96 protein-coding genes, 1 tRNA gene and 1 pseudogene (2 of these 98 cut by a window edge) are annotated in these 115,343 nt (G+C 59.6%); 28 read left to right on the top strand and 70 right to left on the bottom strand.

The features are described from left to right. Together ACILSL_RS04420 and ACILSL_RS04415 are read left to right on the top strand one after the other, a co-directional pair. A protein-coding gene (locus tag ACILSL_RS04420) for a PAS domain S-box protein (protein WP_395730787.1) crosses the window boundary here: on the top strand, positions 1 to 2,245 show its 3' portion. 341 nt of this gene lie to the left of the window's left edge; only the last 2,245 of its 2,586 coding nucleotides appear in the window; its start codon lies beyond the left edge, outside the window; the stop codon is at positions 2,243 to 2,245. Between the two features lie 161 nt (positions 2,246 to 2,406). Next, a complete protein-coding gene (locus ACILSL_RS04415) occupies positions 2,407 to 2,766 on the top strand; it encodes a cupin domain-containing protein (RefSeq protein ID WP_395730786.1) in 360 nt (119 codons plus the stop codon). Here ACILSL_RS04415 and ACILSL_RS04410 read toward each other — a convergent pair. The 4 genes from ACILSL_RS04410 to ACILSL_RS04395 are packed head-to-tail and all read right to left on the bottom strand — an operon-like array spanning position 2,684 to position 8,392. Next, the gene (locus ACILSL_RS04410) at positions 2,684 to 4,240 is read right to left on the bottom strand and encodes a recombinase family protein (RefSeq protein ID WP_395730785.1); all 1,557 of its coding nucleotides are present in this window, start codon (positions 4,238 to 4,240) and stop codon (positions 2,684 to 2,686) included. The genes ACILSL_RS04415 and ACILSL_RS04410 overlap by 83 nt on opposite strands. 30 nt (positions 4,241 to 4,270) lie before the next feature. Then, positions 4,271 to 7,414 carry a type IV secretory system conjugative DNA transfer family protein gene (locus tag ACILSL_RS04405; protein WP_395730784.1) on the bottom strand — a complete coding sequence of 1,048 codons (3,144 nt, stop codon included), beginning with the start codon at positions 7,412 to 7,414 and terminating at the stop codon, positions 4,271 to 4,273. Then, on the bottom strand, positions 7,411 to 8,118 hold the full coding sequence (locus ACILSL_RS04400; protein ID WP_395730783.1) for a hypothetical protein: 708 nt from the start codon (positions 8,116 to 8,118) through the stop codon (positions 7,411 to 7,413). The genes ACILSL_RS04405 and ACILSL_RS04400 overlap by 4 nt, the downstream gene beginning before the upstream one ends. Positions 8,119 to 8,140: 22 nt before the next feature. Further along, the gene (locus ACILSL_RS04395; RefSeq protein ID WP_395730803.1) at positions 8,141 to 8,392 is read right to left on the bottom strand and encodes a helix-turn-helix domain-containing protein; all 252 of its coding nucleotides are present in this window, start codon (positions 8,390 to 8,392) and stop codon (positions 8,141 to 8,143) included. 83 nt (positions 8,393 to 8,475) lie between these two features. Here ACILSL_RS04395 and ACILSL_RS04390 point away from each other — a divergent pair, with 83 nt between their 5' ends. After that, entirely contained in the window at positions 8,476 to 8,721 is a 246-nt protein-coding gene (locus ACILSL_RS04390; RefSeq protein WP_395730782.1) for a hypothetical protein, read from the top strand. 43 nt (positions 8,722 to 8,764) lie between these two features. Further along, the gene (locus ACILSL_RS04385) at positions 8,765 to 9,220 is read left to right on the top strand and encodes a hypothetical protein (RefSeq protein ID WP_395730781.1); all 456 of its coding nucleotides are present in this window, start codon (positions 8,765 to 8,767) and stop codon (positions 9,218 to 9,220) included. Here ACILSL_RS04385 and ACILSL_RS04380 read toward each other — a convergent pair. The 23 genes from ACILSL_RS04380 to ACILSL_RS04270 all read right to left on the bottom strand — a co-directional run bounded on the left by ACILSL_RS04380 (position 9,217) and on the right by ACILSL_RS04270 (position 38,005). After that, positions 9,217 to 10,362, bottom strand: coding sequence for a hypothetical protein (locus ACILSL_RS04380; RefSeq protein WP_395730780.1), 1,146 nt, complete (start codon positions 10,360 to 10,362; stop codon positions 9,217 to 9,219). The two genes, ACILSL_RS04385 and ACILSL_RS04380, sit on opposite strands and share 4 nt — an antisense overlap. Before the next feature lie 41 nt (positions 10,363 to 10,403). Next, positions 10,404 to 13,784 (bottom strand): efflux RND transporter permease subunit, encoded by a 3,381-nt coding sequence (locus tag ACILSL_RS04375; protein ID WP_395730779.1) that lies wholly within the window; start codon positions 13,782 to 13,784, stop codon positions 10,404 to 10,406. An 18-nt stretch (positions 13,785 to 13,802) separates the two neighbouring features. Beyond that, complete coding sequence (locus tag ACILSL_RS04370; protein WP_395730778.1) at positions 13,803 to 14,516, bottom strand: heavy-metal-associated domain-containing protein; 714 nt, start codon at positions 14,514 to 14,516, stop codon at positions 13,803 to 13,805. A 44-nt stretch (positions 14,517 to 14,560) separates the two neighbouring features. Beyond that, positions 14,561 to 16,249, bottom strand: coding sequence for an efflux RND transporter periplasmic adaptor subunit (locus ACILSL_RS04365; protein ID WP_395730777.1), 1,689 nt, complete (start codon positions 16,247 to 16,249; stop codon positions 14,561 to 14,563). 4 nt (positions 16,250 to 16,253) lie between these two features. Then, positions 16,254 to 17,519, bottom strand: coding sequence for a TolC family protein (locus ACILSL_RS04360; RefSeq protein ID WP_395730776.1), 1,266 nt, complete (start codon positions 17,517 to 17,519; stop codon positions 16,254 to 16,256). Between the two features lie 83 nt (positions 17,520 to 17,602). Then, on the bottom strand, positions 17,603 to 17,968 hold the full coding sequence (locus tag ACILSL_RS04355) for a hypothetical protein (protein ID WP_395730775.1): 366 nt from the start codon (positions 17,966 to 17,968) through the stop codon (positions 17,603 to 17,605). A gap of 45 nt (positions 17,969 to 18,013) precedes the next feature. Then, positions 18,014 to 18,271: a hypothetical protein gene (locus tag ACILSL_RS04350; RefSeq protein ID WP_395730774.1), complete on the bottom strand. Its 258-nt coding sequence runs from the start codon at positions 18,269 to 18,271 to the stop codon at positions 18,014 to 18,016. A 160-nt stretch (positions 18,272 to 18,431) separates the two neighbouring features. Next, positions 18,432 to 18,746, bottom strand: coding sequence for a hypothetical protein (locus tag ACILSL_RS04345; RefSeq protein WP_395730773.1), 315 nt, complete (start codon positions 18,744 to 18,746; stop codon positions 18,432 to 18,434). A gap of 137 nt (positions 18,747 to 18,883) precedes the next feature. After that, complete coding sequence (locus tag ACILSL_RS04340; protein ID WP_407073020.1) at positions 18,884 to 21,631, bottom strand: cation-translocating P-type ATPase; 2,748 nt, start codon at positions 21,629 to 21,631, stop codon at positions 18,884 to 18,886. Positions 21,632 to 21,643: 12 nt separating this feature from the next. Beyond that, complete coding sequence (gene ppsA / locus ACILSL_RS04335; RefSeq protein WP_395730772.1) at positions 21,644 to 24,058, bottom strand: phosphoenolpyruvate synthase; 2,415 nt, start codon at positions 24,056 to 24,058, stop codon at positions 21,644 to 21,646. A gap of 28 nt (positions 24,059 to 24,086) precedes the next feature. Beyond that, a complete protein-coding gene (locus ACILSL_RS04330) occupies positions 24,087 to 25,484 on the bottom strand; it encodes an MBL fold metallo-hydrolase RNA specificity domain-containing protein (protein WP_395730771.1) in 1,398 nt (465 codons plus the stop codon). Further along, a complete protein-coding gene (locus ACILSL_RS04325) occupies positions 25,481 to 26,182 on the bottom strand; it encodes a hypothetical protein (protein ID WP_395730770.1) in 702 nt (233 codons plus the stop codon). The genes ACILSL_RS04330 and ACILSL_RS04325 overlap by 4 nt, the downstream gene beginning before the upstream one ends. Beyond that, positions 26,179 to 29,829, bottom strand: a complete 3,651-nt coding sequence (locus tag ACILSL_RS04320) for an efflux RND transporter permease subunit (protein WP_395730769.1) — start codon at positions 29,827 to 29,829, stop codon at positions 26,179 to 26,181. Before ACILSL_RS04320 ends, ACILSL_RS04325 begins: the two co-directional genes overlap by 4 nt. A gap of 3 nt (positions 29,830 to 29,832) precedes the next feature. Beyond that, positions 29,833 to 31,332, bottom strand: coding sequence for an efflux RND transporter periplasmic adaptor subunit (locus tag ACILSL_RS04315; protein ID WP_395730768.1), 1,500 nt, complete (start codon positions 31,330 to 31,332; stop codon positions 29,833 to 29,835). A gap of 4 nt (positions 31,333 to 31,336) precedes the next feature. After that, a complete protein-coding gene (locus ACILSL_RS04310; protein WP_395730767.1) occupies positions 31,337 to 32,710 on the bottom strand; it encodes a TolC family protein in 1,374 nt (457 codons plus the stop codon). Positions 32,711 to 32,757: 47 nt separating this feature from the next. Further along, positions 32,758 to 33,075: a hypothetical protein gene (locus tag ACILSL_RS04305; protein WP_395730766.1), complete on the bottom strand. Its 318-nt coding sequence runs from the start codon at positions 33,073 to 33,075 to the stop codon at positions 32,758 to 32,760. Positions 33,076 to 34,030: 955 nt separating this feature from the next. Next, positions 34,031 to 35,134 carry a hypothetical protein gene (locus tag ACILSL_RS04300; RefSeq protein WP_395730765.1) on the bottom strand — a complete coding sequence of 368 codons (1,104 nt, stop codon included), beginning with the start codon at positions 35,132 to 35,134 and terminating at the stop codon, positions 34,031 to 34,033. Between the two features lie 245 nt (positions 35,135 to 35,379). Then, positions 35,380 to 35,637: a hypothetical protein gene (locus ACILSL_RS04295; protein ID WP_395730764.1), complete on the bottom strand. Its 258-nt coding sequence runs from the start codon at positions 35,635 to 35,637 to the stop codon at positions 35,380 to 35,382. 162 nt (positions 35,638 to 35,799) lie between these two features. Then, entirely contained in the window at positions 35,800 to 36,114 is a 315-nt protein-coding gene (locus ACILSL_RS04290) for a hypothetical protein (RefSeq protein WP_395730763.1), read from the bottom strand. 133 nt (positions 36,115 to 36,247) lie between these two features. Next, entirely contained in the window at positions 36,248 to 36,814 is a 567-nt protein-coding gene (locus ACILSL_RS04285) for an RNA polymerase sigma factor (RefSeq protein ID WP_395730762.1), read from the bottom strand. Positions 36,815 to 36,829: 15 nt separating this feature from the next. Further along, positions 36,830 to 37,309, bottom strand: coding sequence for a periplasmic heavy metal sensor (locus ACILSL_RS04280; RefSeq protein WP_395730761.1), 480 nt, complete (start codon positions 37,307 to 37,309; stop codon positions 36,830 to 36,832). Next, positions 37,306 to 37,629, bottom strand: a complete 324-nt coding sequence (locus tag ACILSL_RS04275) for a hypothetical protein (RefSeq protein WP_395730760.1) — start codon at positions 37,627 to 37,629, stop codon at positions 37,306 to 37,308. Before ACILSL_RS04275 ends, ACILSL_RS04280 begins: the two co-directional genes overlap by 4 nt. An 85-nt stretch (positions 37,630 to 37,714) precedes the next feature. After that, positions 37,715 to 38,005 carry a hypothetical protein gene (locus tag ACILSL_RS04270; RefSeq protein WP_395730759.1) on the bottom strand — a complete coding sequence of 97 codons (291 nt, stop codon included), beginning with the start codon at positions 38,003 to 38,005 and terminating at the stop codon, positions 37,715 to 37,717. Positions 38,006 to 38,195: 190 nt separating this feature from the next. On the opposite strand from ACILSL_RS04270, the gene ACILSL_RS04265 reads away from it, so the two are divergent. Beyond that, positions 38,196 to 38,432 carry a hypothetical protein gene (locus ACILSL_RS04265; protein WP_395730758.1) on the top strand — a complete coding sequence of 79 codons (237 nt, stop codon included), beginning with the start codon at positions 38,196 to 38,198 and terminating at the stop codon, positions 38,430 to 38,432. Between the two features lie 8 nt (positions 38,433 to 38,440). Here ACILSL_RS04265 and ACILSL_RS04260 read toward each other — a convergent pair whose 3' ends face one another. From ACILSL_RS04260 to ACILSL_RS04250, 3 genes are read right to left on the bottom strand one after another with little or no spacing between them, the layout of a single operon-like run. Beyond that, the gene (locus ACILSL_RS04260) at positions 38,441 to 38,827 is read right to left on the bottom strand and encodes a hypothetical protein (RefSeq protein ID WP_395730757.1); all 387 of its coding nucleotides are present in this window, start codon (positions 38,825 to 38,827) and stop codon (positions 38,441 to 38,443) included. Next, a complete protein-coding gene (locus tag ACILSL_RS04255; RefSeq protein ID WP_395730756.1) occupies positions 38,824 to 40,803 on the bottom strand; it encodes a heavy metal translocating P-type ATPase in 1,980 nt (659 codons plus the stop codon). The genes ACILSL_RS04260 and ACILSL_RS04255 overlap by 4 nt, the downstream gene beginning before the upstream one ends. A gap of 20 nt (positions 40,804 to 40,823) precedes the next feature. Continuing rightward, entirely contained in the window at positions 40,824 to 41,279 is a 456-nt protein-coding gene (locus ACILSL_RS04250) for an MgtC/SapB family protein (RefSeq protein WP_395730755.1), read from the bottom strand. Positions 41,280 to 41,471: 192 nt separating this feature from the next. Between ACILSL_RS04250 and ACILSL_RS04245 the strand changes: the two genes are divergently transcribed. Beyond that, positions 41,472 to 41,846, top strand: a complete 375-nt coding sequence (locus ACILSL_RS04245; RefSeq protein ID WP_395730754.1) for a hypothetical protein — start codon at positions 41,472 to 41,474, stop codon at positions 41,844 to 41,846. 100 nt (positions 41,847 to 41,946) lie between these two features. Here the strand turns inward: ACILSL_RS04245 and ACILSL_RS04240 are convergent, their stop codons facing one another. From ACILSL_RS04240 to ACILSL_RS04150, 19 genes are all read right to left on the bottom strand, one after another. Continuing rightward, positions 41,947 to 42,495 carry a hypothetical protein gene (locus ACILSL_RS04240; protein ID WP_395730753.1) on the bottom strand — a complete coding sequence of 183 codons (549 nt, stop codon included), beginning with the start codon at positions 42,493 to 42,495 and terminating at the stop codon, positions 41,947 to 41,949. A gap of 7 nt (positions 42,496 to 42,502) precedes the next feature. Beyond that, entirely contained in the window at positions 42,503 to 43,258 is a 756-nt protein-coding gene (locus ACILSL_RS04235; RefSeq protein WP_395730752.1) for a hypothetical protein, read from the bottom strand. Next, the gene (locus ACILSL_RS04230; protein ID WP_395730751.1) at positions 43,255 to 43,599 is read right to left on the bottom strand and encodes a hypothetical protein; all 345 of its coding nucleotides are present in this window, start codon (positions 43,597 to 43,599) and stop codon (positions 43,255 to 43,257) included. The genes ACILSL_RS04235 and ACILSL_RS04230 overlap by 4 nt, the downstream gene beginning before the upstream one ends. Positions 43,600 to 43,634: 35 nt before the next feature. Further along, positions 43,635 to 43,904, bottom strand: a complete 270-nt coding sequence (locus tag ACILSL_RS04225) for a hypothetical protein (RefSeq protein ID WP_395730750.1) — start codon at positions 43,902 to 43,904, stop codon at positions 43,635 to 43,637. 227 nt (positions 43,905 to 44,131) lie between these two features. After that, positions 44,132 to 44,464, bottom strand: a complete 333-nt coding sequence (locus ACILSL_RS04220; protein ID WP_395730749.1) for a hypothetical protein — start codon at positions 44,462 to 44,464, stop codon at positions 44,132 to 44,134. A gap of 77 nt (positions 44,465 to 44,541) precedes the next feature. Next, positions 44,542 to 45,024, bottom strand: coding sequence for a hypothetical protein (locus ACILSL_RS04215; protein ID WP_395730748.1), 483 nt, complete (start codon positions 45,022 to 45,024; stop codon positions 44,542 to 44,544). A gap of 83 nt (positions 45,025 to 45,107) precedes the next feature. After that, positions 45,108 to 48,296, bottom strand: a complete 3,189-nt coding sequence (locus ACILSL_RS04210) for an efflux RND transporter permease subunit (RefSeq protein WP_395730747.1) — start codon at positions 48,294 to 48,296, stop codon at positions 45,108 to 45,110. A gap of 3 nt (positions 48,297 to 48,299) precedes the next feature. Continuing rightward, entirely contained in the window at positions 48,300 to 49,472 is a 1,173-nt protein-coding gene (locus ACILSL_RS04205) for an efflux RND transporter periplasmic adaptor subunit (protein WP_395730746.1), read from the bottom strand. Positions 49,473 to 49,490: 18 nt separating this feature from the next. Beyond that, positions 49,491 to 50,753, bottom strand: coding sequence for a TolC family protein (locus ACILSL_RS04200; RefSeq protein WP_395730745.1), 1,263 nt, complete (start codon positions 50,751 to 50,753; stop codon positions 49,491 to 49,493). 102 nt (positions 50,754 to 50,855) lie between these two features. After that, positions 50,856 to 51,305: a hypothetical protein gene (locus ACILSL_RS04195; protein WP_395730744.1), complete on the bottom strand. Its 450-nt coding sequence runs from the start codon at positions 51,303 to 51,305 to the stop codon at positions 50,856 to 50,858. Between the two features lie 99 nt (positions 51,306 to 51,404). Beyond that, complete coding sequence (locus tag ACILSL_RS04190) at positions 51,405 to 51,848, bottom strand: hypothetical protein (protein ID WP_395730743.1); 444 nt, start codon at positions 51,846 to 51,848, stop codon at positions 51,405 to 51,407. A gap of 53 nt (positions 51,849 to 51,901) precedes the next feature. Next, complete coding sequence (locus tag ACILSL_RS04185; protein ID WP_395730742.1) at positions 51,902 to 53,887, bottom strand: heavy metal translocating P-type ATPase; 1,986 nt, start codon at positions 53,885 to 53,887, stop codon at positions 51,902 to 51,904. Positions 53,888 to 53,908: 21 nt separating this feature from the next. After that, a complete protein-coding gene (locus tag ACILSL_RS04180; RefSeq protein ID WP_395730741.1) occupies positions 53,909 to 54,454 on the bottom strand; it encodes a hypothetical protein in 546 nt (181 codons plus the stop codon). Continuing rightward, positions 54,451 to 56,550: an LTA synthase family protein gene (locus ACILSL_RS04175; protein WP_395730740.1), complete on the bottom strand. Its 2,100-nt coding sequence runs from the start codon at positions 56,548 to 56,550 to the stop codon at positions 54,451 to 54,453. Before ACILSL_RS04175 ends, ACILSL_RS04180 begins: the two co-directional genes overlap by 4 nt. A gap of 46 nt (positions 56,551 to 56,596) precedes the next feature. Next, the gene (locus ACILSL_RS04170) at positions 56,597 to 56,944 is read right to left on the bottom strand and encodes a hypothetical protein (RefSeq protein ID WP_395730739.1); all 348 of its coding nucleotides are present in this window, start codon (positions 56,942 to 56,944) and stop codon (positions 56,597 to 56,599) included. Then, on the bottom strand, positions 56,941 to 60,087 hold the full coding sequence (locus ACILSL_RS04165) for an efflux RND transporter permease subunit (RefSeq protein ID WP_395730738.1): 3,147 nt from the start codon (positions 60,085 to 60,087) through the stop codon (positions 56,941 to 56,943). Before ACILSL_RS04165 ends, ACILSL_RS04170 begins: the two co-directional genes overlap by 4 nt. Positions 60,088 to 60,813: 726 nt before the next feature. Beyond that, the gene (locus tag ACILSL_RS04160) at positions 60,814 to 61,533 is read right to left on the bottom strand and encodes a hypothetical protein (RefSeq protein ID WP_395730737.1); all 720 of its coding nucleotides are present in this window, start codon (positions 61,531 to 61,533) and stop codon (positions 60,814 to 60,816) included. A 12-nt stretch (positions 61,534 to 61,545) separates the two neighbouring features. Beyond that, entirely contained in the window at positions 61,546 to 62,823 is a 1,278-nt protein-coding gene (locus ACILSL_RS04155) for a TolC family protein (RefSeq protein ID WP_395730736.1), read from the bottom strand. Between the two features lie 128 nt (positions 62,824 to 62,951). After that, on the bottom strand, positions 62,952 to 63,359 hold the full coding sequence (locus tag ACILSL_RS04150) for a hypothetical protein (protein WP_395730735.1): 408 nt from the start codon (positions 63,357 to 63,359) through the stop codon (positions 62,952 to 62,954). Positions 63,360 to 63,545: 186 nt separating this feature from the next. On the opposite strand from ACILSL_RS04150, the gene ACILSL_RS04145 reads away from it, so the two are divergent. Further along, the gene (locus tag ACILSL_RS04145; protein WP_395730734.1) at positions 63,546 to 64,034 is read left to right on the top strand and encodes a hypothetical protein; all 489 of its coding nucleotides are present in this window, start codon (positions 63,546 to 63,548) and stop codon (positions 64,032 to 64,034) included. Between the two features lie 151 nt (positions 64,035 to 64,185). Next, positions 64,186 to 64,608, top strand: coding sequence for a DUF305 domain-containing protein (locus ACILSL_RS04140; protein ID WP_395730733.1), 423 nt, complete (start codon positions 64,186 to 64,188; stop codon positions 64,606 to 64,608). 102 nt (positions 64,609 to 64,710) lie between these two features. Here the strand turns inward: ACILSL_RS04140 and ACILSL_RS04135 are convergent, their stop codons facing one another. The 6 genes from ACILSL_RS04135 to ACILSL_RS04110 form a co-directional block, all read right to left on the bottom strand. Further along, a complete protein-coding gene (locus tag ACILSL_RS04135) occupies positions 64,711 to 64,998 on the bottom strand; it encodes a hypothetical protein (RefSeq protein WP_395730732.1) in 288 nt (95 codons plus the stop codon). Positions 64,999 to 65,022: 24 nt separating this feature from the next. Next, entirely contained in the window at positions 65,023 to 66,087 is a 1,065-nt protein-coding gene (locus tag ACILSL_RS04130; RefSeq protein WP_395730731.1) for a toprim domain-containing protein, read from the bottom strand. Between the two features lie 84 nt (positions 66,088 to 66,171). Next, complete coding sequence (locus ACILSL_RS04125) at positions 66,172 to 67,098, bottom strand: replication-relaxation family protein (RefSeq protein WP_395730730.1); 927 nt, start codon at positions 67,096 to 67,098, stop codon at positions 66,172 to 66,174. A 54-nt stretch (positions 67,099 to 67,152) separates the two neighbouring features. Then, the gene (locus ACILSL_RS04120; protein ID WP_395730729.1) at positions 67,153 to 68,085 is read right to left on the bottom strand and encodes an ArdC family protein; all 933 of its coding nucleotides are present in this window, start codon (positions 68,083 to 68,085) and stop codon (positions 67,153 to 67,155) included. A 145-nt stretch (positions 68,086 to 68,230) separates the two neighbouring features. Next, the gene (locus ACILSL_RS04115) at positions 68,231 to 69,508 is read right to left on the bottom strand and encodes a type IV secretory system conjugative DNA transfer family protein (protein WP_395730728.1); all 1,278 of its coding nucleotides are present in this window, start codon (positions 69,506 to 69,508) and stop codon (positions 68,231 to 68,233) included. A gap of 276 nt (positions 69,509 to 69,784) precedes the next feature. Beyond that, positions 69,785 to 69,907, bottom strand: coding sequence for a hypothetical protein (locus tag ACILSL_RS04110; RefSeq protein ID WP_395730727.1), 123 nt, complete (start codon positions 69,905 to 69,907; stop codon positions 69,785 to 69,787). On the opposite strand from ACILSL_RS04110, the gene ACILSL_RS04105 reads away from it, so the two are divergent. Genes ACILSL_RS04105 through ACILSL_RS04095 form a run of 3 tightly spaced genes read left to right on the top strand, consistent with a single transcriptional unit; the run spans position 69,906 to position 73,916 of the window. Then, the gene (locus tag ACILSL_RS04105) at positions 69,906 to 70,580 is read left to right on the top strand and encodes a hypothetical protein (protein WP_395730726.1); all 675 of its coding nucleotides are present in this window, start codon (positions 69,906 to 69,908) and stop codon (positions 70,578 to 70,580) included. The two genes, ACILSL_RS04110 and ACILSL_RS04105, sit on opposite strands and share 2 nt — an antisense overlap. 1 nt (position 70,581) lies before the next feature. Further along, complete coding sequence (locus tag ACILSL_RS04100) at positions 70,582 to 71,703, top strand: hypothetical protein (protein WP_395730725.1); 1,122 nt, start codon at positions 70,582 to 70,584, stop codon at positions 71,701 to 71,703. 2 nt (positions 71,704 to 71,705) lie between these two features. After that, positions 71,706 to 73,916 carry a ThiF family adenylyltransferase gene (locus ACILSL_RS04095; RefSeq protein ID WP_395730724.1) on the top strand — a complete coding sequence of 737 codons (2,211 nt, stop codon included), beginning with the start codon at positions 71,706 to 71,708 and terminating at the stop codon, positions 73,914 to 73,916. A gap of 634 nt (positions 73,917 to 74,550) precedes the next feature. Here ACILSL_RS04095 and ACILSL_RS04090 read toward each other — a convergent pair. The 7 genes from ACILSL_RS04090 to ACILSL_RS04060 form a co-directional block, all read right to left on the bottom strand. Continuing rightward, positions 74,551 to 75,183 (bottom strand): NYN domain-containing protein, encoded by a 633-nt coding sequence (locus ACILSL_RS04090; RefSeq protein WP_395730723.1) that lies wholly within the window; start codon positions 75,181 to 75,183, stop codon positions 74,551 to 74,553. Between the two features lie 130 nt (positions 75,184 to 75,313). After that, on the bottom strand, positions 75,314 to 76,165 hold the full coding sequence (locus ACILSL_RS04085) for a ParB/RepB/Spo0J family partition protein (RefSeq protein WP_395730722.1): 852 nt from the start codon (positions 76,163 to 76,165) through the stop codon (positions 75,314 to 75,316). Further along, the gene (locus tag ACILSL_RS04080) at positions 76,162 to 77,004 is read right to left on the bottom strand and encodes a ParA family protein (protein ID WP_395730721.1); all 843 of its coding nucleotides are present in this window, start codon (positions 77,002 to 77,004) and stop codon (positions 76,162 to 76,164) included. The genes ACILSL_RS04085 and ACILSL_RS04080 overlap by 4 nt, the downstream gene beginning before the upstream one ends. Next, entirely contained in the window at positions 77,001 to 78,731 is a 1,731-nt protein-coding gene (locus tag ACILSL_RS04075) for a hypothetical protein (protein WP_395730720.1), read from the bottom strand. Before ACILSL_RS04075 ends, ACILSL_RS04080 begins: the two co-directional genes overlap by 4 nt. 6 nt (positions 78,732 to 78,737) lie before the next feature. After that, positions 78,738 to 78,935 carry a hypothetical protein gene (locus ACILSL_RS04070; protein WP_395730719.1) on the bottom strand — a complete coding sequence of 66 codons (198 nt, stop codon included), beginning with the start codon at positions 78,933 to 78,935 and terminating at the stop codon, positions 78,738 to 78,740. 485 nt (positions 78,936 to 79,420) lie between these two features. Further along, entirely contained in the window at positions 79,421 to 82,228 is a 2,808-nt protein-coding gene (locus ACILSL_RS04065) for a hypothetical protein (protein ID WP_395730718.1), read from the bottom strand. 13 nt (positions 82,229 to 82,241) lie between these two features. After that, positions 82,242 to 82,766 (bottom strand): helix-turn-helix domain-containing protein, encoded by a 525-nt coding sequence (locus ACILSL_RS04060; protein ID WP_395730717.1) that lies wholly within the window; start codon positions 82,764 to 82,766, stop codon positions 82,242 to 82,244. Here ACILSL_RS04060 and ACILSL_RS04055 point away from each other — a divergent pair. Further along, positions 82,757 to 83,254: a protein-tyrosine phosphatase family protein gene (locus ACILSL_RS04055; protein WP_395730716.1), complete on the top strand. Its 498-nt coding sequence runs from the start codon at positions 82,757 to 82,759 to the stop codon at positions 83,252 to 83,254. The genes ACILSL_RS04060 and ACILSL_RS04055 overlap by 10 nt on opposite strands. 145 nt (positions 83,255 to 83,399) lie before the next feature. On the opposite strand, the gene ACILSL_RS04050 is transcribed toward ACILSL_RS04055, so the two are convergent. The 6 genes from ACILSL_RS04050 to ACILSL_RS04025 form a co-directional block, all read right to left on the bottom strand. Beyond that, a complete protein-coding gene (locus ACILSL_RS04050; protein WP_395730715.1) occupies positions 83,400 to 84,029 on the bottom strand; it encodes a hypothetical protein in 630 nt (209 codons plus the stop codon). Between the two features lie 251 nt (positions 84,030 to 84,280). Continuing rightward, entirely contained in the window at positions 84,281 to 85,720 is a 1,440-nt protein-coding gene (locus tag ACILSL_RS04045; protein ID WP_395730714.1) for a Gfo/Idh/MocA family oxidoreductase, read from the bottom strand. Positions 85,721 to 85,946: 226 nt separating this feature from the next. Beyond that, positions 85,947 to 87,212, bottom strand: coding sequence for a hypothetical protein (locus ACILSL_RS04040; RefSeq protein WP_395730713.1), 1,266 nt, complete (start codon positions 87,210 to 87,212; stop codon positions 85,947 to 85,949). Then, positions 87,212 to 88,594, bottom strand: a complete 1,383-nt coding sequence (locus ACILSL_RS04035; protein ID WP_395730712.1) for a DUF1552 domain-containing protein — start codon at positions 88,592 to 88,594, stop codon at positions 87,212 to 87,214. The genes ACILSL_RS04040 and ACILSL_RS04035 overlap by 1 nt, the downstream gene beginning before the upstream one ends. A gap of 88 nt (positions 88,595 to 88,682) precedes the next feature. Next, a complete protein-coding gene (locus ACILSL_RS04030) occupies positions 88,683 to 89,189 on the bottom strand; it encodes a four helix bundle protein (RefSeq protein WP_395730711.1) in 507 nt (168 codons plus the stop codon). A 41-nt stretch (positions 89,190 to 89,230) separates the two neighbouring features. Continuing rightward, positions 89,231 to 91,672, bottom strand: coding sequence for a DUF1592 domain-containing protein (locus tag ACILSL_RS04025; RefSeq protein WP_395730710.1), 2,442 nt, complete (start codon positions 91,670 to 91,672; stop codon positions 89,231 to 89,233). A 220-nt stretch (positions 91,673 to 91,892) separates the two neighbouring features. Between ACILSL_RS04025 and ACILSL_RS04020 the strand changes: the two genes are divergently transcribed. The 6 genes from ACILSL_RS04020 to ACILSL_RS03995 all read left to right on the top strand — a co-directional run bounded on the left by ACILSL_RS04020 (position 91,893) and on the right by ACILSL_RS03995 (position 101,776). Then, the gene (locus ACILSL_RS04020) at positions 91,893 to 94,052 is read left to right on the top strand and encodes a TonB-dependent receptor (RefSeq protein WP_395730709.1); all 2,160 of its coding nucleotides are present in this window, start codon (positions 91,893 to 91,895) and stop codon (positions 94,050 to 94,052) included. 7 nt (positions 94,053 to 94,059) lie between these two features. Then, a complete protein-coding gene (locus ACILSL_RS04015) occupies positions 94,060 to 97,998 on the top strand; it encodes a cobaltochelatase subunit CobN (protein WP_395730708.1) in 3,939 nt (1,312 codons plus the stop codon). Beyond that, positions 97,995 to 98,594, top strand: a complete 600-nt coding sequence (locus tag ACILSL_RS04010; protein ID WP_395730707.1) for a MotA/TolQ/ExbB proton channel family protein — start codon at positions 97,995 to 97,997, stop codon at positions 98,592 to 98,594. Before ACILSL_RS04015 ends, ACILSL_RS04010 begins: the two co-directional genes overlap by 4 nt. Further along, positions 98,591 to 98,914, top strand: coding sequence for a DUF2149 domain-containing protein (locus ACILSL_RS04005; protein ID WP_395730706.1), 324 nt, complete (start codon positions 98,591 to 98,593; stop codon positions 98,912 to 98,914). The genes ACILSL_RS04010 and ACILSL_RS04005 overlap by 4 nt, the downstream gene beginning before the upstream one ends. An 84-nt stretch (positions 98,915 to 98,998) precedes the next feature. Then, positions 98,999 to 101,245: a DPP IV N-terminal domain-containing protein gene (locus tag ACILSL_RS04000; RefSeq protein WP_395730705.1), complete on the top strand. Its 2,247-nt coding sequence runs from the start codon at positions 98,999 to 99,001 to the stop codon at positions 101,243 to 101,245. Between the two features lie 60 nt (positions 101,246 to 101,305). Then, the gene (locus ACILSL_RS03995; protein WP_395730704.1) at positions 101,306 to 101,776 is read left to right on the top strand and encodes a hypothetical protein; all 471 of its coding nucleotides are present in this window, start codon (positions 101,306 to 101,308) and stop codon (positions 101,774 to 101,776) included. 18 nt (positions 101,777 to 101,794) lie between these two features. Here the strand turns inward: ACILSL_RS03995 and prfA are convergent, their stop codons facing one another. Then, positions 101,795 to 102,874, bottom strand: a complete 1,080-nt coding sequence (prfA, locus tag ACILSL_RS03990) for a peptide chain release factor 1 (protein WP_395730703.1) — start codon at positions 102,872 to 102,874, stop codon at positions 101,795 to 101,797. Positions 102,875 to 102,970: 96 nt separating this feature from the next. Then, positions 102,971 to 103,237, bottom strand: a complete 267-nt coding sequence (rpmE, locus tag ACILSL_RS03985; protein ID WP_395730702.1) for a 50S ribosomal protein L31 — start codon at positions 103,235 to 103,237, stop codon at positions 102,971 to 102,973. Between the two features lie 194 nt (positions 103,238 to 103,431). Here rpmE and ACILSL_RS03980 point away from each other — a divergent pair, with 194 nt between their 5' ends. The 10 genes and pseudogenes from ACILSL_RS03980 to ACILSL_RS03935 form a co-directional block, all read left to right on the top strand. Next, the gene (locus ACILSL_RS03980; RefSeq protein ID WP_395730701.1) at positions 103,432 to 103,668 is read left to right on the top strand and encodes a hypothetical protein; all 237 of its coding nucleotides are present in this window, start codon (positions 103,432 to 103,434) and stop codon (positions 103,666 to 103,668) included. 95 nt (positions 103,669 to 103,763) lie between these two features. Next, a pseudogene (locus tag ACILSL_RS03975) lies at positions 103,764 to 104,093 on the top strand (putative toxin-antitoxin system toxin component, PIN family); the annotation flags it as partial. 91 nt (positions 104,094 to 104,184) lie between these two features. Next, positions 104,185 to 106,008 (top strand): sulfatase-like hydrolase/transferase, encoded by a 1,824-nt coding sequence (locus tag ACILSL_RS03970; protein ID WP_395730700.1) that lies wholly within the window; start codon positions 104,185 to 104,187, stop codon positions 106,006 to 106,008. A 70-nt stretch (positions 106,009 to 106,078) separates the two neighbouring features. Beyond that, positions 106,079 to 106,498, top strand: coding sequence for a hypothetical protein (locus ACILSL_RS03965; RefSeq protein ID WP_395730699.1), 420 nt, complete (start codon positions 106,079 to 106,081; stop codon positions 106,496 to 106,498). Between the two features lie 119 nt (positions 106,499 to 106,617). Beyond that, on the top strand, positions 106,618 to 108,027 hold the full coding sequence (locus tag ACILSL_RS03960; protein ID WP_395730698.1) for a hypothetical protein: 1,410 nt from the start codon (positions 106,618 to 106,620) through the stop codon (positions 108,025 to 108,027). Positions 108,028 to 108,097: 70 nt separating this feature from the next. Beyond that, the gene (locus ACILSL_RS03955; RefSeq protein WP_395730697.1) at positions 108,098 to 108,568 is read left to right on the top strand and encodes an NfeD family protein; all 471 of its coding nucleotides are present in this window, start codon (positions 108,098 to 108,100) and stop codon (positions 108,566 to 108,568) included. Positions 108,569 to 108,605: 37 nt separating this feature from the next. Continuing rightward, complete coding sequence (floA, locus tag ACILSL_RS03950; protein WP_395730696.1) at positions 108,606 to 109,616, top strand: flotillin-like protein FloA; 1,011 nt, start codon at positions 108,606 to 108,608, stop codon at positions 109,614 to 109,616. Positions 109,617 to 109,637: 21 nt separating this feature from the next. Further along, entirely contained in the window at positions 109,638 to 110,279 is a 642-nt protein-coding gene (locus ACILSL_RS03945; RefSeq protein WP_395730695.1) for a hypothetical protein, read from the top strand. Between the two features lie 19 nt (positions 110,280 to 110,298). Continuing rightward, a tRNA-Leu gene (locus ACILSL_RS03940) sits at positions 110,299 to 110,385 on the top strand. A 439-nt stretch (positions 110,386 to 110,824) separates the two neighbouring features. Beyond that, positions 110,825 to 115,343, top strand: the start of a protein-coding gene (locus ACILSL_RS03935) for an autotransporter-associated beta strand repeat-containing protein (RefSeq protein WP_395730694.1). Its footprint extends 17,849 nt past the window's final position; the window shows 4,519 of its 22,368 coding nt (coding positions 1-4,519); its start codon is at positions 110,825 to 110,827; the stop codon falls past the right edge of the window.

Below are 115,343 nucleotides of genomic sequence, written 5' to 3'. Positions count from 1 at the left end.
CTGCACGGCCTTTTCGGACTGCTCATGGAATGAGATGCAGGAGCAGCTCAATCCGCTGGACCGGCTGATGGTGCTGAAGAAGCCATTCGACACCATTGAGATCCTGCAGATGGCCAACGCGCTGACGCAAAAGTGGCTGAAGCTGCAGGAATCGAAGGTCGAGTTTGGCGATCTGCACCACATGGTAAGTGAACGCACCCGCGAACTGGAGGAGTCCCAGGCAGCTGCCGTGAGCATGATGGCGGATGCCGTGCGTCATCGTGAAAAAGCTGAGCAGGCCTACGAGGAGCTGAAACGGGAGATGGCAGAGCGGCGCATGCTTGAAGAAAAATTCCGCGAGCAGGCATCCCTCCTCGACAAAGCGCAGGACGCCATCCTCGCGCATGATCTTGAGCAGCGCATCACCTACTGGAACAAAGGCGCGGAGCGGCTGTATGGCTGGAGCGCGCAGGAGGTGGTGGGCCGCCCGCTGGCGCAGCTCCTCTACAAAGATCCGGAGGCGTTTTACCGGGCCAGCGAGCAGGTGATACAGACAGGGGAATGGGTCGGGGAGCTGCACCAGATCGGCAAAGACGGCCGAGGTCTGGTGATCGTGGGACACTGGACTCTGGTGAGGGATGCCGCAGGCGAGGCCAAATCAGTGCTCGCCATCAACACCGACATTACCGGCCGCAAACAGACGGATGAAGCGCTGAAAATGCAGGGGCGGGTGCTGGAGAGCATGGCCGAAGGGGTGACCGTCTGCGATGAAGACGGGATCATTGTGTTCAGCAATGACTCCTGCAACACCATGTTTGGCTACAACAGCGGAGAGCTCATCGGCCAGCACTACTCAGTCATCCGAAGCCTGCCGCAGGATGAAGGCCGGCGTGCCATGGACGAACTCTTCGGCGTGCTGCGTGAGAAGGGGGCCTGGATGGGGGAGATGAACTCGCGGAAAAAAGACGGCACCCCGTTCATCACGCGCTCGCGCATCAGCGTGCTGGAAATGGATGGCGTGAGATCGTTCGTCGCCGTGGTGGAGGACATCACGGAGAAGAAAAACATGGAGGCGAAATTCCTGCGATCCCAGCGCATGGAAAGTGTCGGACGTCTGTCCAGCGGCATCGCCCACGACATGAACAACATCCTGACGCCCATCTTCATCTCCTCCTTCATGCTGCGCCGCAAGCTGCCGCCGGAGGACTTTGAAAAAATGCTCGGGAACATCGAGACCAACGCCCAGCGCGGCGCGGATCTCATCAAGCAGCTGCTCACGGTGAACTGTGACATGAGCGGCCAGCGCCACGTGGTGGAGACCAGCCGGCTGGCCTCGGACATGATGAAGATCATGTCCGGCACCTTCCCCAAGAACATCACCCTTTCGGCCAGCACCCCCGAAGACGTCTGGCCTGTGATTGGTGATCCGACCCAGCTCCATCAGGTGCTGCTCAATCTGTGCGTCAACGCGCGTGATGCCATGCCTGCGGGCGGCGTCCTTTCACTCAGCACGGAAAACATCCGGCTGGATGAAAACTTTGCAGCCATGAACGTGGATGCCATGCCCGGCCCGTATGTGGTGATCCGTGTTTCCGACACGGGAGAAGGCATCCCTGCCGAGGTCATCGACAAGATTTTTGATCCCTTCTTCACCACCAAGGAAACAGGCAAGGGCACAGGGCTGGGGCTTTCCACCGTGATGGGCATCGTCAAAAGCCACCAGGGCTTCGTCAATCTGCGCAGCCGCGTCTCAATGGGCAGCGTGTTTGAGATTTACCTGCCAGCCGCGCCGGATGCGGTGGCGGACAGCAGTGCCGCACCCGCCATGCAGGCACCGCGCGGCCAGGGAGAGCTGATCCTCGTGGTGGATGACGAGGAGGTCATCCGCGAAGTCGTGCAGAAGACGTTGTGCGCGCACGGGTATCGTGTCATCACGGCAGGGGACGGCACGGAGGCCATCGCGCAGTTTTCGCAGAACCGCGGGGAGGTCAAAGCCGTGCTCACGGACATCATGATGCCCTTCATGGATGGCGTCACGCTTTCACGCACCCTGAAGAAGATGGACCCCACCATCCAGATCATCGCCACCAGCGGCATGGGCAGCGCGAAAGGCCGGCAGGACAAGGCCGCAGCGCTGGCGTCGCTGCAGATCAACACGTTCCTGAACAAGCCGTACTCGGCCAACGAAATCCTCACCGCCATCGGCGAGCTGCTTGCTTCCGAACGTTCATCCCTGCCCTCTTCAGAGCTGGGGCTGGTGGCCTGAGTTTGGTGAAGAGAGCCGGAAGGCTGACCAAGGAATCCACGGAAGACACGGAAGCCAGAGTCTGGTTCGTCTTCCGTGTCTTGCGTGGTTGATCCCATCTCATCTGACGGGATGCAAATCCGTGTTTTCCAGGCTCTCTATTGAGGCTAAGAGTGCGCCGCATGACCCTCAATCAGCTCTCCCAGCAGGCAGCCTTCACCACCAAGGACGGCAGCACCATCCGCAGCATCCTGGACCGGACCAACGCGCCCGTGCAGAACCAGAGCCTCGCCGAGGCCACCGTGCCCGTGGGCCGGCCCACGGAGCGCCACTACCACAAGCTCAGCGAAGAGTTTTACTTCATCCTCGAAGGGCAGGGGACCATGGAGATCGACGGGGAAACCCGCCATGTGGGACCCGGTGATGCCATTCTGATTCCACCCGGCGCCTGGCACCAGATCACGGCCTCTCAGACGCTGCGTTTTCTCTGCTGCTGCGCGCCGCCGTATGCGCATGAGGATACCTATTTTGCCAATTTGTGATTTCTTGATAGCTGGGAAGCTGGACGAGGTTGAATTCGATCTCGCCGTCTCCGATGACGATGGTTCTGACCATCAATTCGGCCACGCGGCGCTTTTCCTCCAGGGTCATTTCCGGCCAGCGAGTATGCAGGTCGATTGCCTCCGTGACCATCTGTTCACTTGAAAGGTTGTCGATTTTGAGAACATCAATCTCCGCCTGGAGGCGGACGAGTTCTTCGTCGAGCTGGCCGCGCTGGACACTGAGGGGCTGGTTGAACTTCTTGAAGTCCTCCGCCCCGATGTTGCCATCCAAATAGAGCCGGAGCATGCGTTCGGTGTCCAGGGTTAGCTTCTCGGCCTCCATTTGCCGTTTATCGAGGAGGGCTTGTTTTTCGGTAAGAGCGCTGCCCGCCTTTTTGAGATAGGATTGGACGTTCTCAGGCTTCACGAGATAGCCTTTGACCTCCTCCATGAAAATCTCCTCCAAGTCCTGGCAGCCGATGCTGTTGCGGCACTTCTGGCAGGTGTATTTGGGGGTGCGCATGGGGACATACATTTTGGCTCCACAGTGACAGGCCACAAAGCCGCTGAAGATGTGCGCGGGCAGTTTGGCAGGCCTCCGCTCGCGTTTCATGTAGCGAGCGTCCAGGCAGGCGTTGCACCGCTCCCAAAGCTCGGCGGAGACGATGGCCTCCACTTCATTGAAGATGTGCTCGCTCTCCGGCTTTATGACGAGCTTTTTACCACCTTGAGTATTGGAGGTGTAGTTTCGGCGGTGGATGCCCTTGGGTGTGGGGTCGCGGAGCTGGAAGCGCACGGCGGTATCCGACCACTTTTTGTTGTTCCGGGTGCGGTAGCCTCGGGTGTTCAGCATCCGGGCCACGGCCTTGATGCGCTTGTGCTCATCAAAAAGTTCATAGATCAACCGGCGAACGGGAGCCTCCTCAGGATGCACCGCGAGCTTTTTATCCTTCCACATGTAGCCGTAGGGGGCTTTGCCGCTGAGGGGCTTGCCCATCTTGGCGCGGACGAGAACCGAGCTTTTGATGCGGTCGGCGATCTCCTCGCGCTCCCATTGGGCCATGCAGCCCACCAGATTGAAAAACAGCCGCCCGGTGGGTGAACTGGTGTCGATGCTCTCGCTGAGAGAAACGAGGTCTGCCTGGTGGACTTGGAAGAAGTCGCTGAATTCCATCAGCTCCTTCGCATTGCGGGTCAGGCGGGCGAGCTTGGAAAACACGAGCGCCTGGATGTGTCCGCGCTTCACATCTTTCATCATGCGCTTGGCTTCGGGGTGATCGACGACGCTGCGACCGCTGACACCGGCGAGATCGTAGATTTCCATGACCTTCCAGCCTCGGGAGTTCGCATACATCTCAGCCCGGACGCGGTGGTGCTCGGGACTGTCTCCCTCAGCTTGTTCTTCGCTGGAAACACGAATCCAAATGCCTACGCGCTTGCTGTCGCCTTCGCTAAATGGCAAAGTCTTGGTCATATGTTGCCCTTAGCATCCAGCGGTTGATTTTCAAGTTGAGGCACCGCCTTTCTTCACCCGCTTCTTCGTTTTTCCGCGTCGCAGGTTCTCCGCCATGGTGGCGGCCATTTCCTTCTCCAATCGGGGCAGGTCTTCGATAGGCGCTGGGATGGAGTTGGTTCTGACTTTCCATCCTTTCACCATCTTCGGCTTGCCCTCGGTGGCTGGTTCAGGGGGACTCGGGTTGCCTTTGGGCGACACGCTTGCGAGAAAGGTGTCGAATTCATCCTTCTGGAGGCAGAGCACTTTTTCCTGTTGTTCGGGTGAGAGCAGGCTGGCAATGGCGGCACTGAGCCGCCGATGCTTTTCCGGTTCGACGGTCAGAACGAGCACCTTCTGAACTCCTGCTCGGAGGCACTTCGTAATGTTCTTCATCTCGTATTCGAGCGTGTTGGTCACGGAAACCTCGCAGGCGATGCTCACACCATCGCGCTCGATATACAGATCAACGGTGTCCTGTGAGTCGGGTAGCTGCCGCTCAATGGTCGCTCGAAAACCGCGAGCTTCTGCGAGTCGTTTGAACTCTGCCTGGGCAGCCCTGTGGATGTCGCCTCCACGCCCCAATTCCTCAAGATCGGCTTTCAGCGTGGTGGCTCCATACTGTGGCTGTTCGGCTTGGGTTTCTGATGCAACCTCGACTGGCTCTTCTTTCGCAGGGATCGGCGGCGGAATGACCGGAGGCTCCACAGGCTCAGGAGCCGGAGTGGGTGGCGGCTCGAAGATCTTCTTTCCTTTGCTGGGCATCGTCTCGGCCAAATCAGCCAGGCGTTTGCGTTCTTTGGCCTCGATTTCGCTGCGAGCTACGGCGTAGCGCAAGCGTGAGCGGGTGATGACTTCCTGCTGGCGTTCTTCACTTCCTGGCTCTGCCGATAAGTCAGCCGGGACACTCAGGTTAAAGTCCTGGTCGCTGCGTTCCACCCGAATGATGGCTTCGCCAACAGCCAGCGATTGAAGCGCCTCTGGTTCAAAGTGCGCAAATCCCTTTGCCAGCTCACGAGCATCAGAGTCGCCGACCCGGAACACCACCCGAGTCCCTGCATTCGCTAGAACCGCACTGGCAACGGCATCATTCCTTCCGAGTTGAGCCAGTTCTTGGTGCGCCAAAACGAGGGCGAGACGATACTTGCGGGCACCGGACAGGATTTCAGCCATTGAGGGCGTGATGAAGTTCTGAAACTCATCGACATAGAGGGTGAAGAGTCGCCGCTGACTTTCGGCCATTCGCTGGCGTGCCATCGCCGCCTGCTGAATCTTCGAGACGATCAATGATCCAAGCAGGTAACTGTTTTCAGCACCCATCAGACCTTGGGGGAGCTTCACGAGCAGGATTTTCCCCGAGTCCATGATCTCGGCGATGTCGAGTTTCGCGTCCCGCTGCCCAACCATATAGCGGATCGGCTTGGGGGAGAGGAAGGTCTGCAAGCGAGTCAAGACAGGCCCGATGGATTTGCTGCCTCCGAGCTGCGGGAAACCTTTCCTCCAGTAATACACCACATCAGCATCCTGGACGCTTTCGAGGACGCTGGCTCGAAAGTCGGGTTCCAGCAAAAAGCGCTGCACGTCCGCCAATGTTCCGCCTTCGGGGCGCTCCAAGAAGGCCAGGATCGCATTTCGCAGGACAACCGTCATCTGATCACCCCAACTCGTGCTCAGCCGTTGAAACACACTGACCAAATCCGACGCGAGCAGTGTCTTTTCATAATCAGCCTTGGCGCTCAAGATGTTAAACCCGACGCTGAACTCCTCATCACCTGCGTCGATCAACACCACATCATCCAAACGACTTTCCGGCACGATGGAAAGGAGGCGATCCACCAAATCACCATGCGGATCGAGCAATGCAAAGCCCTGGCCTGACTCCATGTCTTGCCGAATCAGATTCGCCAGGAATGTAGTCTTTCCGGTGCCAGTGCCACCGATGGCATGAAGGTGTCTGACTCGCTGTTCCGGCGTCAGATAGACCTCCTGCCGTCGCCCGGCATGAACATTCCATCCTATAAGCAGGCCGCTTGAGGTATCGGACGCATAAGCTCTCGTCTGCCCGGAATCTTGTCGGAGCCGCTTCGAGAGGCTGCGGTCATCCGGGAGTCTAATGAGGGAGAGCAACTCCTCCTGAGAGAGCACCATTCCCCAGCGATGCGATTGCCTCCGCAGGATGTCTGCCTCCTGCGCTTCGGAGGCGTAGTCATTCATCGCCAGCGGAACGAGATGGTTGCCGCCTGGCCGCGAGAGCGCATTGAGGGCTGCTACCAAAGGAGCGAGCAACGCCCACGCTCGATTGCCATCTTCCGCGCAGGTAACCAGTCGCAACACCACGGCATACAGCGGACTACTTGCCTTCGTGGCAGCTTCACGAGCAAGGTCGGGCCTGTTCTTGAAGACGGGCACTCCATCAGACTTTGTGGAAACTTGCACCATGCCATCTGCCCAAGGCGCGGCGACCGGCTCAAAAATGACCTGGAACAGAGCCATTTCGCCCTCTGCCAGGGAAGACATGCCAGCGATCAAGCCTGACAGCATCTCTGTCTTGCCGGTCTCGATGGAGAGCAGGAAATCACGTCCAAGACCGATCTCCGCAGCAGCATAGCTGGTGCCTGTTTGCTCCCATGCCTGAACAAGCTGGGCATCTCCAGCTCGGGGCGACCATTCAGAAAAATGTGCTTCGCACTGCGCTTTGACAAAGGGTTCGTCCTTCGCGCTGCATACCCATTGAAAGCCTATTTCGCGATGATCGGCCAAAACCTCAAAGGCCACCGGATCGCCACAACTCCGGCACATGCGAAGGAAGGACTCGGCATGATCTCGCTTCGGATGCGAAGCCCTGGGAAAAGTCAGCGCGATCTCAGAGCACCCCTCCCGACTCCAGGTGGAGATTTCATTTTCGGAATCCGTGTCGTCTGCCTCCGCATCAGGAGTCGCAGGAGGATTGAGCAAACGCCCCGCCTTTTTCAGCAACCTCTCTGCAAACGAGGCTTTCCGCACATCATCCGCAGCCGATGAACTTTGAAAATGATAACCTCGGAACGGCTGAAAAGGTGGTTCCAACGCCACGGGTTCCTGATGCACGAACCAGCCGCGTCCCCGCAGCTCCCACTGCAAATACTGCGCTGAGAGCTGTTCGTGTGGCGTTATCATGCGCTCGTTCGTATCGGAGCCTGCACCATCCGTGCGAGCAGCGGATGAAGGTCTGGCCTGGTTTCAATGAACTCCACTTTTTCGATGCCTTCCGAAGCCGTGATCTCCTTGATCTTGTCCTGGATGACCCGCTCCATCATTTCGGCATACATGAGTCGCGTGTCGTGGCGGAAAAAGGTCTCCTTGCGAAACAGTGCCTCATAAACACGACCGAAAACTGGCACCGTCAGAAGCCAGGCATCGAAATCTTCAAAACCAAGTGTCAGCGTATTGCGCAGCAGCAGTGCGAAGCCAATCGCAGTCATTCCGATGGTGATCCCGCCCCAAAGCATTCCGAACAAGGCGATGTAGCCGAAAACAAGAGCTGTCAGCAGCCCGGCGACGATCAACAACTGCAATCCAGGAAACGGAGCGGGAATTTCACAAAAGCGGTAGGAAAAAAACCACGACGTTCCAAACGGGGCGGAACACAGATCAAACGTCAGCCGCTCTCGCCTCATGCGGAGGTAGTCTCGTTTGGATGAAAGGAGGCCGCCTTCTCGGTAATCGAGCCGCATCAACTCAAGGCCCGGCACCTTCCGGGTGTTCAGCTCATGTTCGATGCTCTGGTAAAAAGCATCCGTGGAGGTTTCAAACCCGTCAATCAGCGCGTAGGTCGGCTGCTTGAGTTCTTCCGGCTTTCGTTTTTTCCAGAGGCCAAACATGGTGGGTAAGTGGGTTGAGAGTTCACTTGGCGTCTTTGAATTTCGACATCAATTTCGCAGTTTCTTTCTCCGGGTCTGCTCCCAGCGCTTCAAATAGATCAAAAGCCTCGATCATGTCCACTCTTCGTTCACCCAGCTCGATTCGCGCCACCATCCCATGCTCACGTCCGAGCGCTTGCGAAAGGTCGCGTTGGGTCATGCCTGCTTTCGTCCTGAGCGAACGAATGTGCTCGCAAAAGATCTTGGATCGCTGGCCGTGTAGGGTCTTATTCACCCACAGCTTTTGCCAGAAAATCGGCTTGCCTCCAAAATGAGAGCAATTATAATGCTCCCGAAACACAACCCCTCACACACGCCATGACCTTCCTTCGACGCATCGGCCCTGACCCCCACGCCAACGGTCAAAGCACCCCGGCTTTGGAAAACTGTCCCGACATTTGGGAACTCGCTGACGGAGATTTTGCCATCATTGGCATCGACATGACGGATGCTGCCAAACCGCTGCTGCCCGCCACGGCTGGCTGCGGACCCGATGAGAGAATCGTCCGCGTTCCCCGCCGCATCTTGGTGGATGCGAAAGGGGATATTCCCGCCAAGGCCTGACGACTGGCATCAAGCACGGTCTTTATGATATGATGGGCGCAATATGCCCGGCTTCATATCGTGGATGGGTAATCATGCGTTCGACCTCCTCTCGGCTGTTGGAATTATTTCCAGCTTGGCTTTTACGGCTGCCAGCTATCGAGAAAACACCAAATCGAGACGACTTTCCAACCTCGTCAGACTGACAGAACAACACCGGGACATTTGGGACGAAAGTCAGGGAAACCCCAAGCTCGCCCGAGTTCGTGATCCTCTGGCTGATCTTTATACAAAGCCGGTGACTCCTGAGGAAAGTCAGTTTGTCATGCTGCTCCTGTTCCACCTGCACTGCTGGTATCGGGCGATTCAAGGTGGCGAAGTGAAAGTTCTGGAAGGACTTGAAATGGACATCAAAAACTTCTTGGGCAGACCCGTCCCAAGATTTGTATGGGAACAACGGAAAGCCTATTTTGATCCCGACTTCCGCATGTTTGTCGATCAAGTCATCTCTGCTGCCTAGAAAGGACGACTCGGGATTCCCAATTGCGAGGCAAAGTATTGCCCGAACCGGCGGTGAAGCTCTTCTTTTAATATGACAGGTAAGCCAGGGCACTTCTGGCCAAGCAGCTTTGCAAAAAACTTGTCGAAGTCCGTCCAGATCATCAATTGCTGGGCCAAAGCAATCAAAGGTTGCACACGCTGGATCATGGCTCCCCATATCGCTTTACCGGGGAGTTTTTCTGCGGCCTCAAAAGTTTGAATGCATGAAGGAGAGAAGATCGCGTCTCTGTTCTCAGAAGGGCTCACGGAACGCAAGGGGTCAACCAGATAGCAAAACGACAGCTTTTCGGGAATTGGAGTGGAGCTGAGTCTGATCGGATGAATGATCGTCGCATATAGCTGGCAGTGCGCCCACACACCCTTTTCGTCCGACCACACGGCGAGCAAGTGATCGACCGGCCCAATTCGTGGAGTGAGAATGGGTGGTTCTGTTCCCCAACGAATAAAATCCTCCATGATACCTGTCCTGTGAAGAATGAAATCCCGGACAGGATTAAAGCATTCACGGAGAGCAATTTCCGGCGCTTTAACACCAAGGAGATTGAAAGCAGATTTGGTAATTGCTCGCAATGCTTCGATTCCGCCCATTTTCACCTGGAAGTGCAGTGGTGAATCAACGGCGGTCTGGCTGATTGTTGACTGCTCTCGGATGTAGCGGGCAAAATCCTCTCGGCTGAGTTGGATACCTGGAACCAGCGCAGAAGCCTGTTTGAACATCTCGGCGGCGGCCCATTCGATTTGATTTACATCACGAAGCTCCGCATGAATTCGTGCTGTGCCTGGGTCTTCATGCGGCTCGACCTTAACAAATGGTTTTGTGAGGGAAAAATCTCCCCCGGAAGCCACTGTGTATTGCCGTCCCTCTGCATCAGGTATGTTTTTCAGGTCAGGTGCTGGGCCGTGATCTCCATCGGCACCTAGCAGCACTCTGAACTCCTGAACCGTGTCAGCAAGAGCCTTGTCGATTCCCGCGAACAAGGCGTTGGCTTCAGGAGAGCAGAAGGCGCTGCTTTTCCATCTTGCTCCAAGGCAAGCCTGAAGGATGTGCTCGCGGGTAGATGGAATGAACGGCTTCTTGAAGTAAACGCAGTTTTCGGTCATGAATCAAGCTGGTGAAAAACGAAGTGGAGTCCAGACATGGGCTAGCTGTTTTTCACAAAGGGAATGCCGGGGGATGTGTTGAACTCACGACCTCTGAGCCAAAGGAAGATCACGGGCGTGACGATGAGGATGTGGATGAGGCTGGAGATCATGCCGCCGATGACGGGGGTGGCGAGGGGTTGCATGACTTCGGCTCCTTGGCGGTGGCTCCACATGATGGGGAGCAGGCTGGCGACGATGGTGGCGACGGTCATGACTTTGGGGCGCAGGCGCAGGCGGGCACCGTCTTTGACGGCTTGCACGAGGTCGGGGTAGGCGAAGGCGGCTCCGAGCTGGGCCATGCGGGCTTTCACGGTTTCTTCAAGATACACGACCATGACGACGCCGGTCTGAACGGCGGTGCCAAAGAGGGCGATGTAGCCGACCCAAACGGCACCGTTGAAGTTGTAACCGAGGAGCTTTTGCAGCAGCACACCACCGCTGAGGGCAAAGGGCACGGCGAGCATGACGTGCGCGGCTTCCAGGGCGCTGTGATAGACGATGTAGAGCAGCACGAAGATGATGAGCAGCACGATGGGGAAGACGATCTGCATGGTCTGCACGAAGCGGCGCTGATTTTCATACTCGCCGGTCATTTTGTAGGTCATGCCTTCCCAGTCGATGGTCTTGAGCTTTTGCTCGACCTCCTGCACGAAGCCGCCGAGGTCGCGGTCTTGCACGTTGGCCTGCACATAGGAGCGGAGGCGTCCGTTCTCGCTGGCGATCTCGTTTGCGCCGACTTCGCGGGTGATCTTGGCAACCATGCCGAGCGGGATGTAGGTGACGGGCGCGTTGCCCGCGCTGGATGCCATGCCTGCGGCGGGCGCGGCTGCGGCTCCGCCCGTCATGCCACCGCCACCGCCCATCGGAGCGGCACCGGATGCGCTCATGCCCTGACGTGCGGCGACGAGGATGCTGCTGAGCTTTTCGATGTCGTCACGCTCGCCGCGCTGCACGCGGATCTGAATGGGGAAGCGCTGACGGCCTTCGATGGTGGTGCTGACGTTCTTGCCGCCGATGGCGATCTCCACGGCGTCGAGCACGTCTTTGGCGCTGAGGCCATAGCGGGCCATGGCCTGGCGATCCACTTGGATGTTGAGGTAGGGCTTCCCCTGCACTCGTGAAGGCGAGACTCCGGCAGCTCCTTCGATGCTGTTGATGAGCTTCTCGATCTCGAAGGCTTTGCGCTGAATCTTGTCGAGGCTGTCGCCATAAATTTTCACGCCGACCTGAGCGCGGATGCCAGTGTAGAGCATGAGGATGCGGTTCTCGATGGGTTGGAGAAAGGCGGGCACATAGCCGGGCACTTGCTTCATTTTCTCAGTCAGCTCGGCTTTCAGTTTTTCCACGGTCATGCCTTCGCGCCATGCGGGATTGCGTTTCACGCTCCAGCGGCCATCGGGGATGTATTCGGGTTTGAGCATGATGGTCGTCTCCAGCATCTCGGTGGGCGCGGGATCGGTGGCGGTTTCAAAGCGGCCTAGCTTGCCTGCGACGGACTCGACCTCGGGCGTGGCGGCGATGACCTTGTCCTGCCAGGACATGACGCGCTGGATTTCCTTGAGGCCGGTCTTCGGCATCATCACGGGCATGTAGAGCAGGCTGCCTTCATTGAGCGGCGGCATGAACTCTTTGCCAAAGCCGGTGACGGCATCGGCGAGGCGCGGATAGCCAGCATCGCGGAGCTGCTTCACGGTGGCGCGTGGCAAACCAAAAGCGGTGAGCAAGGCCACGCCGAGGATCATCATCGCCATGCCGATGACGGTTTTGCGATGAGTCAGCGCCCAGTTCAGCGTCGGTTCATAGAGGCGTAGCAGGAACTTCATCACGACATTGCTTTCCTCGGAATGAAACGGGCCGCGCACGAGCAGCGAGCAGAGCACGGGCACCAGCGTGACGGCGAGCAGCGTGGAGCCGATCATGGCAAAGGTCTTGGTGAAGGCGAGCGGGTGGAACAGTTTTCCTTCCTGTCCGCTGAGCGCAAACACGGGCACGAAGGCGAGAATGATGATCGCCATGGCGAAGAAGATGGGCCGCCCGACCTGCGTGCAGGCGGTGAGCGTGACATCCCATGTTTCTTGGGCGCTGAGTCGCCCGCCTTTTTTGTGCTCGGCTTCCTCACAGTGTCGTATCACATTCTCGGTGACGACAATGGCAGCATCGACCAGCACGCCGATGGCGATGGCGATGCCGGTGAGGGACATGATGTTGCTGGTGATGCCAAACTCCTTCATCAACAGGAAGGAGATCAAGATCGAGATCGGCAACGGCAGCGTGACGATGAGGATGCTGCGGAAGTGCCAGAGGAAGATGATGTGCGCGAGCGTGACGAGGATGAACTCCTCCAGCAGCGCGTGCTTGAGCGTGCCGATGGTGTTGTCGATGAGTTCGCTGCGATCATAGAAGGGCCGGATGGTGACGCCCGGCGGCAAGCTGGGGGCGATTTGCGCGATCTTTTCTTTGATGCGCTCGATGACGGCTTTGGCGTTTTCACCCGTGCGCATGACGACGGTGCCGCCGACGGCCTCATGGCCGTTCAAGTCGAGCGCACCACGCCGGAAGTCGCCGCCGATCTGCACGGTGGCGATGTCCTTCAAGTAAATCGGCGTGCCTTCCATGGCCTTCACCGTGACGAGTTCGAGGTCTTCGACACTGGTGACGAGGCCGATGCCGCGCAGCACAAACTCGGCTCCATTTTCCTCCACCACCTTGCCGCCGACATTGAGATTCGCGCTCTGCACCGCTGTCATCACGTCCATGAGCGTGACATTGACCGCACGCATCTTGGTGGAGTTCAGCTCCACCTGATACTGCTTCACAAAGCCGCCGATGCTCGCCACCTCGGCCACGCCTTGCACACTGGCGAGCTGGTAGCGCACATACCAGTCTTGCAACGAGCGCAACGCGGCGAGGTCGTAGCCGCCATCCTGCGCTTTGGCAGGATCGACATGGAAGTAGTATTGATACACCCAGCCGAGGCCGGAGGCATCGGGGCCGAGCTGCGGCTTCACGCCTTCGGGCATGGAGGCTTGCAGGTAGTTCAGCCGCTCCAGCACTCGCGCCCGTGCAAAGTAGGTGTCCACCTTGTCCTCGAAGATGATGGTGATGAGCGAGAAGCCGAACATGGAGGTCGCTCGCACTTCCTTCACGCCAGCCAGACCTTGCAGCCCGGTGGAAAGCGGGAACGTCACTTGGTCTTCCACCTCCTGCGGACTGCGGCCCATCCACTCGCCATAAACGAGCACCTGATTCTCCGTGAGATCAGGGATGGCATCGACAGGCGTGAGGTAAATGGCCCGCACGCCGAGCGCGATGAGCAGCAGCGCGGCACAGGCGACGAGAAACCTGTTTTTCAGGCTCCAATGAATGATGGCCTCGATCATGATGGGTGAGTCTTGAGGTTAGTGAGGCAGGACGAGCGCGAGCGCCGCCATTGCGAGCATCAGGCCATCTTCGATGATAGTGACGGTGGACATGGGCAGGCGAAAGACCGTGCCGAGGCAGGCGCAGCGGATGGCCCGCTTGGAGAGCACGGCACGCAGCACACCTGCGAGGCTCACGGCCATGACGACCAGCGTGATGCTGTTCACGGCCATGGGGGCCACATTGGCGAGGTAGGCCAGTCCGAGACCCAGCTCGATGAAGGGATACACGAAACCATAAACAGGCACGGCTCTGGCGACGAGATCATAGCCGCGATACGCATCCGCGAAGCCGCGAGGATCGAGCAGCTTGAAGAAGGAAAAGGCGATGAAGAAGCCGCCCATAAAAAGCCGCATGGCGAGCGCTGTGCTCCAGCTTCCGGTCGCCACCATCGCTGCTGAGATGACAGCAAGCAGGTAGATCAACAACAAGATCAGAGGCCGGTAAGTGGTGGTATCTGCGGCAGGTAGTGATGGCTCTATCACCGTTGATTTGACGCGGTAATGCCCGAGCGGTTGCAGCCAGCCGTTCAACTCGTCGTCAGAGAGCATCTGCTGCGTTTCGACTGTTGCCTCCGGTGGCTGCAAGGTCACGGAAGCTGATGAGATGTGTGGATGCTCGGCGAGCCGCTTCTCGATTTTGGAGACGCAGTTGCCACAGGTCATGCCGGTGATGGGAAAGGTTTGTTTCATGATGAGATGGATGTGGTGAATGGGTTGATGTGTCGTGTGCGGGATCAGCGTTTGATCTCCTTCACGCACTCCAGCATGTCAGCGCCGAAGTAGGGATTGTGTCCGGGGCGTGTGCCGAGCTGCACCCAGCGGCCTTTGGCGGGGACGTTGGGGATGATTTGATCCACCATGAAGCACTCCCACACTTTGAACTCGGGTGCTCCCTTCGCACTGCGCAATGGCTCGATCAGCGCGGTGGCTGCGGTGGAAAAGGTGTGGAAGGCGATGCGTGCCTTCATGATGTCCGTGAAGCCGTGGAAGTGCCGCGCTTTGTCGAGCGCATCGAGCTTGGGCTTCAGGGCTGCGTTCGGCTTCAAAGCATCGAGCAACGCACCCGTCTGCATCATCGCGGGTTCGCTGGCTTTGTTGAAGGCGGCGAGATTGTCGGCGGAGAGAGCGGCGGCCATGGCATCGGCCACCTTGATGAAGCTGCTGATGGCCTGCTGCTGGGGTGCGGTGAGATCGGCCATCGGCATGGCGGCTGGCATTGGCTCCGCTGGCGTGGCGAAGGAGCGGTTCATTTCCGCTTGGCCGTCGATGAGCAGATTGCCATTCGTCACGATCTTGTCGCCCGCCTTGATGCCGGAGAGCACCTCCAGCAGCGCATCTCCACGCCGCCCGATTTTCACCACGGTGCGTGCATACGCTCCGCCGCCCTGATCCACATAGACCACGGCCTCCGGGCCGGTCTGCATGACGGTGGACTTCGGCACGGTGAGCACTTCCGGCAGCTCCACCTTCACCATGCCATCGGCATAGAGGCGGTGCAGCAGCTCGCGGCGGCCGTTCACGAGCGGATTGGGCAGTTCCACGCGAACTTTGGTGGAGCGTGTGGCTTCGTCGAAGTTTGGATCAATGAAGGTCACTTTGCCTTCAAAGGTCTTTCCCGGCATTGAGGGCGTGGTGACGAGCACGGTCTGGCCCATCTCGATCCAGGGCATGTCCTGCTCATAGGCTCTAAACATGAACCACATGGTCGAAAAGTCCGCGATCTCCATCAACCGCTCTCCAGCCGTGACATACTGGCCTTCATAGACGCTCTGGGAAACCACGGTGCCGCCGATGGGTGAGAGAATCTGCGAGGTGAGGGCATCCGAGGGTTTTTGATCGAGAGCCTCGATCTGCTTCGGAGTCAGTCCCATCTGGCGCAGGCGCAGGCCGGTGTTCTTTTTCAGTTCTCCGGTGAGTTGCCGGTATTCCCGCTCCGTCTGCAACAACGTTGGGCTGTAGAGCTCCGCCAGCGGCTCGCCCTCGGCCACTTCCTTGCCGATGAAGTTCACATGCAGCTTGTCAATGCGCCCGTCGATATAAGCGGAGAGCACGCGATGCCGGGTGGCGTTGTCATCCATCATGCCTGCCACTTGCAGGGACTTCGTGAGCGGCTGCATTTTGGCCTCCACGGTCTGCACCTGCATGACCTGGATTTGATTTTGCGTAAGCGGCACCACGTCGCCGCCCGCAGCATCGAAGCCTTTGTCGCCCTCATAAACGGGCGTCAGCTCCATGCCGCAAATGGTGCAACGGCCCGGCTTGTCGCTCTTGATCCAGGGGTGCATGGCGCTCTGATAAAAGAGCACCTTGCGCTCGCCCGATGCAGGCGCGCCGGACATGGACATGCCGCCGAATTTGTCTCGCAAAAACCAGCCTCCGGCGAGTGCGGCGATGATGAGGATGAGTGTGATGAAGTTTTTCATGAGCTTAACGGGTTGAAGGTGTGACGAGGCTGCCGGTGAGTGCGGAGAGGGCTTGGGTGGCGACGTTTTGAGCGGCGAGCGCCCGCTTTTGCTCCTGCCGCGCTTGCAGAAGCGCACGGCGGGCTTCGAGGACTTCGAGCAGTGTGGCCTTGGAGGAAACCCAGGCATTTTGCAGCGTCTCGACGGTCTTCTCCGTCTTTGGCAGCACCTCGCTGGCATAGGCGGCGGCGAGGCGGCGGTTGTTCTCCGCCTCGGTCATGAAAAGCGTGAGCTGCGTGTGCAACATGCGCTGCTCGGCGGCTAGATCACCCTGCGCGGCGGCACGTTGGCTCTCCGCGCGCGCGATGTCGGCTTTGTAGGCGGAGCGGTTGAACCACGGCAGGTTCATCCCGACGGTGAGCATGGTCATCACATCGCGGCTATTGCCCGCTGAGTAGGCGTTCACTTGCAGGCCGACGGAGAAGGCGGGTTTACGTTTCTCGCGTGCGGCATCCGCCTCGGCCTGCGCACCCGCCACTTGATGGCGCAACGCGGCGAGCTTGGGATTGTCCCGCTCCAGCCGTGCCTTCAAGGCAATGGCGCTGGAAAGCTCCTGCGCTTTCACCGGGAGTGAGAGCGGCTGCCATACGCTGCCAGTGGCACGCCCCATGAGCAGATTCAGTGTGGTGGCATACTGCGTGCGCTGGCGCTTTGCGGCTTCGAGTGTCTGCGTTTGCACCGCGAGTTCACTCTCCAGCCGCAGCGTCTCCGTGGCGGTGGCATCCGGGCTTTTGGCGCGTTCCTCGGCTGTTTTGACGATGGTTTGCAGCCAGCCGACATTTTCCGATTGAAGACGCACCACTTCATCCGCCAGCGCCAGCTCCAGCACCGATTGCGCAACGGAAAGGGCGATCTCATTCGCCGTCTGCCGCCGCGTCGCCTGCTGCACCTGCTGTTCGGCGATGGCACGGCGTTTCTCCGCCTGATAGAGCTTGGGGCGCGGCAGCATTTGATCAATACCCACCGAGATGTCGCCGTTCCCCTGGCGGTTCATTTGACTGGCAAAAAGAGTGCCAAGGCCGAGCTGCGGGTCTTCCCACAATCGAATGGAGCTAATGGCCGAAGTGGCTGCCTGCGTCCGCGCCTGCGCCGCCTCCACGGATGGATGCGTGGTGACGGCCTCTTTGACCAGACGTGCGATGAATGCGGGAGTGGCGCTGTCTTCGGCCTGGGCCGTGAATACTGCTGCCAGGGACAGCGCCAGGGCAGAGAGTGATCGTGATGTCTTCATAGTGTCCTCATGTGAAAAGCTGCGTTTCGGGTGCGTGCCTCGCGGGATGCGGGCACAGTTCGCCTGTGGAAACGGGGGCCTCGTCAGATGAGGAGGGCGCAATGCAGCGCCAGTGCGGGCGGGCAATGCGGCAGGAAGGCATCGGGTGCCAGAAGTCGGATTGGCTTCTGCAAAACGAGCGGTGCGAGCGTCTGCGTGAAGCCATTCACGAGCGCCGGGATGAACTTGAGCGCCTGAGCCTGCGGCACCGGCGTCAAAGGAGCAGGCTTTGCCGGTGCCTTGCTCGGAGCCATGCCGCATTCACAGAAGCCGCCAGAGCAGCAGGGCAATGTGCAGCGCACCGTTTCCCGCTGCTCCGCCCCACAAGGCGGCCCTGCCGGAGCAGCACCCACCACCTGCACCATCAGGAAGATGGCGGCGGTGAGGATTCTGAGCCAGACGTGTCTCATTGGGTCAAAGGTGGCGGGTCGCGTGCCGTGTAACGCGGAGCGGGCTTATTTCTTCTCCGCCGCTTTCACCTTGGCGACGAACTTGGCGGCATCTTTGTGGAAGTCCTTCGTGCAGGATTTGCAGCAGAGATACACTCCGGTGCCTTCGTGGGTGACTTTGACGGCCTTGCCCATGGTGCCGAGGTCTTCATTGGAGACGACGCACTTTTTGAGTGGGTAACTGGCGGGCACGCCTGCATCGGAGGCGGAGAGGATTCCTGCGCCGAGGAGCAGGCTGGAGAGGAGTGCGAGGGTGAGTTTCATGATGGATGTTTGGTGTTTGTGTTCGTCCAAAGGAGCGGACGGAGAGTGCAACTCCGACGGAAGGCCCAACCCTCAAAATTCTTTCCACCAAGCATCGGCTGAAAATGAAAAGCCGCCTGCGAGGTAAGTCACAGGCGGCCAGGAGAGCTTTCCAGCTTGTTTAATGCTGAGTGCAGTGACGCAGAGCGCCGCCGCAAGATTTGCACACATGCTTGGTGAGGCTGCCGGTCTTCATCATGGCGATGACTTGGTTTTCGCAGTCGGGGCAGGACATGCGGCTGGCATCACGCAGGGTGACGATGCCTTTGTTGCCCGGCCCGTAGCCAGAGGACGGTGCTTTGAAGTGGATGGTGCCGCACTTGTCGCAGCTCACGGCTGCTGTGGGTGTGGCAGATGGTGCCGCGCAAGAAGCGAGCAGCAGGGTGGCGAATGCCGCGAGGGCAAGGAGGCTGGATTTGATGAGTTTGGTCTTCATGGATGTGATGTGGTTGCAAAGAACCGGTGCCATGATTAGCAGAGATTGTGCCAAAAAAAACGACATTTAGGCGGGTCGCCATCGAAACTGCCTTGGAATCAGCGAATAGCGGTTGAGCCAATGGCCGCAGCCAGGTTTCAAGGTGATCTACGGCGCAGCCATTTGACGCCCTCCAGAACCAGCAAAGGGATGACGGAAATGCTGAGCAGCATGAGACACTCGGAGAAGGGCATGAGGGAGGTCTTCAGGAATCCGGCCAGCAGGGCGTTGTGATGGCTCCAGACCTGGATGCTGAAGGAAATCGAGACAACGAGGAGGAGGTTGAGATTGGAGAGATGATTCATGCGCCAGAGTGGGCGCGTCTCGCTGCGGGCACCGAAGGCCCGCAGCAGCTCGGCAAAGACCAGCGCGGCGAAGGCGTGGGTGCGGGCCATTTCCAGGCTCTCATGCTTCAAGGCATAGAGATAGACGGCCAGCGACACACCGGCAGTGAGCAGGCCGGTGAGAAACATCGTGCCGAGGAAGCCGCCGTCGGTGATGCGCTCGTTGCGTGAACGCGGCGGCTGTTTCATGACATCGGCGTCGATGGGATCGGTGGCGAGGCAGAGCGCGGGCAGGCCGTCGGTGACGAGATTGATCCACAGCAGATGCAGGGCGAGCAAGGGCATGGGCAGGCCAATGACGATGGCGGCGGTCATGAGCAGCAGCTCGCCGCAGTTGCCAGCGAGCAGGTATTGGAGCGTCTTGCGGATGTTGTCGTAAATGCCACGGCCTTCCTCCACGGCGGCGACGATGCTGGCGAAGTTGTCGTCGGTGACGATCATGTCGGAGGCCTGTTTGGTGACCTCCGTGCCGCTGCGGCCCATGGCGATGCCAATGTCGGCCCCTTTGATGGCGGGCGCGTCGTTCACGCCATCGCCCGTCATGGCCACGACCGCTCCGCTGGCTTTCCAGGCACGAACGATGCGCAGTTTGTGCGCGGCGGTGACGCGGGCATAAACGGCCACCTGGGTGACGCGTTGATGCAGTTCGTCATCGCTGAGCTGGTCAAGTTCCGCGCCGGACAAGGCCACGGCGTCGGCGGTGGTGATGCCAAGCTCACGGGCGATGGCGGCCGCCGTGTGCGGGTGATCACCCGTGATCATCACCACACGGATGCCGGCGCTGTGGCATTTGGCGATGGCCTCCTTCGCTTCGGTGCGCGGCGGGTCATACATGCCGGTGAGGCCGACAAACACGAGATCGCGCTCCACCTCCTCCGCCTTGAGCTGTTCTGGCAAGACGGCATCGAGATCGCGCTGCGCGGAACCGAGCACGCGTAGCGCCTGGGCGGCCAGCGCGGTGTTTTGGTCGGCGATTTCGGCGCGATCAGCATCCGTGAGCGGACGAATGCCCTCGGCAGTGAGGATGTGCGTGCAATGCTGCAACAGCAGATCGGGCGCGCCATTGATGAAGGCACGGTGACGGCCATCGGGCAGCCGACGGATGACACTTTGACGTTTGCGGTCGGAATCGAAGGGGATCTCGTGCCGCTTCGGCATCTCGTGCTCGATCTGCTCCTCGGTGATACCGGCCTTGTGTCCGGCGGAAAGCATCGCGCCCTCGGTGGGATCGCCGAGGACCTTCCATTGGCCGCTTTCGAGCGCGAGATGCGCGTTGTTGCAGCCGATGAGGTTGTTCGCGAGTTCGCGCAGGAGCTTCGCCTGGCGTTCATCGGCGGCTTTGCCCGCAACGCGCACCTCGCCATCAGGTCCGTAGCCTTCACCGGTGATCTCGAAGGTTTGTCCGGCGACGTAAAGCACGCGCACGGTCATCTCGCCGACGGTGAGCGTGCCGGTTTTGTCGGTGCAGATCACATTCGTCGAACCCAGCGTCTCGACGGCAGGCAGCTTGCGCACCAGCGCACGACGGCGGGACATGCGCATGACACCCAGCGCGAGCGCGATGGTGACGACGGTCGGCAGACCTTCCGGAACCGCCGCCACGGCGAGACTGACCGCCGTCATGAACAGTTCGAGGAAGGGCATGCCACGCAGCAGGCCGAGCACAAACAGCAGCGCGACGATGCCGAGCGAGGCCCAGACCAGGATGCGGCCAAACGAGGTGAGCTTTTGCTGAAGCGGCGTGTCTTCGTCCGCTCCGGCTTCTGCAAGCAGGCCTGCGATGCCGCCAATCTCGGTCTGCATCGCGGTGGCGACGACCAGCGCCCGCCCGCTGCCTGCGGCCACGCTGGTGCCCATGAAGATCATGTTCTTGCGGTCGCCGAGAGGCACCTCCGCCTGATCGAGCGTGACGGCTTGTTTTTCGACCGCTTCGGATTCACCCGTGAGCGCCGACTCCACGCATTTGAAGGATGCCGCAGACAGCAGGCGCGCATCGGCGGCGACAAGATCTCCCGCTTCGAGTTCCAGAACATCCCCCGTCACGATCTCCGCCGCAGGCACGGCTTTGATCGCCCCATCGCGCCACACCTTCGCCTGCGGCGCGGCCATCTTCTTGAGCGCGGCGATGGATTTCTCCGCGCTGTGCTCCTGATAAAAGCCAATGACCGCGTTCAGCACCACGATGGCGAGAATGGCGATGGCATCGACCATCTCACCGAGCACGCCGGAAATAATACCGGCGACGATGAGAATCCACACGATGAGGCTCTTGAACTGCCCAAGGAAAATCTGCCACGCGCTGATGCGCTTGCCTTCCTTCAGTTCGTTCGGGCCGTTGGAGAGCAACCGCTGAGCCGCCTCAGTAGAAGATAAACCAGTGATGGATGACTGAAGTTGCTGAAGCACCTGCTCTGACGTTTTCGTGTGCCAGGCCTGAGGGGGCGCTGTGGACACGGAAGGGGCGGCGCGGCGGGGAGTGGGCGAGGGTTCGCTTGATTTCATACTCTCCAAATTTCACAGCTTTTCCGCCCGCTCGGTGGCGATGATCGCCAGAGTGGTTTTCAGCACGGTATCGGGGTTGAGGGAGATGCTGTCGATGCCCTGTTCGACGAGGAATTGCGCGAACTCGGGGTAGTCGCTTGGGGCCTGCCCGCAGATGCCAATCTTGCGGCCCTTGGCGCGGCAGGCAGCGATGACTTGGGCGATCATCTTCTTCACTGCGGCGTTCCGTTCGTTGAAAAGGGGCGCGACGATCTCGCTGTCGCGGTCCACGCCGAGGATGAGTTGCGTGAGGTCGTTCGAGCCGATACTGAAGCCGTCGAAGATGTCGGCGAACTCGTCCGCGAGGATCACGTTGCTCGGGATTTCGCACATGACGTAAATTTCCAGCCCATCCTGCCCGCGCTTGAGGCCGTGCTTTTCCATCTCGGCCTGCACTTTGATGCCTTCGTCGATGGTGCGGCAGAAGGGGATCATCAGTTTGAGGTTTGTGAGTCCCATTTCGTCTCGCACCTTTTTCACGGCGCGGCACTCCAGCGCGAAGCCAGCCTGATAGCGCGGGTGGTAGTAGCGGCTCGCGCCGCGAAAGCCGATCATGGGGTTCTCCTCGGCAGGCTCGTAGGCTTTGCCACCGATGAGGTTCGCGTATTCGTTCGTCTTGAAGTCGCTCAGGCGCAGGATGACGGCCTTCGGGTAGAACGCGGCGGCGATCATCGCGACGCCTTGCGCGAGCTTATCGACGAAGAACTGCGGCTTGTCGGTGTAGCCTGCGGTCAGGCGCTCGATCTCCGCCTTCGCCTGCGAGTCGGCGAGTTTGTCGAAGTCGATCAACGCGAGCGGGTGAATCTTGATGTAGGTGCTGATGATGAACTCCATCCGCGCGAGGCCGACACCCTCGTTGGGGATGAACGACAGCGAGAAGGCTTCCTCGGGATTGGCGAGGTTCATCATCACTTTCGTGCGCGGCTTGCCGAGGGACTTCAAATCGGTGCGCTCAACCTCGAATGGCAGCGCGCCTTCATAGACAAAGCCGGTGTCGCCCTCCGCACAACTAACCGTGACCATCTGGCCGTCCTTGAGCGCCTCGGTGCCGTGCTCCGTTCCAACGATTGCTGGCACACCGAGTTCGCGGCTCACGATGGCGGCGTGGCAGGTGCGCCCGCCGCGATTGGTGATGATGCCCGCCGCTTTCTTCATGATGGGCTGCCAGTCGGGATCGGTCTTGTCGGTCACGAGCACTTCGCCTTGCTGAAACTGGCCGATGAACTCGGCGCTCTTAATGACACGCACGCGCCCCGTGGCGATCTTTGCGCCGACGCTCCGCCCGCTGGCGAGCACGGTGCTACGCTTGCTCAAAACGTAGGATTCCAGCACGTCGAGATCTTTGCGCGACTGCACCGTCTCAGGACGAGCCTGCACAATGAACAACTCGCCCGTGATCCCGTCCTTGGCCCACTCCAAGTCCATCGGCGCGTGTTGTCCGCGCTTGGCGGAGTAATGGTCTTCGACGATGCAAGCCCAACGCGCGAGTTCCAGCACCTCGTCGTCGCTGAGCGCGAGCCTCGCGCGATCACCCGGCGCAACGGGGACATTTTTCACCATCTTCCCGCCGCCCGAGTCATAGATGAGTTTGAATTCCTTGCTGCCCACCGTTTTTTGCAACACCGGTCGGTGACCCGTCTTCAGCGTGGGCTTGAAGACGGTGTATTCATCCGGCGTGACTGAGCCTTGCACGACGTTTTCCCCCAGACCGTAAGCAGAGCTGACCATTACGGCGTCGCGGAAGCCGCTTTCGGTATCGATGGTGAACATGACGCCGGAGCAGGCGAGGTCGGAGCGCACCATGCGCTGCACGCCGATGCTGAGCGCGACCTTGAAATGGTCGAAGCCCTTGTCCACACGATAGCTGATGGCGCGGTCGGTGAAGAGCGAGGCGAAGCAACGCTTGCAAGTCTCCAGCAACGCCGCCGTCCCGTGGACGTTCAGATAAGTCTCTTGCTGTCCGGCAAAGCTCGCATCGGGCAGGTCTTCGGCAGTGGCCGAGGAGCGCACCGCGACATCCAGCGGCACCGTGCTGCCGCCCTGCAACTTGCGATAGGCTTCGCCGATGAGACTCTGCAAGTCGGTCGGCAGCGTGGCACCGAGAATGGCCTGCCTCACCGCATGGCCGCGCTCGCCTAAATTTGCCATGTCCCGCGTGTCGAGGTCCGCGAGTGTTGCCCGGATGCAGTCGTCGATCCCGGCTTCGCGAATGAAATGGCGGAACGCTTCGGCCGTGATGGCGAAGCCATCGGGCACCTTCACGCCCTTGCCTGCGAGTTCACGGACCATTTCGCCGAGCGAAGCATTCTTGCCGCCGACCAACGGGACATCTTCAATCGTGATGTCTGCGAACCATTTGATGAAGGGGGATGTGTTTGATGAGTTCATGGTTCATTAAAAGTAGTGACAGTGGTCCTCAGCTAGTTTGAAACTCGAACATCTCCAGGTATTCAGGGATGTGAGTGGGCCATCCGAGCTTGGTTTCTATTTCGGTCTGTAATCCGGCCATTCCGTCATCCTCGCCATGCACGATGAAGGTCTGCCGAGGCGCGCGTCGGAAAGTGCCCAGCCAGCGCATGAGGTCGCTCTGATCACCGTGAGCGGAGAGGCCTGAAACAGAGGCAATTTCTGCCCTCACAGGAATGAACTGCCCGTGCATCTTGATTTCCTTCGCCCCGTTCAGCAGCAGGCGTCCGCGAGTGCCTTCGGCCTGGAATCCGACGAGCAAGACGGTGTTTCGACTGTCGGGAAGACGGCGTGCGAGATGATGAACCACGCGACCTCCCGTAGCCATGCCGCTGGCGGAAATGATGATGGCTGGCGTGTGTAGGAAGTTGAGCTGTTTGGATTCTTCAGGCGACCTGACGAAGTGAGCCTCATTGCAACGCAGCGGGCAGCAGTCACCGGCTCCCATGGTCAGGTCGATTCTGAGGTTCTGCTCGCGGCCAAACTTGCAGTAGAGCGCGGAAGCATCCACGGCCATCGGGCTGTCGATATACACCGGCAGTTTCGGAATGAGTTTCGCATCTTCGAGGCGGCGGACGTGATACAGCATCGTCTGCGTCCGTCCAATGGCGAAGGCAGGAATGACGATGCACCCGCCGCGTTCCACGGTGCGATTGATGATGGCGGCGAGTTCGATTCGCATATCCCCGGCGGAATGGAGGCGATTGCCATAGGTGGACTCGATGAACACATAGTCAGCCTCGCCAGCAGGCTCCGGTGCATTCATCACCTCATCCGTATAGCGGCCCAGATCACCCGAGAACCAGAGACGCGTTCCGTCCATTTCGATCTCCAGACTGGCGGCACCAAGGATGTGCCCGGTGGGATGATAGCGGAAACTCAGGCCCGCACCGGCTCCACCCTTGTCGCCGAAGTCCACCGTGCGCAGCAACGGCAACACCTTTCGTCCGTCCTCCGAATTGAAGAGCGGCAGCGGCACGGCATGCTTGGAGAAGCCCTTTTTAGCGGCATATTTGGCATCCTCCTCCTGGATGTGGCCACAGTCCGGCAGCAGCAAGGCCAGCAGCTCGGCTGTCGATGGTGTGCAGTAAATCGGTCCGGTGAATCCTTCCTTGTGCAGTCTGGGCAAATACCCGGAGTGGTCGATGTGTCCGTGCGTGAGGATGACTTGGTCAATCTCACTCGCTGCAATCGGCAGCGGCTCCCAGTTTCGCTCGCGCAACTTTTTCAATCCTTGGAACAGCCCGCAATCAATGAGCGTGGTGCCACCCGAGGTGCGCAGCAGATATTTTGAGCCGGTGACGCAGCGTGCGGCACCGAGAAATTGGACGGATGGTTGGTTGTTCATGAATTCACTCGGGGAAGAGGTTGATGCACCTGCTTAGCGCAGCATTCGTGCGGCGCTGCCTCGGACCCACGGCAACAGGACTCTGGCTTGCAGGTGCATTCGTAGTCGGGCGATTGGAAGCGCTGCAAAAGCCTGGCGACGAGCTTCTGAGGATCAGCGTCGTAGATTACTTCCGAGCCTGTTTGCTTGCTCAGGGTGTCCACGAGTTGCGGGAGGACGTTGGTGATGCCACCCGTGCCAGTAAGCACGCCGATGAGTTTGCCTTCTTCATAGGCAATGGCGAATTCACCCAATGTGCCACAACGACCTCCCACCAGGAGAATGATGTCGCTGCTGCGGATATTGATGAGTTCCCGTCCCATCAAACCGAGGCCGGTGTAAACCATCACGTCATATTCTTTGTAGGGCGAAGTAAAGGTGCCGATGTGCTCCCTGAGATGCACGGCCGGTGAAATGCCCATCGAGTTGCCTCCCATCTCTTTTGCTCCAAGCACCACTTCATGCGGCATTCCCGGGCATGCACCGGTGAGCACACAACAGCCCTGCTCCGCAATGGCACGCCCGAGACTGCGGCATTGCTTGATGATTTCAGAATCGCTGATCTCGGCAGCAGAACCCATGACGCCAATGCGGATTTGCGCCCCGGTTGCCATATTCCTCGCGCAGGTTGAATCGATGCTTGGGTGAGATGTGCTCATGTTGTTTCCAATGTGTTTGTGGTTGCCGACACTTCTTCGCTCCGTGCGAGTCGCTGCTTGCGCTGCCATTTCCACTCCTCGATGGCGCAGAACAGGCAGGGAACGATGAACATGGTGACGAGGCTCACGGCCATGCCACCGAGGGAGGGCAGGGCGATGGGCTGCATGATGTCGGAGCCGCGACCGGTCGTCCAAAAGACGGGCATGAGGCCAAAGACAGTGGTGGCGATGGTCATGAGGTTGGCGCGGATGCGTTTCAAACCGGCCTGGACCACGGACTCGCGAATGTCGGCGACGCTTTGCATCTCCTTGTTGTCGAAAATGTCCTCCAGATAGGTGGAGAGCACGACGCTGTCGTCATCCACCACGCCGAGCAGCACGAGGAAGCCCACCCACACGGCCACGGAGAGATTCGCGCCCCACAGCGGCAGCAGCAGGAAACCTGCGGCCAGCGAGACGGCGACATCGAGGAAAATAACCGGAGCGATCCACTTGCGCCGGAAACCGAGGTAGAGCGACACGAACATGATGGCAATGCAGATGGGGACGAGGAGCTGCATGCGCTTGGTGGCGCGCACTTGGTTCTCAAACTGGCCGCTCCATTCCCAGTAGTAGCCGGCGGGGAGCTTGAGGCGTCCGTCCTTCAACGCGGCTTGTAGCAGACGTTCGGCGTCTTCTACCACGCTGACTTCGTCGCGGTCGCGTGTGTTCATGGTGACGTAACCCACAAGCAGCCCTCGCTCGCCTTTGACCTCTTGCGGACCAAGCACACTCTTGATGGTGACAACTTGAGCGAGCGGGATCTGCGCGCCGCTGCTGGTGGGGACAAGGATTTTCTCCAGCTCGGGGATGTCCTCGCGGAACTCGCGCAGATAGCGCACGCGGATAGGGTAGCGCTCGCGGCCCTCGACGGACTCCATGAGGTTCATGCCGCCGATCGCGACTTCGATCACGTCCTGCACGTCGCGAATGTTGACGCCGTAACGGGCGATGCGGTCGCGGTCGATGTGGAATTCGAGATACGGCTTCCCGACGATGCGGTCCGCTACAATGTCGGTAGCGCCGGGCACCTCCTTGAGAAGTGAGTCGATTTGCAGACCGATGCGCTCAATCTCCTTTAGATCGCTACCGTAAATCTTCACGCCCATCATGGCACGAAAGCCGGTCTGGAGCATGATGAGGCGCGTCTGGATGGGCTGGAGAAAAGTCGGCAGCACACCGGGAATGGCGGTCTTTTCCTGCAACTCGGTGAGGATCTCGTTTTTGGTGATCTGACGCTCCTCCGGAGCGAGCCACGCCAGCGGTGCCTTGAGCCAGCCGGGCCAGTTTGAAAACCATCGCTGCACTGGAACTCGACGCCACTCGTCCTCGGGCTTCAGGATGATGATACTCTCCATCATGCCGATGGGCGCGGGGTCGAGCGCGGTCTCAGCACGACCGAGCTTGCCGACGACGCTTTCCACTTCGGGCACGGTGGCGATGGCCATGTCCTGCTTCGCATTCACCTCGATGGCGGTGCTGAGGGCACCCTGGGGCAGCAGCGAGGGCATGTAGAGGAATGATCCTTCATCCAGCGGCGGCATGAACTCGCGCCCAAGGCCTGGCACGATGCGAGTTTCCGACACAACAGTCAGTCCGCTGCTGGCCTCGTCGCGTGCCTCGGCTTCGGTCTGTTTGCGCCAAAGCATGCGGCGGCTGGGCGCTTCGTCACCATGGCGGATTTTCTGCCAGCGCAGCTCACCCAGTTGCACGCGCGGTTCATCGGCACCGAGGTTCGCTATCCACTCGACGGGCTTCAAGGTCACGCCGATGCCGAGCCAGATGCTCATGCCGACAAAGAAGATCACCGCCGGGGCGATCATGAAGGTCTTCTTGTGGTCGAGCACCCAGCGCAGCGCCGGGACATAAACGCGTGAGATGCCGTGTGAGACCGGATTTTCCTCCATCGGCAGGAAGCGCTCGCGCGTCATGCGCACGACAGCCAGCATGACAATGACACCGACCACAACGGACATCGGCCAGCCACTGTAATGCGATCCTGCCATGGCCCACATGAAAATGGCGTGCGAGGCGAACACGGAAGCGATGCCCATGCTGAGGGCAATCTTCCACACGGTGCGGCGCGACCATTTCACCGGCTGGAACAAGTAGTAGCAGATGAGCGGCACCACAGTAAGCGCGAGGATAACGCTGGCCCCGATGGCGAAGGTCTTGGTGAACGCGAGCGGACGGAACAGCTTGCCTTCCTGACCGGTGAGAAAGAAGACCGGGATGAAGGAGACGAGTGTGTTCGAGACGGCGGTGACAATCGCGCCGCCGACCTCCGTCGCGCCGTCATAGATCTTCTGGAAGTGGCTCTTCTTCGGATCTCCGGTGGCGATGTGCCGGTAGATGTTCTCCGTCATGATGATGCCCATGTCCGCCACGTCCCCGATGGCGATGGCGAGACCGGCGAGCGACATGATGTTCGAGTCCACGCCAAAGGCGAACATGAGGATGAAGCAGAGACAGACGGACAGCGGCAGCGTGACGAGCACCGAGGCCGTGCTGCGCAGATGCAGCAGGAAGATGAGAATGACGATGCAGGCCATCAGCGCCTCCTCGCTGAGCGCGTCTTTGAGCGTGTCGATGGTTTCGTTGACGATGTCCGTGCGGTCGTAAAACGGCACCACACGCACCTTCGAGATGCGACCGTCGGCAAGCGTCTTCTGCGGCAGGCCGGCTTCGAGCTGTTTGAGCTTGGCCTTCAGGCGCTCGACGACGTGCTGCGGGTTTTCGCCGTAGCGCATCAGCGCCACACCGCCCACGGCCTCGATTCCCGCCTTGTCGAGCGAACCACGGCGGAAATCCGGGCCGAGCGTCACGGTGGCGACGTGCTTGATCTGGATCGGCGTGCCTTGTTCCTGGCGGATGACGACTTTCTCCAAATCCTCTGTCGATTTGATAAAGCCGACACCGCGGATGAAGAACTCCAGGCCGTTTTTCTGCAGCACCTTCGCGCCAACGTCGATGTTCGCCTTCCGCACGGCCTCATACACGTCAAACAACGTCACGCGTTGCGCGCGCAGTTTGTCAGGATGCACGTCGATCTGATACTGCTTCACAAAGCCGCCGATGCTCGCCACCTCGCTCACGCCTTCGACGGCATTGAGCTGATAGCGCAGATACCAGTCCTGGATGCTGCGCAGTTCGGCGAGATCGAAACCCTCGCCCTCGACGGTATACCAAAAGACCTGGCCGAGCGCCGTGGCATCCGGCCCCATGACCGGCACGACATCCGCAGGCAGCCGCTGCTGCGCGATGTTCATGCGCTCGATCACGCGAGAGCGCGCCCAGTAGTAGTCCACGTCGTCTTTGAAGATGACGAAGACCATCGAGAAGCCGAAGCCCGACATGCTGCGGATGGTCTTCACACCAGGCGTGCCGGTGAGGCTCGTGGTGAGCGGATAGGTGACCTGATTGTCCACATCCTGCGGCGAACGGCCGGGCCAGTCGGCAAAGACGATGACCTGCTTCTCGCCGATGTCGGGGATGGCATCGACGGGCATGTTTTGCACCGCGTAGTAGCCGCCGCCGACCAGCGCGAGCATGAAAAGAATGACCAGGAAGCCATTCTTCAAGCACCAGCGGATGAGAGCAGTAGTCATGGCCTAGTGTTTATGCTCGACAGGTTTTGGCGCGGCATGGCCTTCATGGCCTGCGGCTGGGGCAGGTGCGGCGGCGGGTTTCGGTCCGGTGCCACCACCATGCTGCTGATGGCCAGCGGCGGGTGCCTGGCCTTTTGCGTAGAACAAACTGGGCAGTCCCTGGATTTGAAACTGGCTGTCGAGCAGGAAATTGCCACGCACCGCCACCTTCTCGCCTTCCTTCAATCCGGCGAGCACGGGATAAAAATCACCGGCACGCGGGCCGAGCTTCACCTCCATCGGCATGAACTCACCTTGCGCATGCTCCACATACACGAGCTTGCGTATGCCGCTGTCGAGCACGGCGGCGATGGGCACGGCCAGCACGCTCAATTCGGCATCGGAGGGCTTGGTTTTGCCACCGGGGATCACGGTCAGCGCCATGCCGCAACGCGGACATGCCCCGGCCTGCGCTTGTAGAATCTGCGGATGCATCTGGCAGGTGAACTGGCCGCCGAGGCCCGTCGGCGCGGCTTTGCCATCCGCCAGCACCGGCACGCGGATGGTGGCGCTGACAAACATGCCGGGCTTCAGCTTTTGATCGGTGTTGGCGATGTTCACGAGCACTTTCACCGTGCGGCTTTCTTCCGTGAGCACGGGATTGATGAACCAAATGCGGCCGGTGAACGATTCGCTGGGATAAGCCTCCGCCTGGATCGTCACGGCCTGCCCCTGCTGCACCCAGCCCAGCTCGGACTCGTAGATGTCGAGATAGACCCACAAGGACTCCAGGTTCGCCAGCTTGTAGAGCATTTCGCCGCTTTTCACCATGGCCTGCTGCACGGCCATGCGCTCGGTGACGGTGCCGTTGATGGGCGAGAACAAGGTGACGCGCTCGCTGACCTTCCGCTTCTGCACCAGATCATCCACCTGCTCCTGCGTCAGGCCCCAGCGCAGCAGTTTCAGCTTTGAGGCTTCAATCAAGGCGTTGTTCGCTGGACCTTCGAGACCCACCAGCAGTTCCTTCTGCGCGAGGACGAGGTCGGGGCTGTAGATCTCCACCAGATGGTCGCCCTTCTTCACCTGCACGCCGGTGAAGTCCACATAGAGCTTTTCGATGTAGCCCTCGACGCGGCTGTTGATCACGGCGAGCGCGGACTCGTTGTATTGCAACTTGCCGACCGCGCGAATTTCATGCGTGATCTGGCGGCGCTCCACGGGAACAGTTTGAACGCTCGCCATGGCGCGGGCGTGTTCGGAAAGCGTGAGCATGGCCTCCGGCTCCGGGCTGATCTGGCCTTCCTCTTTTTTTGGCGCTGGTGCCGCTGCTTTGGTGAGGATCAGCGGCATCGAACAAATTGGGCACTTGCCCGACTTTGGCAGCCGCACCTGCGGATGCATGGAGCAGGTCCAGACTTGCCCCCCAGGAGCAGGCGACCCGGCATCATCGCAGCTCAAGCTGACAAACAAGAGTGCTCCCGCGATGCTGGCGAGCAAGATACGATGGATGGATGAAGCGGACATGATATTACCTCCTGGTTGGATCGAGAATAGGAGCGCCCGACGGCGGCACGCCCATGACTTGCAGTGACAGATCGGCCAGGGCCAGCTCGCGCTTGATGCGCGCCTCGACCTCGGCCAGGCGGAACTCCAGCAGCGTGCGCTGGGCATCAATCAGGTTGATGAAATCCGTGCCGCCGGTTGAATAGCCCGAGCGCGCCACATCCAGCGATTGCTTCGCCTTCGGTAACAGGCTGTTTTGCAGCAGCGTCAGCAGCCGGGTGCTTTCGCGATACTGGTAGCTCTTCATCGCCACCTCCACGGTCAGCGTGAGCCGTTCATTGGAGAGCCGGGCTTTGGATGCGCCTTCCAGATGGCGAGCGCCTGCGATCTCCGCCGCGATCTTGTCGCGCCAGATGGGCAGAGTCATGCCACCGGAGGGGCGCACCATCACGGGCGATGCTTTCACATCCGCCTCCACGCCAAGGGCGAAATCCGGCAGACGTGTCTTCCTCGCCACGACCAGCGCCGCCTCCGCACGCCGCACATCGGCCTCCATGGCTTTTAATCGCGGATTCCGCGCCAGCGCCACTGCCAGAATTTGGTCGCCACTGGTGGAAAGGGGTGAGGATGGCAGCGCGCGAGGCAGCGGGGGTGTCGAATCATCCGCGCCGAGTCCGAGCGCGGCCTTGAACTGCGTCACGAACCACTGCCGAGAGTCGCGCAGATTCGTCAGCTCGGTTTGCAGCCGCTCTTTTTCCATTTGCGTGCGCAGCAGATCCTGCAACGTGCCCTTGCCAACCTCTGTGCGCGATTGCGCGAGCTTTTCGAGGTCTTGCAGCAGCGTCACCATCTCCTGGTTCACACGGATGCGCTCATCCACCAGTCGCAACTCATACCACGCCTTCTTGAAACCGTAGGTGACTTGCAGCACCGCCGTTTCAAACTGGAAATACTTCATCCCGCTCTCCGCCGTGGCCGCATTCGCCGCCGCGCGTAGTTTGCCCGGCCCCGGAAAATCCATCATCAGCCCCGGCATCAGCGTCATGATGACCTTCGTGATGTCCGTCTCAAACGTCAGTCGTGGATCAGGCAACGAACGCTCGCGGGTGATCTTCTCCACCGAAGCCAGCCATTCGTAATACGCCGCCTCGACCTGCGGATGCTTGTAGATGGCGTAACGGACAAAAGTCTCGGGCGATGCGCCGCTCTTCAGTCGCGGCAGGCTGGGCGCTGCCTCTGCCGGGCGATACTTGCTCAGCACCTTCTGCACCTGTTCCCGCGAATCACGCTCGCCCGAGGTCTTGATGCCGACACAGGCGGCTGAAAAGCCACAGGCCGCTGCCAGAATGATGCGGGCGACTCGCCCCGACGCCCGGCCATGTGTGTGATCATTTGTCATATTGAATCAACGCTGCATTCAGGATCTTCAGTCATCACCATTGGGTATCATGGCAACCAAGTGACTTTTGTAACATAATCAGGACCAAACAAAGGGTTGTGAGCACTCACGGAAACTCTCATGCCGGGCTTGAGCGACTCCATTCCGAACTTGCCGCCTGAATAACCAAGCCTCACCCAACGCAACCAGCGCAAAACATGCTGATTGCCTTCTTTATCGATGATTACTAATGTTCGCGTGGTCGCATCGACTTGGCGGACCATGCCGATCAAGTTGGCTCCAGGGTGTCGTCCTGCAGCTGTGCTAACTGGCACAAGCAAGGTGTTCAGCAAAATGAAGAGGAGAAATTTGTGGATCGTGCTCATGTATGAGAATATTCAAGATTCTGGAATCAGTTTTCTGCTTGTTTGGTGAAAGGTGCCACCAGCAGCTCCTCTCTCTGCTGATGACACCCGACTCCACACACACCAAACACGATGGGGTGAAAATCTGCCATCTCTTCGGCTAATGTAATAGTTTCGGTCACAGCAACCTCCCTTTGCCACCCGCCATGTTCGCACCTCCCGCGCCACCAAAGCCGCTGGGAGACCGTGAGCTGGCATCCGAGTGAGGTGTTGGAGCCATCTGGCACGAAGAAAGAATTAGCAATGTCAGCGCACCGAAGGTGCAGATAACTGGCCGCAGAATAATCGTGTTCATATTGGGTTTCCGGTTTTGATCGCTTGAGACAAGAGCTTTGCGTTTGATGCTGCTCTATAAACATGAACCCCGCACACTGAGCAAACCCTCAAAGTCGCAAGAAATGCGCATTTCAGCGCAAGATTGTGCTGGTTCGAGATTACCTTTTGGTGTGTTGGTGGTAGGGCTCTTTTCACAGGACGTCATGTTTGATTGCTATGGCTGTCGGTGGCTGGTTCCTGACCAGAGTGAATAGCGAGGGGCGAAAAGATGTTTCCGGCAGCGCGTTCGAAATCCGTTCGCAAATGATATGCATCTCATTCCCGGTCACCTTGGTTCTATGCTTGCCTGCTGCTCAATCTTTTGCTGCAAGGCTAAGCATGCGGCGCAGGCTTGATTGCTTTTTTGGCAGGAGAAGGCAAAAAGCGTTGCCGTCGGGCCGGTTGGACAATCCGCCCGGAACGCCTATCATCGGCTGAAAATTCAAGGACAGCCCGGCGGCGTTTTTCTAAGGCACTCTGAAAATTCTGAAACAATCGGCTTCTCGTGAGTTCACGGCTCGGCGATTCGCTTCGACTCTTTCATTCATGAATGGAGCTCTGCATTGAGCTTGGTTGTGATTTGCGCAATACAAACTGCTGATCAATGCAGGATCACAAAGCTGCCGTCGGGCCGGGCATACGCGGCGGCATAGCCCCACACGGGGAGCTTCTCGCCATCGCCGGAGTCGGTGACGCGGCCCTGGGCATCCAGCACGTCCCAATGCAGGATTCCAGCTTTGGACCAGCCGGAGCCTATGACGCTGGTGATGAGGGTCTGGCCTTTCGTGTTCTGTGTGAGCACAGGATGCTTGGCATTCTTCGGCCCAATTCTCTGCGCGGTAGTGGCATCCATGAGGCCGGTAACGATCTGGCCGTCATTCTCCCAAGCGGCACGGAGACTCTGCGCGGCGGGCATGAGGCTGGCGCTGCTCATGGGGCACATGGCGACTTTCCAGTCGTCGAGTTTTCGGAGAGTTGCGCGGCCAGCTTTGCTGGTGATGAGGTGCATGCCGCGTGAATTGGGCGATGTGGCGGCGCGGTAGAGAACGCTGAGCGTGTCATCACTGCCAAGATGCGCCCGCAGGGAGCAGCAGGCACAGACGCCGGGCTGGGTGGCGTTCAGAGCAGCAGGTGCGGAGAAAGTGCCACCGTCATCGGCGGAATACCGCACCCAGACAAGACGGCTGCGCTCATCAGAAGCGCCTGAGGGTGCGGCGTGCCAGACGACGGCGACATGGCCCTTGTCGTTCGCTGCGATGGAGGCACCGCCATCGAGCGCCGTTGTTTCACCCAGCAGGTCTTGCTGTGGCATGAACTCGCGTGCTCCGGGCAGCAGGCGGGCATGGAGCAGTGGGGCCTGGGCTGCTTTCGCACCCTTTGCGTTCGTGCTGCCGTTCCAGATGACCTGAAGGCTGCCTTCTTTTCCAAGCGCAATCTGCGCCCCTCTGATCGTCCCGGCGGCGATGGCGGAGCGCGGCACGCTGTTCACTGTCGTCGGCGCAGACCACGCGCCCCCAGCAGCGCTTCGGGTGGCATGGCGGATGTCGCAGCCTTTTGGATCGCCTTTTAAATAAACCACATGCACCAGACCGGCACCTGTCGTGATGACCTGCGGCTGAATGCCAGATTCGGGGAGTGATTCAACCTGCACCTGGGCCTTCAACGGTGCGATGAGCAGGAGAACGAGAGCAAAAAGGTGTTTCATGATGAGGGAAACGTGCTGGTTTTGATCAAAACAACAGACTGGCCAGGGGATCATCCGGCCAGTCTCTCACATACGCAAGTGGAGGCGGATCAGTGCTGCCCGCAGCTCGCGCAGTGGGCCTTAGGCGGTGCGGGAGTTTTGCTGGCGCAACTGCTGAGGGCGAGGGCGGCACCCCCGATGATCAAGATCGAACAAAGAAGTTTTTTCATGACAGGAAGAAGTAAAAAGTCGGTGGCGGAGGTCTCTTATTTCTTTTCCGCCGCTTTCACCTTGGCGACGAACTTAGCGGCATCTTTGTGGAAGTCCTTCGTGCAGGATTTGCAGCAGAGATACACGTCAGTGCCTTCGTGGGTGACTTTGACAGCTTTGCCCATGGTGCCGAGGTCTTCATCGGAGACGACGCACTTTTTGAGTGGGTAACTGGCGGGCACGCCTGCATCGGCGGCGGAGAGGAGGCCAGTGCCGAGGAGCAGGCTGGAGAGGAGGGCGAGGGTGAGTTTCATGATGGATTCAGTGTTTGGGTTTGTGATTGTCCAAGGGGCGGACGGAGGGTGCAACTCCGACGGAAGGCCAACCCCTCTATTTTTTTTAACGTGGCGACGGCTAAAAATGAAAAAGCCGCCTGCGAGGTGAGTCACAGGCGGCTCCGGGAGCGTTCAGCGTGTTTAGTGCTGAGTGCAGTGACGCAGAGCGCCGCCGCAGGATTTGCACACATGCTTGGTGAGGCTGCCGGTCTTCATCATGGCGATGACCTGGTTTTCGCAGTCGGGGCAGGACATGCGGCTGGCATCACGCAGGGTGACGATGCCTTTGTTGCCCGGCCCGTAACCTGTGAACGGTGCTTTGAAGTGGATGGTGCCGCACTTGTCGCAGCTCACGGCGGCGGTGGGGGCGGTGGATGGAGCCTGGCAGGACGCGAGGAGCAGCGTGCCGATGGCGGCGAGTCCGAGGAGCGAGGTGCGGATGAGTTTGGTTTTCATGGTATGGATGCGTTTGGTTTGTGTTTGGTTTTCGGAGCGAGTGACTGACCCGCCCTCATGGTCTGCAACTCCACGTCCGTGAGAACCACTCCAGCTTCACAATCCGCGCATCATGCAGCGCAAGATCAGCACATCACAGGCTGGCATCGAGCATCTGACGAAGCATCTGGCGTGCTCGATAAACACGCACCTCCACCGCTTTGACGGAACAGCGCAACGTCGCTGCGATCTCGGCCTGGCTCATCTGCTCGACGGCAAACAAAAGCAAAGCCTCCCGCATTTCATCGGGCAGTCGTGCGATGGCCTTGTTCACCAGCGCGGTCTTTTCATTCAGCGAGGCGGCATCGTCCGGTGTGGGTTGTGGATCGACCGGATCATGCGTGAGATCACCCGCCTCATTTTCCATCGGCACGGTGGGATGTCTGCCTTTCCAGCGGGCATGGCTGCGGGCCAGATTTGAGGCGATGTGAAAGAGGTAGGTCGAGAAGGCGGCTGCCGGCTTGTAGCTCTTTCGGCTGGTGTAGAGGCGCACAAAAGTTTCCTGCGCGAGATCGGTGGCCGTGGCATGATCTCCGACCATGCGGAGCAGGAAGGAGGCGACGCGATCCCTCCAACGGTGCATCAGCTCGTTTAAAGCCAGATCCTCTCCCGCAGCGAGCTTCTGCATGAGCTGGATGTCTTCATCGTCTGGGTAGCTCATGAGCGGCACGCGTGGTTAATGCCCGTGGCTGACGGATTCCGCAGCCGAGCCGATGACCTGCGGCAGCATGGCATCGAGATACTGACGTGCCTGGGTTTCTGACATGACGCCTGCTGTCTGATGCAGGTGGCGCAAGAGAGCCTTCTGACATTCGACGTGAACGGCAGCCTGCTCCTGCAAGGCGGCATCAAGCTCCGGCGTGGACAGGTTTCCTTGAGCGGCGAGGTGGCTGAGCTTTTTCCTGGCCGCCATCACTTTCATGCACATGGCCTCGCAGGTGGGTTTGTAGGCGAGGTGCAGGGCTTTGACTTTCTCAAACTGGGCGTCGTCGAGCTTGAGTTCCTGGTGCAGCCATTCCAGTTCGGGCAGCATCGTCTCCCCGTCGTGCGTGGTGGCGTCCAGACCAGCGCCGCACTGGCATTGATTGCGCGTGATGAAAAAGGCCGCCGTGGAGGCTGCCACGGCAAGAAGGAGAATGATCAGTCCGCGTTTCATTGCTGAGCAGTGAGATGCGCTGGATGCAGCGGATTGATGGAGGCGAAGTAGGCGGTGCGCTGTGCGGATGCGCTGCTCTCTCTCACGGTCAGACCACCAAGACTCGCGCCAAAGACAAGCATCACCGCAATGACGGCGACAGCAGGCGCGGGCCTGGAAATCCAGAGAAACAACGCCTCCGCGATCTCACGCCATCCGCCAAGGACGGACGCCGGGGAAGCCACCGAGACACGTTCCCAGACCTCGCGATTGAAAGAGGCTGGCAGTTCCATTCTGGGGTGGGACTGGCGGATGAGGTAGTCGAGTTCGTGATCGTTCATGACGCAGAAAGATGTCGGATGATGGGTGAAAGTTCAACCCGCCAGGTCATCCGATGCCTGGAGGGCTGGAAGGGTGGTTGGACCCTTAGTTGGCGCACTGCTGGCGCTCCGTTTTGTTGCAGTTCTTACCAGCGTGAGGCATCGCGCAGCCGGTGTTGCATTCGATGCTCTTGTTCACCACGAGGCCGTTCTTGATGCCGCTGCTGGAGTAGCGCGTCTTGGTCTCGCAGCAGGACTTGAACGCAGGCTTGGCGGGGGCGCTGGCCTTGGGGGTGGTAAAGGCCGGAGGCAGTCCTTTCCAAGGATTGGCGCTGGCGCTGGTGGAACTGAAGCTGACGACAAGGGCGACAGCGAGGAGGGTGAGTTTCGTTTTCATGGTTGTATTTGGTTTGGTTGGACGCGGAGTTGTGCGTTCATGCAGTGCAACTCCACGCCCCAACAAACCCCTCTGGTTTTCTGCAAAATATCTCACGCGGTTGAATAGCGCGGCGCGAGAACCGTCGGAGTACGCACTGCCCGCGTTCAAATTTTCCGGGCAGTCATTCAACCCGTCAAAAAAACATTCCATGAAGTCATTCACGAACCTCTCACGCACGGCCACCGTCACGGGTGCTGTGCTCGCCCTGGCGCTTGTCGCCGCCTTTGCCATGCCTGCACAGGCCGCCTATGTGGCCGACAAGGCCACGTCCACCGCACGCGCTGCGGTCATGCATCTGTGCCAGCGTTTCTGCGGCAATCATCACCATCATCACGGCCACCGCTGGTGCGGTCATGGTGAGGATTACTGGTGCCCTGGGCATTGAGCTTCGGCTCAATGCTTGCCTTCGCTTTTCTCCATCACCTTCATGAAGTGCGCACCGTCTTCGGGGGACATCAGGCGGCTGATGTCTTCATGATGACGGTGTTTTTCGTCTTTGCTGCGTGTGGGCTTGATGCTGAAAGGGCTGCCGTTGCCGTGGAAGTCGAGTTCGATCTGTTTGATGCGCTCGGCTTGCTCGTCGCTGATGTGGTAGGTGGTCTTCCATCCTTCGACAGTTTTGGCAATGGAGGCGGTCTGCTGGCTGATGGAGGAAAAGTGCAGAACTAGAGCCGGAACTGCGAGGAGCAGGATCGGAATGCCGATGAGCATGACTTTGTCACGCGAGGCCAGGGTGGTCGGCGCGGTGGCGGCTTTCTTTTTGGACAATCGTTTGCTCACAAATCACGCGGGTTGAGGTTTGTAGCGCCGCTGAGCAGCCGGAGCGCGTTCATGATGACCAGCAAGGTAGCGCCGGTGTCAGCGAGGATGGCGAGCCACAGGCTGGTGTGGCCGGTGAAGGCGAGGATGAGAAAGATGGCCTTCACGATGAGAGCAAAAGCGACGTTGAACTGGATGATGCGGAGCGTGCGGCGGCCTAACGAGATGGCTTCGGCCACGCGGGTGAGATCGTCCTGCATGAGGGCCATGTCGGCGGTCTCGATGGCGGTGTCGCTGCCGATGGCTCCCATGGCGATGCCGACACTGGCGAGGGCGAGCGCTGGGGCGTCATTCACGCCGTCGCCGATCATGCCGACGTAGTGATGCTCGGCCATGAGACGGCGGATGTGCTCGATCTTTTGTTCGGGCATGAGGTCGCCATAGGCTTCATCAATGTCTGCGGTGCGGGCGATGGCATCGACGGTGCGCTGATTGTCGCCGCTGAGCATGACCACGGTGCCAATGCCGCTTTCATGGAGAAGGGCGAGCGCATCGGCGGCTTCGGGGCGCAACGTGTCGCCAATGCTGATGATGCCGAGCGCCTCACCGGCGCATCCGTCATGCGGGGTGTGTCCGAGGATGGCGAGGGATTCGCCCCGGTTCTCGATCTCCGACAGGCGTGCCTCGATCTGCGGAGAACAGACACCGAGTTCGTGGGCGAGCTTGTGATTGCCGATGAAGTGCGGGTGACCTTTGATGACGGCGCTGGCACCACGCCCGGTGATGGAGAGATAATCCTCAGCAGGTTCAGGCGTGATGCCGCGCTCAATCGCGGCCTCCACCACGGCCTGGGCAAGCGGATGAGTGGAATGAATGTCGATGGCGGCGGCACGACTCAGGACTTGATCCGCCGTGAGCGTGCCGAGGGCGATGACTCCGGTGACGCGGGGTTTCCCCTGCGTGATGGTGCCTGTTTTATCCACGGCAAGGGCACGCAGCCTACCCACGGCCTCCAGATAAGCGCCGCCTTTGATGAGCACGCCGCGACGGGCCAGCGCAGTCAGCCCGGAGACGATGGATACCGGCGTGGCAATGACGAGCGCACAGGGGCAGGCGATGACGAGCAAGACCAACGCACGATACGCCCACTCTGACCATGCGGCGCTGGTGAGCAGCGGCGGCAGCAAGGCCACGAGCAGTGCCACCACGAACACGGCGGGTGTGTAGATAGCGGCGAACTTGTCCACAAAGCGCTGCGTGGGAGCTTTTTGCTCCTCGGCTTCTTCGACGAGCTTGATGATGCGGGCGAGCGTGGAGTCGGCGGCGGCTTTCGTCACCTGCACGATGAGCGATCCTTCACCATTGATGGTGCCTGCAAAAACGGTGTCGCCAGATTTTTTGTCCACAGGCACGGATTCACCGGTGATGGGTGCCTGGTTCACACTGGAGCCGCCTTCGAGGACTTTCCCATCGAGCGGGATGCGTGCGCCGCTGCGCACACTGATCTCCGCGCCCACGGGCACCTGCTTCACATCGGTTTCGACCAGTCCGCCATGTTTGCCCCGCATCAATGCCGTTTCCGGGGCGAGCTTGAGGAGGGATGCAATCGCACGCCTGGCCCTGCCGACACTCCACGACTCTAGCAGCTCCGAAAGGGCGAACAAAAAGACCACAGCGGCACCTTCTGCACCTTCACCGATCAGCCACGCGCCACTCACGGCCACGGTCATGAGCACGTTCATGTCGAGCCTGGCTTTTTGCAGTGCCTTGAATGCGGCGGGGAAGACCAGCAGGCCACCAGACAAAGTGGAGAGCGCAAAGAGAGTCGTGTTGAGGGCGGAGGCTCCGACATGGAGAAAACGCAATGCCATCCCGAGCGAGAGCAGGACGCCAGAGGCGATGACAAGCGCGTTGCGTGGCAGCGGCGTTTCATCGTGACCGTGCTCGCACGAGCCGCAGGATTTGGATTCGGAGGGTTGGTTGTCTTGAGTGTTCATAAAATGCTCTAATTGCTCCCTTAGCTTGGTTCATTTTCATCTGGTTGGCGCTCTGACCGGGTTTTGACCCGGTTCCAGCCTGGGAAATGGTGCAAAGCCAGCAAGCCGTAGAGCAGCAAAGCGGTCAAAATGCCCAGCACATACATGCCAAAGGCGATGGCGAGGCCCACGGCGGCGGTGGCCCAAAGAGTGCCCGCCGTGGTCAGGCCTTTCAGCCGCCCCTGATCACGCAGGATGACCCCCGCGCCGAGAAAGCCCATGCCGCTGACGACTTGTGCCGCGATGCGGGTGTTGTCCGCCATGTTTGGGATGTGGGAGGAGACGAGGCCAAAGACACAAGCGCCGAGACAGACCGCCGCATAGGTGCGGATGCCGGCCTCGCGGCCATGCCGCTCGCGTTCCCAGCCGATCAAGCCGCCAAGGAATGTTGCCAGAAGCGCCTGCGCGGCCAGCATGAGTTCAATTTGCCAGTCCATGGATGTGTGGGATTGAAGGATTTGTCTGCACGGTGAAAAACCGACTCAGCAGGTGGCTAAAGCCAGGCGTATGAGAGGGCGTTACGAGATGGTGAAAAATCTGTGAGTGGATTGAATGGATGAGTGAGCACCGCGTCCGAATGACATGCCGCACATTCGCGGCGACGACTCCAAGCCAACACCCAACACCTCATGAAAACGTTCATCACCCTCCTGGCCGTCACCGCCAGCTTCGCCATCATCCCGCCTGCCTCGGTGCAGGCGGGAGATCATCACTCCTCCGGCCATGGCTCCAGTCATGGCGGTGGGCACAGTTCCGGGCATGGCAGCAGCCATTACACATCGAGCCACGGCAGCGGTCACTACACGCCAAGTCACGGCTCCAGCCATTACACTCCCAGCCACGGTGGCGGTCACTACACGCCAAGTCACGGCAGCTACGGCGGGCACTACAACAACCGGCATTATGTGCCAAATCCGGGTCATGGTTCCAGCCACGGCAGCAGTGGGGGGCACATCAGCCTGCCGGGATTCCATTTTGATTTTGGCGACCGTGGCCGTCACTAACAGGGAGTGAATGGGATCGCAAGATTCCAGCAAGCCCGCCGGAGAAAGAGAGAACTCCGGCGGGTTTTTCATGTCCGTTGGGAAAGAAGGATTCATGAGCTCAATTCGTGCCGCCCATGAGTTTTTGTATGCTGGGAGAGCTGTAGGCTTCACCGGCGAGCTTTCCGTCCACAAAGGCCCGCACACCCCAGGCATGGTAGCGGGTGCCGGTGGCTTCGATCACCTTGGAGCGTGCCCGCCTGCCGCTGCCGGTGCGGACGGTGTGGCGGGGTGTGAAGGTGAAGTTGACGGGTTTGGACTTGACGCTGGCAATTTTGCTTTGGGCCAGCTCCACAGTCTCGGTGCCACTGCCGTGCTTGATGACTTTGCCTGTGTCGAGGTTGTCGCCAAAGAAGGCCCATTCGAGCTTCACTGCGGCAGGCTTTTCGAGATGGAAGGCGGTGGCGGAGATTTCGAGCCAGCGGCTCTGCACCTCCTGCGGATCATTGCCCTTGGGATCGTTGTGCTCGCTCTTGGCGGCCACCTGGAGCTTGATGACGTTATCTGCGAGCGCCGCTCCCGTGGTGGTGAGCAGGATGCAGATGATGTGGGTGGTGAGCCGGCGGAGTGAACTCCCCCGGCGTTGGGTGGATGTGGTTGGTGTTTTCATGGTCTGTTTAGGGTTGGGAAAATTTCGGCCATGCCTGGATGGCGATGAGGGCGGCAAGGGCGGCCAGCAAAAAGCAGGTGAGATAGGCGGCACGGAGGCGCAGCACGGAGGCTGCCGCGTTGAAGCGCCAAACTCTGCGAAATCCCCACGCGCCGAGCGCCGCCGCCAGAATCAAGGTCAGGGCCAGACCGATGCTGAAACTGGTGGCGACGGCCAGACCGAGTACCAGTCGCCCGGATTGCAGACATGCCATGAGGATGCCCAAGGTGAGCGGACACGGCATCATGCCCGTCACCGCGCCGAGCAGGAGGATCTGCGCTGTGGAGGACCGCCGGACACGCTCCACCTCCTCGGTGAAATCTTGTGTCTCCGCGTTTTCATCAGCGACACCACCGCCCCAAATAGCCAGCGCCTCTGCTTTGCGGACGCTTTGCCGCGTGCGGATGAATATCCAGACAGCCACGCCTAAAGTCACCATGGCTGAAAGCATCTCAAAGTATGGCTGGAGGTGGCCCAGGTTCCAATGGCTGCCATAGTGGGACGCCATCATGGCGATGAGCCAGATCGTCAGGGTGTGCGTCAGGGCGGCGGAGATGCCGAGCAGAGTCGCCTGCCACATGCCTCCGCGTGTGGAGACGATCATGGAGGCCAGGACGGTCTTCGAGTGCAGCGGCTCAATGCCATGAACCACACCAAGCAGCAGCGGGGCCAGAAAGTACATCAGCCCTCCGGCGCTGCTCAAAGACTCGACAAGAATATTCATGGCATGGTGGGGTGAAATGCTGCGGTGCCTCGCCACGCGCTGTAGCAGACCAGCAGGAGGAAGATGAGGATGAGCGCCATGACGGTGACGGCGCTCCAGGTCGGGCCGGTGGGACGTTTCAGCACCGCCGCAAATCCTGAAACCCATCCGGCTACTGCGAGCAGAGGGCTGACAATGCGGCAGAGGATCAAGGCGATGATGTCGCCGATTTCTTCTCCAGGGCGGTGAGGATCAATGCCGCCTGTCACGAGGCCGGCGATGAAAAAAAGCAGTGACGATCCCGCCAGATAGACCGCTGCTTTCGCCAGCAAGAGCTGTAAGGATGGAGACTTTTCGTTCATGGCGTGTGAGGGAGCAGGAATGCGGACGTGGAAGTTCATGGGCGGCTGGCAAAATGGCAGGCGGACTTCGGTGCTCCGTGGAGGACGACTTTGATGGATGAGCCAGGCGGTGGTTTTGAAGCGAGCGAGACGAAGTAGCGCGAATAGGAGAAGCCTATGCGTCTTCCCGATGGAAGTTCGCGTGGCAGATAATCCACAGCGCTGCCTTCGATAGCTTCTCCTCGCGAATTGAGCAGGACGACATCGACATGGGAGCCTGCCGGTGGATTGAACAAGGAATGCCGACCTACGAGTCCGAAGACCATGGTGCCAGTGCCGCTGCTGCGGACGTGGGCTGAAACAATGGTTCCACCCTCATCTGAAACCTTCTCCACACTGACAGGTAGTTCCCTGCGAGCACCACCGAGCGCAAAATCAATCAGCCCATCAGAACGTTGCGCCTGCTGCCAGACAGTAGTGGTGCATGAGGAGCAAACCAACAGCACGCTTATGGCAAGCAAATGAAAGGCTAGTGAGGTTGAATTCATGACGTTCAGGGCTTGAGCGAAGGCGCGAGCAGCACGATCTGGCGCACGAAATCCGGGCCAAAAAGGGGACTATGCAGGTTGATCTGAACCCTCATGCCGGGTTTGAGATGAGCAGGCAGCGGTTCCACCTCTGCGTGCCAAAATCTGGCCCATTCGGAGTAAACGAACTGGCGCACGCGGCCGCCATCCTGCTCGAAGGTGATCCAGCGGGTGGAGTGATCAACGCTTTGGACAACGCCGGTCATCGTGGTGCCCATCGGGCGAATCGCGCTGGCGGTGGATGGCAGCCAGAAACAAGCGAGGACTGTTAGAGTGAAAAGTACAAGGCGGTGTTTCATGGTCGTGGTGCCGCACAGCCAGCAGCGCCGCCCTCACGGTGGGACGGCGCTGTGGCATGACGCGGGCGAGTGAAGGGTTACTTCTTTTCCTCCTTCTCATCGCCGTGCGCACAGGTGCAGGCGTATTCCTTGTTCTTGCAGGTCGGGCAGTCGTTGAGGTTCAGGTTGAACTTCTCGGTCACGGCTTTCTCACCGGCCTTGGCCTTGATCTGCACGACTGTGGGCAGATCAGCGCCTTCAGGGATGGCTTTGTCGGAGATGAGCTTGTCGCCGTCTTTGGTGAAGCTCAGCTTGGTGGGAGCGGAGCGGTCGCCGAGGGTGACGCTGATGACCTGCGCTCCAGGGGCGACGACTTTCATGTCGTCATCAATGAAGCGGATTTCGACCTTCTTGTCTTTGTTCACGAAGAACTCGACGTGGGGTTCCACTTCGGTGATGAGCTTGCCGCCAGTGGGGCCGGCTTTGGCGGCGTGTTCGTGGTCATGCTTGTCTTTGTCCGCAGCGGTGGCGGTGAAGGCGAGCGCGAGGGTGAGCAGGGTGCTGAGCAGTTTGGTTTTCATGGGGTGCGGTTGTCTATTGTTTGGTTTTGGTTCTGTTTTGCCTGGGTGCGGCGGCGTGTGTGCCGTCGCGACTTCGGTAAATGTTAATGCGAGGCAGGTGCGTCGAGTTCGATAGCCTTGGCGGCGGCTTTGCGGCCGATGAGCCAGAACATCGCGGGCGTGATCGCCATATCGAGGAAGGTGGAGGAGATGAGGCCGCCGACGATGACGACGGCTACGGGATGGAGGATTTCTTTCCCTGGCTGATCCGCTGCGAGCACGAGCGGGATCAAACCGATGCCTGCGCTGAGGGCGGTCATCAAAACGGGCACGAGCCTTTCCAGTGTGCCGCGTATGACCATCTTCTTTGTGAAGCCCTCGCCCTCATGCTGCATGAGGTGCAGGTAGTGGCTGATCATCATGATGCCATTGCGAGCGGCGACACCGCCGACGGCGATGAAGCCAACCAGCGTGGCGATGCTGATGTTGTTCAGCTTGAAGTAGGTGAAGGCTAGGCCGCCCATCAGTGCGAGCGGGATATTCACGAGCACCTGGAGCGCGAGCGATGCACTGCGGAAGTAGCCGAAAAGCATGAGAAACACGGCGACGAACACGATGGCCGAAAACACGACGATGCGCTGCGTGGCCTCTTTTTGCGCCTGAAACTCACCCTCGAAAGTGATGAAGTAGCCTTCTGGCAGCGTGACTTTCTCTTTCACCTCGGATTGCAGCCTGACGACGAGATTCGAGACATCTCTCACAGTGGGCTTGATGCCGAGTGCGAAACGGCGCTGGCTGTTTTCGCGGAAAATGACGTTCGGCCCCTTCGCCTCGCGCACATCGGCGACGAGTGACAAAGGTATGCGCTGAGTGTGCTGACCGTCGCCGTTGTCTTCCATCTCGACAGGCAACTCAGCGATTCTGTCCGGTGAATCACGCCACTCGACCGGCAGGCGCATCACCAGATTGACGCGTCGCTGGCCTTCTCGCAGTTCGGCCATTGACTTGCCACCGATGAGACTGGAAAGCTGCTCATTGAGCTTGCCGGGGGCAATGCCGTAGGCTTTGGCACGATCACGATCCGGCTCAATGCGGAGTTGCGGGATGGAGGAGGTTTGATCGAGCTTGCAGTCCTCAAAGCCGGGAATGCTCTTTGCCACAGTTTGAATCTCGATGCCGATTTGGCGGAGCTTATCGAGATCAGGGCCGAAGACCTTGACGGCCACCGGCGCGGAAACACCGCTCATCATGTGGCCGATGCGATCCGCCAGCGGCCCGCCGACCACAGCAAAGACACCTGGGACGCTTTTGATCTTCTTGTTGATGTCATCAAGGATGGCCTTGCGATCTCGGCCCTTGGTTTTGCTCTCCCCCTGCATCTCGCGGAAGTCCACATCGAACTCGGCGGTGGAGACGGGCACCACATGGTCGCCACGCTCGGCACGCCCGAGACGACGCCCGACTTTGCGCACCTCCGGCACAGTGAGGATTTGCTGTTCGATCACGTCGGAGATTTTGTTCATCTCGTCCAGCGAAGTGCCCGGCGCGGTGGTGGCGGCGATGAGCGCGGTTTCCTCCTGGAACTTGGGCAGGAAGTCCTTGTTCATCTTTGGATACAAAGAGAAGGCGGCGATGAGCATCACCACGGCGAGGGTGAGCACCATGAGCGGTTGATTGAGCGCAAACTTCAACAGCGTGTGCTCCAGCAGCCACTTCATGCTCCGTGTGATGAAGCCGTCCTTGTGCTCGTGGCCTTCTTTCGGATTCAGCAGCATGGAGCACAGCACCGGGATGGCGGTGAGCGAGACGATGAACGAGGCGATCATGGAGATGATCGTGGCGATGGCGATGGGCGCGAAGAGCTTGCCCTCGACTCCCGTGAGGCCCAGCAGTGGCAGGAACACGAGAATGATGAGCACCGTGGCGTAGAGGATGGAGTTCCGCACTTCACCGGAGGCCTTGGCAATGACCTTCAATCGCGGATGAGGCACAGGCAGAGCGGCGTTTTCCCGCAATCGGCGAAAGACGTTCTCCACATCCACGATGGCGTCATCCACGACCATGCCGATAGCGACGGCCAGACCGCCGAGGGTCATGCTGTTCACGCTGATGCCGAACCATTTGAAAATGAGCATCGTGATGCCGAAGGAGAGCGGCATGGCCATCAAGGTGATGAACGTGGTGCGGAAGTTCAGCAGGAACAGGAACAGCACGACAGTCACCATCACCGCACCATCGCGGATGGCCTCGGTGAGATTGCCGATGGCGTGATCAATAAAATCTTTCTGCTGGAAGAGCAGCGTGGTTTCGACGCCTTTCGGGAAGGTGGATTTCAATTCATCGAGCGCCTGCTGGATTTGCTCCGTGAGCTTCCGCGTGTCAAAGCCGGGAGCTTTGGTGATGGACATGATGACGCCGTAGGTCGGTGATTTTTCCGGGGCCTGGCTCACGGTGGCATCGCCACGCATGGGTTCGATGCCCCACACCACATTCGCCACATCGCCGATGGAGATGGGCCGGTCATTGACCTTCTTGATGATGGTGCGGGCGATGTCGTTCAGCTCCACGGTCATCGCTAGATTGCGCACCATGATCTCGGTGGGGCCGGTGTTGAGAAAGCCGCCTGTGGTGGTGTTCGCGGCCTCGGTGGCGGCGGTTTCCAGCTCGGCATAGGTCACGTTGTTCGCCTGCATCTTGAAGGGGTCAGGCTGAATCTCGATCTGCTTCACCCCGCCACCCATGTTGAGGATTTCGGCGATGCCTGGAATACTTTTGAGTCGGCGCATGACTGTCCAGTCAGCCAGTGTACGCACTTCTCGCGGAGGTAGGTAGCCGGGTTCGCCCTCTTTGATGGTGGAGCGCACGCCGACGAGCAAAATCTCGCCCATGAGCGACGCCACCGGCGTCATGAAGGGCTGCACGCCTTCAGGAAGCTGGCCGCGTGCTGCTTGCAGCCGCTCTTGGACGAACATGCGTGCCCGGTAGATGTCTGTGTCCCAACCGAACTCGGCATAGACGAGTGAAAGCGACACATCCGAGTTGGAGCGCAGCCGCGTGAGTCCTGCCACGCCCATCAGCGCCGTTTCAATAGGCTGGGTGACGCGCATCTCGACTTCTTCCGGCGCAAGGCCGGGAGATTCGGTCAAGATGATAACAGTGGGCTTAGTGAGGTCTGGCAGCACCTCCACCGGCAGCTCGGTGGCCGTCTTCATGCCCATCACCATGAGGATGAGAGACAGGCCGATGATGACCGCTCGATTGGCGAGCGACCAATGAATCATTTTGTTGAGCATGACTTACGCGGCCTCCTTGTTGATGGGTTTCACCGGGACTTCATCCTCGTCCTTGGCGCTGCGCTTTTTGCTGAACATGGAGATGAGCAGCAGCACGAACAAAACACCGCTGGCATACATCCAAAGCGGATTGCTGGGACTCTCGGTCTGCGGTGGCAGGCCAGAAGCGGCACGTTTCTTGGCTTCCATCTCCGCTTTAGCCTCGGGAGTCAGTTCTCCGCCATCGGCGGCATGTTCATGACCATGCGCGGCATCCAGCGCCTCTTTGAGCGAGACACTGCTGGCTCCGGCAAAGGAGAGTGAGTAAGCACCACGAGTCACCACTTCATCGGCCGGAAGCAGACCGCTGGTGATCTCGACAAAGCGGTCGTTCATCTCGCCGACCTGCACCTTTGTCTTCACAAAGGCGTTTGGCAGATCGAAGTCCTTCACATAGACGAAGCGGTTCGATGACTCACCCTGCAAGGCCGCACGCGGCACGCTGACCACATTCGCACGCTTGCTCATCACGATGGAAAACTCCGCCCGCATGTCCGCACGCAGCAGGCCGCCGGGATTCGTCAGGCGGAAGATAGCGTCAATGGTGCCGCTTTCCTTGTCCGCGCTGGTGCCGAAACGCAGCAGCTCGCCATCAAACTTTTCAGTCGGCAGTGCGGCCACTTTGATGTGTGCCACCGTGCCAGGCTTCATGCGCCCGGCCTGATGCTCAGGCACTCGCGCCATGGCATAGACCTCGCTCAGATCGGTGATCTCCAGCAGCGCGTTTTCTGGCTCCAAGGGATCGCCCAGACGTTTCTCGACACGCGTGATCAAACCTCCGAGCGGAGCTTTGAGCGTGATGACAGGCGGCGGATCGCCGGGCTGACGGCTCTCAATTTTCGCCACTTCGTCATCTTTTTTCACCATGTCGCCGGGAGCGACTTTCAGCTCCACCACACGGCCTGAAATGCGGCTGCTCACCGCCGCCACCTTGCCTGGAATGGATTCGATGCGTCCCAGCGAAAAGATGGTTTGCTCAAAGTCGGTTTCTTCGACCTCGACGGTTTCGATGCGGAGGTTTTTCACTCCGGTGTCATCCAGCACGACGGTATTGGAAGCGCGTTTGGTGTCTTCTGCGGCGTGGATGAAGCCGGAGTGGGTCAGGATCAGAAAGAGGGGGACAAAGGATCGTTTCATGTTCAATCGGGGAATGAGTTAGCGGCGTGTTGAGGAAGGGGTGGCGGGCTTGGCAGCGGGCACGATGGCGGGTGCGTGCTTACCGGTGGCGGCCTCGTAGCGGATACGGGCAAGGTGGAAATCACGCAGGGCATCCAGTGAAGCGGCCTCAAGCTGGAGCCTTTGATCCCGTGCTCGCAGCACGGAGAGCAGGTCGGCCTGACCCGACTCATAAGCCTTCTGCATGGCGGTCATCTGCTCCACTGCCAGCGGTAGAAGCGTGTCGCGTGTCTCACGGACGATGGAGGCATTCGTTTCCATCTCGCGGCGTGCAGTGCCAGCCTCGCCGTTGATTTGCACGGCGAGCGCTTCGCTTTCCAACCGTGCTCGTTCGGCTGCCGCCGCCTTTTCGGCGATCTCGCCCTGATTGCGATTCCAGAAGGGCAGCGGAATGGAAATGCGGAAGCCGACAAAGCCGGTGCGCTCACGCTGCGTCGTCGTCACATCCTGCATTTCGCGGGAAGCAAAGAACCCCGCAGTCACATCTGGCATACGTTTCGCTTTGGCGAGATCCTTGCCCGTCTGGGCGGCGGCGATCTTCGTCTGCGCGAGTTGGTAATCGGGCCGCATCATCCATGAGGACTTCGCGGGCAATGACAGAGCAGGCAGATCGCCTGAAATGCTCAACGCATCCTCCGAGCGCAAGCCGAGCATGGGCTTGAGCTGCCCGAGCAGGCTGACGCTCTGTGCCTCCAGCAAGCGTGACTCCACTCGCAGGCGTTGGGCGTCGAGCTGCACCTGTTTCGCATCCAAAGGAGACACCTCGCCCGCCTTGGCACGTCCGCTGGCAAACTCGGAGAGCTTCTGAGCCAGCTCCGTTTGCTGCTGCCGCAAGGCACGCTGCTTCGAGAGGGTGAGCAACTGCACGACCTGCTGCTGAGCATCGGAGATCAGCTTGCGCTCCACATCCCGAATCTCCAGCTCCGCTGCGGTGACGAGCTGGGAGGTGAGCTTTTTCTCCAGACTGAGCCTCCGGGTGATGGGGAAGGACTGGTCGATGGAAAAGACACCGGTCTGAGGGCTGACGTTGCTCTGGTTTTGGAAGTCGTAGCCAAACGTGGGATTCGACAGGCGACCTGAGCCGAGCTGCCGCCCACGGGCTTCCTCAATGGCGAGACGGGCCGCTTTGAGAGCGGGATGATGAATCCGCACGCGAGATGCGACCTCACCGAGGGATAACGAGAGCGCCGAGGCATGGCTGGCGCAGGTCAATACGAGTAAAAGAAATGGGAATGGTTTCATGGAAAAAGAGTTTGGAGAATTCAGGCATGGAAATCCCATGCCGGAAGGGGGACACATCACAGCCACCTGCCATCAATCGTGGATGGCGGGCCGTGAAGGCTCTCAAACTCTCAAAACAATCGTATGCGCGAGCACCTGGGGCCAAGTTCGACCTCGTTCGTGCTCCAACCAAGGCGGAGCCTCGGCAACCATCGAAACCTGTGCTGGCAGCAGCACCGACAGAATCCATTCGGGAATCACTAGATCAACCAGCACCGGCGCAGGAGCCGCGATTTGAATAACCGACGCCTGGCTCGCCGTCAGGCTCTCGACGATGGCTGGGTGCTCATGCGTGTCCTCACTGTCCGGGTGATCGTCCGATGAATGACAAGGCGCAGCCTTCTCCTCGTCATGGCAGGCCGCCGAGTGAGGGCCATGGCAGTGATCCGCCTGCGTCACCTCCTGCACGCCGCCGCAGTCACAAAGGAAACCTCTCTGCAAGCCAAACACCTGCGCACACGCCACCGCCAGAACGGCGAGCGAGGTAAGGATACGTGTGCGGAGAGTAGCCATGGACGCTGCTAAGATGATGCGAGACTTGAACTTATTCAATTCTAATTTTGAAGCCCCTGACCCCAGAGCTTGGAATCAGGAGCTTTCCGACCAATTCAATCACTCGTCGCAGGTGCAGGCGTATTCCGCGTTGCCACACTCTTTGCAGGTGTGCAGTTCCAGCTTGATGCGGAAGTTCTTGGTTTTGGCATCGGGCGCGGCTTTGGCCTGCACAACGACTTGGTAGCCTTCACCTTCGGGGAGCTTGGTGGTGGAGACGAGTTTGCCGTCTTTGGCTTCGAAGGCGATCTTCACCTTGCCGCTGGGTGCCTCGGCGGTGGCGGTGATGACCTCCGTGGAGACGGGCTGGACCTTCAGGGCGGTGTCATAGACGGCGATGCTGATGCTGCGGTTTTTCTCAACGAAGAACTCGGCTTGCTTGCCGCCGAGATCGAGGATGAGGCCTTTGCGCGGGCCGGCTTTGACTTTGGCGTCGGTGTCGGCGGCGAGGATGCTGCCGGCGGCGACGGTGAGGAGGGTGATCAGATGGAGCAGTGTTTTCATGGGTTCGTTGGCTTGGGTTGGGTTGTAGGTTGGGTTTTCCGTGGGTGCCAGTTTCAGGGCTTGGAGCCGGTGGCTGGTTTCAGGAAAGGCGAAGGGCCGAGCAGGCGCAGGGCGTTGAAAATGACGAGCAGTGTCGCGCCGGTGTCGGCGAGGATGGCGAGCCAGAGGCTGGCGTGGCCGGTGAAGGCGAGAATCAGGAAGACGGCCTTGATGACGAGTGCAAAGCCGACGTTGAACTGAATGATGTGCAGGGTGCGGCGGCCAAGAGTGATGGCTTCGGCCACGCGGGTGAGATCGTCCTTCATCAAAGCCATGTCGGCGGTCTCAATCGCGGTGTCACTGCCGATGGCTCCCATGGCGATGCCGACGCTGGCAAGCGCGAGCGCGGGGGCGTCATTCACGCCATCGCCGATCATGCCGACGTGGTGATGCTCGGCCATGAGGCGGCGGATGTGCTCGATCTTCTGCTCAGGCATGAGATCGCCATAGGCTTCGTCAATGCCTGCCACGCGGGCGATGGCATCGACGGTGCGCTGGTTGTCACCGCTGAGCATGACGACTTTTGCAATGCCTGCCTCATGCAGCAGGGTAAGGGCGTGGGCGGCCTCGGGACGCAGGGTGTCGCCGATGCTGATGATGCCGAGCACTTCGCCGCCGCCGGAGGCGTGCGGGGCGTGCCCGAGAATGGCGAGAGATTCGCCGCGTGACTCGATCTCCGCGAGATGGGAGTCCACTTCGGCGCTGCAAACGACGAGTTCCTGCACCAGCTTGTGATTGCCGATAAAATACGGGCGGTTCTCGATGATGGCGGTGGCTCCACGCCCCGTCAGGGAGATGTAGAGCGAGGCTTGATCCAGCAGAATGCCGCGCTGCCGCGCCTCCGCCACCACGGCCTGGGCGAGGGGATGAGTCGAGTGCTGGTCGATGGCCGCGGCCAGACGCAGCACTTCGTTTTCATCCAGAGGACCAAACGCGGTGACACCGGTGACTTGCGGTCTGCCCTGCGTGATGGTGCCGGTCTTGTCCACGGCGAGAACGCGCAGCTTGCCCACGGCTTCGAGATAAGCGCCGCCTTTGATGAGCACGCCGCGCCGTGCCAGCGCGGTGAGGCCGGACACAATCGAAACGGGCGTGGCGATCACCAGCGCACAGGGGCAGGCGATGACGAGCAGCACGAGGGCGCGGTAAGTCCACTCCGACCACGCACCGGCCATGAGCAGCGGTGGCAGCAGGGCCACCAGCAAGGCGACGACGAACACCACCGGGGTGTAAATGCTCGCGAAGCGATCCACAAAACGCTGCGTGGGGGCTTTCTGTTCCTCGGCTTCTTCGACCAGCTTGATGATGCGGGCGAGCGTGGAGTCGCTGGCGGCTTTCGTGACTTCCACGAGCAGCGAGCCTTCACCGTTGATGGTGCCTGCAAAAACGGTGTCGCCGGGCTGCTTGTCCACCGGCACGGACTCGCCGGTGATGGGGGCTTGATTCACGCTGGAACTGCCGCTGATGATCTTGCCGTCCATGGGAATGCGTGCGCCGCTGCGCACGCTGATGGCCGCGCCGAGGCCGACGTCCCTGGCGTTGACTTCCACAAACACGCCGTCCGCTCCACGCACCTGCGCTGTTTCGGGGGTGAGCTGCATCAGCGCGGCGATGGCGCGTCTGGCCCGACCGGCACTCCATGACTCCAGCAACTCGGACAGGGCGAACAAAAACACAACGACCGCAGCCTCGCCACCCTCGTTGACCAGCCAGGCACCGGTCACAGCCACGGTCATGAGCACATTCATGTCCAGGCGGAGCTGCTTCAATGCCGCGAAGGCGGCTGGCACCACCAGCAGCCCGCCGCTCACAGTGGCGAGCGCGGAAAACAGCGTGGTTCCCAGGGGGGAGCCAAGCCCCAGCCAGCGCAGCAGCAAGCCCATGAACAGCCACCCACCCGATACGGCGACGAGCCACTGCCGAGAGAACACCGTGTCGTGCGGCTCGGTGCCGCAGGAACGGCAGGAGCCGGACGGAGAGGAGGATGGGGCTGTGTTCATGACGAGAGCCTGAGTTGGTGCTTATTTCCCGCCGTCGAGGAGCTTTTTGATCGCAGGCATGCTGTAAGCCTCGCCAGCGAGCTGATCGCCAATGAACGCGCGGACGGCCCATGCGTGATAACGCACGCCGGCGGCCTCGATCACCTTGGAGCGTGCCCGCCTGCCGCTGCCGGTGCGGACGGTGTGGCGGGGCGTGAAGTCGAAGCGGATGGGCTTGGTCTTCAAACTGGCCTGCTGGCCCTGCACCAGCTCCACCGCGCCCTTGCCGGAGGCATGTTTGATGACTTTGCGTGCGGCGAGGTCATCGCCATAACAAGTCCATTCCAGACGGACAGCGGCGGGCTTGTCGAGATGGAAGGCGGTGGCGGTGATCTCCAGCCAGCGGTCTTGAACCTCCTGGACGCTGTTCTTGGGGTCGTTGAAGTCGCTCTTGGCGGCGATTTGCAGTTTGACGCTGTTGTCGGCCAGCGCGGAGCCGGTGCTGGTGAGCAGGATGATGACGAAGTGGGCGGCGATGCGCCGCACTCCGCGGCGCAGCCTGGCTGAGCGGCTGATGTGGGTTTTCATGGTTGTTTTGGCGGGGGTTGGTTGGTTGGAGTAGAATCAAGAGGCGTCCGCGGCGGCAGGAGCGGCGGCGTGTCGGGCGGCAGGCAGAACAAGCCGTGCGTGTAAAGGTCATCCGCCACCTGGAAGAGGGCGATGCCATCATCGCGCACCGAGCTGAACAAAACATTGGCCTCGGTGGCCCGGCTCATCGCCGCTGAGGAGGCGCTTCCCTGCCAGTATTCGATGGTTTTGTTCAGCCCGAAGACGACCTGGTGCTGCGCATGGAAAACCGCGATGGACCGGTTGTGATGCATGAGGCAGCGCACGCGCGAGGCGGCATCCTCCTTGAGCAAGTCGTGGCCGAAAAACAGGCTGCGATAAGGCCTGCCGACAAGCCCGAGAAGGGTGGGGGCGACATCGAGCTGGCTGCCAACAATGTCGATGCGGCGCGGTTCGGTGATGAGGGCCGGGGCAACCACCACCAAGGGAATCTGATAGCTCTTGAGCGGGATGGTCTGACTGCCGTAAACACGGGCACCATGGTCGGCCACCACGACAAAAACAGTGTTCCGCCAGAAGGGCTCGTGGCGGGCGCGGTCGAAGAAATCCCCCAGCGCCCAATCCGCATACTTCACCGCATGGTCACGACGACGCTGGCCGGGAGATTCCGGGATGCGCCCCTCCGGATAGGTGAAGGGCCGGTGGTTGGACACCGTCATGAACGTGGCGAGGAAGGGCCTCCCGGTGAGATGCATCGCGCGCATTTCGACAATGCCGCGTTGAAGCAGATCCTCGTCACTGACGCCCCAGGCGTTGCGAAACACGGGCCGCTCAAAGTCGGACTCATCGACAAGCCGGTCCCAACCATTGCTGAGGGTGTAGGACTTGACATGGTCAAAGCTGCCGCGCCCGGCATAAAAGAACAACGTGCTGTAGCCATCACGCTTGAGCAACCGGGCGATGGTCTCGACATTCTGAGTCTGGTCGCGGGCGAGGATGGAGTCCCCTGGCAGGGGCGGGAAGCTCGAATAGATCGCCTCCAGGCCACGGATGGTGCGGTTGCCGTCTGCCAGCAGATGCGTGAAAAGCAGCCCTTCCTGGGTGGCGATGGCGTCCATGCGCGGGGTCAGCGTGTGCGGCCTGCCGTCCACGGTGCGGCCAAGGCAGCCCCAAAACTCACTGCCCATGCTTTCTTCCGTGATGATGCAGACGTTGAGCTTCGGCCTGGCGGGATCACCCGAAATTTCACGCACCAGCGAGTCACGCGCCGCCCGCAGCCACGGCATCTCATCGGTGTCCTTTGCCGGCGCGGCAGGAGGCTCGGGTGCGAGGAAAACGGTGTCCGGGTCGGTGAGCAGGTTGCGGGCGCGGACAAACGCCTCCCGGCGGTCGAGGGTGGGATAGAAGGCGGTGTAGTCGAGATTACGGCTCCAGGCGGCGCGTGCCGCGCTGGCCCAGCCGTTGTTGGCAAGCTCATTGATGACGCGCTGGCGGCTGAAGGCAGTCTCGATGTCAAGCACGCTGAACGGTGCCAGGATGGTGATGCCCGCCATGATCCCGGCGAGTTTGAATCTTGCGCGGACGGGCTGCCCCGCCAACTGCGGGCTGAACCGCGTGAATCCCGCGTAGGAGATGGCCGCGCCGCCGATGACGCAGACCAGCCCGATCCACGGGAGCGGATAGCTCTCGCGCAGATTGGTGAAAACCTCGTGAGGGTAGATGAGGTAGTCGATGGCGACGGTGTTGAAGCGGCTGTCGAACTCATCGAAGAAATACCATTCGCTCAGCACGAGGAACACGCCCGTCATGCAGCCGACGGTCACGGCGGCGCGAAAAAGCAGCCGCCTCGCCGGATGCCAAAGCCGGAGGCCAAACACCCGCAGAACGAGACAGGGAAGAGCGGCGAGCAGCGTGGCAGCAAACGCGCTCACAGCAAGGAGGATGGCGCTGCCGACAAGCGCCCAAACGGCGTCGAGGTGAACTCCTGCGAGGAACAGCAGCATCGTGTCTCGCGGGCTGGCTCCAGGCGGCGCGTGGGACAGCCACAAGGCCAGCCGCAGCACCTGCCAGAGGCCAAACGCCACGAGGGAGAACCAAAGAGGAAAGCGCGTGTTCATGGTTTTGAAAAGGTGCGGAAGGGCTGCCGAGGGCCGCGCAGGCGCGTCAGTGCTTCCGTTCATGGCTTGAGTTCGGCGTCAGCAGGGTGGCGCGGGTGAAGTAATCGGAGCCAAAAAGCGGATTGTGATAACGCAGCGCCACCCTCATGCCTGGGAGAAGGAGCGTGGGTGATGTTTCCCGGCCAGCCTGCACGAACACGGCCCAACGAATCCACACAAGCTTGCGAAGAGCACCGCCATCCTGGGTGAAGACGATGGTTCGCGAGGAGGCATCCACACTGCGGACGGTGCCGGTGATCATGACTCCGTGAGCGCGGATGGAGGGGGTGGCCTGGAGGGAGGCCACAGACAACAGTAGAACAATGAGCAGGCAGAGACGGGATGGTGTGTTCATGGGGTTTGAGGTTGGAATTTGCCTTTTCTTTCAATCCAGTCGTAGAGCACGGGCACGACGAGCAAGGTGAGGAATGTGGAGGTGACGATGCCGCCGATGACGACAGTGGCGATGGGGCGCTGGACTTCCGCTCCGGCTCCGGTGGCGATGGCCATGGGGACGAAGCCGAGGCTGGCGACGAGGGCGGTCATAAGCTTGGGGCGCAAACGGGTGAGCGTGCCTTCGACGACGGCATCCCGCACGTTGCGACCTTCTCCGCGTAACTGATTGATGTAACTGATGAGCATGATGCCATTGAGCACGGCGATGCCGCTGAGGGCGATGAAGCCGACGGCAGCGCTGATGGTGAAGGGCATGCCACGCAGATGCAGGGCAAAGATGCCGCCGGTGACGGCGAGCGGCACGCACATGAAGATGAGCGTGGCTTGCTTGAACGAACCGAAGCTGAGGAAGATGAGCACGAAGATCAGTGCGAGGGCGAGCGGGACGACGATGGTGAGGCGGGCTTTGGCTTCCTGGAGGTTTTTGAACTGGCCGCCGAATTCAAAGTAGTAGCCATCAGGGAACTTCACCTTGTCACGGATAGCCTGGGTGGCTTCCGCGACGAAGCTGGAAGTGTCACGGCCACGCACGTTGATGAGGATGCTGACGCGCCGCTGGGTTTTCTCGCGGGCGATCTGCACGGGCTGCGGCACGAGCACGATCTTGGCGATCTGGCCGAGTGCCAGCATGCCGCCGCCATCAGTAGGCACGGCGAGGCGCTTCAGGGCTTCGAGGTCGCTGCGGCGGTCTTCAGCGAGACGCACAACGATGGGGCTGCGTTTGTTGCCGTCGATAACGAGGCCAACCTCGTCGCCAGCCAGCGCGGTTTCGACCAGCCGGTTCAATTCTTCGGTGTGGACGTTGTATTTGCGCAGCGCTTCGCGGTCGGGCTGGATTTCGATCATGGGATTCTTGCCGATGCTGTCGAACGAGGTCTCACCACCGCCGCGAACGGCGGTGATCGCGGCACGAACCTCTCCGGCGAGGCGTTCCAATTCGTCGTAGCTGTCGCCGAAGATTTTGCACACGAGGTCGGCGCGTGCCCCGGCCATGATCTCATTGAAGCGCATCTGAATAGGCTGGGTGACGAGGATGTTTTGGCCGGGCACTTGATCGAGCAGGGTTTTGCGCATGAGTGCGCCGAGTTCTTCTTTGCTGATGGGCTTGCCATTTTCCGTGCGCCACTGGTCGCGCGGCTTGAGCATGAGGTAGGTGTCGGCCACGTTGGGGTTCATGGGATCGGTGGCGACTTCAGCGGTGCCGATGCGGGAGAACATTTCCTTCACCTCGGGGAAGTCGCGGCGGATGAGGGCTTCGCTCTGCTTCTGCAAGTCGATGGAGGCGGAGATTCCGGCGCTGCTGCTGCGGATGAGCTGGAAGGAGAAGTCGCCCTCATCAAGCTGCGGGATGAACTCGGAGCCGAGCCGCGAGAGCACCCACAGCGAGGAGCCAAAGATCACGATCATGGGGAGGACGATGAGCGGCTTAAAGCGCAGTCCAAAGCGCAGCAGCGGGGTGTAGAGGCGTTTGGTGAGGGTGACGATCCAGTTGTCCTTCTCGTCGATTTTGCCGCCGAGCAGGTAGGAGCACAAAACGGGCATCAATGACACGGCGAGCACGAGTGAACCGCCCAGAGCGAGCATGACGACGAGGGCCATGGGCTTGAACATTTTCCCCTCGATGCCCTGCAAGGCGAGAATGGGCACATAGACCACGGTGATGATGAGCACGCCGAAGAACATGGGGTTGGCGACTTCTTTGGCCGATTTGAGCACTTCCTCGGTGCGCTCGGCGGCGGTGAGCCTGCGACCCAGCGCGTGCTGCTTCTCACCGAGGTGACGCACGATGTTTTCCACCATGACGACAGCGCCATCAATGATGAGGCCGAAGTCGATGGCTCCGAGGCTCATCAAATTGCCGCTAATGCCGTAGCGAACCATGCCGGTCATGGCGAAGAGCATGGAGAAGGGAATGACCAGGGCGACGATGAAGGCAGCGCGGATGTTCCCCAGGAGTGCAAAGAGCACGACGACAACGAGCAAGGCACCCTCGGCCAAGTTTTTCTCCACGGTGGCGATGGTGCGGCTGACGAGATCACTGCGGTCATACAGTGTGCGGATGACGACGCCCTGCGGCAGCTTTTCTTGAATCTCAGTGAGGCGGGCACGCACGGCCTGGGCCACGAGGCGGGAGTTTTCACCGGCAAGCATGATGGTGGCTCCAATGAGGGCTTCTTTGCCATCATCGGTGGCTGCACCGGTGCGAAAGGCGCTACCGATGCTGACCGTGGCGACTTCGCTGAGCAAGATGGGCTTCACGCCTCCGGCAAACTTGAGCGGAATGGGAAGAATTTGCTCGATCTCATTCACACGGCTGGCGGCACGGATGATCAACTGCTCACCACCGATCTCGATGTAACCGCCACCGGCATTGCGCGTGTGCTGCTGCACGATCTCGGCGAGCATGTCGAGCGAAAGACCGCGTGCGGCGAGGCGTGTGGGATCAGGCTGGATGACGATCTGCTTGCGATAACCGCCGCTGGTATTGACCTCCGCGACACCGGGCGTGCCGCGCAGCAGCGGCTTCACCTGATACTCCTGAATTTGAGCCAGGGCCATGAGCTGGGCCTCGCGTGTGGCGGGCTTGGTTTTGGCGTCCTCAGCGTAGTCGAGGCTGTAGTAGAAGATTTCTCCGAGACCCGTCGCGACGGGTGCCAGTTTCGGCGTGAGGCCCGGCGGCAGTTCATCGAGCACGCCTTGCAGCCGCTCGGTGACGAGCTGCCGTGTGCGGTAGATGTCCACGTCATCGTGGAAAATCATCGTGACCTGCGAGAGGCCAAACTTGGACAGTGAGCGCAGCTCCACCATGCCCGGCAGGCCGGCCATCTCCATTTCGATAGGGAAGGTGACGAGCTTTTCGATCTCCTCGGGCGCGAGCGCATTGACAGCGGTGTTGATCTGCACCTGCGGATTGGTGATGTCCGGCACGGCATCAATGGGCAAATGAATGGCCGAGTAAGTGCCGATGCCGATGAGGATCAACGTGGCAAGCAGCACGGCGGCCCGCTGCCGCATGGCGAGGGTGATGAGATGAGTGAGCATGGTGAGTCCGACCGGAGTCGGCGGACGCCGTGGAGGCGCTAGTTAGTCAGCGCAGCACTCGCAGCAGCCCGCGTCGCAACAGCCGCTCTTGCAGCAGTCGTCTGTAAGGCAGCAGGTGAGACAGTCGTCACAGCAACTACCGGTGAGGCAGCATGATGAGGACTCACAGCAAGGTGCCTGAGCGCAGCAGTTTTTGCTCGACTCGGCGGCTTGTAGATTGGTGAGGGCGGCGATGGCCGCGAGGGTGAGGAACAGTGTTTTCATAGATAGGTAAGTTTGAATGATTTGTTTGAATGGATTGAACTGACGTCGACGAAACGCCGAAGTGGTGGGAGTGGTGCGTCTGCTTTGGAGGCGGCAAAGGTGGCGGTTCCATGCGGGACGGCGCACGCTGTGAGGTGCAGCGAATACAGGCTATGCGCAGTGGAATCGGTGGTGAGGCGGTGGCCTGATGAGGCAGGCTCAATGCGGCATACACGCAGCAGGCACAGTCACATTCCTGGTCGGTGTCATCACAGGGACACTCGGGCAGATGGCTGCCGCTGCTATCTGCTGAGATGTCCTGGCAGCACATCAGTTCACATGCTGGCACCATGGGTGAGCAATTTCCGCCAAGCGCATGGCTCCAGGGAAACGCAAACAACGACAACAGCGCCGCGAGCGTGATCCAAGCGATCACGAGGCGGAGTCTGCGGTTGTGGATGCCGATGGATAACATGGCGCGATTTAATGGCCGCAGGTGCAGGATTTACCGCCGCGCAGGACTTGCAGTTCCGCGAGCCAGAGGGACATCACGGCTGAAGTGACGATTTCATCGCCCGCGTAAAGGCCGTCGGTGATTTCGATCTGGTCGTTGCTCCTTGCGCCGGTTTTGACCTGCGTGCGAACGTAGAAGGCGTCGTTCTTTGCATAGACGAAGGTGCCCTCCGCCGTGGTGAGCAGCGCGTTTTTCGGAATCGTGGGCACGGCATCGCCAGCAGAAAAGCGAAACGTCGCCGTGAGCGCGGTGCCTGCGTCGATGATCTCTCGGGCCTGCACCTTGATCTCGAAGTCGCCAAGCGTGACGTAAGGCGACTTTTCAAGGCGAAGCACGCTGCCTTTGGTTTTGCCGCCCGCAAGATCAAGCTCCACTTCCATGCCGGGCTGTATGCGGGCCGCCTGGGCTTCGGTGATCCAGCCGCTTGCCTCGGTGCCGCGCTCCATGGTCTGCAAGGCGGTGGTGAAGACGGGCGCGATTGTTTCCTCCTGCACTTCGGCGGTTTGCAGGCCGATGGCCTTTGCCATCAGCGGTGTGAGTGACAGGCCGTGGCCCTCTTTGAACTGTGCGCCGCTTTCTGTGGAGGAACCGGCATCCTCACCGTCGTCAGTCATGCTGGCGGTGGATTTGCTGCAACTCGTCAACAAGACGGCAATGGGAAAGAGCAAGAGCGACAAAATGAGTTTCATGGACGTGTGCGGTTAAGGTTTTGCGGCAGCGAGAGTGACGAGGCTGCCGGGCGCACCGGTGAGAGCCTCCAGCATGAGAGCGGCTTCGAGCGCCTGGACCTGGGTTTCGTTGATGGCCCCCACAGCGGCGAGATACTTGTCCTGCAACTCGACGAAAGTGCTCATCGGCACGGCACCGAGACGATAATGACGATCCGCCAGTGCTGCCGCGTCACGGAACTTGGTCATCGTGTCTTTCTTCCAGAGAGCGAGGCGTGCCTGCTGGGTTTTGAACAGCAGCATGGATTCCGTCACCTGCCGCTCCACCAGGCGCTGCGCGGTGCTGAGGCTGGCCTGCGCCTGCATCTGCCGTGCCTCAGCCGCAGTGACTTCCGCCTTGCCATTCTTCCACAGCGGCAGCGGGAATGAGACGCCAATGCCGATCACCGACTGGTTTTCCAGCGCCGGGGCGTTCTGTTGCTGGAAAAACGGGCCAACGGTGACAGTGGGATATCGCTCATTTTTCGCCAAAGCGACTTTAAAGCCCTGCTGCTCAAGCTCTGAGCGGCGCATGCGCAAATCATAGTGATTGTTCATGGCCGTGAGCAGCAGTGCATCGAGTGAAGGAGCTGTTTTCATCTCGAAGGCGGCCCGCTGAACGACCAACGGCGCATCAGCGCGGCGGCCCATGAGCTGGTTCAATTCCAGCAATGCCTGCTGCATGGTCACAGCGGCCTTGGCCGCGCTCGACTCGGCCACGAGCGCTGCCGCCTCAATGGTGACGATCTCCAACTGCGGAGCGATGCCCGCAGGCTCGCGCTGTACCATCACCTCTCTCAATGAAGCATAACGGGCGGAGACTTCATTTGACGCAATGGCAACATCCTGCTGCGCCGCGAGGGAGTAGGCCAGCACGCGGACGCGTGAGGCGAGATGAAAACGGAAACGTTCCAGGCCAAGCTCAGCGAGCAAGATGTCACGGTTCGCAATTGCTTTGCGCAAGCCCAGACGCCCCGGCCACTCGATAGGTTGCGCAAGGCTGGCGGAAAAGGCCAGGCCATCGGAACTGCCGTCAGGCGCGTAAAGTTTGTTCTTGCCGTATTGGAGTTCGAGCGTCGGGTTTGACTGCCTGCCCGCCGTGCTGCCCACGGCCTTGCTCTTGGCAATCTCCGCTTCGTAGAAGCGAATTTCCGGGTTAGCTGCAAGGGTGATCGAGACCAAATGCTCGATGGATTTGGGTGCGGGGGGCTCCTCTGAAAGGAGGGTAGACAGGGCGGAGAGCAGAATGAATGGACAAATGATAGAGCGCATGATGGGAACGGGGTTCGGGTTTTTCGACGGAGGCACGGCAAAGCCACGATGCCGCTCAGCGAGCGGTCGCGGTGGGAAGCTCCAGCGTGGAAGTCACCGCCTACATGGGCGGACCAACGCACGGAACTTTAAGCCTGGATCGAAGGCGCACGCACCGGAAGCGCCGTGCGTTGCGTAAATTGCCACGTCGCTCGCAACTCAGGTGGCGCGGTGGTCATCACAAACTCTGCCTGCGGCAGTTCGCCTGCAAGCTCACCCTGGCGGCGAAGCATCTCCCGAACGACATCCTCAAGCTCCGCCATCGCGAAGGATGGTAGCATGATCGGCAAAGGAACCTGACTGTGAGAAATCGTTTCGCTCGGGCAGCCAACAGGGGCGTGATGATCATGGTCATGTCCTTTCCCATCCTCATGTTCATGGTTCTCGCATGAGCCACAAACCAGCGCCGCACAAGCATCCGGCCCAAAGCAGCACATCGAAGCCGGGACCATCAGGGCCAGCAGAATGAGCGAAAGGATTTGGCGGAAGCGTTCCATGAAGTGAAGCGGCGCAAGACTCGCCGACAACGTGAGATGGTCAAGGTGGGAGTTTATTCCGCTGAGCAATCATGGGGCCAAGCGGGTCGGGCGGCACACCGCAACGCTGGGCACGACGACAATCCGTTGAAGGCTATCCACACAGGGCAGGTGCCACAGCTTGGAATACTCTGGTATAATGACGTCATGAACACCTCAGAAACCTTCGTCACCTATCTCGGCAAGTTCTTGGGTCTCGCGCTGATTGCAGGAGCCGTGGTTCACTTCGGCACCATAGGCGGAGGTTACCTGCGATATGTCGTTACAGCCGTCGCGGGGTTGACCATGATGGTGATTGCCAATGTGGCAGAGGGGCGTCGTTCGGGTCTGAAGATGAATGCTTCCTTCTTCGCCGCTGTCACCATCTTGTCGGTTGCCACAGGGTTCCTATCGGGAGGAATCCAACACTACATCGACAATCCACGCTACGCTGGATGGCTGCTTGTCGTTGGCCTGACCATCGCGTTTAGTGCCTATCACAGAGTGAAACTCAGCCGCCAGAGTGCCGTCGCGCGACTGGTCATCTACGGCCTAGCAGTCCTACTTGTAGTCGTGACTCTCACACTCCCCGATAAAGCGGCACCATCGCATCATTCGCCTGCAAAGAGTGTGGAAGTGCAAGAAGGGCATCACTAACTCACGAGTTCGACATCGACCTAAAGCAGCGCAAAAAAGAGGAAAAACAGGTTCGTTGTAAGGGGTTTGTTCGGAAAACACGGCTCTGATATAATCAGTAGGCCGAGGGGCACTGAGCGGCCTCTTGCTTTTACAATTCTAAGAAAAAATAATGAACAAAAACAAATTGGTTGGCATCACAGTTGGGGGTGTTGTATTCGCTGGTGTAATCTGCTTCATGTACGCGTGTGTTAGCGCAATGACACCATCTTCTGTCATAGAAGCGGGCAGGACAATGACGAACAACTCTCATGTCATGCCAGACGGCTCCGTTATGGCAAACCACTCCGGAATGTCCATGAACAGCATGATGGAAGGCATGATGCAAAACCTGCGCGGAAAATCCGGCCCTGACTTTGACAGAGCTTTCGTCAGCGAAATGATCCCTCATCATGAAGGAGCTGTGCTCATGGCTAAAGCCGCGTTGAAGGCAAGTTCTCGGCCTGAGATTATCGAAATGGCAAATGCGATCATCAAGACTCAGACTGAGGAGATTGCGATGATGCAGAAGTGGCAAAATACATGGGCTAGATGAGCATAAATCGGAATCAAAAAATGAAAAGCCCCGCCCAGATGAACTCCGGGCGGGGTTGGTTTTTGTATGATGAACTGGTGGCTTGACTGCCATTGAGTGTGGTCAGTATTCCGAAGGGAGAAGCACTGTTGTCACGGAGCGATCCCACTCGGTAATGATCCAGAATTTCACTCGCTGTGATGAACGATAGCACGACAGAAGCCGTGCCCCCTCTTTGAGCGCACGGTTGTTCTCATCAATGTCCTCCTGGCAGAGATCACCCCAGTCGCCTGTCGAATGACGGGCTAGAGCAGCGGAAATCTCAGTTTCAGTGACATCGACAAGAACACCCGGAGTGGCGTAAAGCTGACCGAGAGGAAACAGGCCAGTCTGCGGGTAGAGAATGAACATGGTGAGTTGGGTCAGTCATGGTTCTCAATCCAGCAGAGCATGAAGCTCGTTCTCGGTCAGGAGATCAGGCTGCGCTCCTTCTTGGGGAAGAGGCACGACCCGGACAAACAGCCGCCTCGCCAGCTTTACGAGAGCCTTTTCACGGCCAATGCGCCCAGCCTCGTCCTCGTCGAACATCAATATGATGCCCGCCCTGCCTTCAGAAGCCTCCACGAGCGCTGCTTCTTGTGCCATGGAAAGAGAACTCCCCATGATGGAAACAACCCGGTGAAAACCGTGTTGCCAGAGCTTGATGACATCGAAGAAACCTTCGACGACGATCAGGGGTAGGCCTTTCTCTTCCTTGGAGGCGCGGTCGAGATTGAAAACCTCGGCGCTTTTTCGGAAGCCGTTCGGCAGCTTGTATTTCGGTCGATCCTCGGGCGGTTGCCCAGGCCAGCGTCCGGCATAGCCCACGAGTTCGCCATCTTTGTTGTGAATCGGGATGACGATGCGACCGGACATGGTGCCCTTGGCGCAAAAACCGAGACCAAACTCCGCCACCGTTGCTGGGGTGAGTCCTCGCTCGGTCAGATACCCATGATCTGTTTTCAGATTCTCCAGCTTGAAGCTGAGAGGGGCATTTTCGCCAGGTTCCTCTGCAGGCTCTTGTGGCACCGCGATCCGCGAGGGTTGTGTGCTGTTTCCATGGGCAGGCGGTGAGCCAGTCCATGGACGTGCGGTTGACGCTGCCGGGCTTTGCTGCTGACGCGGCGGAGGTGAGTCCGATTTGCCAGCGAGTCCGAGTTTGAACCACTGATCCAGCTTCAACGCGGCCTCGTGTGCATCGCAATTCTCCATCTTTGCGACGAAGTCGAGATGATTGCCTCCGCATTTGCATGAAGAGAGATGACAGAACCAGCAGTTCTTCGAGAGCGTCACCTTGAAGGTGTCTTTCCCGGAGGCTTCTGGGTGAATGGGACAAGGGCCGTCAAGGCCGTCGCCGTTGCGAGTGCTTTTCATTTCGGCGGTGAAGCCGTAATGCTCAAGCACCTGTTGAAACGACACGGCGGCTTTGACCGCCGCGAAGTCAATGAAGGGTTTTGCCATAAGATAATGAACTTTGCGTTGGTGTTTGTGGGACGTTTGCAGGATGCAAACACCTCCGCAGTCCATCGTATCAGTCAGTTCGGTTCACCGGGAGTTGACTCCTGCTGGAGAATGTGGCGTGACGAGATCAAGCACGCCGTCACAAGCGCGCCAGCCATCATCGCTGAACACACAAAACAGCCTTCGACCTTTCTCCAGTCCGACAACGGCCTCGCGGATATTCTGCGCTCGTGTGGTCTGCGCTGTGACAATCAGCACTCGAAATCGCTCTGCACCGAGTCTGGTTCGATGGATGCCAGCGGCATACGTTCCTTCATAAGACTTCAGCTTTCTCAGCACACAGCTCTGCCGAAGATCATGCCGCTCGATAGGCATGGTTCCACGGTCTGCTTCGAGAAAGTAGTGGGTGAGTTCGATGCGGCCATCGGGATGCGTCACCTCAAGCGCGAAGACCTTGTCCGGCACCACGCCGACATGGCGTTTACCGGGAAGATCAACTGACCAGCGGAAGGGTTCACGATTGTTCTCTCGGCCTTTGGGTTGTGGCAGCTCGTGCGAATAGAGGAGACGAATATCAGGGCGATTGCGGCAGTCGATTGCGAGAGAGGCCATGAAGTCACTGACCATCAGCGTGTGATCCAAGAAGAGACGGCCAATGCCCTTGTTTCGAGTCGTCCAATCCATGCGCTCGAAGGGCATGTCGAGATCGCGTCGAAGACGCCCAGCTCCGCGTGAGGCGAGGCCATAGACGAGACTTTTGGAGCCGCTTTCGTGGTAGTAATCGAGCTGGCAACGTGGGCGCTCAAGATATCCATGATGATAGAGGAGATTCAGGCGGCGGAGAAGCTGCTGGCGACTTCCGCCGATCAGTTTGATGATCCACTCAGATCGGATGAAGCGGTGCTCAGCGACGTGGCGGAGGATATCGAGGTCGCGTTTGGTGAATTGAAATGATCCGGCGGCTTCGGGATCACGCCTGAAGCGCGGGAGCCGCTGCTGTTTGTCGGTCATCCTGAGATTGTATCACGAATGAAGCCTCCCCAGGTTGTGGAGAGGCTTCTTGGTTCAAGCGGTCATCGTCATCTCGGTGCCGTCTGTTGAAGGTGTGGCACGGTTGAGGATGAAGCTGGCCGCTTTGCTGGCCTGGGATGCGGCATTGATGATCCAGCGTTTGTGTTCTTTGACGCGCAAGACATCCAACCAGCTTTGCAGGTAGGCGGCGGACTGCTCATGGGAGTCGCTCACGATATGGGTATCCATGCCGAGAAACGCAGCGCCCATCTCGGCCACGAGTTCTTCCTGGGAATAAACCTTCCCTCCGAAGCCGTCATGCCTGATGAGGCTTTCGCGGTTCAACCGGGATGGATGACCGCTAGAGTGAATCAACTCGTGGAAGAGCGTGAGGTAGTATGCCTCGGCACTCTCGAACGACGCGATGGCAGGCATTTGAACCGTGTCTGTTGCCATGCGGTAGCAGGCCACGGTGCTTTTGCCTTCCTGGATCACGGGAGGTAGCTGCATCTCGGAGACGACCTGATCGGCGGCTTCGATCCGTTCATTCGGGCTGAGTGCCGGAATGCCCGGTGTTGCGGGGAATTCAATGCCTTCGATCTGCGTGGCGTTGAAGACCGTGTATTCCCGAATGAAGAGGCGTTTGCGCTGGGGGTGTGCCGGATCGTCGGAGCCTTCGTTCTCGGAAGACGAGGCAGACTTCGATTCTCCGACCTTAATGACGTGTGCTCCACGTTCGCCCTTGCGGACATGTCCGCCTCTTTCCTGGGCCTGACGAAATGTCAGCCAGTAAGGGGAGGGCAAGTGTCGCAGGCCGAGCAGCAGGACGTTGATGCCATTGTAGGTCTTGCCAGTGTGGAAGTTGCGCGGGATGCCGACTTCACGCTGCCAGGGGCAGCGCCAGGGAACGACGCCGCGTTCCAGATGTTCGATGATGAGATTGGTGACGGTTTGATAAGGATCTATGCGCGATTCTGCGGTGCTCATGGGGCTTCGGTGTTGAGGTTGTCAGGAGAAGCCGACCTCGTAGGTGAGGCAGGCTTCAGGCTGGCAACCGCAGGCTCCGAGAGCCGCAGAACGCTCTACCAATCAGGATACCAAAGCAGAGCGCTTTCACGCAAGGGATGCGCCGTCATGAGTGCTCCTTGAGCCACCGCGCCAGCTTGCTCTCGACCTCTGCCTTGGGGGTGGCGAATCGTTCGCGACTGCGTTTCAGCAAGCGGTCGCGGCGACCTGCATGAGTCTCGATGGGACGGGAAAGCTGCGTGCGTTGGAAGTGCATCGCGCCATCGGCGGATTGGTTGCGGATGAGGGTTTCGTAACGTGGCAGATCAACGAACTGCCTCGCGTGGAATTCTTCGCCGAACTCGCCGTGCAAATGTTCGGCATCGGCGAATCCGACACGGAAGGCGACAAGGGTGCCGACATTGCCAAAAACGGCTTCCCGCACAGTGGGGGAGAGCTGGGCAATGTATTGATGGCTCAGGGTGAGGTTGAGCCGGTATTTTCGCGCCTCGGCCAGGATGGAAGTGAAGCTCTCGGTGGCGAAGTTTTGGAACTCATCGACGAACAGATAAAAATCGCGTCGCTCGTTTTCCGGCTGACGGTTCCGGGCCATGGCCGCGAGCTGAAACTGCGTAATGAGCAGAGAGCCGAGCAGGTTGGATTTGTCGTGGCCAATCTCGCCCTTGGACAGATTGGCGATGAAGATCCTACCTTCGTCCATGACAAAGGGGATGCTCACCTTGTTGCGCACCTGGCCGATGATGTTACGGATGACGGGGGAGAGGAGCAACTGACCGGCTTTGTTCTGGATGGGCGCGATGGCCTCGCGCATGAAGCGCGGCTCCCAGCTCTCGAATTCGTTATCCCAGAAATCGCGAAGGAAGGGATCGTCGATCTGATTCACCACCCATCGGCGATAGGCCGCATCGGTGAGTAGGCGATTGAGTCCGAGGAGAGTGGTGTTCGGGCAATGCGCGAGAGCAGCGATGGCGTTGTGCAGGATGTATTCGAGCCTTGGCCCCCAGCTTTCATGCCAGAGACTCTTGAAGGCGCTCACGATGCCGGAGGCCACGAGATGACGATCCTCCGGTGTGGTCTGGGCGAGCAAATTGAGCCCGATGGGGTGATCGAGGTCGCCAGGATGGAAATATACAGTCTGCTCGGCCCGCTCGGGCGGGATGTGAAGAAGCAAATCCTCCGCCAGATCACCATGCGGGTCGATGAGTCCGACACCGTGCCCTTGCTGGATGAGTTGAAGGACGAGGTTGCGCAAAAGCGTCGTCTTCCCGGAACCTGTTTTTCCGATGATGTAGGTGTGGTAGCGTGCATCAGCCAGATCGAAACCGAACGGCACCTCGCCGCCCCACGCCTGCCTCATGCCGATGTAAAGATCATGTTCTTCCATGTGTTTGTTCAAGCCGCCCAGGCCAGCCGCCGCTCCAGAAAGGAACATGAATGAAAACCGGGCCAGAGATCACCCCCTCGTCAAAATGGGTGCCTGCCCGTCGAATCACCCGGCAAACGTCTTGTGGATCGAGCCAGGCGGGTAACGGCAACTGGCCTCGACGGCTGAATGGTGAAGATAGTATAACACGGAGACTGACTGAATGGCACAATTGCGCAATCACATTGGAGACACATTGTCTTCGGCCGCGCCAGGCAATTTTAAATAAAAACCAACTCAAGGAAAATATTCAGCGCGAATTTTTGAAAAAATACCCAATTCCTCGGTTTCACGCTTCATTTTTTGGAGAAAATCTGCTGAAAATGATTTGGCACGCTTTAAGCCAAAGCTAGCGGGCATGAAGCAGTTAAACTTATACGACATGCTGGCTGTCGTTGCGCCAGGAGCCGTGCTCGTGATCGGTCTATCACATCTCTTTCCAGCCCTGGGAGTATTACTTGCGAGCAAAGAGCTTTCGCTGGGGGACTTTGGATTGGTGCTCTTGTCATCCTATGTAGCTGGCAACTTGCTGTCACCAATCTCGCATGTCGTTCAGGCTGTCTGGTTCAAATGCAGAGGCGGAAGCTATACGTCACGAATTCAGAAGAAGAACTCGGGCATCCTTCATCAGACAGAGATTGAGGCACTCAATCGCAAAGCTCGTAAATACTCCATGCTGAAAGAGGATGAGGACATCCGTGGCATTTCGGCCTCTCACTGGGAAGCTCTCACGAGGCAAATTCGCGCATTCTTGGCTAATCGAGGATCGGTTGATCGAATTGAGGTATTTAATGCTCACTATGGACTGAATCGTGGGCTGGCCGCCGCTTTGTTAGTCATCATCATCGCTGTTGGATTGTGCAGACGGGTCGATGGCCTGCCTGCAATTGGTGGACTCCTCGTTGGGCTTTGTCTGGCCATCTACCGCATGAACGATTTTGGTCGCTATTACGCTACAGAACTCATGCGGCACTTCATCAATTTCACCGACGGAAACCAAACAGAAACAACAGAAAAAACGCAAGGAGACTAATATGCACGAACTCATATTCTACCCCATTGGAAACGGGGAAACATGCCTCATTAAACTGGCGAGCGGCAAGCGCATCGCATTCGACTACGCAGACCTGTATGATCCATCTGATCCAACCGACAAACGGATGCCTCTGCGGGATAACTTCCGACAGGATATAGGCTGGTGGGCGATGCCAGGCAGAAATTATGTGGACGTGTTGGCCGTGACTCACGGTGATCTCGATCACATCAAAAGAATATCCGAACACTTTTGGCTCGACCACGCCACAAAATATCAAGGCGATGATCGGATTCGCATCAACGAAATGTGGGTGCCAGCAGCACTTATCGTGGAAGAGGGAGCTGAGGATGAAACGCGAATCATCAGGCAAGAAGCGCGGCACCGCCTTAAAAACAAGAAAGGCATCAAGGTCTTTTCGAGGCCAGAAGCATTGCGTAATTGGTTTGAAGACGAAGGGCTAAGCATGGATGAGTTCCGTGGCTTCTTTGTTGATGCTGGAACGCTTGTCCCAGGATTCACCAAGGAGGCTGATGGGGTTGAATTTTTTGTTCATTCTCCTTTTGCCGAGAGAACGGATGATGGTGTGCTTGACCGCAACAGTGATTGTATTGTGGTGCAGGGAGTCTTTGTGGCCGGGGCTAGTGAGTGTCGCGTTCTGCTGACTGCCGACATCGCGAACAGCGAGGGTGAGCTTGATCGGATTGTTAGAATAACAAAAGCACATGGCCGTGATGAACGACTCAAGTGGGATGTGTATGATGTTCCGCATCACTGCTCATATCTATCACTGTCAGGAGAGAAGGGTGAATGGCAAACGCCTGTGACACCGGAAGTCGATTGGCTGCTAAAAAACGGCAATAAAAGTTCGATCATGGTCTGTTGCAGTGATGTCATCCCGCAGGAAACCACAACACAACCACCCCATGTGGAAGCATACAGAACATATCAGGGCTATCGCAAGCTGCATGACGCAGAATGGGTTGTGACCATGGAGCATCCTACAAAAACAAAGCCGCTGCGGACTGTTGTGGAAATTACCACAGCAGGGGCCAGGCTTCGCAAGGCTGGTGGGGCTGCCGTGGCCGCTGCTACTGGAGCAATGCTGCCTAGAGCCGGATGAAAATGTCAATCGACAGCCTGGGTGCTGAAATGCCGACAAGCGAACTCCAACTTCGGAGATCAAAGTTGACGGCTCACTTCCTGATTGAGAAAGGTGAGGAAAATTTTGCTCGCCTTGAAAAGTCTTATCGGCGTGAAAATGGGGATGAGACATTGTTGATCACGTTGAATGTTGAGCGTCCACAACACCGCGTTCACGACATTCATGCTGAAGAACAGGTTTTCATCATCTTTACAGAAGAAGATAACGCCCCTCCTTGTGTGGTTCCGTTCAGAGAAGACTTCCCGAGCGTGCCCCACCTCATGATTGGCTCTTTAGGTGCGCCAAGACCCCTTTGCTTGTATGAGGAGCCGTGGGAACATGCGCGCATCCATTGGACGCCCTCTAGGTTTGTTCATCGGATTCACTTTTGGCTAACGCGAACTGCTGAGGGAACACTTCACGCGGAAGACCAACCACTGGAGCCGCTGCTCGCTGGAAGCGAAGGATGGCTAGTTTGCTCAGATGCTCTGATCGCTGACGCAGTCGCAAAGAGATCAACTGTAAAACTATGCAGAGCACCGGCAGAGAACGGCGAGCGACCGTTGTTGTTCGCCGTTAAGGATGCGGGGCATCCAAGGTTAAAAGTGACAAACCTAGCATTGGTTGTGGAGTGCTTGCCACAACTTCACGGCATCATCAGAATGAAGCCGGGTTCTCTCCGTGATTTGATCGAATATAGCGTGGAGGCTGGCACTGACCTCAAGGCCATTCTCCGTGACACTCTAAAAGGGTGGTTCATGGAGCATCCTTTCCAAGGCTTTTACAAGCTCAACCTGCTTATTCTCCTGGTGCTGCCAAAAATGCGAGTTCAAGGAGGGGCTGTTCAGAGCACTGAATACCGAGCGTTTATCACGGTGAAGAGCATACAAGACATAGGCGTCGCACTTGATGTCTATGAAGTCAGGGAGGGGAACGTTGGCCTCATGTTGAATCCGGGGGATTGCAACGAACTCAAGCTGTCCGAGATCAAGCTTGGCATGGTTGATTGCATTCCCGAATTTGATGCAAATTTTGCAGCGACTTTGACCGGAAAAAAGCAGGTGGATGAAACTATTCTTTTGGTCGGTGCGGGAGCGATTGGCTCCCAAGTGGCAATCAATTTGGCGCGAGCCGGAATAAATAAGTGGTGTGTTTTGGACGGTGACGTGCTTTTGCCGCATAATCTCGCCAGACATGCGCTAGACCAGCGAAGCGTAGGCATCAATAAGGCCGTGGCTTTGTGTGATGCGATCACAGGCATCCTGCCAGAGGCTCAAGTTAAGTTTGTCGCGGCTGATCTTTCTCTGGGAAAAGGCGATGACGATCAAGCAAACCAGTGGAAAGGTTCTTCGCTTGTCCTCGATTGCAGCGCTTCAATGCCGGTCTCTAGGCATCTTGCAGAATCCGCTAAGTTTCCAAGGTGCATTTCGATATTTCTATCTCCGAGTGGCCGGTCTCTCTGTGTTCTTTGTGAAGATGCTGAACGTGTTCATCGGCTTGATTGGCTTGAGATGGTTCAGTATCGTGCGGTTCTTGAACATAATGAACTTCAGGACTTTTATGAAAACGCGGACGGCAAAACTCGATATGGAGCGTCGTGCAGGGATGTCACTTCTTTCATAGCGCAATACCATGTTGGAATGTGGGCGGCTCTTTGCTGTCGTTTTGTGCGTGATGCACTTCAGAATGAAGAATCTAAAGTGATCATAGCGTCGGACTCTGGACGGGGGGAAACAAAAATCATGACTGCAAACATTGCACCAGCGATCAAATGCCAGCTTGGAGAATGGTTGGTGCAGACAGATCATATCTTGCTTGAAAAGCTCGGACGGATGAGGGCAGGGAAACTGCCAACGGAAACCGGCGGCGCGTTGGTGGGAGCTTTCGATATGGATAGACGAATTTGCTATTTGGTTGATGCCTTGTCCGCACCACCTGACAGCATTGAAGCACCGGATGGTTTCAATCGCGGGATGGCTGGGTTGCGGGAAAGAATAGCAAGTGTCGAAAAGATTACTGCATCGCAGCTAACGTATGTTGGAGAGTGGCATTCCCACCCGGACGGTTGTCCGGCAGCGCCTAGTTCGGACGACGTGAATCTGCATCAATGGTTGGCGGGTCACATGCAATTCGACGGGCTGCCAGGCGTCATGTTGATCATTGGGGATCGCGATTGGAGCGTCGTTTTGTAGTAATGAACTTTTTCAACATCCGTCGTGTCTAGTGACGGGCGTAGCCCGCATCGTAGCCCCCACGTGTGAGGGCGAGGGCAGTCCGGCTTTTCAGCCGGCTGGCCGCAGCGGCCGACTTCACGCGTTTGGTCATTGTCCGAGGGCGGTTAGCCCGGTTCCGGCATGACCTGTGTCCGTAAGTCGATCAAGTCCTTGTCGCTGGAGGAAAACGCGTGAAGTCGGGCGTTGAGCCCGAACACGTGGGGCACCCGTGTCACGGCTCTGGCGGCGAATCGTCGCTCAGTGAGGCCGTGCAATCGTCGTCTGGTGCGGTAGCACTCGCCGCGATTTTTTCGCGTGGCCCTACATACCATGTAAATAGGGGTGAAGAGAGGGGGGAGACATGTCGCAGAATATTGTTTTTCCGACTCAAGGACATTTTCGCGGCCATAAACAAGGCTTTTGGCCGCCCGCGTGTCCTTGAAGCTGGAGTTCGGTCGCCCGTAGTTTTGAGCAGATGTGTCTTTGAGTGGTGGCTCGCCGATTTCCAATCGCCGCCACGGTTCCATGCAAAGCAAAAGAGCTGCTGCGAAGCAGCTCTGTAAAGGTCGGTGGTCTTGACGATTGGGCGGGAGTGTGGTCTCGCCACAACCGATCAAGGTTTTCGTTTTGGCCGGTAATCTCGTGGGTCAATGCAGATGTCGTAGATAGCGCGATCCAGTTTGATCCAGTCGGTGCTGTTGATGCCGCGTTTGTTGCGGCTCACAGGGCTGAATGGGAAGGCCGAGGCGATGTGAAGCCACCGACTGGCGATGCGTGAGATGCCTCGAATCTCATCGGCCACCTCGGACAAGTCCTGATCCTGGCTGAAGATGCAGGCCACGTCGTAATCGCCCTGCCAGGCAAGCGAGATGACATCGAGGGCAAGGCGAACGTCGATGCCTTTCTCCTGGCCGACCAGGATGGTGCTGGCCGTGCCATCTGGGAGCACAATGCTCTGATTCCGGTAGCGAAGCGGGCGGCTGAAAACATGAACGCCCTCACGGCCCATCTGGGCGAGCTTGGCCGTCCAGAAGTGGTTCCAAAAGGGATTGTCGGACGCATCAGGAAAGCCGGTGTAAAAGCGCACCTGCTGGAGCTGCCAGCCTTTGCGGGCGCAGACCTCCAGGGCGAGCTTTTTCACGTCGTAGTTTGGGAAGGGATGCCCAAAAGCCTCTTTCGCGCCGTGGTAGAGGTTTTGACCGTCGATGAAGACGATGGCTCGTTTGATGGTGGGTTCGGCTGACATCAGGGCAAAAATAACCCCGCCCGAGGCCTTGCGGCGTGTCGGGCGGGGGGCAGATAAATGGGTGCCTCGAAGGCTGACTTGATTATGGGGGAAGCGCAGGAAAATGTCAATCCCCTCATTGTGGACAATCTCAACGCAGTGAGTCATTCTCTTTCACCTGCCGGGTGAGCTGACGCAATGCCTCCAGCATCGCTTCCCTCGCCCCAGGCTCGCGCTTTGCACGCAAGGTGGCGATGCAGTTCCCCTCCCGATGGTTGAGTTGGATGAGGCTGCCGGTGCGTGAACCAGCATCGCGCTTGCCCTTCCCTCCTCCATGCAGGGTGCGGTGGGTCTCAATCCGAGCACGAATGCTGCGTGTGCTCTCCCCTGCTGCTGCGGCTGACACCAGCTCTTCCTGAAGCCGGGAGTCGTCCACCTGGGCGATACGTTGCGCCATTTCGTAGCCGATTCCGGGTGTGTTGCGCAGCTCCTCCTGCAAACGAGCAGGCAATTCCAAAAGGCGAAGCATGGAACTCATCCATTGCTCGCTCTTCCCTATCTGAGCGGCGAGTTCGCGCTGGGTGGTGACAGCACCAGTGTCAAGAAGACTGCGGAGCGTTTCCGCAAGCTCCACGGCAGCGATATTTTCACGCTGGATGTTGGAGATGAGACTTTTGAATCGACGGGTGATCTGGTCATCCGGCTCACGCACAAGAACTTCGAGTTCGGTGAGGCCGACTGCCTTTGCAGCGCGAAAGCGGCGATGGCCGGTGAGAATGCGGTAGCGTTCGCCATCCTGGGTGACGGTGATCGGCTCGATGATTCCGTGACGACGCACGGACTCGATCATGTCGTCCATGTTGTTGAAGATTTTGCGTTCGTTGTCCGGGTCTTCTTGAAGTCGGTCGATGCTGACAATGAAGCGGCCTCTCTTGGGAAGTCCGCCGGTGAGGCCGGACTTCACGAGATCGAGACGGCTTTTCCCTTCGGGTAGTTTGGTCATGCTGTTGCAGCGGAGGCGGCATCCACGGGTGAGGTGTTGGTCGGCACTTCTGGTGTTGCTGCCTCCGTGTGGGCCTGCGGCCCGTTATTGAATAATTCACGCACCTCTTCGACGAGGGCGGCCATGTCCTGCGCTCCTTTTGAAAGAGGACGGTAGTGGAAGATGCTGCCTCCATTCTCGTCCACCTGGGCCATCCATCCGCAGGAGCGAATCTCGCTGCGAGCGGATGAAATCTGGTCATCCGCAAGCAAGGCGAGCACACGCTTTCTCAAGCCTGGCAGGCGTGTGAGGTTGCTCAGGACATGCAACATGCGGAAGTCGGCGCTGGATCGCAGTTTGACGAGGAGCTTGTAAATGCTGGCGTAGCTCTTCACCGCCTTCGTGCTCTCAAACGGCACGATGAAGGCGTCCGCCGGATAAATGGCGTTTTCCATGATCGGCGAAATCTGGTTTGGCGAGTCGATGACGATGAAGTCAAAGCGGTCGGCGATGTGTTCCTCGGCGAGCAATTGAGTCAGCATGGACGGATAACCGTCGTTCTGGCTGATCTCACGTCCGAGGTCTTCAAGGCCGTCGGCGCTGGCAACAAAGAAAAGGTTTTCAAAGCCGGTGGGCTGAATGACCTCACTGAGGGACTGCTGTCGCGTGAGCGCAGAAACCAGCGTGCCCTCCGGTGTGAGACCATCCCCTGCGGCGAGCCATTGCGTGACCTGTGCCTGGGGATCGAGATCCATGAGCAGGACTCGATGCCCATGACGTGCGAGGCCGCTGGCGAGGTTCATGGCGATGGTGCTCTTGCCACAACCTCCCTTGGCATTGATGACGGTGATGATGTTCATGGTTTGGTTTGAAATGACTGGTTGTTAATGTCGGTATCCCACTGCCAGAAGTCCGGGAGGCCGAAGAACTGACGGAAGGCACCGAGGCGGGCGTTGTCCGTGTCGAAATGCTCCAGGACACGCTGCGACCAAGGCTTCGGGTCGGCCTCCAGCTCGGCACGGTCGCGCTCGCGTTCTGCGATGAAGCGAGCCAGCTCCTCCGGCTGGTTCGTGTGCATCTCCGCTTCCCGATTGGCGAGCCATTGAAGCCATGCCTCGCGGAACCTCTGCTCGTGATCTTCACGGCGTTGCGTGATGCCGGTGAGCTGGACTTGGAGTCGCTGCTTCTCCCGCTGAACGAGGAAGGCATCTCCAAGCTGCCGGATGGCGAGTGTGAGTGATGGGAAGGGATTGCGCTGATCGCGGGCCAGAGTGCCCAGCTCACGGCCCCACTCCGCTGCACGCCCTTCCTCCCTCGTGGCTCGGATCAATCGCTGAAAAAATGCCTCGGCGGCCTCAGCCTCTCGCGGTGACGGTTCATTCACCGGTTCGCCACGATTGCCACCGTAGGCCGCGTAGAATGACCGGGCGAACTCCCATCCTGCTGTTCCGGCAACTTCGGGCGACCTAAGTTTGATGGGAGCAGGCCATCGCTGCTCAATGGATCTGCGCAAGAGCCCCGCTGGACTCCTGGCTGGTGCCCGATCCGGCAGCCACGCGATTTGCTGCTGGATGTCTTCGCGGCTGTGCTCGCGCAAGAGGCTGACGACCGTCCTCTCAGTGAAACCAAATCCGAGGAGCTGTTTCCTCAGAGGATCGCTGTCCGCCGCAAGGCTGTTTCCAGTTTCATTTCCTGGTTTCGTTTTAATGTTGGTTCGATTTTCCGACCGATACGCTGGTTCGGAAATCTGACTGATGCTGGTCTGAATTTCTGACCGTTCCGTGGCTGGTTCGTTTTTCTGACCGTTCGGAAAATCGCACCAGCGGATCGCATACACAGCCCGCCGCCGCTCCATGGCTTCGTGGCTGAAAACACCGCTCTCCACCCGGACGATGTAGTTTTTCTCCAGCGCCATTCGCAACGCCTTGGCGAGATCAGAACGGCTGCCGAAGCGTGCATAGTTTTCGATCTGCTGATAGGACAGGGCAACCTGCTGGCGTCTGCGGCCATGCTTGGCCTGAAAACCGATGCTGTGGCGGATGATGGCCCCGACCACTTTGATGACCGAGAGCGGTTCGTTGGGGATGAGCACATCAAAAAACTCGTTCGGGATGTCGGTGCGGTTGCCTTCGCCCTCGAAGAAACCGTGAAAGTCTTCTGGGCGTGTTGTGTAAGGTGCCGATGACCAACAAAGCTGATAGCAGGCGGACTGCCCGGCATCATGCGCGTGCTTCGCACGGCCTTCCGTCACGCACTCGATGAGATGACCGGCCAGGGCATCGTCCAAAGCACCACGGATCATGTCACGGCTCACTCCGGCCTTCGTTTCGAGTTCCGAGTAGGTCACCTCGATCTGCTCCTCCTGCGGATTGCCGTTGGCATCGCACCATCCCAGAGTCTTGCGAACCAGATAGGCCACGATACGCACCACGCCTCGCGAGAAATTTGGGATGACGACATCAAAGAACTGATTCGGAGTGTAGGTAGTATTTGATGTTGGTGCTTTGAAGCCGTGGAACGCTGAAATTCCAGGCTCCAGAGCCTTTGACGTGAGGTGCAGAACTTTTCGATCCAGCGTGTTCCGCATGGCAGCTTACAACCGGATCACCGGCTGATCTTTCCCCGGCTCGACCTTTGATTGCTGCTCCACGAGCCACTTGGAATACCACCTCAAGATGGCGTTGATGATAAAGCTCCGGCTACGCTGCTGCTCCCGTGCCATGCGGTCGATGAAATCCAGCACATCGCTCTCAAACTTCACCCCCGCTGATTTGCGCACTATTTTTTCCATGTCTCCATCTTAACATGAAGGTGACACACGCTGTCATGATGAGCTGTGGATAACTCAGGGCAGATGTAGAACTTCGGTCGCCCGAAGTTTTTATTCCCGCAACCGTTTCCAGCGTGGCGGCAGAATGAGCAAGCTCGATCCTCGTGGGAAGGCGGGGAGGAATCGAGGCAGATCATTCAGCCGTGACGCGCCACATGGCGGACGGGGGCGAAGCTGGTCTGTCATTCACGGTGAGGAACGAATCTGATGCCAGACGGGCTGAGAGGGGAACGGCGGCGGGCCTTGGTGCCTGGGCATATGCAGGCGAGGGTGGGGCGGGGCCAGCTTTGCCAACTGAGGCACGAAATTTGGAAGAGCGAACTGGATCGCAGATCGAGAGAGCTGGGGCTTGAATGACAGCGAGGGGCGTTGCGGGGAAGCCTCCCCGCTCGAAGGGGTAGCGGCCCACGCAGTAGCCGCGAGGGGAAATCATTCCCCACCAAAGCCTACTTTTGAAGTCGGAAAGAAATACCCAACGCCGACTCGATCATCCCATCCTGAGTGAACTGGAAATTGAATTCTGTGCCGACCATGGAGGCGGCGCTCTTCTCACAGAAACGAACAAACTCAGGTGTTCCGAGTGTCCGCTCCCAGCCCTGTGACCCGACATAGATTCGGGCTGATCTACGATCTTGCGATACACCGCCGCTTCCATCGTAAATGGCGCGGCATGTGTTGAGAACCTTTCCGTCAGGGGACAACTCACGGTAAGTGCGATGCCATGTAATGCGGTTCACGAAGCTGATCTGGTCGGTGAACTCAATTTGGCGAACATCCTTCGCCTGAGTCACCGATACAAAGCAGGGCTTGGGAACGGAGATGGCCGCACCTTTAGGCTGTTGGGGAGGTGCAGCCGCCGATGTGGATGCTTTTGAAGGCTGTTTGCTATCCGTCACACCATAAACCTTGGCTCGCTGCGATGTGATGTAGAGCCTGCCGCCTTCAGTCTTCATGTTCATCGAAAGATCGGCCCGGCCTTTGTGCCATTCGCCAGACGCATTCTCATTGTAGAATTCAATCGTGTAGGTGGCATTCCAGACGCCTGACTGGTTAATCACAAAAATCACCCCGATCACTTGCTCGCTGCCCTTCGGCCACTTCTGGCGATGTTGCGTCTCTTCGGACTCGATTTGGGTGGCTGGAATGCGCCCTTTGTCGAGGAAGTCCACCATTTGATCATAGTCGGCCATCATCCCAACAACATCTCCGCGTGATGCCTTGGCATGATGCTCGCTCAAAAAAGTTTTCACATCCTGCTCTGTAATCGCGGGAAGAGGTGGCGGAGTGGGTGAGGGAACAACAGGAGCCTCCTGAACTACTTTGGGAGATGGTGATCGGGGCTTTTCCGCAGCCTTCATCACCAGCAAAGAGGTCGGCTCCTGGATTAAACTCAAAAGCTGCGGCGATTCCAATTTGGAGAGCTTGTCAGGCAGGGCAGAGGGACTTGGCTTGATGGCAGACCACCATTTTCGGGTGCTGGTCGGCTTCCACTCGGACATCTTTCCAGGCTCCCAATAGTGCAATGTGGAAGCGACATCTTCTGCCTTGATGCCCCTATCGTGTGTCTGCACGATGAAGACGGCCTTGCGGCCTTTCCACTCAATCAAGCGAGCAAGCGCCCGCACCTGACTGTAATCAGGCCCGACGATCACATTGTTCAGCGGGTTCCTCAAAGGTGCATAAACCAGCAGGCATAGCTCCTTGGAATCAATCTGGTTTTGCCAGCCGGTGTTCCCGATTTCTTCCAACGGCAAGGGCATCTCCACCTCAAATATGAAGTCAGGACAGGCTGTCTTCTTCATGAAAGTCACTTCGATCTGCCCGTTCAGCAGCCGGATGATCTTGGAGCCGTCTGCTGAGCAAAGAATCTTGTCGCCTTCATTCACAGACAGTGATTTGAAACCAAAAGCCAAGGGCAATTTCGGATGCTCATAGGCACAAATGGTCTGCCCTGAAAGTTCCCATGGAGAGTCAGGTTCTCGTCGCGCTGGAGGGATTGCTGATTTGAGCATCGTTCTGAGGCCCAGCTTCCATCCAAGCTGCTCCGGCCAGTTCGATCTTGGCCCTTCGATCCATATCCTCTTACCGGCATCATCGAGCTTCTTGAAGGCCGGGGACTCCTCGAATGCCGCCAGTTCCAGCTTTTCGAGATCAAATGTGAGCGGAGCCTCATCCTCGGGAAAGAAAGCGAGTTCATGCTCCTGCCACCAAAACAGATCCCCGCCAGGAACATCCCGGCCCGGCGGGCGAGGCAGCTCAATGGCCGCGCCGGTCTCGATTTTCAAAATCCAAATACGTCGCGACGCTCCGTCACCCAGCGTGCATGCGATGGCTTTCCGATCAGGCGCCCAGGCGAGAGTGCCGTGTGGAAAAGAGGGCACCACGATGGAGGCAATCTTGGTAAAACGATGCAGGTCATAAACACCAACAGCTGTCCGCCCTCCAGAAGCATCACCAAATGCGATCATCACCCCATCAGGAGACAAGGCGACCGGACAAGAGTTTTGCACATCTGGAATGATCTTGGTGAAGTCGGGCTGAATTTCTCCCAACCCCGCCGTTTTGATTCCCTGAGGAGGCTCATAGTGGAAAGGCGGGGGAACGGGTGGGGAAGGCGGAGCTTCAACAACAGGTGGAGCTGGTGGCGGTGGATCAACAACCAGCGGTTGGCCTACTCGTGAGATTGGCGCGGCAAAAGCGATCACTACCGCTGCCACGATGCTCCCATTGATCCACTTCAACCAAGGTAGCGGTATGGACGGCTGATCTGGATTTTGAACCGGCACCTTTTTCGCGATAACACCCGCACCCACAAGGCCACCCAGAAAACCGCAAAGCACACTTGGCAGCACAGCGGCCAAACTGACTGCCAAGCTCAGCCACATTTGCCCCCGGTGGAACCTATCCAGTGCCGCAGTGGTGGCCGAATGTGAGGCTGCTGTCGCCACTACGATCAATACGCTTCCGGCAACCAACGCCGTCCAGATGCCTGCCCGCATTCCGATTCTCGCACCGACTCCGACGGCCTGCGTTCTGCCTGGAAGCTGCTTCCAGCTAAGCAGGACGGCCACACAGCCGGATACGAAACTCAGTGTCAAAATGACCAGTAGAAGCACATGGGCCGGGTTAAGTCCGGTAAATGGACTCCATAGAAATTTCACAAGAAATGGAGCTGAAATTCCAACGCACAGACCAGCAATCAACGCCGTCAGTCGGGCTTTGTCCGTGATGGGTGAATCGAGAGCTTCAGACACAGTCCGACCACTATCACATCGGCGATTTTCCGACAAGGGGCGCGGCGATCTGCTGGATTTTTGCCAGCAACTCATGAGGCGGCTCGCTCGATCCATGTTCCCATTCGCGGACATCTTTCGCGATTGCCTTCACCCGTCTTCCAAAAGCGAACTGACTTAACCCAAGCAGGCGGCGAGTCATCAGAACCCAACCCGCAGGTGATTGTAGGGGGAAGGGATAGTAGCCAAGGAAGCTAATCAAGCGGGGCCAGAACGAGGCAGTAGGCTCGACTTCATCCCGCTCCCATCGCTCATAATGCTCCCTCAAGGTGCTCAAACGAGTAGCCACCTCCTTTTGGGTCAGTTTCAGGAGGAGCCTCCGTGACAAGAGGTGCTGCCCAAGGGTTTCGGGCTTCAAAATGAAGCCTTTATGGACGAGATTCCTGAATCTCAAGGCAGTCCTGGAGGCCTTGAGAGTGAAGTAGCAAAATGGCAAAATAGGGTGATACCTACTTCGCAGCGTAGCAAACTTTGAAGAAGCCGAAACCCATGCCGTCATTGATCCGCCCCTGGTACTGGCCTGAACGGGGCCAGCCTGAACGCACTGAGCCTTTCACGTGGATTGTGGAGGGGGTGATCGCTGCGTCGTGGTGGCCGGATCCGTATGTGTTTGATCTTTATGACGAGCACGGCATCCGGGCGGTGGTGAACTGCTGCGAGTTTGACAATCGCAAGGATGTGCCGCCTCACTTTGCCTACCATCACATCGATGTGCCGGACTACGGGGTGCCCACGGATGCGCAGATGGAGCGCTTCATGACGCTGATGGATGCGCACCAAGCGGCACGCGAGCCTGTGGTGGTGCATTGCGTCGCGGGCTGCGGGCGCACGGGGCAGTTTATCGTGGCCTGGTGCGCCAGGGCGGGCTTCATCCCCGCAGGCAGCGATGCGGTGCAGTGGATCCGTGCCCGCCGAAAGTGCTGCCTGGAAACCCGCGAGCAGGCGGACTGCGCGAAGCGGTGGATGGGGAAGTGCCGGATCAAATAAAGCGGTAGGATGAGATGGGGCGCTGGCGAGATGCGCCCAACTCAAAACTCATCCGTGGCCGCTCAGGACAACCGATAAAGCCGGCCAAGGATGCCTGCCCACTGCATGAAGATGCATGAGCGGGGGTATCACGGCACTGCCGTCATCACGGCTTCGCCAGTCCATCAGGGAGCTGGGTGAGGCGCTCCATGGAGGTGATCTCGTGGTAAAACCAAGGTTTTCCGTCCTTGAGCTTGAAGATGATCGTCTTTGACGCGTAGCGCAGCCCCTCGTGCTCCTTCCAGTCGCTGAAGCGGTAGAAGTCTCCACGCCAGTCGAGCCGATGAAGGAGGTGGCTTTCCTTGTCGAAGTAAAACTTCATGGGCGGCGTCACGCTGCCGCTCACTTGAACGCCCTCGCAGGTCTTCCCCTCGTCAGTGATCTCTGCGATGGGCTCGAACTTAGACTTGGGATCAACGAGCAGATCGAGCGACCAAGCACGCACATCTTCTTTGGCGGGCTCATCGCCGCGTTCCTTCTTGCCAAGCCACCAGCGATTGGGCAGCTCGATGACGGAAGTCCGGCTCGTGCGTTTTTTTCCTTCGGGCGGCTCGGGTTTGTCGCCAAAATGAAAGGTCTCCCCGATGCGGAAAATCTTGAGCAGCTTGTCCTTGCCGCCGACTGCGGTGAGGGCTTTCTCGACCACAGCCGAGGCCGGGGCTGCAGTGCTGGTTTGTGCGCAAAGCGTTGGCTGGGTGATGACCAAAGCCAGAGCGGGAAGAAGAAAACGGATCATGGTGGAAGGGTGAGGCAGCGGCATAAAGAGGCAAATGCTTTTCATGCCGGGTGCATGCTGTGACAAGTTACGACCTGATAGTGGAAACTCTTTTGCCTAATTTTCAGAGGCTGAGTGTCAACATGGAGGCCTGGCAGGGGAAGGTGCCCCCATTGGCTCCCCTGGTTTTCTTTTGCTGCAGCGCCCCGGCTCCATGGGGTGGTGCGTCCTCCGGACTGCCATGGAGCAGTCCAGAGGGGCGAGGTGCTTTTTTATGCCAGCTTGTAGCAGTCGGCCCACTCGGCGCGTGGGGCGGGGCCGGAGAGGCGGGCGTTGGCGGCGTCGTTGTTGATGAAGCGCTTGGTCTTCGGATCGAACTGGAGATCGACGTTCAGATATTCGGCGATGGTGCCGAGATTCAGCACCTGGGTGAGCGCGCCGCCGATGCTGAAGGGGGACTCGGTGCTGCCATTGCCCATGCAGGCCTGGATGAAGCTCTGGAAGTGATTGTGCTTCGGCGGATGGAGGGCCATGGCGTCTTTGAACTCGACCATCTTGGCGCGGGGATACACGATGGAATGGCGGTCATGGGAGCCGCGCTGCACGAGGTAGTCGTCCTGCTTTCGATAGAGCAGGGAGCCGGCGCCACCGAGGTTTGGTGTCATCAATTTGCCGTCCGAGTCGCGATCGAGGAACTTTTCCGCGACGTCGATCTTGGTGTCGCCGCCGGCTTTCCAATGCAGTTCCACGGCGGGCAGTTTCTCGCCGCGCTCAGGGAATTCAAAACGGATGTCCGAGCTCAGCGGGTAGCTGATCTGATTGTAGTCGGCGAGCGCAATGGGAGTGATGCGCGTGGGCAGGCCGAGCTTGAGGTGGTGGTGGGCGAAGTCGATGATGTGAGCGCCCCAGTCGCCAAACATGCCGCCGCCGTAGAGGTGGAAGCCGCGCCAGTTGAAGGGATGGTACATCTTGCTGAAAGGCTTCATCTCCTGCGGGCCGCACCAGAGATCCCAGCTTTTGAGGGACTCGGGCATGGGCTCCTCGGGCGGGTAGCCTTTGATGAGCGCGCGCTCGGCGGCGTTCATGAACCAGAGGGAAGGCGACTTCCAGGCGTCGATCTTGACGATGTCATCGACGATGCCTGCGGCGAGCATCTGCTTGAACTGCTCGGCTCCGGCGGAGGTGTGACCCTGGTTGCCCATCTGCGTGACGACTTTGAACTTCTTCTCCGCACGCATGAGGATTTCGGCCTCTTCAAAGGTGTGCGTCAGGGGCTTCTCCACATACACATGCTTGCCGCGTGACATGGCGTGGATGGCGGCGGTGAAGTGGGTGTGGTCCGGGGTGACGACGCTGACGGCGTCGATGTCGTTGCCCATTTTGTCGAGCATCTCGCGGAACTCGGTGAAGCGCTTCACGTCCGGGAAGGCCTTCAGATTCTTCTCTGTCTTTGCGGTGACGAAGTCGACATCGGTGAATGCCACGGGCACAGCTGCGCCGCCTTCGGTGAGGCCGGGGATGACGCTGCCGGCACGGCCGCCGATGCCGATGCAGCCGAGGTTGATGCGCTTGCTGGGGGGCAGCTTGGGATTGTCCGCCGCACGTGCGCTGGTGAGGTAGGCGGGGATGAAATTGAAGCCAAGCCCTGCAGCGAGAGACTTTTTGACGAAGCCGCGGCGAGTCGGGGCGGGGGAGTTTTCGGGTGTGGTCATGGTTTGGAAATTGGGGTGGATGAGTACGCTAGGAGTTCGGTGGATAAGATGCCAGCATAAAAGCATTTAGAGGCTTTCGGAGTGAGGGCGAATGGAGAGTGAGGTTTGCCGTGAGCTGCTGTGAGATCCGTCCAGGCGTTTCAAACACGGCTCTAATTCTACCTTGTTAAGCGTCTGGGGCGAGGCGGAGCGTTTCCTTGTTCCACCGGAACAAGGCTGCTTTGAACTAATACTTGGGGAAGATGGACGGGGTGGGGAAGCGCTCGTCAACGCTGGTGGAGCCATCGTTGAGGTATTCTTCGCGGGGGACGTTGACGAGGGGCCAGACATTGGGGCGGATGCGCACCGTCCTGCCGGGACGAATGCCTTCAATGATGAGGTCGGTCTCAAAAGTGATCTGGATGCCGCTGCTGCCGAGAGGGGCTTCGCCCGGTGCTTTAATGACTTCTTTCAATGTGCCGCGCGAGGCCATGTGGCCTGGGCCGTAGGCGCCGTGGGTGTGCTTTAGCGTGTTCTCGACTGCGTTCATCATGGCGGCGCCGCCATTGGCGAAATCGGCGTAGAGGGCGGGGTCCATGCCGCCAAAGAGGGTGGCGGCCACGGTCGCGCGGCCGAACTTGCCGTACTCGACGGCGTCAATGTGCGCGGGCATCCAGCGGCTGCGGATGAAGGCCTTGTGCGCTTCGGTCTGGTGGTGGGCGCTGCGCTGCAAAGAGGTATCGTCCAGCCAGATGTCGGAGATGTGAAAACGGGTGAAAATGCCATCGGGGGTGGGCTTCCAGCAGATGCCGAGCTGCACAGCCTGACCACCGAGGGATTTCTTTCCTTCAGTGGGCCAGATGCCTTCGGCGACGAGGTCCTCGATGCCGAGGACTTCCTTGCCGCGCCAGACGCGGGTGGCGGCATCGAAGGTCAACTTTTCCTCCGCAGCCTTGGCGTCGCCGCCCTGCTTGGGCTCACGCGTGGCGATGATCATACCCTCGTGGTTTTTGATGTCGAGGTCCTTGAGTTTCCAGACCAAGCCCTCGCGCTGGCAGTGGCTGGGCTCGTCCTCGAGGAGGAGGACGTGATTCTCGGCGGGTAGAATGCCGGCGCCGCGATTGTGGTTGGCGTCGAGGGTCTTGTTGTTGACCGGCAGCACCGGCACGGATGAGAGCTTGGGGTCCGGGGGGAGGTAGGCGCGGACGTGCAGCACGGTGCTGAGCGGGATGTCACGCAGGTCCGCCGGTGCTCCGTGATACCGGACCATGCCATAAGGCAGCATGGCGAAGGGGTGCGGATCATTGCGGAAGAACATGCCCGAGCCCTGCACGCGAAGGCTGCCACGCCGCGTGGCGTGATCCACGAAGACGAGCTCACCGCGGTAGGTGTGGGCTTTTTCCAGAGGAGGAAACTTGCCCGCCGCGGGGCGGAAGGGCGCCTCCTCCGCAGATGCACCACATGCACCGAGAACGAGGAACGAGGAACCCAGAACGAGAAGAAAGTGTTTCATTATAGCGCGATCACTTGATTGCTGTCGCCAAACTGGTCGATCTCCACGCCGAAGCGCTGGGCCATGAGGAGGAGGAGATTGCTCATGTGGGCGTCGGAGTTGGCGGGGCGGCTGCAGAGCTGGTAGTGGGCGGTGGTGAGTGCGCCGTCTGCGCCGAGTGCGTAGCCCTGGAAGGCGGCGGCTTTTTTGTTGAAGTCGAGATGGCTGCCGTGCTTGAGGCCGAGGTCCGTGCCACCTGCGAAGACCAGCGGGAGATTGGCATTGCCGTGGCTGTGGCCGTAGGACATGCCGCTGCCGAAGAGGGCCATGGTGGTGCCGAGGAGAGGCTTGCCGCTGAGATCCTTGGTCTCCGCAAGGCGGGTGAGGAAGTAGCCAAACTGCTCGATGGCGAAGGTGTCGTAATTGGTGAGCTTTTCCATGTAGCCGAAGTCGCCGCCGTGATGGCTGAGCTGATGGCGCGACTCGGTGATGCCGATTTCAGGAATGGAGATGGCATCTCCCTCGCCGCCGAGGCTGAAGGTGGCCACGCGCGTGACATCCGTCTGGAAGGCGAGCACCATGAGGTCATAGACGGTGCGGAAATAATCGCCCGCCTTGGTGGCGGCGATGTCGCGGTTGGTGCGCTGGCGGTCGGCTTCGGAGATGACGGGCAGGGGAGTGTCCAGCCAGGCATCGGCCCTGCGCGTGCGGATCTCCGCTTCACGCACGGAGGTGAGGTACTGCTCAAGGCGGCCCTTATCGGCCGAGCCCATCTTCTTTTCAAGCTGGCGCACTTCCGCGAGGTTGGCGTCCAGCACGCTGCCTTTGCGGCGCAAGGCTCGGCGCTGGACTGCTTTTCCACCTTTCGGCTCTTCAAAGAGGGAGGCGAAAATCTCGCTGCAACGACGCATGGCGGGCAGGCGCACTCCGTCTGCGGTCCATGCGAGGGAGTCCTGCGTGATGGCGACCTCCATGGAGGGGTAGCGCGTGTGCGGCGCGGAGACTTCGGCCATCTTCTGGTCCACGGAAATGGTGTTGCGGTCCGAGGGGCCAAGCTTGCCGCCGGTGAGCCAGACGGAGATGCAGTTGTGGTGATGGCTCAGCGCTCCCGGATGATGAAGTCCGCTGATGGGCGTGATGACATCGCGGTGCTTTTCCAGAGGAGCCAGAGAGCGTGAGAACTTGTAGTCCTTGCCGGGTGTGGTGATCTGGTAGTTGAGCGAGTGAACGCCGTTTGCCAGATAGATGAAGGCGCTGCGCTTGGGCGTGGCTGTGATCTTTTCCGCTGCCGCCGCTTTGAGTGGCACCATGCACTCAAGCAGGGGCAGGGAGATGAAAGAGCCCAGCGCCTTGAGAGCGTGGCGGCGGTCGATCAGCCAGTTTTGGGAGAGGTAGTTGCTCATAGTGGGGATTGCTTGTTATGGAGTTGGCGGGCGGCTGATGGAACGGTGGAGTAATGGAGTAATGGAGTAATGGAATGGCGGAGTGGTGTTATTCATTGTGCCAACTCTCAGCCAATCCGTCTTGAAGGAGGTTGAGATCGTGTGTGACAGATGGGTCTTCTCCAAACTCAACAGGATCTTCGCGGACTACGAGTGTTTCGGTCCAATCTTTGGCATCGCGTTTGCGTTCGAGGGCTTCGACGAGCTTTAGGAGGCGATTCTCCAGCCGGAAGATCAGAGTATCCAGGTGCTCAAAGGTGGAGAGTTCGATCTGGCCATTGCGTGAGTAGGCGATGAAACCTGAAAGGGTTTCTCCCAGTGATCCCAGCGCAATGTTGAGATGCTGAAGGTACTCGCGCACAGTACGGCGGCAGTAACCTTCGGCGATGTTTCGGTGAACGGAATCGCTGGAGGCTATCGACTGAGAAGCAATTTTCTTCATCTCGAAAGGCCACCCGCGAACAGCTTTCAAAGCGAGTCCATAAAGCTCGATAGCGTCCTGCCAGACCAGCAACTGCTGGTATCCGCGGTTCTTATTTCGTCTCAGGGCGCTCATGTTCATTCATTACTCCATCTCTCCAATACTCCACCACTCCATTACCGCTTATGCACCAACTCTGAAAGCGCCACGGCGCGGATGATGTCTTTAATACGGTAGCCGTTCTTCTTGGCTTCGGCCTGGATGGCTTTGATGTCGTCCTGGTCGTCGAAGGAGAGGGCGCGGCGGAGGGCGTAGGTGCAGAGGTGCTCGATGAAGGCGAGGGCGACTTCATCGCGGTCTTCGAGTAGGAGGCGTTTGAACTCGGCGGCGTCTTTGAATTTGCGTCCGTCGGGCAGGGTCCCGGCAGGATTGATCACGGGGTCTGCACCGACTCCGGCGGGGACTTTCTCATGGGTGCGCCACTGGCCGATGGCATCGTAGTTGTCCCAGGCGAGGCCGAGGGGATCGATCTTGGCGTGGCAGGCGGCGCAGTTCGCATCGCTGCGGTGGGCTTCGAGTTTTTCGCGGAGGGTTGCCTTGGGGCTTTGAGCTGTCGGAGGTTCGATGGCGGGCACGTTGGCCGGAGGCGGGGGCGGCGGCTTGCCGAGGACGACCTCGCTGAGCCACACGCCGCGATGCACCGGGCGATGGCGCGTGCCGTCGGAAGTCAGGCCAAGCACGGCCCCCATGGTGAGCAGGCCGCCGCGACGATCTTCGGGCTTCAATGACACGCGTTGAAACGCGCCGGACTTGGGCTCGGGCAATCCGTAGAATTCACAGAGCCGGGCATTGGCCATGGTCCACTGTGAATCGATGAAGCTGTCGAGGGACAGGTTCTTGGTGTACATCTCGCGGAAGAACTCCACGGGCTCTGAGCGCATGCTTTCCTCCAGCCATGCGTCATAGGCGGGGTAGAGCTTTTTGTCCGGCGGGAACATGCCCACGCGGTTCAGTTGCAGCCACTGCCGTGCGAAGTCGTCGATGAAGCGGCTGGACTTTGCATCTGCGAGCATGCGGTCCACTTCTTTGGCGAGGGCATCGCCTTTCAGCGCGCCGCTTTTGGCTGAGGCAAAGAGGCCGCTGTCGGGCATCGAGCTCCAGAGCAGGTAGGAAAGCCGGGTGGCGAGTTCTGCGTCGGTGAGCTGCTCGCGGGCCACGGTGTCGCCCTCGACGATGTAGATGAAGTGGCGGGAAGTCAGCACACCCTGCAAGGCGACACGATAGGCTTCGGCCATCTTTTCGCCTGCGGCACGCTCATCGCTGTAGGATTTCAGATACTCCGCCAGCTCTTCCGTTTTCACCGGGCGACGCCAGGCGCGCTCGGTGAAGCGCTGCAAATGTGAAGCGACCACCTCGGGCGTGGCATCATCTGGCGGCACGACGTCTTTGCGCCGTGCTTTCTCTGAGTCAGACACCAGCGGGCCTTCCCATTCGATCCAGTCGAGCAGCACGGTGGAGAAAAGGCCATTGCCTTTGTCGTCAAACATCTGTGGTGCGTTCGGATTGAGGAGGGTGGTTTCGCTGCTGTGGGTGAAGATGTAGCCGCCCCTGCTGCTGAGTGCGTTGCGGAAGGCCGCTCCCTGCCGGCGGTCCACCACATCCGTGGCCACCACGCAGAAGTCCAGCGTGGCGGGCATCTCAAGAAACACCTCGAACTCATACACCTGCGGTTTGTCCTCCGTCGCCGTGATGTCGAACTCGACCAAGCCATCCACCGTTTCTTCGCCCGTGCGCTTGCCGATGCTCAGATGGGCCGTCTGACCGCCGAGCGGGCGGATGCCGCTGGCCTGGATGCGGAGCTTGTAGAGCCCGCTGTGCTCCGGCCCGGTCTTGCCGAACCAGTTGGGTGAGAGCGCATTCTGAGTGTTGCCGGGAAACATGAGGTAGCGCAGCGGGCGCTTGATGCCGAAGCGGTCCAGCGCCGCCTGCTGCTCCTTGCCGCCGTTGTAGCGGATGTCGGCGGCGGTCTTGTGGACTTTGCGGGCCTCGGCTGAGGCGGCGGTGAAGGCGCGGTCCAGCACCAGCTCCGCCGCGCGGTAGTAGCGGTCCACATGCGAGGGCGAGAGCGAAAGCTCCGAGCCGATGCGCTCAAAGCCATGCCACAGGGTGTCTTCATTCAGCTCCCCCGGTTTGGCCGGATCATAGCGCACGCCGAGAAGGTCATAGACGGTGTTTTGGTACTCCTTCCGGCTCAGCCGATACAGGGCCACCGCTGGCCGGGCCGCCATGCGCGCCGCACGGCCCTGTTTGATGTGCGAATCCAGACTCGTCACAAACAGTGCGATCTCCTCCTGCGTCGGCTGCTTCTCCTTCTTCGGCGGCATCTCGCCGGAATTGACCTGCTCGATCATCTCCGCCCAGTGATGGGTGTCCGCGCCCAGTTTGAAATCGCGCGAAAGCTGGTCGATGCGCAGATCTCCCTTTTCCTTGTCGGGGCCATGACAGCTGATGCAGTGCTTCTGCAGGAAGGCGTCATACGGCTCGGCTGCGCAGAGAGCGTGTGGCAGGCCTGGGCCGATGAAAAGGAGGGTGGAGAGGCAGAAAACGAAACGGGTCATGGAATCGTGAGCAATACGTGGCCGATTCAGCCTTTGTGCGAGGACCCCGAGTTTTCGGGGGAGTGGGCAGGGGGAGAGGTTCGTTTAGAGAGCTTTTCGGGTATCGAATGGTCGATTTTTGTCCATCCATGAACTTTCAACATGTGCCCGCATTGCGCATTATGCGGGGGCTGCCAAAGCGTGACGAATGGTTGTCTCCCATTTTCGTTTTTCCCGACTGATGCTTTCGCTGAGCGCGCTCCTTGCCGCGCATTTGCAGGCGGCTGAAGAGCTGAAGAAGAATGAGGCCGAAGAACTGCCCACGATGGTGATCACGGCCTCGCGCACGGCGCAGGATCAGAAGAAGGTGCCGCAGTCCACGAATGTGGTGGAGCAGAAGAGGATCGAGCGTTTTCAGGCGACGAGCCCTTCGGACATGCTGCAGGAGCAGCCGGGGGTGTGGGTGAATCAGGTGGCGGCGCAGGGATCTCCGGTGATCCGTGGGCAGATGGGCAACAAGCTGGTGTACCTTTGGGACGGCGTGCGCATCAACAACGGCGGGATCTTTTCGGGGCCGAATCCGTTCTTCAACCAGTTTCCCATTGATGCGGTCGGGCGCATGGAGGTGGTGCGCGGGGCGGGCTCGGTGCAGTATGGCAGCGACGCCATCGGTGGGGTGATCAACGTGTTTTCCAAGCGCGGGGAGTTTTCCGAAAGCCTGAACGTGGGTGGGGATGTGTACTCACGCTACGGCAGCAACAACACGGAGTTCACCAACGCGATGAATGTGCATGCGAGCAATGACATGTGGGCGTTTGCGGCCGGGTGGTCGGTGCAGGATGCGGGGAATTATCACAGCTCCTCAGGGCCCTTGCAGCCCACCAGTTTTCATGCCAGCGGCGGGTATGCGAATCTGGCGTTTCAGCCGGTGAAGGGGCATGTGTTTCGCCTTTCATGGGTGGGGAACGAACGCACGGATGTGAACAGCTACGTGCAGTCCAAGCTCAATGCGAACGGCGTGCCGCGCATCTACAGCCCGCTGGAGCGCCGTGGCATCGTGAAGCTGGACTACACCGCGCAGGACCTGGGATTCCTGAGCGACGAGCTGAAGGTGTACGGCTACTACCAGTACTACGACCAACTGCGCGAGCGGCGGGTGCAGACGGGGACGCAGTTTAACAACACGATCACCAATTCAGACCAGGATCTCTGGGGCGTGGGCATTCAGAATGCGGCGACGTTTGGGCGCAGCAAGAGCACGCGGCTGGTCTATGGCATGGACTACAGGCATGAGAATCTGTCTTCGGCACAGACTCTAAACTCGACGGTGCTGGCCACTGGAGTCACCACCGTTTCCCAGCCGGCGGGCATCACACCGGACGGTACGTATGAAGTCTTCGACACCTTTGTGACGCTGGACTTCAAGCCGGTGGACAAGCTGCTCATCAACACGGGCGCGCGCTATGAGAACACGCATCTGCATTCGCGACCGGAGGGACTGGATGTGATTCCGGGGGCTGGATATACAGTGAGCGATCTGGCGGCGAACAAGTACTGGAATGCGGTGACGTGGAACGTGGGTGCGGTATATCAGGCGACGAAATCCTTTGATCTGGTGGCGAATGTGGCCACGGGCTTTCGCTCTCCTACGTACAGCGATCTGCTGAGCGCGGGAACGCCGGTGTTTTCCAGCCTGACGGCATCGCTGCCCAGCACGATGATCAATCCGGAGAAGAGCATCACGTATGAGATCGGGGCGCGGGTGCACACGGACAAGCTCAAGGGATCGCTCACAGGTTATCTCACGAAGCTGTCCGATCTGATCACCTCCACCACGTCAGGCACGGTGGTGATCGGCGGGGTGACGTACAATGCGACGCGGAATTCCAATGCCGCGCAGGGGTACATCACGGGCGTGGAGTTTGCGCTGAGCTATGACATCGACCGCCACTTCACGGTCTTCAACAACACGACGTGGACCTACGGCCAGAACCAGTCGCAGAATGTGCCGCTGCGTTTCATTCCACCGCTGTACGGGAATTTTGGGGTGCGCTTTGAAAGTGATGAAAAGCGCTGCTGGGTGGAGCTCTCCGAGCTGTGGGCGGGGCCGCTGATCCGGCACAATCCGAGCGATGAGATCGACGCCGGTTTCTCCACGGATCCGGCCTACGGATCTCCCAGCGCGACCAACCCGCCGATCAACCAGAACTTCCAAATCCCGGGCTTCTTCGTGACGAACATCCGCACCGGGTGGAAGGTCTGGGAAGAGGGGTCCCGTTCGTTTTCTCTAACCGTGAATCTGAACAATGTTTTCGACACTAAATACCGGCAGGCATACTCCCAGCAGCAGCGTCAAGCGGCGGGCTTCAATGTCGTGGTCGGTGGACGTTTCACCTTCTAAGCGAACCATGCGTGGCATCTTCTGCTGGCTGAGTTGTTTCCTGCTGCTGTCAGGAAATCTGTGCGCTGCGGAGGCGCTGAACTGGGCCTTCATCGGCGTGTGGGATCGCTCGATGCCGCAGGTGGAGGCGGCGTGCCGTGAGAGCGGCATTCATGCGGAGTTTTTCAAAGGGAAGGCGTTCAATGAGACGCAGAAGGCGGAGCTGGCGGCGCGGTTTCGGCTGGTGTTTGTGCTGAACCTGGAGGCGGAGCAGGCACCTACGCTCACGCAGCGGCTGAAGGAATCTCGGGCGCTGAATCCGGAGCAGCGGGTGATCCCGCTGGATGCGCGCGGCAGCCAGATGGATCTGGAGAAGGCGGGGCTGCTGCTCAAAGATGAAGCGGTGCCGGCCTACTGGCGACCCAATGGCACGGTGAACGTGCGACGGCTGATCCGCTACTGCATGGTGAAACACTGTGGCCAGCCGGGGGAGATCGAACCGCCGGTGCTCATTCCAGATTTGGGCTACTATGATCCGGCGCGTGAGGAGTCCTTTTCAGACATCGGCGAATTCATCGCCTTCAAGCGCGGGAAGCAGCGCTGGGTGGAGGGGGCGTCGGTAGCCGTGCTGCTGCTACAGCAGTCGTTTTGGATCACGCATGATCTGCGGGTGATCGATGCGCAGATCGGCGCGCTGGAAAAGCGAGGGCTGAATGTGGTGCCGGTGTTTGGCGATCGCGAAGAAAACGTGACGAAGCTGACGCGTGCGGCGGCACCCACGATTCTCATTGAGGACCGGCATGGGGCGATGTGGCAGAGCACGGCTTTGCTGAAGGAACTGGATGCGCCGTATCTGCGGCCCATCTCGATGCTGGCCACCACGAATGAGGAGTGGCTGAAGGATCCGCGCGGGCTCTCGCATCGGGATGTGGGCATGTTCATGGCGCTGCAGGAGTCCTGGGGCACGCTGGAGCCGGTGGTGGTGGGCGGATTGAAGGAGAACATCCAGGGCTTCCGGCTGCATGAGCCGATCCCGGATCGCATCGAGGCCTTCGCCGCGCGTGCCGCACGCTGGGCCTCACTGAAGCGCAAGAGCAATGCGGAGAAGAAGATCGCGCTGATCTATTACAACAAGGGACTGGGGCAGGATGATCTGATGCGCGGCAGCCCCACGGGCGGCTTTCTGGATGCGCCGGAGAGCTTCATGCGCTTCCTGCCGAAAATGAAGGAGGCGGGGTTCACGCTGAAAAATATCCCGGCCAGTACGACGGCGCTGATTGAGGAGATGAAGCGTTGCGGGCGGAACATCGGCCCGTGGGTGCAGGGAGATCTGGAAAAGCTGGTGGATGAATCGCAGCCGGTGCTGGTGCCGCTGCATCAGTATGAAGAGTGGTTCAACACGAAGCTGAGCGAAGCGGTGCGGAAGACGATGGTGGAGAAGTTTGGTCCGCCGCCGGGACGCATCATGGTGGTGAAGCGCAATGGCGAGCCGCACATCGTTTTGCCAAAGCTGGAGATGGGCAATCTCATCCTCATGCCGCAGCCGGAGCGTGGGGAGAAGCAGGATGAAAATCTGCTGCACAACCGCGATGTGCCGCCGCCGCACAACTACCTGGCCTTCTACTGGTGGCTGGAGGAGCAGTATCATGCGGATGCCATCGTACACTGGGGCACGCACGGCACGCTGGAGCTGCTGCCGGGCAAGGAGGCGGGGCTTTCCAAGGACTGCTGGAGCGACATCTGCGTGGGCTACATGCCGGTGGTGAATCTGTGGATCACGGACAATCTCGGCGAGGCCACGCTCTCGCGCCGCCGCGCCTACGCCGCACTGGTGGATCACCTGCCGCCGCCCACGCTGGCTGCGGGACTGGATGATGAATTCAAAAACCTGCACGAGGACATCCATAAATTCCGCACGCTGGAGGACGGACTGCTCAAGGAGGAGTACCGCAAGCGGGTGAGCCAACAGGCGCGCGAGGCCAAGCTGCACGGCGGCGCTGCCGAGGTGCTGGATGACGCGGCGGTCACGCGCCTGGACGAGCATCTGCACAACCTGCTGGAGTCACGCACGCCGCTGCGGCTGCATGTGCTGGGTGAGGGGCCGCATGAGGCGGAGATGGTGCCGTATCTGGCGCAGATTCTCGGTGAGCCGCTGCTGGATCATCTGGCCGCCACGCGTGGGATTCACCGGGCTGCTTTGGAGCACAAGCAGCAGGATCGTGCGAAGGCGGTGGAGTTTCTGCGCGCCGCGCTGGATGGCGCACCGCCCGCCGATGTGCGCATGACGGCGGAGTTGCTGAAGGATGTGGAATTCGCACGGGATGTGCGTGCACGTTTGCTGGATGCTGGCAAGGAGCAGGCGGGTTTGCTCACGGCACTGGGCGGTCATTACATCGAGCCGGGTCCGGGGCCTGACCCCATCCGCAATCCGGCGACGGCACCGGGCGGTCGCAATTTGTACTCGCTCAATCCTGAGGAGATCCCGACGCGGCCTGCGTGGGAAACCGCGCGCAAGCTGGTGGATGAACTGCTGCGAACGCGGAAGCCGAAGAAGATCGCGATGGATCTCAACGGCATGGAAACGATGCGCGACTTTGGCGTGATGGAAGGGCAGGTGCTCGCGCTGCTGGGAGTGCGGCCGATCTGGAATCAGAACAATCTCGTCATCGACGTGGAGCTGATTCCTGCGGAGGAACTGGGGCGTCCACGGGTGGAGGTGTTCATTGCCATGGGCGGTCAGTACAAGGAGAACTTTCCCACGCGCGTGGCGCTGCTGGACAAGGCTGTGCGACTGGCTGCTTCGGCATCTGAGAGTGTGAATCCGGTACGTGAAGCCGTGTCGGCCACCAGAGAGCGTTTGCTCAAGCGAGGCTACTCCGCCGCGCGTGCGGACCAGTTTGCGGCGGCGCGCATCTTTGGCACCAAACCGGGCAACATGAGCGGCACGCACATCCTCTACCTCGTGCCGCGCTCCGGCGTGTGGGACAAGGACGACGAGATCACCGATGTGTACACGGACAACATGAGCTTTGTGTACACGCAGGACACCTGGGGCGAAAAAGTGGACGGGCTGTATGAGGAGGCGCTGCAAAACACGGACACCGTGCTGCGCGTGTGGGCTTCGAACATGACGAGCCAGCTCTCGAATCATCACGCCTATGAGTACGTCGGCGGGCTCAGCATGGCGGTGAAGAAGGTCACTGGGAAATCGCCCGCTGCTGTCATCTCCGATGTGCGTGATCCCAGCGGTGCGCGTGTGCGTGATTTCGAAGAAGTACTGGCGGCGAATTTGAAATCCGAGCTGCTGAACCGCCGCTGGCTGGAGGGCATGAAGTCGCACGATTACGCCGGGGCAGGGCACATCGCCGAGCTGGTGAAGAACACCTTTGGCTGGTCGGTGACACGGCGGGAGAGCGTCACGCAGGAGACGTGGGATGAGGTCTATGACGTGCTGGTGAAGGACAAGCACAACCTCAAGCTGCCTGGGTGGTTTGAGCTGGTGTCTCCGCACGCCATGCAGGAAATCAGCGCCACGCTGATCGAGGCGGCGCGCAAGGACCTTTGGAAGGCCACGCCGGAGCAGTTGCAGACTTTGACGAAGCTCTATGCCACCTCGGTGAAGGCGCATGGAGACTCGGGCGGACTCGTCAGCGGTGGTAACACGCGCATGGCGGAGTTTGTCAGCGCCAAACTCAACGCGCCGGGGGATCAGGAATCCGCCGCACTGGCGCAGGCCATGAAGGCCAAGCTGCAGGAGAGCGCCGCCGCGCCGGATGCGAAAGTCGAGAAAGTGAGCGGACCGCAGATTGGCGAGGCGAAGGAGCAGACACCGCCCGCTGAGAGCAAGCCGCAGCCCGAGGGGCCGGTGCTGGAACCGGCGTGGAATTCATTCGCCTGGTTGATCGGAGCCGCAGCTGTACTTTTGATGATCTTCGGCTTCTTCAAGAGGGCCGGTTCCACTTTATGAAGCTGCTCGAACAACTCCTTTCCCTGATCTCCGAGGCCGTGCTGCTGCCCACGCTGGCGGCCATCATCATCCTCGTGGCGTGGAGCGCCATGCTGCTGGGCGGACTGCTGCGCGAGTGGCTGGGACGGCTGCAGGTTGCCTCGGTCATGACCGCCTTGCGTCGCGCGCACGTGGAGGGCGGGGATCAGGTGCGGCTGCTGAGCATTCTCAGCACCGCCACCACCGGGCTGCCAGCGCGGCTGCATCAGCTTCTTGCGCAATGGGGCGGGGCGGGGGATCTGGCGCACTGTCTGGTGGATCTGGAGATCGAGGTGGCGGCTGCGCTGTCGCGACTCACATGGATGACACGCATCGCGCCCATGCTCGGACTCATGGGCACACTCATTCCGCTGGGGCCTGCGCTGACGGGTTTGGCTTCAGGAGATCTGGCCACGCTTTCGAGCAATCTGGTGGTCGCCTTCACCGCCACCGTGGTGGGGGTGCTTCTGGGCTGCTGCTCCTACACGATGAACCTCGTGCGCAAGAACTGGTATCAGCGCGATCTGAGTACGCTGGAGCATCTTTTCACGAACGCCAACAAGCCCGCACTGCCATGAAGAAGCGCCTGTGGGACGACTCCGAAGGGGATGACCCCGCCGCAGGACTCATCAATCTCTTTGATGTGTGGATCGCCTTTGCCGCCGCGCTGCTGCTGGCGGTGGTGAGTTTTTTCAATCTGCCCAAGACTGCCCCCACCGCTTCCAAGGATGCGCAGGCTGACAAATCGCCCACGGCGGAAAGCATTGATGCCGCACGCACGAAGATCGAGCGATTTCAGGAAAGCAAGGCCAGCAAAAGCGGTGAAGGGGAGCGGCTGGGCACGGCGTATCGGCTGAAGTCCGGCGAGATCATCTACGTGAAGGACAAGCAAAAGTGAAGCGGCGGGGAACTCCTGTTTCCGCTGCATGAGTCCAATTCAAGGATTGAAGCGCCGCGTTCAATGGCGCTTACTGGCGGCTTTATGAACTTCCGCCTGCTTTGTCTCCTGCTGGCTGCCCTCCACGGGACCCCATCCACCCATGCTGCTGGTGATCCCGCGCAGCTGACGCTGGCCTCCATCTTCACCGATGAAGAGTACAAGGAGGAGAAGATGGAGGCGCTGCACTGGAGCAAGAAGGGGGCGTCTTACTTTACACTCGAACCGCTCGGCAAGGGCGAGGATGGCAACGACATTCCCGGCAAAGACCTGGTGCGCTACGATGTGATCACGGGCCTGCGAACGGTCATCGCCTCCGCGAAAACTCTGACGGCTCCTGGCGAGAAGAAGCCGCTGAGCGTAGACAGCTTCGAGTTCTCCAAGGACGAGTCGCAGGTGCTGCTGTTTGCCAATACGCGGAAGGTGTGGCGGAAGAACACGCGGGGCGACTACTGGCTGCTGAATGTGGCGAGCGGCAGTCTGCGCAAGCTCGGCGGAGAAGCCGCGCCCGCGACGCTGATGTTTGCCAAGTTTTCACCCGATGGCAGCCGCGTGGCCTATGTGCACAAGAACAACCTGTACGTGCAAAGTCTGGCGGACATGAAGATCACTGCGCTGACGGCGGATGGCTCCGCCACGCTCATCAACGGCACTTCTGACTGGGTGAACGAAGAGGAGCTGGAGCTGCGCGACTGCTTCCGCTGGAGTCCGGACGGCGCACGGCTGCTGCTGTGGCAGTTTGACACCCGTGATGTGAAGCGCTTCACGCTGGTGAATCATGCCGATGGCCGCTATCCGCGCATCACCACATTCCCGTATCCCAAAGCAGGCGAAAAGAACTCCGCCACGCGCCTCGGCGTGGTCTCTGTCGCAGGCGGTGGCATCACCTGGCTGCAGGTGCCGGGAGATCCGCGCGAGCATTACCTGCCGCATGCCGAGTGGACGCCGGATGGCAAGGTGGTGCTGCTGCAGCAGTTCAACCGCCTGCAAAACACGCTGCATGTCATGCGCGCAGATCCTGCCACGGGCGCGACGCAGTTGGTGTTCACTGAAACGGACAAAGCCTGGGTGGACAACAAGAACAGCATCCGCTGGATCGGTGATGACTTCCTCTGGCTCAGTGAGCGCAGCGGCTGGCGCCATGCCTATCGCGCCACTCTGGCGGGTGAAGTGACGCCCATCACGCAGGGTAAGTTTGATGTCATTGATGTCAGGCAGGTCGATGCCAAAGGCGGCTGGCTGTACTTTGACGCCTCTCCCCTCAATGCCACGCAGCGGTACCTCTATCGCGTCAGCCTCAAGGGTGGCGAGCCGCAGTGGCTCTCGCCTGCGGATCAGCCGGGCACGCACAACTACAACATGACCGAGGATGCGCAGTGGGCCGTGCACACGTATTCGACTGCCATTTCGCCGCCGGTGATTCAACTGATCTCGCTGCCTGACCACAAGACGAAGAGCGTGCTCAGGACTCAGAAGAAGCTGCGTGACAAGCTGGCGGCGCTCAAGCTGCCGAAGGTCGAGTTCATGCGCGTGGACATTGGCGGCGGGATCTCATGCGATGCTCTTTGCATCACCGCGCAGGATTTGGACAAATCGCGCGCGCATCCGCTGCTGATGCACGTGTATGGCGAGCCCGCCGGGCAGACCGTGCGGGATGCCTGGGGCGGTCAGCGCGGTCTCTGGCACTGGATGCTGGCGCAGCAGGGCTATGTGGTGGCCAGCGTGGACACACGCGGTACGCCCGGCCCGCGCGGACGTGACTGGCGCAAGAGCATCTATCTCAAGCTCGGAGTCATCAATTCCCAGGAGCAGGCGGCGGCCACGCGGGCACTGCTGGAGCGCTTCACGTTTCTCGACCGCAAACGTGTGGGCATCTGGGGCTGGAGCGGCGGCGGCGGCAGCAGCCTGGATGCGATCTTCCGCTACCCGGATCTCTATCAAACGGCCATGGCCGTGGCACCCGTGCCCGACCGCCAGCTGTACGATACCATCTATGAAGAGCGCTACATGGGGCTGCCCAAAGCCAATAAGGAACGCTACCGGCTCGGCTCGCCCATCACCCATGCGGCTGCTTTGAAGGGGAATCTGCTGATCGTGCACGGCACGGGCGATGACAATGTACACTACCAGGGGACGGAGAAGCTCATCAATGAACTCGTCGCGCAAAACAAACGCTTCACCGTCATGCCCTATCCGAATCGTGACCACGCCATCAACACTGGCAAGGGGACCCAGCGTCATCTGTATGAGCTGATGACGAACTACCTGCAGCAGCATCTGCCGGTGGACTGAACTCTCGGTCGCATTTCAGAAGAGGGTTGAATGTTCAGGGGCAGGACAGAAGATGGCATCATGAATAAGTCCGTTTCAGCTCCTGCCACGCTGCGCCGCATGACGGTGGTGTTCATGGGGGCGCTGCTTGTCTTTCTGTGCAGCTGCATGCAGGGCCCGGCAGACCCGGGGTCAACATTTCACAAAGGCCTGCAGCGCGATGCCTGGAGGACTCTGGCTGCGTATGATTCGGCGCTGCTGGCACATCGCGAAAAATACCGGACTGAAATCCCGCCCGCCTACTGGGATCCGGGCATTCAGCGTCTGCACCCTGCGAAGGTCTATACGCATCGGGGGAATCTCGTCGTGGCCCAAAGCCTGATGGATGGTGCGGAGCACGGGAAGTACATCGACCTGCCCGTCGCACCATTCCACCCCAAGGCCGCATGGTTTTCCCACAAGCATGAGGTGGACGGCTTCGTCTTCCGGCCAGCTGTTGGAACCGGGGTGTTGAATTACACGCGCAGGGCTGCGCCTGTGTGCTCCAAGTGATGAGCCGATGAATGCGGATCAGGACAGCCCAGCTTCCGCCAGACGCTCCTTCAGATCGCTGGCCAGCAGGGCCTGAAGGATGCCTTCGATGCGGCCTTCCATGAACTGATCGAGATTGTAGAGCGTGAGTTCGATGCGGTGATCGGTGACGCGGTTCTGCGGGTAGTTGTAGGTGCGGATCTTTTCTTCGCGCCCGCCGCTGCCGATGAGGCTTTTGCGGTTGGCGGAGTACTTGGCGGCCTCTTCCTGCTGTTTCTTTTCCAGCAGGCGCGAGCGCAGAATGCTCAGGGCCTTTTCCTTGTTCTTGATCTGGCTGCGGCCGTCCTGGCAGCGGACGATGGTGCCGGTGGGGATGTGCAGCACCTGCACGGCGGAGTCGGTGGTGTTCACGCCCTGACCGCCTGCGCCGGAGGAGCGGCAGACTTCGATGCGGACTTCGTCGGACTTGAGTTCGAAATCGACCTCCTCGGCCTCGGGCAGCACGGCCACGGTGGCGGCGGAGGTGTGGATGCGGCCCTGCGCCTCGGTGGCAGGCACGCGCTGCACGCGGTGCACACCGCTTTCGTACTTCATCACGCGGTACACGTCTTCGCCGCTGATCTTGACGATGACTTCCTTGAAGCCGCCGACTTCGGAGGGGCTGGTGTCGAGGGATTCGATCTTCCACCCACGGCCTTCCGCAAAGCGCGAGTACATGCGCAGCAGATCGGCGGCAAACAGAGATGCCTCATCCCCGCCGGTGCCAGCGCGAATTTCGAGAATGATGTCGCGGCCTTCGAGGGGATCGGGCGGCAGGATGGACTCCTGAATGGCCTTTTCGAGATCGACGAGGCGCTGCTCCAGCACGGGGATTTCCGCGGCGGCCATCTCGGCGAATTCCTTGTCCTCCTGTGACTTGGCCATGATGCGGCTCTCGGCCAGTTCCACCTGGGTTTTCTCAAACGCATCCCACGAAGTCAGCAGGTTTTGCAGGCTGCGGTGTTCGCGCAGCATGTCGCCCGCCTTCTTGGCATCGTCGTAGAAATTCGGGCGGCCGATGATGTCTTCGAGATCGGCGAAGCGGGTGCGTTTACCGGCGATGACGCCTGAGTAGTCCATGAGGAGGGAAAGAGAAGGGAGAGAGCAGAGACAAAAAGAAAACGGTGCCCAGCACGAGGCATGGACACCGTTTGACTAAAAAGAGGGGGCTGGGACCTACGCTTCGGCTTCGGCAGCAGGAGCTGCTTCGGCGGCTGCGAGCTTCGGAGCAGTGCGGCGGGCGCGGATGGAACCGTAGCGCTGGGCGAACTTGTCCACACGACCGGCGGTGTCGATGAAGCGCTGTTCACCGGTGAAATACGGGTGGCAGGCGGAGCAGATGCCGATACGGAGGTTTGGCACGGTCGAGATCGTGTTGTACACGGCACCGCAGGTGCAGGTGATCGTCGTCTCGGTGGTCTTGGGATGGATGTTTTCTTTCATGAGGGTGGGGAACCACGTGGTTCGGCGAGGCGCGGAATGCAGCTTTCGCCGGGGCGTGGGGATGAGCAGATTAGTGGATTTTGGGGGATGGTCAAGGGGTTCTCCGTCAGGAGTTCCCGGTTCTCAGGACAAGGGGGGGATGTGGAGATTCTTTTGAGATTGGAAGAAAAGGGTGTGTATGATAGGTTTTCCTCATGAATGCCACACTTCATACAGCCCCGGAGCAGCAGCGTCCCGTGTTGCACAAGCTGATTGATGAACTTCCCGATGATGAACTCGGATTGGTAGAACGACTGCTGGCACGGCTCGAAATGGATCGCCTGTGGAAAGATGTCCGCGCAGGATTCACCCAGGACTGGGAAGCGGGCCGCTATGAGCGGCTGGATGAGATCATCCGCGAAGTGCGCAACGATCTCAAGCGCGCGGCATGATCGTGGTGCTCGACACCAACGTGGTGTTGCAGGCGCTCAATCAGCGCCATTCCTTCGCCTGTATTTTGCAGGCGTAGTATGCAGGACGCTTCGTCTGGGCCTTGTCCACCGACATCTTGCTGGAATATCAAGAAGTCGTCACACGCATATCTGGTGCAGAACGCTGGCGGTCATTGGAGCGTCTGCTTGATCTTGCGGCAACTTATGCCGGGAACGTGCAGCAGGTCTCGCCATCTTTCTTTTTCCGGACTATCTCCGCTGACCGGGACGACGATAAATTTGCCGACTGTGCCATTACGGTGAATGCCGATTACATCGTCACCAGTGATATGCATTTCCGCCCGCTGATAGGCAGCGGCTACCGGCCACAGCCCATCCGGCCAGAGGCATTCATCGACCAGTTTCTCACGCAAAGCCGTGAATGAGACCGTCAAACAATGAGCGGGCGCTTACAAAGATCATGGAACACGAGCCCGCTGATAACTCCACTCCTCGCGCACCGTTACCGCGGACACCATGATCCACCGACTCTGTCTCCTCCTCGCTCTTGTTGTCTGCACCCAGCTCCAGGCGGCGGCGCCGAATGTGGTGGTGATGCTGGCGGATGATTCGGGGTGGGGGGATTATTCGATCAACGGAAACACGAATCTCAAAACGCCGAACATTGACAAGCTGGCGCAGTCGGGGGCGCAGTTTGACCGTTTTTTTGTCTGTGCGCTGTGTGCGCCCACGCGGGGGGAGTTTCTCACCGGGCGCTACCATTCACGCGGCGGGGTGAAGGGGGTGTCCACGGGGCTGGAGCGGTTGAACGCGGATGAAAAGACCATCGCGGACGCCTTTCTGGCTTCGGGGTATGCGACGGGGGCGTTCGGGAAATGGCACAATGGCAGCCAGTGGCCCTACCACCCGAATGCGCGTGGGTTTCAAGAATACGTGGGCTACACCTCCGGCCACTGGGGCGAGTATTTTGACCCGCCGCTGGAGCACAATGGGAAGATGTTTCGCGCCAAGGGGTTCATCGTGGATGTGCTGGTGGGGAAGGCGATGGAGTTCATCGAAACCAACCGGGAGAAACCGTTCTTCTGCTACATCCCGCTGACGACGCCGCACTCGCCTTTCAGCGTGCCGGACGAGCACTGGAACAAGTTCAAAGACTCGCCGGTGACGATGCGTGGCGCGGAGGGGGACAAGGAAGACCTCGCCGTGAGCCGCACCGTGCTGGCGATGATGGACAACATCGATGTGAACGTGGGGCGGGTGCTGAAGAAGCTGGATGATCTGAAGCTGAGCGAGAACACCATCGTGGTCTATTTCAGCGACAACGGCCCCAACAGCGCCCGCTGGAACGGCGGCATGAAGGGGAAGAAGGGCGTCACGGATGAAGGCGGGGTGCGCTCCGTGCTCTTCATGCGCTGGCCGGGCAAGATCAAGGAAGGCGGCACCATCACCCCCATCGCCGGGGCGATTGACCTGCTGCCGACGCTGACGGCGCTGGCGGGCGTGAAACCGGTGAGCTCCAAGCCGCTGGACGGCTGGGATTTTTCCAACCTGCTGCTCGGCGGTGAGTGGAAGCGCGGGCCGCGTGAACTCATGAACTACAACAGCGGCAGGCTGAGCGTGCGGTCGCAGACTCATCGCCTCGATGCGAGTGGCGCGCTGTTTGACATGGTGGCCGATCCGAATCAGACCAAGGACGTCACAGCCGAGCAGCCGCAGATCGCCGCAGAACTCGCCGCCAAGGCGACGGCCTGGCATCAGGAGGTCTTTGGAAAGCCCTACGTTCCACCACCTGCCGGCGGCAAAGGCAAGGGGCAGGGGAAGGCCAAGGGGAAAAACCCCGGCGCAGAGCCCTTCGCGGATGACCGGCCTTATCCCGTGGGATACACGGAGTTTCCCATCACCATGCTGGAAGCCCGCGATGGCATCCCGCAGGGCGGAGTGAAGCGCAGTTCCAATGCGCCGAACTGCTCCTACTTCGTGAACTGGAAGACCAAGGAAGATGCCATGACCTGGGACATCGACGTGCACACGGCGGGCGAGTATGAAGTCACCATCGACTACGCCTGCCCGGAAGCCGATGCCGGATCGACCGTGCAGCTGAGTTTCGACGGGGCCAAAACGGTGGGCAAAGTGACCCTTGGCTGGTTTCCGCGCCTGCTGGACGATCAAGACCGTGCCTCGCGCAAAGGCGAGAGCATCATGCGTGACTTTCACAGCCTGTCACTGGGTACGATCACGCTTCCTGCCAAGCGCGGACTGCTGAGGCTGCAGGCGCTGGAGATTCCCGGGCAGACGGTCATGGAGGTGCGGCGGGTGACGCTGACCCTGAAGACAAAGTGATTTATGGCATGAATCCTGATGTGCCTGTCATTCTCCCACCAAGGAGAATGCTACCAACCCAACCCTCTTCATGAAATTGTTCCGCGCTTCTTTCCTCGCTCTTGCCCCCTTGCTCCTCGCCGCCTGCGGCTCCATCGCCCCGGCGCCTAAAACGACTTCGGGAATTGTGGTCGGGCCGAATGAAGTGCGCGAGTGCGGGCAGGGGAGGGTGGAGTTTCCAGCCGGAGTTTACACAGCCGAGGTCGTCTCAGAGAAGGGCACCTATTACCTGGCTCCAGCACTCCTGCGCACCAAGGGAGTCCTGCTGGGCCGTGGCGAGCGCGGGGGCATTTTCGTTTCCAATCTCGCAGGCAATCCGCAGGCCGCCTGGTTTGGGGACGTGGGTGAAATCCTGGAGGAAAAGCCGAGCACACTGTTTGCGGCCGTGGGAGTGAGTGCGCCGAAACTGTGGCCCTACACGCCCAAGATTCCCTTCCAGGTGAAAAAGTGATTCCTGCGTGATTTGCCTGCCAATCCTCCCCGCAATTGGAGGACTCAAACGTAAGTACTTTGTCACAGCGGTCAGTTTTCGTTGCGCAGATAATTATAAATACTATAATTTCGGGCGTTATGAAAAGCCGCCTGATCACATGGTTTTTTTCCTCCACCGTCCTGTTGGCGGGGGGAATCGCCGCGACGAAGGAGGGCTGGCTGAATGGATGGGAAATGCGGCTGGGCGAACTGATGACGAGTCCCAGTTACCAGTACAGTGCGGCCAAGTTCCGCCTCGATCTGGTGGATCAATTCAATTATTCGCGCATGGCGGAGAAAACTCCGACCCTGCGGGTGGATCCTGAAATGGAGGCGTGGCTGGCCAAAGAGTTTCCGAAAATCGAGACGACTGACCTCAACAAAGTCACCGAGCTGGTGCAGGAGGGAATGCCACGCTACTACCGGGTCTCCGTCTGCTCCGCCAGCAGTCCGAGCCTGCGCGAACTGCTGCAGCGCTTCCATGAGTATTCGCACCGTTCACAGCCGGAAATGACGCACATGGCCATCGCGATGCGGCCACGAGCCAGCGGGTTGATGCACGAGGCGCTGCTCGTGCTGGGGCAGCGACTGCGTGATTTCTCGCCGGAGGAGCTCTCCGAATCTGGCGAAGAACCTTTTTTCAGCACCTGCGTCCACTGCAAACAGCCGCATTTCATCAAGCTCTCACAGGCGCAGCGCAGCATGGCGCTCGAGTGCCCGAAGTGCCACCGCAAGTATGCCGTGATCGCGGCGGACAGCGCGGGCCGGTTTCACTATGTGAACGAGTTTCTCACTGGGTACTCACCCCCGGCAGCGTTTGCGAAAAACCAGTCGCGTGTGCAGCAGCTCTTCACCATCTGGTCCGCCGTGCACGCCAACTGCCGCTACACGAACGACCCCGGAGCCAAGGCGGGCAGCAGTTTTGCCAAGCCGGAGCAGACGGACTGCTGGCAGTTTGCCGATGAAACACAGCGCCTGCAGCGCGGCGACTGCGAGGATTCCTCCATCTTTCTGGCGGACTGGCTGATGTCTCGTGGGTTTCAGGTGCGGGTGGCTCTGGGCCGCTACGGCGATCTGGGCGGGCATGCCTGGTGCGTGGTGAAGATCGAGGATAAAGAATACCTGCTGGAATCGACGGAAAGCCGCCCTGATCCGAGCGATCCACCGCTGGCGAGCCGCGTGGGCAGCCGCTACGTGCCTGAAGTGCTGTTTGACCGCTTTGCCATCTATGTGCCCACCAGTGCCAGCCGGGCCTGGAAGGGTGATTACTGGTCAGCCAACACCTGGACACGAGTGGAGCCACGAGCCGAACTCGGCGGAGATCCGATCCTGGCGCGGGCACCTCTCAAAGCGGGGAAACATCTCGACCCTGCGATCTCGGCAGATGCCACCCGCCTTGCACGCATGACCTTCGCCAGCCCCGCTTCTCCCACGTTTCTCAACATGGGGGACATTCCAGTGGGTGCCAAAGACTGGCGGCAGTCCATGGTGCCGAAGCGCACGCCCTGAGCAAAACAGGATCGCTGGGGCATCATCATGAGTTGACGCCCAGTCATGGAGCATCCAGCATCATGTCCTCATGCTCGCCAGCATTGCCATCCTTACGCTGTTCGGCATCCTGCTCATCATGCTGGAAACCTTCCTGCCTGGCTGGGTGGCGGGCATCCTAGGCACGATCGCCATATTTACAGCCGTCTGGCTTGCCTTGATGTCAGAGGAGCTGGTCGGCTGGACTTCCAGCCAACGGATGGCGCTTGCCCTGGGCATCGTGGTGTTTGTGACGGCGGTGCTGATCGTCTGGCTGCGCTGGTTTGCCGTGAAGTTTTTCCGCCGTGCCCTGACTCTCACCACCAGCATCGAGACCCCGCCTGCTGCCGGAGCCGCGCCGGGCACACAGGGCGTGGCGCTCACGGAACTGCGCCCGCTGGGACGTGCAGAAATTGACGGTCAGCGCTACGAGGTGCGCTGCCAGAACGGCCTCGCCCCTGCCGGGACCCGTGTCGAGGTGATCGCGACGGAGCCTGGCAATCTCCTGGTCCGCATCCTCTGAATTTTTCGTTTATCTCCAACCCAAATACCCCCCACTCATGGCCACTCTCGAAATATTCCTCATCGGCGCCGTCATCATTGTCGCGCTTGTCCTGTTCCTGATGGTTGCGAAGTTTTTCAACCTCTGGCTGCGTGCGCGCATCGCCAATGCGCCGGTCAGCTTTCCCACACTGCTGGCCATGTGGCTGCGGGGAGTGCCCAATGCGCTGATCGTTGATACACGCATCACGGCTGCGAAGGCCGGCATCCCCATCGGCACGGACCAGCTGGAGGCGCACTTCCTCGCCGGTGGTGAGGTGACGCATGTGGTGCTCTCCTTGATCGCCTCCGACAAGGCCGGCATCCCGCTCGATTTCAACCGTGCCTGCGCCATCGACCTCGCCTGCAAAGGCACCAGCAAAACAGTGCTCGAAGCCGTGCGCACCAGCATCAATCCGAAGGTCATTGACTGCCCGCACCCCGACATGGGGCGCGGCGGCAAGATCGACGCAGTTGCCAAGGACGGCATCTCCCTGCGCGTGCGTGCGCGAGTGACCGTGCGCACGAACCTCGACCGCTTCGTGGGTGGTGCCACAGAGGAGACCGTCATCGCCCGTGTGGGGGAGGGCATCGTCACCTGCATCGGTTCCTCGTCCTCTTATAAGGACGTGCTCGAAAATCCAGACTCCATCTCCAAGCTCGTGCTGCACAAAGGCGTGGACGCCGGCACGGCCTTTGAAATCCTTTCCATCGACATTGCCGACATCGACGTCGGTGAAAACGTGGGGGCCAAGCTCCAGACCGAGCAGGCCGAGGCCGACAAGAAGATCGCGCAGGCCATGGCCGAAATGCGCCGCGCCGCCGCCGTGGCGCTGGAGCAGGAAATGTCCGCCCGTACCCAGGAAATGCGCGCACGCGTGGTGGAAGCCGAGGCGCAGGTGCCGCTGGCCATTGCCGAAGCCTTCCGCAATGGACAGCTCGGCGTCATGGACTACGCCAAGTACAAAAACGTGCTCGCGGACACGGAGATGCGCAGCAAGATCGCCGGGGAATCCTCCGGCGCGAAATAACCCTGCGGGAGTTTTTTGACCATGCATCCACTACTGCTGAGCAGCGATGTCGATCCTTTTCAGGTGGCGATCATTGTCATCGCGGTCCTGGCAGGCTTCGTGAAATGGCTGTGGGAGACCTTTCAGCAGAAGACCGGCGCTGCACCCGCACCGCCGCCCGACCCCGAAGAGCAGCGCCTGCGCGAAGCCGCCTGGCGCAAACAGACCGGGCAGCCGCCACCGGCAGCTCCGCCCCCCCTTCCTCCCGTGGCAGTACCTTCTGCGTGGGATGAACTGCGCAAGGCATGGAAAGAACTGCAGGAGGCGGCCAAATCCAGCCAGGCACCCGCGCAGCCTCGCCGTCCGCAACCGCAGACCCAGCGCCAGCGCCAGCAGGCCCAACGTCCAGTGTCGGCCCAGCGCCAGCAGCCGCAAGGTCAGCGTCAGCCCGCACGCGCTGAAGCCCCGCAGCAAGTGCCTACGGTGGCCGCAGTCAAGACACCTGCGGTGGCTGCCGAACCGCCGGTTGTCGTGCTGGCCAGGCCCGCCGCACCTGCCGGGTCCATTCTGGGCCATTTGCGTCAGCTGCGCCAGGATCCCGCCCTCATGCGGCAGGCTATTTTGATGCAGGAGATACTTGGTCCGCCAAAAGCCTTGCAATCCTCCCGCGATTTAGCTATCTAAGCATCCTTCTTTGAGAATTGCCGGCGTGGTGAAATTGGTAGACGCGCTAGACTCAAAATCTTGTATCCGTGAGGATGTGTCGGTTCGAGTCCGACCGCCGGTACCATCAAAGAAGCACAGGCGGGTGTAGCGCGGAGAGCGCCCAGTGACTGCAAAAATTAAGCAGCGACCTGCCAGGAGGATCTGAAGCCCCTCACCTGGGCCTCGTTAAATGAGGCTCACTTTTACGCCGAAAAATTGGCACGGCCGCACAAGCGGTCAGCATTGAAGCATAAAAGTATCGTGGTTCGTTCAAAGTGCACAATTAGCGTCTAATACGCGGAATTCGGGGTATTGGATAATCGGAGCTTGGTTCAGCCTGTGCTGAGGTGAGAGGCGCCCCTATGAAGCGCTTCTCTTCTGTATTTTCCAGGCATGCCCATGCCTCGCTCTGCTTAACACTGTTCAAGAAAAGATGTTCTCCTGATCGTTCTGGATCTTTGGAGACTCGTCTTTCTCCTCTGGCCCGGTGGACCGGCGTTTGCCTGTCCCTGCTGATTCCACTGATGACGCTGCCTGTGCCATTGAATGCGGCGATCTTTGTCTGGGATCCTGCTCAAGACCAAACAGGCAGCGGAGGTGCTGGCACGTGGGACCTGACTTCTCCGCGCTGGCTTGGCGGCGGAACTGACAACCTCTGGACGAATGCCGGTGGCGACACGGCGGCCTTTCAGGGCACGGGTGGTCTGATCACTCTGGCTGCAGGCATCACTGCTGACGGGTTGAGCTTTGATGCCCCCGGTTACACGCTGGTCAGCAACGGCACGGCGCAGGTGCTCACCCTTGGTGCAGGCGGGATTGTGGTGGGGGCCTCCAGTGGAACGATCACGATCGGAGACGGTAATTTGAGTTTGGCGCTGGGAGCCTCCGGATCATTCACCAACAACTCCAGCGGTCTTCTCTCCATGACCGGGAGCATCAGCAATGGCGGCAATCTTCTCACTCTCAGCAATACCTCCAGCGGAGGCATGATGCTCAGCGGTGGCATCAGCGGCACGGGTGGTCTCACCGTCAACAGTTCAGGCGCGGGCCTCGTGACACTCTCCGGCAGCAATTCCTACACAGGCGACACCAGCATTCTGGCAGGGACTTTGAAAGCAGGCAGCGCCTATGCCCTCAGTTCCGGCTCAGCGCTTTCGCTGGCCAATGTTGCGGGAGCCACGCTGGATCTCAATGGCTTCAATCAATCCGTGGGCTCTCTTTCCGGCGGCGGTGATCTGGGCGGCAATGTGGTGCTGGGCAGCGGCGCGGTGCTCACGCTCGGCGGTGCGCTCACCTCGGTGGTGGGTGGTTATTCAGTGAATACGAACATCGCCAACTCCAGCTCATGGAACACCTTTGCAGGTCTGCTGTCCGGCAGCGGTTCCATCGCGATCACGGGAGGCGGCGTTGTTTACCTGACCAATAACAACAACAGCTACACCGGTTTTACGAACGTGCTCGGCGGCACTCTGGTCGTCAGCAACATGGGGCAGCTCGGGGCTTCCACCACGACGATCAACGTTGCAGGTGTGAACAGCTCACTGGCCGGCGGTGCGCTGGTGGTTCAGGGCGGCACCACTGGCATCAACTTCACCCGTAATCTCGGCGTCTCCGGCTACGGCATCAGCGGTGCCAACAACAGCGCCGGTTATGCCTTGGTCAATATCGGCAACAACAATTACAGCGGCATCTTCACCTCGGCCGCGAACTCCGAGACGCGCGTGGGTTCCGTCGCCGGCACCATGACCTTCACCAGCGCCTCCACCGTCAACGTCGCCGGCGGTGTTCACCTGATGGTCAACGGTTACGGCAATTTCCTTTTCAACGGCTTCGTGACCGGCGGCGCGGTGAGCACGCTTTCTTTCTACCGCTGGAGCGGCGGTGGCCTGCTCGGGCAGGTCACCCTGGCCAATCCCTACAACAACTTCCTTGGCGCGGTGGATGTGACCGGCTCATTCCTGCGTGTCTACTCGCCGGGTGCTTTGGGCGCTGCCGTTGACATCAGATCCATTCAGTCCTACGCCGGCACCTACGAGCTGCGTGTGGACCCCGGCAACACGGATTTTTCCAAGAAGACCATTGCCTACATCAACGCCTCGGGTTCCGCCATCTATGCAGGGCGTGCCGCCGGTGGTGTGGGCATCAATCAAACCGTCACTTTTGGTGGCGCAAGTGTTAACGGCGTCATTTCGCCAGGGCTCAACGAAGCACTGACATCCGCCAGCGCGCTCGTCACCACTTTCAACGGCAATGATGGCTATGGAGTCACGATCGGATCCGGTGGGACGGTCGCCTATGGCTTCTCTGCCACCCTGGGGAACAACCACAGCTACACCAGCAACCTCAACGGCTTGCTCACCCTGAACACCAGCTTTCTCTCCCAGGACAGCACAGCCACCCGGACCTACACCATCACCGCCAACGGTGATGTTCTGCTGACCGGCAATCTGCTGAGCTCCGTGGGCAATGTCGATCAGATCTGGACGAAGGCCGGGTTCGGTGCGCTGGCCATTCAAGGCACCGCCTCCACCAACGTCGGTGTGTTCAACATCACCAACGGCAGTGTGTACGTCAATGCCCTGAGCGCGCTCAACGTCAACACCACCACGGGGACGGGCAGCGGCGGCCTCCAGATCGGCAGCACCACCACCAATGGCATTCTGAACTATCTGGGATCAGCCGCAGGCGGTGTCGGTGAAACCTCCAGCAAGGCCGTCCTGCTCTCAGGCACGACAGGCGGCGCGGTCCTGTTTGCCAATCAGCAGCAGGCAGCGGCAAACACGGGCGCCACGGCACTCGTGCTCACCAGCAACATCGCCGCTCCGGGAGCGGGAGCCAAGACGCTCTACCTCGAAGGCTACAACAACACCGTCAACACGCCTGCGGTGATCAATCAGATCACCGGCGTCATATTAGACAATGGCACGCTCGCGGCCAACCGTACCTCGCTTCTCAAAGGCGGTTCTGGCACCTGGCTGTATGCGCCCGCAGCCTCTGCCTATGCGGCCGCTGCAGTCGCCGCAGGTGCCACGGTGAGCACCAACAGCACGACCACCAGCGGGGGGAAGGTGCTGAATTTTGCCAGCACCACCGGTCTGGCGGTGGGGCAGCAGGTCTTCGGCACCGGCATCGCCGCAGGAAGCTACATCAGTGCGCTGACCTCCACCACAGTCACGCTGAACGTCGGCACCTCCGCGGGCATCAGCAGCGGCGCCTCGATCGTCTTTGGCGGAGAAGCCTCATCCGCGACCACCCTTTCCACCATCAGCACCAGCGGTGCCACGGTCTCTGGCACTACCACGGTGGCGCTGGCCAGCACGGCGGGGCTCAATGTGGGGATGGTCGTCACCGCGGCTGCCGGACTTCCGGCGGGCGCCTCCATCACCGCCATCAACAGCGCCACCAACACCATCACGCTCAGTGCCGCGACGACTGCCGCGATCAGTTCCTCCACCGCGCTGACCTTCAACGGCGCTGCCAACACCAACGTCGTCACCCTCACCAATGCTTCGGGCCTGGTCGTCGGCCAAAGCGTGACGGGAACCAATGTGCCTGCCGGGACGATCATCACGGCTATCTACGGCAACAATGTGGTGCTCAACAACACCATCGCCACCGCCATCGGTGCAGGCAGCACGCTTTACTTTGGCAGTGTCGGGGCGGCAGGTGTGGCGCAGAGTTTCAGCGGCGCGGTCACAGTGGCCGGGGGCACCTTGCAGGTCCAGCCCACCGCAGCCAGCGGCAGCGGCTCCGCACCGCTGACCAGCAGCAACAACCTGGTGTTCTCCACGGATGTGCTGACTGGAAACGGCTATGCTGGGGGCACTTTCCAGATGCTCGGATCGGCCGATGCAGGCACCACGGCGATGACTGTCGGGCAGCTCATTCCCACCGCAGGGCAGGGGAACATCCTCACCACGGCCAATGGCGGCACGCCCACGCTCACGTTTGGCAATGCCACGCCCATCGGCACGCGCGGTGCGGGTGCGGTGCTGAACTTCAGTCCCGGCTCCGGCTCCACCATTCAGTTCACCACATCGCCCACATTGGTGAACGGCATCATCGGCCTCTCCACCAACAACGGCTTCGCCTATTACACCAATCCCACCACCAGCGCGGTGGACTTTGCCACCGTCACGGGCACCGGGCCCTACGTGGTGTCAGCTTACGCAGGCTATGTGTCCGGCCTGCCCACCTCCCTTTCCACCGCCACCAGCACCTACTGGCTCAGCAGCGGCAGCGTCACCACGACGGCGAATGAAGCGATCAATGCGCTCAAAATTTCCGGTAATAACACCTCGCTGACCCTTGGCGGCGTGCTGACACTCGGCACGGCGGGCAGCGCCAGCGGCGTGCTGTTTGACAACTCCACCGGTTCCGCAACGATTGGCTCCAGTTCCGCTGCCTTCACGCTGGGCGGCGCGGGCAGTGAAATCATCGTCTACACCGGCGGCAGCACCAATGCCAACACCCTCACCATCAGCGCGGCCATCAGCAGCGGTACGGGCTCGCTTACCAAGGCCGGCTCCGGCAAGCTGATCATCAGCGGTGCCAATGCCTTTACCGGCAACGTCAACATCGACGCGGGAACGCTGCAGCTCTCAGGCGCAACGGCCACGCTGGGGGCCATCACCACCGTGGGAAACATCACCGCCGTGCGCCAGGACGCCGTGCTGGATCTCAATGCAGCCGGCGCAGGCAACACCATCACGATTGGCGCGCTCACCGGTGCGGGCACCATCACCAACAGCGGTGGTGGCAGCAGCACCGCAGCCACGTTGAACATCGGCTCGTACAACGTCACCACCACGGCCAGCGCCACTTTCTCCGGCCTGCTTCAAGATGGTGACGGTGTGCTCAATGTCACCAAAAACGGCTCGGGCACGCAGTACCTCAATCCCCTCAACGGCGCTGCAGCCAGCACCACGCCTACCGGGCAGACCCTGGGCAGCATCGGCTACAACACCTACAGCGGCGTGACCACCATTGCTCAAGGGACTCTGGCCGTGACGCTTCTGGCCGATTACGGCAGCGCCAGCAGCA

Source organism: Prosthecobacter sp. (assembly GCF_044222345.1).
Lineage (GTDB): Bacteria > Verrucomicrobiota > Verrucomicrobiia > Verrucomicrobiales > Verrucomicrobiaceae > Prosthecobacter.
The sequence above is the reverse complement of the archived record's forward strand: the minus strand, read 5'-3'. Positions and strand labels throughout refer to the sequence as shown.

Excerpts from the sequence above, each read along its gene's own strand:
- ACILSL_RS04415 (WP_395730786.1), top strand. The coding sequence starts at position 2,407 with ATGACCCTCAATCAGCTCTCCCAGCAGGCAGCCTTCACCACCAAGGAC.
- ACILSL_RS04410 (WP_395730785.1), bottom strand. The coding sequence starts at position 4,240 with ATGACCAAGACTTTGCCATTTAGCGAAGGCGACAGCAAGCGCGTAGGC.
- ACILSL_RS04405 (WP_395730784.1), bottom strand. The coding sequence starts at position 7,414 with ATGATAACGCCACACGAACAGCTCTCAGCGCAGTATTTGCAGTGGGAG.
- ACILSL_RS04400 (WP_395730783.1), bottom strand. The coding sequence starts at position 8,118 with ATGTTTGGCCTCTGGAAAAAACGAAAGCCGGAAGAACTCAAGCAGCCG.
- ACILSL_RS04390 (WP_395730782.1), top strand. The coding sequence starts at position 8,476 with ATGACCTTCCTTCGACGCATCGGCCCTGACCCCCACGCCAACGGTCAA.
- ACILSL_RS04385 (WP_395730781.1), top strand. The coding sequence starts at position 8,765 with ATGCCCGGCTTCATATCGTGGATGGGTAATCATGCGTTCGACCTCCTC.
- ACILSL_RS04380 (WP_395730780.1), bottom strand. The coding sequence starts at position 10,362 with ATGACCGAAAACTGCGTTTACTTCAAGAAGCCGTTCATTCCATCTACC.
- ACILSL_RS04375 (WP_395730779.1), bottom strand. The coding sequence starts at position 13,784 with ATGATCGAGGCCATCATTCATTGGAGCCTGAAAAACAGGTTTCTCGTC.
- ACILSL_RS04370 (WP_395730778.1), bottom strand. The coding sequence starts at position 14,516 with ATGAAACAAACCTTTCCCATCACCGGCATGACCTGTGGCAACTGCGTC.
- ACILSL_RS04365 (WP_395730777.1), bottom strand. The coding sequence starts at position 16,249 with ATGAAAAACTTCATCACACTCATCCTCATCATCGCCGCACTCGCCGGA.
- ACILSL_RS04360 (WP_395730776.1), bottom strand. The coding sequence starts at position 17,519 with ATGAAGACATCACGATCACTCTCTGCCCTGGCGCTGTCCCTGGCAGCA.
- ACILSL_RS04355 (WP_395730775.1), bottom strand. The coding sequence starts at position 17,968 with ATGAGACACGTCTGGCTCAGAATCCTCACCGCCGCCATCTTCCTGATG.
- ACILSL_RS04350 (WP_395730774.1), bottom strand. The coding sequence starts at position 18,271 with ATGAAACTCACCCTCGCACTCCTCTCCAGCCTGCTCCTCGGCGCAGGA.
- ACILSL_RS04345 (WP_395730773.1), bottom strand. The coding sequence starts at position 18,746 with ATGAAGACCAAACTCATCAAATCCAGCCTCCTTGCCCTCGCGGCATTC.
- ACILSL_RS04340 (WP_407073020.1), bottom strand. The coding sequence starts at position 21,631 with ATGAAATCAAGCGAACCCTCGCCCACTCCCCGCCGCGCCGCCCCTTCC.
- ppsA (WP_395730772.1), bottom strand. The coding sequence starts at position 24,058 with ATGAACTCATCAAACACATCCCCCTTCATCAAATGGTTCGCAGACATC.
- ACILSL_RS04330 (WP_395730771.1), bottom strand. The coding sequence starts at position 25,484 with ATGAACAACCAACCATCCGTCCAATTTCTCGGTGCCGCACGCTGCGTC.
- ACILSL_RS04325 (WP_395730770.1), bottom strand. The coding sequence starts at position 26,182 with ATGAGCACATCTCACCCAAGCATCGATTCAACCTGCGCGAGGAATATG.
- ACILSL_RS04320 (WP_395730769.1), bottom strand. The coding sequence starts at position 29,829 with ATGACTACTGCTCTCATCCGCTGGTGCTTGAAGAATGGCTTCCTGGTC.
- ACILSL_RS04315 (WP_395730768.1), bottom strand. The coding sequence starts at position 31,332 with ATGTCCGCTTCATCCATCCATCGTATCTTGCTCGCCAGCATCGCGGGA.
- ACILSL_RS04310 (WP_395730767.1), bottom strand. The coding sequence starts at position 32,710 with ATGACAAATGATCACACACATGGCCGGGCGTCGGGGCGAGTCGCCCGC.
- ACILSL_RS04305 (WP_395730766.1), bottom strand. The coding sequence starts at position 33,075 with ATGAGCACGATCCACAAATTTCTCCTCTTCATTTTGCTGAACACCTTG.
- ACILSL_RS04300 (WP_395730765.1), bottom strand. The coding sequence starts at position 35,134 with ATGAAACACCTTTTTGCTCTCGTTCTCCTGCTCATCGCACCGTTGAAG.
- ACILSL_RS04295 (WP_395730764.1), bottom strand. The coding sequence starts at position 35,637 with ATGAAACTCACCCTCGCCCTCCTCTCCAGCCTGCTCCTCGGCACTGGC.
- ACILSL_RS04290 (WP_395730763.1), bottom strand. The coding sequence starts at position 36,114 with ATGAAAACCAAACTCATCCGCACCTCGCTCCTCGGACTCGCCGCCATC.
- ACILSL_RS04285 (WP_395730762.1), bottom strand. The coding sequence starts at position 36,814 with ATGAGCTACCCAGACGATGAAGACATCCAGCTCATGCAGAAGCTCGCT.
- ACILSL_RS04280 (WP_395730761.1), bottom strand. The coding sequence starts at position 37,309 with ATGAAACGCGGACTGATCATTCTCCTTCTTGCCGTGGCAGCCTCCACG.
- ACILSL_RS04275 (WP_395730760.1), bottom strand. The coding sequence starts at position 37,629 with ATGAACGATCACGAACTCGACTACCTCATCCGCCAGTCCCACCCCAGA.
- ACILSL_RS04270 (WP_395730759.1), bottom strand. The coding sequence starts at position 38,005 with ATGAAAACGAAACTCACCCTCCTCGCTGTCGCCCTTGTCGTCAGCTTC.
- ACILSL_RS04265 (WP_395730758.1), top strand. The coding sequence starts at position 38,196 with ATGAAGTCATTCACGAACCTCTCACGCACGGCCACCGTCACGGGTGCT.
- ACILSL_RS04255 (WP_395730756.1), bottom strand. The coding sequence starts at position 40,803 with ATGAACACTCAAGACAACCAACCCTCCGAATCCAAATCCTGCGGCTCG.
- ACILSL_RS04250 (WP_395730755.1), bottom strand. The coding sequence starts at position 41,279 with ATGGACTGGCAAATTGAACTCATGCTGGCCGCGCAGGCGCTTCTGGCA.
- ACILSL_RS04245 (WP_395730754.1), top strand. The coding sequence starts at position 41,472 with ATGAAAACGTTCATCACCCTCCTGGCCGTCACCGCCAGCTTCGCCATC.
- ACILSL_RS04240 (WP_395730753.1), bottom strand. The coding sequence starts at position 42,495 with ATGAAAACACCAACCACATCCACCCAACGCCGGGGGAGTTCACTCCGC.
- ACILSL_RS04235 (WP_395730752.1), bottom strand. The coding sequence starts at position 43,258 with ATGAATATTCTTGTCGAGTCTTTGAGCAGCGCCGGAGGGCTGATGTAC.
- ACILSL_RS04230 (WP_395730751.1), bottom strand. The coding sequence starts at position 43,599 with ATGAACGAAAAGTCTCCATCCTTACAGCTCTTGCTGGCGAAAGCAGCG.
- ACILSL_RS04225 (WP_395730750.1), bottom strand. The coding sequence starts at position 43,904 with ATGGTCTTCGGACTCGTAGGTCGGCATTCCTTGTTCAATCCACCGGCA.
- ACILSL_RS04220 (WP_395730749.1), bottom strand. The coding sequence starts at position 44,464 with ATGAAACACCGCCTTGTACTTTTCACTCTAACAGTCCTCGCTTGTTTC.
- ACILSL_RS04215 (WP_395730748.1), bottom strand. The coding sequence starts at position 45,024 with ATGAAAACCAAACTGCTCAGCACCCTGCTCACCCTCGCGCTCGCCTTC.
- ACILSL_RS04210 (WP_395730747.1), bottom strand. The coding sequence starts at position 48,296 with ATGCTCAACAAAATGATTCATTGGTCGCTCGCCAATCGAGCGGTCATC.
- ACILSL_RS04205 (WP_395730746.1), bottom strand. The coding sequence starts at position 49,472 with ATGAAACGATCCTTTGTCCCCCTCTTTCTGATCCTGACCCACTCCGGC.
- ACILSL_RS04200 (WP_395730745.1), bottom strand. The coding sequence starts at position 50,753 with ATGAAACCATTCCCATTTCTTTTACTCGTATTGACCTGCGCCAGCCAT.
- ACILSL_RS04195 (WP_395730744.1), bottom strand. The coding sequence starts at position 51,305 with ATGGCTACTCTCCGCACACGTATCCTTACCTCGCTCGCCGTTCTGGCG.
- ACILSL_RS04190 (WP_395730743.1), bottom strand. The coding sequence starts at position 51,848 with ATGAAAACACTGCTCCATCTGATCACCCTCCTCACCGTCGCCGCCGGC.
- ACILSL_RS04185 (WP_395730742.1), bottom strand. The coding sequence starts at position 53,887 with ATGAACACAGCCCCATCCTCCTCTCCGTCCGGCTCCTGCCGTTCCTGC.
- ACILSL_RS04180 (WP_395730741.1), bottom strand. The coding sequence starts at position 54,454 with ATGAAAACCCACATCAGCCGCTCAGCCAGGCTGCGCCGCGGAGTGCGG.
- ACILSL_RS04175 (WP_395730740.1), bottom strand. The coding sequence starts at position 56,550 with ATGAACACGCGCTTTCCTCTTTGGTTCTCCCTCGTGGCGTTTGGCCTC.
- ACILSL_RS04170 (WP_395730739.1), bottom strand. The coding sequence starts at position 56,944 with ATGAACACACCATCCCGTCTCTGCCTGCTCATTGTTCTACTGTTGTCT.
- ACILSL_RS04165 (WP_395730738.1), bottom strand. The coding sequence starts at position 60,087 with ATGCTCACTCATCTCATCACCCTCGCCATGCGGCAGCGGGCCGCCGTG.
- ACILSL_RS04160 (WP_395730737.1), bottom strand. The coding sequence starts at position 61,533 with ATGAAACTCATTTTGTCGCTCTTGCTCTTTCCCATTGCCGTCTTGTTG.
- ACILSL_RS04155 (WP_395730736.1), bottom strand. The coding sequence starts at position 62,823 with ATGCGCTCTATCATTTGTCCATTCATTCTGCTCTCCGCCCTGTCTACC.
- ACILSL_RS04150 (WP_395730735.1), bottom strand. The coding sequence starts at position 63,359 with ATGGAACGCTTCCGCCAAATCCTTTCGCTCATTCTGCTGGCCCTGATG.
- ACILSL_RS04145 (WP_395730734.1), top strand. The coding sequence starts at position 63,546 with ATGAACACCTCAGAAACCTTCGTCACCTATCTCGGCAAGTTCTTGGGT.
- ACILSL_RS04140 (WP_395730733.1), top strand. The coding sequence starts at position 64,186 with ATGAACAAAAACAAATTGGTTGGCATCACAGTTGGGGGTGTTGTATTC.
- ACILSL_RS04135 (WP_395730732.1), bottom strand. The coding sequence starts at position 64,998 with ATGTTCATTCTCTACCCGCAGACTGGCCTGTTTCCTCTCGGTCAGCTT.
- ACILSL_RS04130 (WP_395730731.1), bottom strand. The coding sequence starts at position 66,087 with ATGGCAAAACCCTTCATTGACTTCGCGGCGGTCAAAGCCGCCGTGTCG.
- ACILSL_RS04125 (WP_395730730.1), bottom strand. The coding sequence starts at position 67,098 with ATGACCGACAAACAGCAGCGGCTCCCGCGCTTCAGGCGTGATCCCGAA.
- ACILSL_RS04120 (WP_395730729.1), bottom strand. The coding sequence starts at position 68,085 with ATGAGCACCGCAGAATCGCGCATAGATCCTTATCAAACCGTCACCAAT.
- ACILSL_RS04115 (WP_395730728.1), bottom strand. The coding sequence starts at position 69,508 with ATGGAAGAACATGATCTTTACATCGGCATGAGGCAGGCGTGGGGCGGC.
- ACILSL_RS04105 (WP_395730726.1), top strand. The coding sequence starts at position 69,906 with ATGAAGCAGTTAAACTTATACGACATGCTGGCTGTCGTTGCGCCAGGA.
- ACILSL_RS04110 (WP_395730727.1), bottom strand. The coding sequence starts at position 69,907 with ATGCCCGCTAGCTTTGGCTTAAAGCGTGCCAAATCATTTTCAGCAGAT.
- ACILSL_RS04100 (WP_395730725.1), top strand. The coding sequence starts at position 70,582 with ATGCACGAACTCATATTCTACCCCATTGGAAACGGGGAAACATGCCTC.
- ACILSL_RS04095 (WP_395730724.1), top strand. The coding sequence starts at position 71,706 with ATGTCAATCGACAGCCTGGGTGCTGAAATGCCGACAAGCGAACTCCAA.
- ACILSL_RS04090 (WP_395730723.1), bottom strand. The coding sequence starts at position 75,183 with ATGTCAGCCGAACCCACCATCAAACGAGCCATCGTCTTCATCGACGGT.
- ACILSL_RS04085 (WP_395730722.1), bottom strand. The coding sequence starts at position 76,165 with ATGACCAAACTACCCGAAGGGAAAAGCCGTCTCGATCTCGTGAAGTCC.
- ACILSL_RS04080 (WP_395730721.1), bottom strand. The coding sequence starts at position 77,004 with ATGAACATCATCACCGTCATCAATGCCAAGGGAGGTTGTGGCAAGAGC.
- ACILSL_RS04075 (WP_395730720.1), bottom strand. The coding sequence starts at position 78,731 with ATGCGGAACACGCTGGATCGAAAAGTTCTGCACCTCACGTCAAAGGCT.
- ACILSL_RS04070 (WP_395730719.1), bottom strand. The coding sequence starts at position 78,935 with ATGGAAAAAATAGTGCGCAAATCAGCGGGGGTGAAGTTTGAGAGCGAT.
- ACILSL_RS04055 (WP_395730716.1), top strand. The coding sequence starts at position 82,757 with ATGCCGTCATTGATCCGCCCCTGGTACTGGCCTGAACGGGGCCAGCCT.
- ACILSL_RS04060 (WP_395730717.1), bottom strand. The coding sequence starts at position 82,766 with ATGACGGCATGGGTTTCGGCTTCTTCAAAGTTTGCTACGCTGCGAAGT.
- ACILSL_RS04050 (WP_395730715.1), bottom strand. The coding sequence starts at position 84,029 with ATGATCCGTTTTCTTCTTCCCGCTCTGGCTTTGGTCATCACCCAGCCA.
- ACILSL_RS04045 (WP_395730714.1), bottom strand. The coding sequence starts at position 85,720 with ATGACCACACCCGAAAACTCCCCCGCCCCGACTCGCCGCGGCTTCGTC.
- ACILSL_RS04040 (WP_395730713.1), bottom strand. The coding sequence starts at position 87,212 with ATGAAACACTTTCTTCTCGTTCTGGGTTCCTCGTTCCTCGTTCTCGGT.
- ACILSL_RS04035 (WP_395730712.1), bottom strand. The coding sequence starts at position 88,594 with ATGAGCAACTACCTCTCCCAAAACTGGCTGATCGACCGCCGCCACGCT.
- ACILSL_RS04030 (WP_395730711.1), bottom strand. The coding sequence starts at position 89,189 with ATGAGCGCCCTGAGACGAAATAAGAACCGCGGATACCAGCAGTTGCTG.
- ACILSL_RS04025 (WP_395730710.1), bottom strand. The coding sequence starts at position 91,672 with ATGACCCGTTTCGTTTTCTGCCTCTCCACCCTCCTTTTCATCGGCCCA.
- ACILSL_RS04020 (WP_395730709.1), top strand. The coding sequence starts at position 91,893 with ATGCTTTCGCTGAGCGCGCTCCTTGCCGCGCATTTGCAGGCGGCTGAA.
- ACILSL_RS04015 (WP_395730708.1), top strand. The coding sequence starts at position 94,060 with ATGCGTGGCATCTTCTGCTGGCTGAGTTGTTTCCTGCTGCTGTCAGGA.
- ACILSL_RS04010 (WP_395730707.1), top strand. The coding sequence starts at position 97,995 with ATGAAGCTGCTCGAACAACTCCTTTCCCTGATCTCCGAGGCCGTGCTG.
- ACILSL_RS04005 (WP_395730706.1), top strand. The coding sequence starts at position 98,591 with ATGAAGAAGCGCCTGTGGGACGACTCCGAAGGGGATGACCCCGCCGCA.
- ACILSL_RS04000 (WP_395730705.1), top strand. The coding sequence starts at position 98,999 with ATGAACTTCCGCCTGCTTTGTCTCCTGCTGGCTGCCCTCCACGGGACC.
- ACILSL_RS03995 (WP_395730704.1), top strand. The coding sequence starts at position 101,306 with ATGAATAAGTCCGTTTCAGCTCCTGCCACGCTGCGCCGCATGACGGTG.
- prfA (WP_395730703.1), bottom strand. The coding sequence starts at position 102,874 with ATGGACTACTCAGGCGTCATCGCCGGTAAACGCACCCGCTTCGCCGAT.
- rpmE (WP_395730702.1), bottom strand. The coding sequence starts at position 103,237 with ATGAAAGAAAACATCCATCCCAAGACCACCGAGACGACGATCACCTGC.
- ACILSL_RS03980 (WP_395730701.1), top strand. The coding sequence starts at position 103,432 with ATGAATGCCACACTTCATACAGCCCCGGAGCAGCAGCGTCCCGTGTTG.
- ACILSL_RS03970 (WP_395730700.1), top strand. The coding sequence starts at position 104,185 with ATGATCCACCGACTCTGTCTCCTCCTCGCTCTTGTTGTCTGCACCCAG.
- ACILSL_RS03965 (WP_395730699.1), top strand. The coding sequence starts at position 106,079 with ATGAAATTGTTCCGCGCTTCTTTCCTCGCTCTTGCCCCCTTGCTCCTC.
- ACILSL_RS03960 (WP_395730698.1), top strand. The coding sequence starts at position 106,618 with ATGAAAAGCCGCCTGATCACATGGTTTTTTTCCTCCACCGTCCTGTTG.
- ACILSL_RS03955 (WP_395730697.1), top strand. The coding sequence starts at position 108,098 with ATGCTCGCCAGCATTGCCATCCTTACGCTGTTCGGCATCCTGCTCATC.
- floA (WP_395730696.1), top strand. The coding sequence starts at position 108,606 with ATGGCCACTCTCGAAATATTCCTCATCGGCGCCGTCATCATTGTCGCG.
- ACILSL_RS03945 (WP_395730695.1), top strand. The coding sequence starts at position 109,638 with ATGCATCCACTACTGCTGAGCAGCGATGTCGATCCTTTTCAGGTGGCG.